Below are 110,126 nucleotides of genomic sequence, written 5' to 3'. Positions count from 1 at the left end.
CAGGCTGGTGCCGTTGGCGACCAGCGCACCGGCGGCGGTCACGCGCAGATCGCCGGCTCCGCCGCGCTTGCCGTCATCGCGGATGCCGGCGCCGAGCACAGCGGTGCCACTGCTCCGCACGCTGCCAGCCGCGATGGTGGCGTGCCGTCTCGCGGTCACGCTGCCATCGTTGGTCATCGCGCCGACGACCACGATATCGGCATCGTTGCCGCCGCGCAGGCTCCCTCCGTTGGCCAGCGAGCCCGAGCGGATGCCGAGGTCGCTGGCTGCCTGAATGCTGCCACCACCGCCGTTGTCCAGCGCGTGAGTCACGCCGAGCCGCACGCCGGCCTGGGCGGACTGGATGCGGCCCTGCGTGTTGTCCAGCGAACCGGCATCGAGCGTCAGCGCCTCGTTGGAAGTCAGGGTGCCACTGCTGTTGTTCATGGCACCCGCCACGGTCGCACCCAAGGCCCCTGCCGCGGAGATGCTTCCGCGCAGGTTGTCTGCCTTGCCACCGACCGTGAGGCTGGCATGCGTGGCGCTCGCCAATACGCCGTCGTTGTTGAGCAGGTCGTTGCTGGTCGCAATGTTCAACGCGCCTGCGTTCAGCTTGCCGCCCGTGTTGTCGAACCGACCGACGTTGGCGCTGAAGCTGTCGCTGACATGGAGTGTGCCGCCCGCGTTGCTGAAATCCGGGCCGATAACCGCCATGCTGGCCACCGAAAGCGCGCCACCCGCATTGCTGATCCGTGGGGTCTGCAACGCAATCGGTCCGCCAGCGTAGATCTTCCCGCCGTCGTTCAGGATGGCGCCCGTGGCCGTGAGGGCACCGGGCGAGGTGGGTATGAAGGGCGCTGGTGCTGGTGCTGACACGGGTGCAGCCGCAGCGCCACCGGAGCCGGAGCCATTGGCCGGCGCACCCGGTTCGGAGGTGCCGCCTGTGGTGCCGCCCGCGCCGCCATCCGCGCCGCCATCCGCGCCGCCAGTCGTCGAGGCCGGCAACCGTTCGACACCGATCACGCCCCCGTTCGTGTTGGACAGCGTCGGCGAAGCGATCACAAGCCCTATGCCGCTGGTTTGCCGAATCGTCCCACCGCGGTTGTCGATATCGCCTGCCCCGGCGATTTCCACGCGCGTGCCTTCGAGCGTGCCGGTGTTCTCGAGCCGGCCCGTTGTCGTGACGACCAGTTGGCCGGCGCTCGCACCGATGTTGCCGGCATTGCGCACGCCCAGGCCGGCCTCCGTGCCCTTCAGGAAGATGTGATGGGCGAACATCCCGCCTAGCCGGGAGACGTCCAGAGCAAAAGCGGGTGTCGCGCCTGCTCCAGTCGTGGGCGCGATCTGCGCATGATCGGCACCGATCTGATTGGCGCCCGTCACAACCTTGAGCTCGCTGGCCCAGATGCCGGCATTGACCTGCACGGCGCGCGCGAGAATGGCCGCATAGTCGGTTCTTCTTGCATCGAGGCCCGCGCCATCGATGCTCACGGTGCCACCACGTACGACGAAGCTGTCGAGCCCACCGATCGCGTTGAACTGTGGCGTCCCTGTCGTCAACGTCGCCTTCGATGCGTTGATGAAGCCGCCGCCATCGACACTGATGCCCGCCGGGTTGGCGATGATGATCTCGGCGCGCTGGCCCGCGACTTCCAGATAGCCACGAAGCTGGCTCGGATTACCGCCGTTCACTTCGTTGACGATGATGCGCGCGGGCCCCGTGGCCAGGTTGGGATTTCCCTGCACGAAGCCGCCGAGCTGGGTCTGCACGTTCCCCCGGCTGTTGTTGAGGATGGCACCGTTGGCACCGACGTTGAAGGCGTTGTAGACGTTGCGCGAGACGCCAGCGACGCTCGGAGTTCGTATGTTGACGAGCGGAACGCCATTGGGTGCGACCAGCACGGTGGGGCGCAGATTGCCGGGAACGTCGGGTGCGCCGACGATCTGGGCCTGCGCCGATAGCGTCGCCAGCATGCCGGCCAGCGCGATGACGGCCGGCATGGCGCTCCAGGTGCTCGCGCCCTCCGTTGCGCCGCGGGCCATGGTCGATGTGGCCTTGCTGGAACCCTTGCCGGTGCTCCTGGCCGTCTCCTGCGTCACCATCCGCATGCCCCTGGCGGCATTGAAGACGACGCGATGCAACTGGCGATTCATCCCTTGTGTCCTCCCCTGAATCAAACCCCCAGCGCTCTTTTGTCGGCGCATTCGTCGGGGATGTCGATTATCAGGATCGGAGAACTATGGTAAAGCCACCCAGTTGCAAAAATGGCACTGATTGCTCAGAGAGATCGACTGCTTTTCTAATGAATGTGAATGAACTTTTATCGACTGACAGCAAAGATGTCGCGAACGCACGCGATCGCAAGCACGCAACCCGGGCAGAGGTAGCTTTCAGTCGTTCCCGAACACCGGCTTGCGCTTCTCGATGAACGCCCGCACCGCCTCCCGGTGATCGCTCGTCATGTGCGCAATGGCCTGGTAGCCCGCCGACATCTCCAGCAGCGATTCGAGCGTGCTGCGCTCGCCTTCGCGCAGCAGCCGCTTGGTCATGCGCAGCACGCCGCCGGGGTTGGCGGCCACGCGCGCGGCGAGCTTCAGGCTCTCCTCCATCAATCGCTCGTGCGGCACCACGCGCGAGACCAGGCCGCAGGCCAGCGCTTCCTGCGCGTCGAGGGCATCGCCGGTGAAGGCCATCTCCGAGGCCTTCGACATGCCGACCACGCGCGGCAGCAGCCAGGCGCCGCCGTCGCCCGGCACGATGCCGACCTTGACGAAGCTCTCGGCGAAGGTGGCCTTCTCGGAGGCGATGCGCATGTCGCACATGCAGGTGAGGTCGAGACCGGCGCCGACGGCGGGGCCGTTGACGGCGGCGATCACGGGCACGTCGAGGTTGTACAGCGCCTTGGGCAGGCGCTGGATGCCGTTGCGGTACTCCTCGCGGATGACCTCGGGCGAGAGGCCTTCTTTCTCGTAGCGCTGCATGTCCTTGACGTTGCCGCCCGAGCTGAAGACGGGGTCGGCGCCGGTCAGCACGACGACGCGGATGGCGCGGTCGCGCGTGACCTGGGCGCAGGCCTGCACGATCTCCTCGACCGCGCTGTTGCCGGTGAGCGCGTTGCGCGTCTGCGGCTGGCTCATGGTGAGCACGAGGATGGCGCCGTCGCGCCGGGATTGGAGGAAGCTGTCCATGGGGTGATGTCTCCGGAGTGAGAGGCGGTCAGGCCGCGACGGGATCGGTGGCGGCGCGCAGCAGGTCGAGCGAGCGTTCGAAGCGGCCGTCGACGAGCAAGGTGCCGATGAGATCGTGCCAGTGCGATTCGGCACCGGCCGCCTGGCGCCAGGCATGCAGGCGGCGCGTGTAGACCTGCAGGTCGAACTCGGCCGTGAAGCCGATGGCACCGTGGATGGAATGGCTCAGCGCGGCGACTTCGAGCGCGGCCTCGCTGGTGCGTGCCTTGGCGACGGCCACGCGCAGCGCATCGGGCGCGAGCGGCTGCGCGCCGTCGGCGGTGCAGCCCATCTGCGCGGCCATGCGCGCGGCGAACACATGCTCGGCCATCACGCTGAGCTGGTGCTGGATCGCCTGGAACTTGCCGATGGCGCGGCCGAACTGCTGGCGCTCGTTGGCGTACTGCAGCGTGCGTTCGAACACGGCCGACAGCGCGCCCGCGAGCTGGGCCGCAATCAAGCGTGCCTGGTGCAGGCGCAGGGCCTCGCCGCCCTCGAAGGACGGCGCAGCGGCGAGCGCATCAGCCGGCCAGCGCAGGCCGGCATCGAGCGGCGCGACGGCCGGCGTGGCCTCGGCCGCATCGACGGGCAGCAGCAGGCAGCGCGACGGCGAGCCTTCGACCTGCACCAGCACCCAGTCGGCAACGCGGCCGAAGACCACGCGCTCGCAATGCAGCGCGCCATCGGCGTCGAGCCGGCCCGCGGTCAGCGCGATGCCGCCGCCGGGGCGCCGCACGCCGGCCTGCGCGAGCAGGGCGCGCGCGGTCATGGTCTCGGCCAGCGGCACGGGCACGGCGAAGCGGCCGCAGAGTTCGAGCAGCGCGAAGGCGTCGGCCAGCGCGAGGCCCGCGCCGTCGTCCACCGATTCGGGCAGCAGCGCATTGGCGAAGCCCGAGCCTTCGATCGCTTCCCACAGCGCGCCCGCCGGGCCGCCGGCCTCGATCTCGCGCACATGGCGCAGGGTGCAACAGTCCTCGAGCAGCCCGCGCAGGGCGTCGGCGTAGATGTCTTCCATGCTTTGGTTCCTTGTGGGTGCCGCGGGCTCAGCGCAGGCCGAGGCCGCGCGCGATCATTCCGCGCAGGATGTCGCGCGTGCCGCCACGCAGCGAGAACGAGGGCGCGACCTGGGTCACGTATTCGAGGGTGAGCAGCAGCTCGAGCGGCACGGGCGTGCCCTCGGCGCGGCCGTAGAGGTCGTCGGCGATGGCGGCCGGGATCAGTTGCTCGACGCCGGTGCCCAGGTCCTTGACCAGCGCGGCCTCGACCACCGGGCTGCCGCCCTCGGCCACCTTCTGGGTGACGGCGAGCGACATGGCGCGCAGCGGCGCGAGCTGGCCCATGATGCGGCCCGCGAGCCGCACCGCCGAGGGCGTGCGGCCAGCCTCGGTGCGCACGAAGGCCAGCCATTCGTCGAACAGCACGATGCTCGAGAACAGACGCTCGGGGCCGCTGCGCTCGAAGGCCAGCTCGGCCGTGACCTGCTCCCAGCCATGGCCCTCCGCGCCGATGAGCGCATCGGCGGGCAGCTGCACGTTGTCGAAGAAGACCTCGCAGAAATGCGAGTCGCCTGAGAGGTCCTCGATCGGCCGCACGGTGACGCCGGGCAGCGAGAGGTCGACGATGAGCTGCGACAGCCCCTTGTGCCGGTCCTCGGGCTCGCCCGAGGTGCGCACCAGCGCGATCATGTACTGGCAGTGGTGGGCGTTGGTGGTCCAGATCTTCTGGCCGTTGAGCGTCCAGCCATCCGCGCCCTTCACGGCGCGCGTGCGCACGCTCGCGAGGTCGGAGCCGGCGTTGGGCTCGCTCATGCCGATGCAGAAGAAGGATTCGCCGCGGCAGATGCGCGGCAGGTGGAAGCGCTTCTGCGCCTCGGTGCCGTACTTGAGGATCAGCGGGCCGCTCTGGCGGTCGGCGATCCAGTGCGAGCCGACGGGCGCGCCAGAGTTGAGGAACTCCTCCACCAGCACGTAGCGCGCGAAGGCGCTGCGGCCACCGCCGCCGTATTCGGTCGGCAAGGTGATGCCGAGCCAGCCCCTGGCGCCGAGCGCGCGGCTGAAGGCGCCGTCGTAGCCCGACCAGGAGCGCGCGCGCACTGGCGCCGGCACGTCCTTCAACGCCTCGGCCAGGAAGGCCCGCACGGGCGCGCGCAGCGCCTCGTCCTCGGGCGGAATCGCCGTCATCGACAGCGAGCTCAGGGCTCCACTCATGCAATCACTCCTTGGTTCGTCAGGTCGCCGATCTGCTGCGCCGACAGGCCCATCAGATCGCCCAGCACCTCGCGCGTGTCCTGCCCGAGCGTGGGCGGCGCGCGCCGGTACTGCACGGGGGTCTGCGACAGCCGCAGCGGACTGGCCACCAGCGGGATCTCGCCCGCCACCGGATGCGCCATGCGGATCCGCGTGCCACGCGCCTTCACCTGCGGGTCCTCGAACACGTCGGCGATGGTGTTGATGGGACCGCAGGGTACGCCCACGCGCTCGAACAGCGTCACCCATTCAGCGGTGCCGCGCGTGGCCGTGATCTCGCGCATCAGCGCGATCAGCGCGATGCGGTTCGCGATGCGGTCGGCGTTGGTGGCGAAGCGCGCATCGCTCGCCCACTCGGCATGGCCCACGGCGCGGCAGAAGCTCGCGAACTGGCCGTCGTTGCCGATCGCCAGGATCATGTGGCCGTCGGCCGTGGGAAAGTCCTGGTAGGGCACGGTGTTGGGATGCGCGTTGCCCATGCGCTTCGGCTGGCCGCCGTACAGGTGGTTCATGCCCTGGTTGGCGAGGCAGGCCACCTGCACGTCGAGCAGCGCGAGGTCGATGTGCTGGCCCACGCCGCTGAGGTCGCGCGACTGCAGCGCGGCCAGGATGGCGGTGCTCGCATAGAGGCCGGTGAGGATGTCGGTGAGCGCCACGCCCACCTTGACCGGGCCGGCGCCCTCCTCGCCGTCGGCGCGGCCGGTGATGCTCATGAGGCCGCCCATGCCCTGCATCAGGAAGTCGTAGCCGGCGCGCTCGGCATAGGGGCCGGTCTGGCCGAAGCCGGTGATCGAGCAATACACCAGCCGCGGATTGAGCGCGAGCAGCGAGGCATGGTCGAGGCCGTACTGCGCGAGGCTGCCGACCTTGAAGTTCTCGATCAGCACGTCGCAGCGTTTGGCGAGATCGCGCACCAGCGCCTGGCCGGCGGCGGTGGTGAAGTCGATCGCCACCGACTTCTTGTTGCGGTTGGCGCACAGGTAGTAGGCCGAGTCGCGCGTGTCGGTGCCCTCGCGGTCCTTGAGGAAGGGCGGGCCCCACAGGCGGGTGTCGTCGCCGCGGCCGGGCCGCTCGACCTTGATGACTTCCGCGCCCAGGTCGCCCAGCGTCTGGCTGGCCCAGGGGCCGGCCAGCACGCGCGAGAGATCGAGCACGCGGATGTGCGAGAGCGCGCCGGGCACGGGCGCATCGGCAGCTGGCTTCTTCATCTCACTGCTGCTCGACACGGGCCGTCACCGCGATGCGTTTCCAGAGCTGGATCTCGGCGTTCTGGAAATTGCGCATCTCCTCGGGGCCGCCCTGCATCACCTCGGCGCCGATGCGCTCGTAGAACTCGCGCGTCTCGGGCATCTTCTCGATCTTCGTGAGCAGCGCGGCGAGCTTCTCGGTCTCGGCCCTGGGTGTCTTGGCCGACACCATGCCGGCCACCCAGGTGTAGGCCGTGAAGCCCGGCAGGCCGGCCTCGGCCGCCGTGGGCACCTCGGGCAGCGCGGGCACGCGCCGGTCGGAGGCCACGGCCAGCGCATGCACCTTGCCCGAGCGCGCGAGCTCCTGCACGCTGGTGATCTCGGCGAAGGCGAAGTTCACCGTGCCCGAGACCACCGCGATCACGGCCTCGGCCGCGCCCTTGAAGGGCACGTGCGCGGTCTGCACCCTGGCGGCGTCGTTGAAGAGTTCCGACATCAGCTGGTAGCCGGCCGAGCCCGCGCCGTAGTTGAGCACGCCGGGCCTGGCCTTGGCGCCCGCGATCAGCGCCGGCAGTGTCTTGTATTCGGAGTTGCCGGGCACCACGACCAGCGCGGGCGAACGCATCATCATCGTGAGCGGTGCGAGGTCGGCCACGGGGTCGTACGGCAGTTGCTTGAACAGCGCGACGTTGACCGCGAGCGTGGAGTTGCTGCCCACGAACACGGTATAGCCGTCGGCCGGCGCCGCGAGCACGGCCTTCACGGCGATGAAGCCGTTGGCGCCGGGCTTGTTCTCGACCACCACGGGCTGGCCCGTGAGTTCATTGAGCTTGCGCGCGAAGTAGCGCGCCGAGGTGTCGGTGCCGCTGCCCGGCGGGAAGGGCACGACGAACTTGATCGGCTTCGACGGAAAGTCCTGCGCGGCGGCCGGGGCGGCGCTGCCCAGCAGGCCCCAGCCGAGCAGCAGCGCGGGCGCGATGCCGAAGGCACGGCGGCGCGTGCCGCGGGTCTTGCGTGGTGTGGTGGTCATGGGGTGTCTCCGGTCAATCGAGCGTCACGCCCGTGGCCTTGACCACGCCGGCCCAGCGCGCGAGCTCCTTGCGCACGTAGGCACCGTACTCGGCGGGGGTCGAGCCCAGCGGCTCGGCGCCCTGCAGCGCGAGCCGTTCGCGCACGTCGCTCGCCTTCAGCGCCTTGACGATCTCGGCATTGAGCCGCTCGACCACCGGCGCCGGCGTGCCCGCGGGCACCATCACGCCCTGCCAGGCGCCGACCTCGAAGCCCGGCATGCCCGACTCGGCCAGCGTGGGCACATCGGGGAACAGCGACATGCGCCTGGCCGTGGTCACGGCGAGCATCTTCATTCGCTTGTCGCGCACGAAGGCCATCACCGAGTTGACGGTGTCGGTCATGAACTGGATCTGGCCGCCGACCAGGTCGACGTCGGCCGGCGCGCTGCCCTTGTAGGGCACGTGCGCGGCATCGATGCCGTTGGCCTGCACGAACTGGAAGGCGCCCAGGTGCGTGACGTTGCCGTTGCCCGCCGAGCCGTACGAGAGCTTGCCGGGATGCGCCTTGGCGTAGGCCACGAATTCCTTGACGTTGCTGGCCGGCACCGAGGGATGGGTGACCAGCGCGAGCGGCACCACGGCCACCAGCGCGACGGGCGCGAAGTCCTTCTGCACGTCGTACGACACGCTCTTGTAGAGCGCGGGGCTCAGCGTGATCGAGGAGGTGTTGTAGAGCAGCGTGTAGCCGTCGGCCGGCGCCTTCGCCACCAGCTGCGCGCCGATGTTGCCGTTGGCGCCGCCGCGGTTGTCGACCAGCACGTTCTGGCCCAGTTGCTCCGAGAGCTTCTGCGCCAGCACGCGCGCCACCAGGTCGGTGGGGCCGCCCGGCGGGAAGGGCACGACCATGGTGATCGGCTTGTTCGGGTAGCTGCCGCCCTGCGCGAAGGCGGGAGCCGCCGACGCGGCGAGGATGGCGGCCGCGGTGGCGAGCAGCAGCGATCGCCGCTGGGGCGGGCGCGCGGCGCCAGGGGTTCTGGAATGCATGGGCTTGTCTCCGATTTGTCGTTGGAACTGGGAACGGGTGGTGCGGCGGGATCGCGCTCTGCGGGCGCTCGCCCCGCCAGGGCTCAGGACGGGTCGCGCCCCGCGAGCAGCCGGCGCGCGTCGTAGTGCATGACGCACTGGCCGTGCTGGTTGAAGACGGTGATGCGCGAGTCGACGATGGCGCGGCCGCCCTTCGAGGTCGGACGGATGCCGGTGACCTCGACCACCGCCTCGATGCGGTCGCCCACGCGCACCGGCGCATGGATCTTCTGCACCAGCTCGAGCATCGCGAGGCCGGTGCCCTGGATCATGGTCTGCAGGATGAAGCCCTCGATCAGCGTGTAGGTCAGCGCGGCCGGCACCGGGCGGCCGGCGATCGCGCCGGCCTCGTAGTCGGCGTCGATGAAGATCGCCTCGACCATGCCGGTCACGCCGATGAAGGCGACGAGGTCGGCCTCGGTGATGGTGCGGCGGAAGGTGCGCAGGCGCTGACCCGGCGCCAGGTGCTGCCAGACGAAGCCCTGGCCGAGGCGCGGCAGCGCGGCGTCTTCGGCGGTGAGGCGGGGCAAGGTGTCGGTGTTGTCGCTCATGCGGGTCTCGATGCGTTGCGTTGTTCAGGCGGAAGGGACGATGGCGGCGCCGTCGGCGATCAGCGCATCGACATGCGCGCCCGGCACGCCGGCCGCCACCAGGCTTTCGCGCGTGTGCTCGCCCAGGCGCGGCGGCATGCGCACGGGCGCGCGCTCGCCGTTGAAGCGCACCGGCACGCCCGGAAAGCGCAGCCGGCCCATGCGCGGGTCGTCGAGTTCGGCGAAGAAGCCGGTGGCCGCCAGGTGCGGGTCGCGCGGCAGGTCCTCGAGGCGGCTGACCGGCGCGGCCGGGATCTCGAGCCGCTCGCAGGTGGCGAGCCAGTGCGCGGTGCTGCCGCGCGCGACGAAGCCGCCGGCCAGCGCGAGCAGTTCGCCGATGTGCTGCGTGCGCGCGGCGATATCGACGAAGCGCGGGTCCTCGGCCAGCGCGGGCTCGCCCACCTCGGCGAAGAAGCGGCGCCAGTGCAGCGAGGTGTACGGCATCATGCAGATGTGGCCGTCGGCGGTGCGCCACGGGCGGCGCCAGGGCGTGAGCACGCGCGGATAGCCGGCCTCGGCCAGCGGCGGCTCGAAGTGGTTGCCGTAGAGGTGCTCCACGAGGTTGAAGGACACCATGGTCTCGAACATCGGGATCTCGACGAAACCGCCCTGCCCCGTGCGCTCGCGCCGGAACAGCGCGGCCAGGATGGCCTGGGCCGCGACCAGCGCGCAGGTCTTGTCGGCCGCGATGGTGGGCAGGTAGCGCGCCTCGCCCGACTGCATCTGCATCAGCGAAGCCAGCCCCGACATGCCCTGGATCACGTCGTCGTAGGCCGGCCGGCCCGCATAGGGACCGTGCTGCGAGAAGCCGTGCAGGCCCGCGTAGACCAGGCGCGGAAAGCGCTCGATGAGCGTCTGCGGATCGATGCCCAGGCCGCCGAGCTTCTGCGGCCGCATGCTGTGCATGAACACGTCGGCCTGCGCCACCAGCGCCATCAGCGCCTCGCGCGCGGCGCTCTGCTTGAGGTCGAGCGCCACGCTCTTCTTGCTGCGGTTGCTGCCGAGGAACACGGCCGCCATGCCGGGCTCGGCCGCGGGGCCGGTGTGGCGCGTGGAATCGCCTTCGGGCGGCTCGACCTTGATCACCTCGGCGCCGTAGTCGGCCAGCGTCTGGCTGGCCAAGGGTCCGAACACCACGCTCGAGAGGTCGAGCACCTTCACGCCCTGCAGGGGAAGCATCGTCTGTTTGTCTCCTGCGCCGATTCTGCGAAGGGGACCGGGTGCCGTCCAATATCAAATACCTGCTCTGTGATACCGTTTAAAGATCATGGACATCCGCCAGCTGCGCCACTTCGTGGCCCTTGCCGAGACCCTCAACTTCCACCGCGCGGCCGAGCGGCTGCACATGGCGCAGCCGCCGCTGTCGGCCTCGATCCGCCGGCTCGAGGAGCAGGTGGGCGTGCCGCTGTTCGTGCGCAACCGGCGCGGCACCGAGCTCACGCCCGCGGGCGCGGCGGCGCTCGAGGAGGCGCGGCGCGCGGTCTTCCATGCCGAGCAGTTCGCGCGCGCGGCGCAGGCCGCGTCGCGCGGCGAGGCCGGCATCCTGCGCGTGGGCTTCGTGGGCTCGGCCACCTATGCGCTGATGCCGCGCGTGCTGCCGCGCTTTCGCGCGCGCTATCCGGGCGTGCAGTTGCAGCTCGGCGAATCGACCACCGCGCGCATCGTCGAGATGGTGGAGGCCGGCGACGTCGACGTGGGCCTGGTGCGCTTCCCGATCGGGCGCGCCTGCCATGCGCGTATCTTCCCGGCCGAGCGCGACGTGTTCGTGGCCGCGGTCGCGGCCGACCATCCGCTCGCGCGGCGGCGTCGCCTGGCGCTGGCCGACCTGGCCGACGAGCCCTTCGTGATGTACGGCGCGATGGAGGTGCCGGGCCTGCATGCGGCGGCGCTGCTGGCCTGCCAGCAGGCGGGCTTCATCCCCAACGTGCAGCAGGAAGCGGTGCAGGTGCAGACGCTGATCAGCCTGGTCGAGAGCGGCCTGGGCGTGGCGCTGGTGCCCTCGGTCGCCACGCGCCACGTGGCGCGCAACGTCGTGTTCAAGCCGCTCTCGGGCGCGGGCGCGCAGGTCGCGATCGGCATCGCGCTCGCGCTGCCGCCGGGCGCGCAGACCTCGGCGGCGCAGCGCTTTCTCGAGAGCGTGCTGGAGCAGCCCGGCGCCTAGAAGCGCCGCCCCGCTGCGCTCAGGACTTCTGCCTGAAGTCCAGCGCGCTCGTCAGGTCGCCCATCGGCTGCAGGCCGTTCTTCGCGAGCGCCTTGTCGCGCTCGACCAGCCCCGGCAGCACCGGCAGCGACCAGCGGTGCGTGATGAAGCGCAGGGTCGAGGCGGTGTCGTACTGCGTCTTGTCGACGAAGCCCTTCTTCGCGAAGTCCGACACGATGAGCGCGGGGATGCGGGTGCCCGGGCCCCAGCGGTCGGCCTTGGGCACGCGCGCATGGTCGTAGAAGCCGCCGTTCTCGTCGTAGGTCACGACCACCAGCATGTGCTTCCACTGCGGGCTGGCCTTGAGCTTGGCGATCACGTCGGCGATGTGGGCGTCGCCGTCGGCCACGCTGGCATAGCCGGCGTGCTGGTTCAGGTTGCCCTGCGGCTTGTAGAAGCTCACGGCTGGCAGCGTGCCGTTGGCGACGTCCTTCAGGAAGTCGGCGTCGAAGTCCTTGAGGTGGGCGGCGCGTGCCTCGGGGTGCTGCACCGGATCGAAGGCGGCGTAGTAGTTGAAGGGCTGGTGATGGAACTGGAAGTTCGGCGTCTGCGCGGCCGGCGGCACGGCGGCCGGGAACTTGCGGTCGCCCTCGGCGATGGCGGTGGTGCTGTTCCATGCGCCGCCGTACCAGGCCCAGCTCAGGCCCCTGGCCGTGAGCAGGTCGCCGATGGTGGCCTGCGTCTGCGGCGGCAGCGTGGTCGCGGACTTGGGATCGGCGTAGTGCCGGTGGGGCGCGTCCTTGGCCGGCTCGTTGTTGCTCGGCTGGTAGGGCGGCTGCATCGTGTTGACCGCATAGAAGTTGCCGGCGGCATCCTTCGGCGTGAGGGTGCTGTCCTTCTTGTAGACGGGCGCGCCCGCGAGCACCGAGGCCGGCGAGTTGGCCGCGGGCGTGAGCCGCACGAAGTTCCCGTCGGCATCGGTGTCGATGGCCGAGATCGAGCCGTGGCCCGGCGACGCGGGATCGCCGGCGTTCGGGTACAGCGGCGCGCAGGCGCAGACCAGGTACTGGTGGTTCAGGAACGACCCGCCGAAGGCGCCCATGAAGAAGTTGTCGGCCAGCGTGTACTGCCGGGCCACGTCCCAGAGCTTCATCTTGCTGCCGTCGTAGTAGCCCATGCTGAGGCCGCCGGCATCGGAATAGGCGGCGAACTTGTCGTTCTTGCCGCCGTTGATCTGCATCTGGTTGTTGTAGAAGCGATGGACCAGGTCGCGCGTGATGACGCCTTGCGATGCCTGCAGGTGCGTGTCGTGGAAGCCGCCCGGCGCATCGATCTGGAACATGCGGTTCGGCATCCCGATCGTCCGGTTCTCGGCGATCGTGACCTCCTGGCCGCCCGCGGTCACGCCGCCCCACACGGGCGGCAGGTTCGGCAGCGTGGCGCCGTCGAAATCCTTCTGCGGCTCGCTCGCGCGGGCCGACGAACTCGGGTTCACGCCCGGGATGCCGTCGGCGCCCGGGAACAGGCCGAAGAGGTTGTCGAAGCCGCGGTTCTCGGCGTAGATCACGACCACCTGGGTGATCTCGTCGAGCGCGAAGCGGTTGCGCAGGGCCGCGACCCGGTCGCCACTGCCGCCGGCCTCGGCCACGGCCTCGGCGATGCGTTCGAGCGACTGGTCGATCTCGGTCTGCAGCACGGCCCTGGCCCTGGCATCGCCGATCCTGCCGGGGTCGGCCAGCAGTTGGCTTTCGCTCACGCCCAGGCGGGTGGCCAGGGCACTGCGCGCGGCGGCGAAGTTGCCGCCGTTGGCATCCATCAGCGCGGCGAGCTCGGTGCTGATCGCGCTGACCACGCCGCCGACGCCGGCCGGTGCGCGAAACACCAGTGGCCGGGCCACGCCGCTCTCGATGCCGCTGCCGATCTCGGCCACCACCGCACCCTGGCCCGCGAGCGTGAAGGCGCCGTTGGCATCGGTGGTGGTGCTGGCCTCGCCGCGGTCGCAGCGGCCGTTGCCGTTGCCGTCGATGCAGACCTTGGCGTTGCGGAAGGCGCCGCCCGCGACCACGCCCGACATGCCGCCGACCGCGCCCTGGTCCGAGTCGCTGGCGCAGGCCACGACGAGCGTCGCCGCGGCGAGGGCCACGGGCCAGGGTTTGAAGCGGGCGACGAAGGTGCGCGCCGAGGCGAGCGCACCGCTGCTGCGAGTGGAGGCGGTCATCATTGTGTTGTCATGAAAGAGGGACGAACCAGGCCGGCGGCCCGGCCGCGCGATGCTCCGAGGAACGGATGACAGCCGCGTTGCACGCAGCGCTTTCGCTTCCCTGCTCATTCAGGCCTAAGAAATCCCCGCGCCGCGTCATCGTTCTGACATGCGGCCCTCCTAGGCTCGTCCGCGGCCCGGCCCCGTTTCTTCTCCCGCTGCACCTGTTCCCGATGCCTCGCCCTTTCCGCCGCCTGGCCCTGCTTGCCGCGGCCGCCCTGCTGCTCGCGGCCTGCGAGCAGGCGCCCACGGCAGGCATGCAGCCCCCGGTCGCATCGCCGGCAGCGGCGAACGCGCCGGCCGCCGTGGCGGCCACCGAGCCCGCGCGCCCGGCCTATCTCGATGCACCCTATGCCGTGCTGCCGGGCCGCCGCCAGCCCACGCCGGAGCAACTGGGCGAACTGGGACGACGCATCTTCTTCGACCCGGGCCTCTCGGCCTCGGGGCGAACGTCGTGCGCGAGCTGCCACGATCCCCGGCACGCCTGGGGACCACCGAATGCCCTGTCGGTGCAACTGGCCGGCCCCGACGGCCGCAGCGAGGGCCCGCGCGCCGTGCCCTCGCTGCGCTACCTGCAGACCTTGACCGCCTTCACCGAGCACCACCACGACAACGACGGCGACGACAGCGTCGACGCCGGCCCCACGGGCGGGCGCATGTGGGACGGCCGCGCGGGCTCGGCCCACGAGCAGGCGACGCTGCCGCTGCTGTCGCCGGCCGAGATGGCCAATGCCTCGGTCGAGGAGGTGGTGCGCAAGCTCGAGCACGCGGCCTATGCGGGCGACATGCGCGCGGCCTTCGGCGACGAGGTGTTCGGAGATCCGAAGATGGCGTTTCGCGCGGCCGGGCTCTCGCTCGAGGCCTTCCAGCAATCGCCGTCGGACTTCTACCCGTTCAGCAGCAAGTACGACGCCGTGCTGCGCGGCAAGGCGGCGCTCGGCCCCGCCGAGACACGCGGCCTCGCCCTCTTCAACGCCGAGGACAAGGGCAACTGCGCCTCCTGCCACATCAGCGAGCGCACGCCCGACGGCGCCTTCCCGCTGTTCAGCGACTTCGGCCAGATCGCGCTCGGCGTGCCGCGCAACGGCAAGCTCGCGGCCAATGCCGACCCCGACTACCACGACATGGGCGTGTGCGGCCCGATCCGCACCGACATGAAGGACCACCCCGAGTACTGCGGCCTGTTCCGCACGCCCTCGCTGCGCAACGTGGCGGTGCGCCAGAGCTTCTTCCACAACGGCGTGTTCCATTCGCTCGAGGAAGTGATCCGCTTCTATGCGCAGCGCGACACGGCGCCGCAGCGCTGGTACGGGCGCGGCAAGGACGGCCACGTGCGTCGCTTCGACGACCTGCCCGCGCAGTACCACGCCAACGTCAACACCGATCCGCCCTTCGGCCGGAAGCCCGGCGGCAAGCCGGCGCTCAGCGAGGCCGAGATCCGCGACGTGGCGGCCTTCCTGCGCACGCTGACCGATGCCGACCAGCACGACGCGCCCGATCCCGGCACGCTGCGCACGGCCACGCGCAGGCCCTGAACGTCGGCATCCGCCTACACGCGCTGCCGCTTCGCCCGACAGCGGCCCGGCGTGCGGCGGTGCATCATTTCCGGGTCGGATCGCCCGCCGCACGCGCGCCGACATCGCGAGCGCGCCAGGCCGGCCGCCCGGATCCTCCCGACGGCGCCTTTGCGTGACGACATGCCCGACCTCCTTCCGAACGGCGATGCGCAGCCGGCATCGTCCATGGCTCCACCCGCCGCCCCCGCGGCAGCCGCCGGCAGCCCGCGCCCGTCGGCCGTGAACTGGGCGCTGTCCCACTGGAGCGCGCCCGCCCTGGGGCCCGGCGCACGCACGGCGGCCCCCTCGATGGACCGGCTCATGGACGCCGCCATGCACGGCGTGCGCAACTCGCTGTCCGCGATCCGCCTCGGCGTGGACCTGCTGGCGCGGCGCGGCGACCTGAACGAGGCCGACGCGGTGCTCGAGCACATCGACAGCGCGGCCGTGCGCGCCCACGAGCAGGCCGAGGAGCTCGCGGACTTCTGCCGGCTCGCGGCCGGAAGACCCATCGCCATGGTCGCGAAGCGCTTCCCGCTGCATCAGGTGGTCGGCGAGGCGATCGAGGCGCGGCGTTCCTCGCACGAGGCGATCGCGATCGAGCACGACCGGCTCGGCCATGGCGAGGGCCTCGGCGATCCGGCACGCATCGCGCAGTTCGTGCGGCTCGCGCTCGAGGAGCTCGCGCCGCGGGCGAAGTCCCGTTGCATCGTGGTCAGCGAGATCGACGGCGCGCGTTTCCGCATCGCCGTGCATGCGGGCGATGCGCCAGCGCAGGACGCCATCGAAACGCCGGGCCAGCATCTGGCCCGCGCGCACCGCCAGGCACTGTTGCGTGCCATCGCGAACGCGCACCGCGGCGAACTGCGCCTCGTGGCCGGCGCGTCGATCGAGGGACGCTTCGGCGGGGACCGCTGACTATCATCGGTCTCCTTTCCGCCAAGGAGCACGCCGCGTGCCCCCTGCCAGCATCTGGATCGTCACGCCGCCCGGCTATGCCCACAGCGGCGCCTTCGAGGAATTCGCGCTCGCGCTGAGCGAAGGCCTGCGCGAACTCGGCGTGGCCGCGCCGATCGTGCACCGCCGCCCCGAGGGCGAGACGATCGTGCTCGGCGCCAACCTGCTGCCTTCGATCGCCGACCGCCCGCCGCGCCGCGCGATCCTGTTCAACCTCGAGCAGCTGTCGCCCGGCTCGCCCTGGTGGTCCGAGCGCTACCTCGACCTGCTGCGCCGGCGCCCGGTGTGGGACTACAGCGCGCGCAACGTGGCGCTGCTGCGTTCGATGGGCATCGCGGCCACGCTGTGCGAGGTGGGCCATGCCGACGCGCTGCGGCGCATCGTGCCGCGCGAGGCACAAGACATCGACGTGCTGTTCTACGGCTCGGTCAACGACCGGCGGCGCGACGCACTGCGGGCCCTCGAGGACGCGGGGCTGCGCGTGGTCGCGCTGTTCGGCGTCTACGGCGCCGCGCGCGACGACTACATCGCGCGCAGCCGGATCGTGCTGAACCTGCACCACTACGAGGGCCGGCTGTTCGAGGTGGTGCGCGTGTCCTACCTGCTGGCCAACGGCTGCTGCGTGGTGTCGGAGACCGGAGACGATCGCGAGGCGGAACGTGCGTACGCGGGCGCCGTGGCCTTCACCTCGTACGACGGCATCGTGCCCACCTGCCTCGCGCTGCTGTGCGACGATGCGCGGCGGCGCGCGCTCGGCGCCAGCGGGTTGGCCCTGATGCAGTCGCGGCGCCAGGCCGATGCCCTGCGCGCCGCGATCGGCCAGATGCCGGGCGGCTTCGCGGGCCTGGGCGCCGGCTAGAAGTCGAAGCGCGCCGACACCTCGAAACTGCGCCCCGGCGCCAGCAGCACCTGGCTCACCGCGCGCCCGCCCCAGGTGGCGTAGAGCCGGTCCGTGAGGTTGCGCACGCGGAAGGTCAGCAGGGCAGGCTTCAGGCGGTAGCTGACGGCCGCGTCGACGGTGGAGTAGCCCTCGATGCGGATCTGGTTCGCGGTGTCGGTGAAGACGTGGCCGGCGCGGTTGAGCGAGAGGAACCACTCGAAGTTCGAGTTGTCGGGCCGCCAGGTGGCGAACAGGTTGGCCACGTGGCGCGGCACGTTGGGCGGGGTGTTGCCCACGCGCGAGACGCCGCCGGCCTCCACCAGGGTGTCGAAGCGCGCGTCGAGCGCGGCGAGGTTGCCCGCCAGCGTGAGCTGGCGCGTGGGCCGCCACACGGCCGAGAGCTCGACACCGCGCGAGGACTGGCGGCCGTTGTTGACGGTGTCGCCGGGCTTGTTGGGATCGCGCGAGAGCACGTTGTCGAGCTCGATCTTGTAGAGCGCGGCGGTCCACTCGAGCCGCGCCTCGGGCAGGCTCTGCTTGAAGCCGACCTCGGCCTGCTTGCCGCGCGACATCGGGAAGTTGGCATTCGACTGCGACAGCAGGAAGAACGAGCCTACGGGCACGGTGGCGTTGGTGTACTGCGCGTAGACGCTGGATTGCGGCGACAGGTCGTAGACCGCGCCGAGCCGGCCCGAGTCGGTGCGGTAGCTGGTGTCGAAGCGGCTGTAGCCGCCGGTGTTGAGGTCGGCGATGCCGCGCTGCACCTTGGTGCGGTCGTGGCGCCAGCCGCCCACCAGCGTGAGGCCGGGCAGCGGCTTGAGCGCATCCTCGACGAACACCGAACTCACGTCGACGCGCGAGGTGGTGTCGGTGCGGTTGCCGGCGCCGGTGGCGCTGAGAAGCGGATCGTCGCTGTAGAAGCCCGTGAACGGCGCGAGCGCCGGCACGCGCAATGCGGCGGCGGTCGAGGCCTGGCCGTCGGAGAAGCGGCGCTGGCTGTCGAAGCGCGTGCCGCTGAGTTCGCCGCCGACCACGAAGCGGTTGTCCATGCCGCCGAAGGTGCCGTGGTGGGTGGCATCGAAGCGCTCGAGCCAGAAGTCCTGGTCGTGCGTGATCCGGGTCTGGTCGCGCGCGATGCTCGCGGGCGCGACGAACACGGCGCTCTCGGAGTTGCGGAACAGGCGCTGCGACTTGTTGGCCGCCACCGTGTTGCGCCACGACCAGTTGTCGCCGAGGCGGCCGCTCAGGCGTGCGCTGAGCCAGTAGGTCTCGGAGGTGTTCTCGTTGTCGAGCACGTTGTAGTTGATGCGCGCGATGCGCCGGTCGATCACGCGGCCGTCGGGCGTGCGCACCACGCCCGTGGGCTCGGTCGCGAACCAGGCCGGCACCAGCGGCGTGCCCCAGTAGGCCTTGTTGTCGTCCTTCAGGTAGTCGAAGCTCAGGTCGAGCTTGACCGAGCCGCCGAGGTCGAAGGCCAGGCCGCTGGTGAAGTGGTCCATGCGCTCGCCGCTGCCCGGCACGTTGCCGGCGCGGCTGTCGTTGTGGCTGTAGTCGAGTCGATAGGCACCCGACTCGCCGACCGGCCCGCCGAAGCCCACGCCCAGGCGGGTCGATCCGAAGCTGCCGTAGCCGACCGAGAGCTCGCGGTTCGGGTTGTTGCGGTCGGGCCGCTTGGTCACGAAGTTGACGACGCCGCCGATCGCGCCCTCACCGTCGAGCACCGAGGCCGGGCCCTTGAGCACCTCGATGCGGTCGTAGTTCCAGGTGTCCTGCACGCGGTTGGTGACGCCCGCGCCCGAGGTGCGCACGCCGTCGTAGAGATACAGCAGGCTGGTGAAGCCGCGCGTCGACAGCGTGGTGGGCGAGGACGGCGGCCCGCCGCCCGCGAGGCCGGTGACGCCGCGCAGCGCCTCGCTGAAGGTGCGCGCGCCGCGCTGCTGGATCAGGTCCTGCGACAGCACCTCGACCGAGGCCGGCGTCTCGCGCACCGTGAGGCCCAGGCGCGAGGCGCTGCCGCTGCTGCCCTCGAGGTGCAGGCCCTCGGCGTCGCGGTTGCCCTCGACCGTGATCGCGCCCAATGCCTGTTGCGCTTGTTGAGCTTGCGGCGCCGGCTGCTCCTGTGCCTGCGCGCCCGCCATGGACAACGCGGCGATGGCCGCGGCCACGCCCGACATCGTGTGTTTCATCTGAAATTCCCTCCGGAGATTGATCGTTCTTTGGCGTGCGCGCTCAGGCCACCGAGAAGCGGCGCAGCCGCCAGCCCGCGAGGCCGAACAGCAGCAGGCTCGGCAGCAGCAGTTGCAGCACGGCCGCGAGGGCACGGTCGCGCAGCTCGCGCGGCGACTCCTCGCGCCATGCAAAGCTGGGGATGCGGTCGAAGTCGGCCGGCATCAGCGCGCTGCGTTCCTCGATGCGCGGAAAGAAGAAGTGCTTCCACGCGAGATGAAAGCCCACCGTCTGCGCGACGAACTGCGCATGGCGCCGCGCGCCGGTGCCGGCCAGCCCGGTCATGCCCTCGTAGGCCACGGCCGCGGGCGACAGCGCGCCGAAGCGCTCGAGCAGCCGCTGCTGGCCCGCATGCTGGCGCTCGAAACGCTCGAGCTCGGGCGCGATCGCCTCGTCGATCTCGCGCTCGATGCGGTAGTTGGCGAGGCCGCGCGCGCTGATCTCGATCTTGCCGTCGCGCGGCAGCAGCAGCGCGCCCTGGCCGACGTGCCTGTAGTCGGTGCTCAGCAGCTCGGCATGGCGCTTCATCGCCGCGGCCGTGAGCGTGCGCGTCTGGGTCGCGAGCTCGGTGCGCGAGGGCGCGGGGCTGGCCTGCGTGACCGCGAGGTTGAGCAGCACCGGTGCCACCAGCACCAGCAGCACCCACGCGATCATCAGCACCATGGCATTGGTGGCCGAGGGCGCGCCGAAGGCATTGACCGCCACCACCAGCGCGAACCAGAACAGCGCATAGGCGCCCACCAGCAGCGCCCACCAGAAGGTAACGGTGCCCGCGCCCGGCGCGGAGGGCGCGAAGCCCGCCTGCCGCGCCAGCAGCAGCACGCCCACGGGCAGCAGCACCGCCGGCACCAGCAGCGCGGCCGCGCGCACCGCGAGCTTGCCGGCCAGCAGCGTGCGCAGGCGCAGCGGTTGCGAGAGCAGCAGGCGCAGGGTGCCGTTCTCTCGCTCGGCCGACAGCAGGTTGTAGCCGAGCACGAAGATCAAGAGCGGCAGCAGGTAGACCAGCACGAAGGCCAGGTCGAACTGGCCGCTCAGCAGGTACCAGGGGTTCTCGATGTCGCTCGGATTCATGAAGGCCACGCGGCTCTGGTGCGTGACGCGGAACTGGCTCGGGAACAGGTCGCTGCGCCCGAGCGCGACCGGCCCGAGCGGCGCGCTCGGCAGGATCGCGTGCTGCGCGCCGTAGCTGCTGGCCATGCGCGAGGGATCGGCCGGGTTCTCGAACGGCGTGGGCTGGGCCCGGCCCGCGAGGATGGCCTCGAGCTGCGCGCGCTGCGCCGCGCGGGTGTCGCGGTCGGCCTGGGCCACGGCCACCTGCGCGCGGTCGCGCTGGGCGGTCTGCGCGAGGCCGTTGCCGAGCGCGTAGCCGACCAGCAGCAGGAACAGCAGGGCCACGGCCCAGACGCTGCGGTCGGCCAGCAGCAGGCGCAGCTCCTGGCGCATGACGGCGCGCAGCCTGAAGCCCTGGGGCGGGTTGACGATGGAGACGGACATGGCTTCCTCTTGCTTGGCTCTTTCTGAAAGGCGCGCTCAGGCCAGCGCGCGCTGGCGGCGCACGGCGACGGCCGCGAAGGCCGCGGCCAGCAGCAGGCCGGCGCACAGCACGGCCAGGCTGCGCAGCTGGTGGCGCAGCGCCCAGCCCACGCGCGGCGTCCGGTGCACGAACGGCGGCACCTTGGCCCACAGCTCGGGACCCGACTGGTAGGCGAAGTGGCGGTCGCCGAGCGGATCGGCATGCGCGACCAGGTCCTCGCTCATCAGGTCCTGCAGCCGCCGGCGATGCAGCTCGGCCGCGGTGGTGAAGCTGCGGTGGTGCGCGAAGTCGGTGCCGGCCATGCCCATCGAGTAGCTGCGCATCGCGAGCAGGGGCAGCAGCAGGCCGCTCCATTCCTGCAGCCGCTGCTGACGCTCCCAGGTGTCCCAGAGGCGGCCGTAGTGGCGGTCGTAGACCGGGTAGGAGGCCTGGTCGTCGAGCCGCAGCGCGATGCCCCATTGGCGCAGCGGCACGTCGCGGCCCCAGCGCTCGGTGGTGCCGAAGGCCTGCAGCCAGGTGCGGTCCGAGACCTGCTTGAGCTCGGCCTGCAGCGGCTGGTTGAACTCGAGCCGGGTCGGGCTCGGATAGGCCGCGCGCGCGGCCTCGGACAGCACGCGCGGCGCCATCACGGCCTGCGCCACCCACAGCGCGAGCAGCACGGTGATGGCCGCGCGCGAGGTGGCGCACAGCGCCGACACGCCGAGCACCACGAACACGAAGGCGCCGAGGTAGACCGCATAGCCCAGGCTCCAGGCCGCCAGCCGCAGCAGCGCATCGGCGCGCTCGCCGGGCGCGGCGCCCAGCCCCACCGCCAACGCGGCGACCAGGGCGGCCGGCACCAGCAGCACCGCAAGCGAGGCCGCGAGCGCAAGCGCCTTGCCCGCCAGCAGGCGCAGCGGCGAGACGCCCAGGCTCAGCGTCTGGCGCAGGATGCCCTGCTCGCGTTCGCCCGCGAAGGCGTTGAAGCCCAGCACGATCACCAGCAGCGGCCCGAGCACCTGCAGGATCCAGCCGACCGAGAGATTGCCGAAGCGCTGCAGGCCGGTGGCGTCCTGCGCGGGATTGAACTTGACCTCGCTCTGGCGATGCGCCTGCAGCCACACGGTGCTGCCGATGTAGGGGTTGATGCCCGCGTCGACCATGGCCAGCGGCGCCTCGGGCTTGAAGGCATGCATGCCCTGGTGCGCGGCGTCGTGCGGATGGCGCCGGTCCTGCGCCAGCCAGTCGCGGTAGTCGAGCGCCTGCGCGGCCTGCTGCTCGGCGCGCGCCTCGCGCTGGTGCGCCCAGCCCACGCCGAGCGCGGTGAACAGCAGCACCAGCACCAGGCCGCCGGCCCACAGCAGGCGGCCGTCGCGCAGCCGTTCGGTGAATTCGCGGTTCGCGATCCAGCGCCACATGCTCAGGCCCTCATGTGCTGCAGGTACAGCGACTGCAGGTCGATGCGCGCGATCTGCTGCGCGCCCTCGAGGCTGTCGACGAGGCGGCCGCTCTTCATGATGCCGACGCGCGTGGCGGTCTGCTGCGCATGGAACAGGTCGTGCGTGGTGGTCAGCACGGCCACGCCCTGGTCGGCCGCGCGCCGCAGCAGCTCGGAGAACTCGCTGGCCGCATGCGGATCGAGGCCCGAGGTGGGCTCGTCGAGCAGCAGCGCCTTGGCCTCCTTGGCCAGCGCCACCGCGATCCAGACCTTCTGCCGCATGCCCTTGGAATAGGCCGACACGCGCTTGTCGGCCGCCGCGTGGTCGAGGCCCACCGCCGTCATGAGCTCGAGCAGCCGTTCGCGCGGCAGCGCGCGACCCAGCGCGAGGCCGGCGAAGAAGCGCAGGTTCTCCAGGCCCGAGAGCGTGCCGTAGAGCGTGACGTGCTCGGGGATGTACGCCACGTCCTGCTTGGTCGCGAGCGGATGGCGCGTGACGTCAACGCCGTTGATCTCCACCGTGCCCGCGCTGGGCGCGATGAAGTGGAGGAACAGGTTGATGGTGGTGGTCTTGCCCGCGCCGTTGGCGCCGAGCAGGCAGTAGATGTCGCCCGCGCGGATGTCGAGGTCGAGGCGGTCGAGCGCGACATGGCTGCCGTATTGCTTGGTGAGGCCCTGTGCTCTGAGCATGGGAGGGTTCCGGTCGAAGAGAAGAAGCGGGGAAACGGCGCGCGCACGCCCGCATGCATCCGCGGTGGACGCGCGCAGGCTCACGCGCATGCGGGTGCATGCCGTGACGTTCGAAAAGGGGATTGGCTGGGCACCGAGGGCCGGTGCCGTGGCGGATCGGGGAGGCGGCCGGATCGTCCGGGCCGCGGTCTCAGGCGGTCAGCGGGCGCGCTTGTTCTTCGCGCCGCCCTGCCGCGCCTTGAAGCGCGGGTTGGACTTGCAGATCACGTAGGTGCGTCCGCGCCGGGTGACCACCTGGCAATCACGGTGCCGCTTCTTGGCTTCTTTGAGGGAGGACAGGACTTGCATGGCGTCGCGCTGTTGGATGGAAACCAGCAGTCTAAGTTATTGCGAATTCATTCGCAATAACTTTGTAAAGAAGAATGAGCACCCGCGCGGGTGCCTTGTTCAGTGCGATCGGCCGGCCGGTGCCGCCTTCGCCACGCAGGCCGCGCAGCTGCCGTGCAGGGTCACTTCGTGGCTCGCGACCTGGAAGCCCGGCGGCGCCAGGTCGTCCATCGGGCCCGGGCAGGCATGCAGCAGGAACACCTGGCCGCACGACAGGCAATGGAAGTAGTGATGGTGGTGGTCGCCCGCGCGGCCCTGCCCCTTCTCGTGTTCGTGGGCGTGGTCGCCGTGCGCGTGCGCATGCGGCTCCTCCCGGCACGAGACCTCGTAGCGCGCGGGCTCGCCGGGCAGCTCGACCTTGGCGATCTCGCCGTCCGCGAGCAGCGCCGACACCTGGCGGTAGACGGTCGACAGGCTGATCTCGGGCACGAGTTCGCGCGCATGCGCATGGATTTCGGGGGCGGTGAGCACGCGGCTGGCATCGCTGAAGGCCGAGAACACGGCGGCGCGCTGGCGGGTAAGACGTTCCATGGCCTCGATGGTAAGGCGGCGCGAACAACGCCTCGCGGTGCCCGGGGACTGCGGCGCAGGCTATCTAAATTGCCCCTGCCGGCGCTCCGGTCTTGCCTTTCTCCCCTCTTGACGCGTCGATTTAGATATATCTAAAATAATTTAGACACAAACAGATATCGATTCAGAAAGAGAGGCTCCCATGCGTCATTTCCACTTCGACCATTGCCACCGCACCCCGCGCGGCGAGCACGAGGACGGCCTCTCGGGTGGCCGGGGCCGCGGCGGGCGCCACGGCTTCGGCGCCGGCCGGGTGTTCGGCCACGGCGGCCTGCGCTTCGTGTTGCTGCAGCTCATCGCCGACAAGCCCTCGCACGGCTACGAACTCATCAAGCTGATCGAGGAACGCCTGGGCGGCAGCTATGCGCCGAGCCCCGGCGTGGTCTATCCCACGCTGACCCTGCTCGAGGAGCTGGGCCACCTCAGCGTCGAGAGCGGCGCCGAGGGCGGCGGCCGCAAGCGCTACACCCTCACCGACAGCGGGCGCGAGTACCTGGCGGCCAACCGCGAGACCGCCGAATCGATGATGGAACGCCTCAACGGCGGCGTCGACGGCGCCGGCGCGCGCGGCGGCCGGCCGCCGCAGGTCACGCGCGCCATCGAGAACCTCAAGCTCGCGATGCGCCTGCGCCTCTCGGGCACGCCCCTCACCGAACAACAAGCCCACGAATTCGCCGCGGTGCTCGACAGCGCCGCACAACAGATCGAACGTCTTTGAAAGTCAACCGCACATGACCGACTTCTCCACCGCCTCCCAACCCGACCGCCTGCCGCGCCGCGTGCGCCACGACCTGCGCTTTCGCCAGCTCACGGTGAAGAGCGTGCAGCGCGTCACGCCGCACCTTCTGCGCGTGGTGCTCACCGGCGACGAGCTCGAGGGCTTCCACAGCCCGGGCTTCGACGACCACGCCAAGCTGTTCTTCCCCGACCCGGCCACCGGCCGCCTGACCCTGCCGACCATGGGCCCCGACGGCCCGGTCTGGCCCGAGGGCCGCCCCACCATGCGCGACTACACGCCGCGCCGCCACGACGCGGCCGCGAAGACGCTCGAGATCGACTTCGCGCTGCACGAGGCCGGCCCCGCCACGCAATGGGCCGAGAACGCCAAGCCCGGCGACCGCATCGGCGTGGGCGGCCCACGCGGCTCGTTCATCGTGCCGACCGAGTTCGATTGGCACCTGCTGATTGGCGACGACACCGCGCTGCCCGCCATCTCGCGCCGCCTGGCCGAGCTGCCCGCGGGCGCGCGTGTGGTGGTGCTGGCCGAGGTCGACGGCCCCGAGGACGAGATTCCGTTCGAGACCCGGGCCGCGCTCACGCTGGTGTGGGTGCATCGCCGCGGCGTGTCGGCGGGCCTGAGCCCAATGCTGCTCGAGACGCTCAAGAAGCAGGCGCTGCCCGAGGGCGACTACCACGCCTGGGTCGGCTGCGAGACCGGCGTGGCGAAGGCCGTGCGCTCGCACCTGGTGGGCGAGCGCGGCGCGAATCCGAAGTGGATCCGGGCCTCGGGCTACTGGCGCCGCGGCACGGCCGCGACGCACGACGCGATCGAGGACTGAGCGGCCTTGCGCGCGGTGCCGCTCAGTGCGGCACTTCGGCCGGCCCCGAGGCCGCCGCGCGCTTCGGGCTGCGGATCAGCAGCAGCAGCGGGATCGCCACCAGCGTGATCACCATCATGATCGCGAAGTCGTCGAGGTAGCCGACCAGCGCGCCCTGCCGCGTGACCTCGGCGTTGAGCAGGGCCAGGCCCAGCGGGTTGTCGGGCGACATCATCGAAGGCAGCGTGGCCAGCGCCGGATTGCCGGGCGCCACGGTGGTCGCGATCTGCGCATGGGCGGCGCTCGAGCCCTCGGTGAGCAGCGCCTGCACGATCGAGATGCCCACGCTGCTGCCGATGTTGCGCAGCAGGCTGAAGATCGGCGTGCCCTGGTTGCGCAGCCGCGGCGCCAGCGTGGCGAAGGTGGCGGTCGACAGCGGCACGAAGGTGAAGCCGATGCCCAGGCCCTGGACGAAGCCCGAGACGATGATCAAGGTGCTGTCCATCTGCAGCGTGATGCGCGTCATCTGGTAGAGCGAGAAGGCCGTGAGCCCGAAGCCCAGCGCCATGATCGCACGCACGTCCACGCGCTGCACCAGCCGCCCCACCACCAGCATCGCGATCATGGTGCCGATGCCGCGCGGCGCCGTGACCTGCCCCGTGTAGACCACCGGATAGCCCATCAGCCCCTGCAGGAAGTTCGGCAGCAGCGCCATGGTCGCGTAGAGGATCATGCCGACGATGAAGGCGAACAGCAGGCCGGTGACGAAGTTGCGGTCCTTGAGCAGGTCGCGGTCGAAGAAGGAGACGCCGCGCACGGTCCAGGTGTGGACCACGAAGAAGCAGAAGGCCACCAGCGAGGCCGCGGCCTCGAGCCGGATCTCCCACGAGTCGAACCAGTCGAGCTGCTCGCCGCGGTCGAGGAACAGCTGAAGCATGCCGATGGCGAGGCTCAGGGTGACGAAGCCGAAGATGTCGAGCTTCTCGCCTTGCGGCCGGCTCTCGGGCAGGTAGCGCGCGATGCCCCAGAAGGCGAAGACGCCCACCGGCAGGTTGATGAAGAAGACCCAGCGCCAGTCGAAGTTGTCGGTGAGCCAGCCGCCCAGCAGCGGCCCGAGGATCGGCCCGACCATGATGCCCGCGCCCCAGATCGCCATCGCCTGGCCGACCTTCTCGCGCGGGTTGATGTCCAGCAGCACCGCCTGCGACAGCGGCACCAGCGCCGCGCCGAAGATGCCCTGCAGCAGCCGCGCGCCGACGATGCCCACCAGCGAGGTCGCCAGGCCGCACAGCGCCGAGGCGATGGTGAAGCCGATCACCGAGATGATGAACACGCGCCGCCGGCCCCAGTGGCCGCAGAGCCAGCCGGTGAGCGGCAGCGCGATCGCCGAGGCCACGATGTAGGAGGTCAGCACCCAGGTGATCTGGTCCTGCGAGGCCTGCAGGCTGCCCTGCATGTGCGGCAGCGCGACGTTGGCGATCGTGGTGTCGAGCGCCTGCATGATGGTCGCGAGCATGATCGAGACGGTGATCATCCCGCGGTGCGGCACCGCGGTTCCGGGCGCGGCGGTCATTTGCCCTCGCCCTCGGGGCCGTTGCCGCCCGTGATCTCGAGCAGGCTGCCGCGCACCTTGCCGAGCAGCGCCAGCAGCTGGGCGCGCTCGCCGGGCGCCAGCACCGCCATCACGCGCGCATTGAGCCCGTCGCTGAGATTGAGCGCGGCATCGAGCGCCTTCTCGGCGCTGGGCTGCAGGTGGATCAGCTTCACGCGCCGGTCGGTGGCGCTGGCCTCGCGGCGGATCCAGCCGGCCGCCTCCATGCGGTCGCACAGCCCGCCCACGGCCATCGGCGTGAGCTCCAGCCGCTGCGCGAGCTCGGCCTGCGACAGCGGCGCCTCCTCGCCTTCCATGGCCAGCACGCCGAGCAGCCGGCACTGCGCGCTGCTCAGCCCGATGCGCTCGCGCGCGAGGCGGTCGAAGGCCTCGCCGTAGCGCTTGGCCACGTCCTTCACGATGAAGCCGAAACGCTGGCTGAAGTCCCTTTTCATAAGGGACTTGATTATCTACATGTTTATTAGTTGGGCCTTAGCGGCCCGTTCTCAGAGCCAGCCCGCGCGCCGGAACCGGTAGTAGAGATAGCCGCAGGTGCCCGCGATCAGCGCCAGCGCCGTGGGGTAGCCCCAGCGGAATTTCAGCTCGGGCATGAATTCGAAGTTCATGCCCCAGACGCCCGCGAAGGCGGTGCACACGGCGAAGATGCTGGCCCAGGCCGCCAGGCGCTTGGTGACCTCGCTTTCCTCGATCGTGACCATCGAGAGGTTGACCTGGATCGCGGTGGCCACCGTGTCGCGCATGGCGTCGATCGAGCCGTTGATGCGCCCCAGGTGGTCGCCCACGTCGCGAAAGTACTCCTGCGAGCCCATGCAGATCTGCGGCACCCGCCCGCCGTGCAGCTTGCCGGCCGCCTCGGTCAGCGGCGCCACGGCGCGCTTGAGCACCATGCTGCGGCGCTTGAGTTCGTAGAGCTGCTTGATCTTGTCGCGCGCCGCGCCGCTTTGCGCAAAGATCTGCTGCTCGATCGATTCGAGCTCGTCCTCGAGCGCGTCGATCACCGGGAAGTAGCGGTCGACCACCGCGTCCATCAGCGCATAGAGCACGAAGCCGGCGCCGTTCTTCAGCAGCTCGGGCTCGCGTTCGCAGCGCTCGCGCACGCCGAGGAAGCCCTGCCGGCTGCGGTTGCGCACCGACAGCACGTAGTTGCTGCCCACGAACACGTCGACCTCGCCCACATGGATGCACTGCTCGCCGGCGTCCGAGGGCTCGACCAGGTGCATCACCACGAACAGCGAGTTGCCGTACTCCTCGACCTTGGGTCGCTGGTGGCCGTGCTGGGCGTCTTCCACGGCCAGCGGATGCAGGCCGAACTCGAGCTGCATCACGGCCAGTTCCTCGGGCGTGGCGTCGCTGAGCGCCACCCAGACGAAGCAGCCGGGCCGCGAGATGTATTCGCTGATGCTTTCGACGGGGATGTCGGCCAGCTTGGCGCCGTTCTCGTAAGCCACGCAGTTGATCAGCATCGGCGCTCCAGGATCGCGGTTGGATTGAGGGGTGCCGATGGTGCCACGGGGCCGCGTGCCGCTGCCTGACCGCCGCGAGAGGGAGCGCAAAAGTTAAAACATTGCTACTCGCAAGCGGTCGAAGGGTTTAGTTGCGTGACTTTTTGCTCATTTCTTTCACCCGCCTACAAGTCTTACCGCGCAAAGACTGACAGGCGTTGTGCGGGCGATACACGAACATCGCTTCGCTGTCACGCAAAAGGGGCGCCCACCAAACAGAAGAGCAGCCGCCCACAGCCATCAGGGAAGAACTCCACCCGCCCACGTGCGGGTGTTTTTTTGCCCGCTCGCAACCTCTTCCCCCCGCATCCCGCCCCACGCCGCCCACCGGCTTGCGGGTCGGCCACAATACCGGGCGCCCCGCGCCATGGCCTGGCCGGGATCCAGCGACGATGCGTCCATGCCCGAACTCTCAGACAGCACTTTCTCCAACGCCAGCAATGGCTTACGCGCCCATTCCGTGACAGATACCCCCGCCGCAGCCGCCCCCGATTACGCTGGGCACACGCCCATGATGAGCCAATATCTCCGGCTCAAGGCGGACCATCCGGACACCCTGCTCTTCTACCGGATGGGCGATTTCTACGAACTCTTCTGGGCCGACGCCGAGAAGGCCGCGCGCCTGCTCGACATCACGCTGACCCAGCGCGGCCAGTCGGCCGGGCAGCCGGTCGTGATGTGCGGCGTGCCCTTCCACTCTGTCGACACCTACCTCGGGCGGCTCATCAAGCTCGGCGAATCGGTGGCGATCTGCGAGCAGGTCGGCGAGGTCGGCGCCTCCAAGGGCCCGGTCGAGCGCAAGGTGGTGCGCGTGGTCACGCCCGGCACGCTGACCGATGCCGAGCTGCTCAACGACAAGGCCGATGCCACGCTGCTGGCGGTGCATGCCGGCACGCGCAATTTCTGCGGCCTGGCCTGGCTCAGCGTGACCGGTGCCGAGCTGCGGCTGGCCGAATGCCCGGCCGACGCGCTCGAGGCCTGGATCGCGCGCATCGCGCCGAGCGAACTGCTCTACGGCGCCGAGGTCACGCCGGCCTTCGAGCAGCGGCTCAAGGCGGCGCGCAGCGCCACGCCCTTCACGCTGTCGGTGCGGCCGGCCTGGCAGTTCGACGGCGGCCTGGGCGAACGCAAGCTCAGCGAGCAGATGGGCAGCCAGAGCCTCGCGGCCTGGAATGCCGAATCGCTGACCAACGCCCATGCGGCGGCGGCCGCGCTGCTGGGCTATGCCGAACACACGCAGGGCCGCGCGTTGTCGCACCTGCAGCGGCTCACGGTCGAGCGCGACGGCGACCTGATCGAGCTGCCGCCCACCACGCGGCGCAACCTCGAGCTGGTGCAGACGCTGCGCGGCGAGGACTCGCCCACGCTGTTCTCGCTGCTCGACACCTGCATGACCGGCATGGGCAGCCGCCTGCTCAAGCGCTGGCTGCTGGCGCCGCGGCGCGAGCGCGGCGACGCGCAGGCGCGGCTCGAGGCCATCGGCGCGCTGCAGGCCACCGTGCTCGGCGGCGCCGGCGCGCCCTGGCGCACGCTGCGCGAGCAGCTCAAGAACACCAGCGACGTGGAACGCATCGCGGCGCGCATCGCGCTGCGCCAGGTGCGCCCGCGCGAACTGCTGGCGCTGCGGCTGGCGCTGGCCAAGGCCGAGCAGCTCGCGCCCGCCCTGCCCGGCGCCGCGGCGCTGCTGGCGCAGATCGCCGAACGGCTGGCGCCGCCGCCGGGCTGTGCCGAGCTGCTCGCGAGCGCGATCAAGCCCGACCCGGCCGCGCTGGTGCGCGACGGCGGCGTGATCGCCACCGGCCACGACGCCGAGCTCGACGAGTTGCGCGAGATCAGCGAGAACTGCGACGACTTCCTGCTCAAGCTCGAGGTCAGCGAACGCGAGCGCACCGGCATCAGCAACCTGCGCGTGCAGTTCAACCGGGTGCACGGCTTCTACATCGAGGTGACGCAGAGCGCGCTCTCGAAGGTGCCCGACAACTACCGCCGGCGCCAGACGCTGAAGAACGCCGAGCGCTTCATCACGCCCGAGCTCAAGGCCTTCGAGGACAAGGCGCTGAGCGCGCAGGACCGCGCGCTGGCGCGCGAGAAGTGGCTCTACGAGCAGCTGCTCGACGCGCTGCAGGCCTCGGTGCCCGCGCTCACGCGCCTGGCCACGGCGCTCGCCACGCTCGACGCGCTGTGCGCGCTGGCAGAGCGCTCGCACACGCTGCACTGGCGCGCGCCGAGCTTCGTCTCGCACCCGTGCATCGAGATCCAGCAGGGCCGCCATCCGGTGGTCGAGGCGCGGCTGGCCGAGAAGTCCTCGGGCGGCTTCATCGCCAACGACACCCAGCTCGGCCCGCAGCAGCGCATGCAGGTCATCACCGGCCCCAACATGGGCGGCAAGTCGACCTACATGCGGCAGGTGGCGATCATCGTGCTGCTGGCCTCGATCGGCTCGCACGTGCCGGCCGCGGCCTGCCGCCTGGGGCCGATCGACGCCATCCACACCCGCATCGGCGCGGCCGACGACCTGGCCAACGCGCAGTCGACCTTCATGCTCGAGATGACCGAGGCCGCGCAGATCCTGCACGGCGCCACCGCGCAGTCGCTGGTGCTGATGGACGAGATCGGCCGCGGCACCAGCACCTTCGACGGGCTGGCGCTGGCCGCGGGCATCGCGGCCCAGCTGCACGACCGCGCCAAGGCCTTCACGCTGTTCGCCACCCACTACTTCGAGCTCACGGAATTCCCGGCCACGCACCATGGTGCGGTCAACATGCACGTGAGCGCCACCGAGGCCGGCCGCGACATCGTGTTCCTGCACGAGATGCAGCCCGGCCCGGCCAGCAAGAGCTACGGGATCCAGGTCGCACGGCTGGCGGGCATGCCCGCGGCGGTGGTCAACCATGCGCGCCAGGCGCTGGAAGCGCTCGAGTCGCAGCATGCGCAAACTCGTGCACAGGTCGACCTGTTCGCACCGCCGCCGGCTTCCGAAACCCCCATGGTCAGCGCCGTAGAATCCGCGCTGTCCGCGCTCGACCCCGACGCGATGACCCCGCGCGAAGCCCTCGACGCGCTCTACGCCTTACAGAAACTGAATGCACGCGACCGCGGAGCCCCATGAGCAGGCACTGCTCTTGCGAGACGAAAAAATGACTTATTGCGTAGGCATCAAACTCAACGCCGGCCTGGTGTTCCTTTCCGATTCGCGCACCAACGCGGGCGTGGACCACATCAGCACCTTCCGCAAGATGATCGTCTACGAGCAACCCGGCGACCGCGTCATGGTGCTGCTGTCCTCGGGCAACCTCAGCATCTCGCAGTCGGTGCGCGAGATCCTGCAGATCGAGGAGCTGCGCGAGACGCAGGAGAACGGCGAGCCCGGCACGCCGACCACGATCTGGAACGCCAAGAGCATGTTCGATGCCGCGCGCGTGCTCGGCTCGGCCGTGCGCCACGTCTACGACCGCGATGCCGAGGCGCTCAAGCATGCGGGCCTGGACTTCAATGTCTCGTTCATCTTCGGCGGCCAGGTCAAGGGCGAGGGCATGCGCCTGTTCCTGGTCTACGCGGCCGGCAACTTCATCGAGGCCACGACCGAGACGCCGTACTTCCAGATCGGCGAATCGAAGTACGGCAAGCCGGTGCTCGATCGCGTGCTCACGCCCGAGACGCCGCTCGACGAGGCCGCCAAGTGCGCGCTGGTGTCGATGGACTCGACCATGAAGTCCAACCTCTCGGTCGGCCTGCCGCTGGACCTCGTGGTCTACGAGGCCAACAAGCTCGAGACCGACCGCGTGATCTGCATCGACGCCGACAACCCCTACTACCGCATGGTGCACAACAGCTGGGGCCAGAAGCTGCGCGAGGTGTTCGACAGCATCGAGGACCCGGTATGGGACGACAGCGCCACCGAGCATCCGCTGAAGATGCCGGCCACGCGGCACGGCGCGCTGCGCAAGATCTCCACGCCCGACGAAAAGCTCATCTGACCTCCGTGCCGCCGATCGTCTTCTCGCACGGCAACAGTTTTCCCGCGAGCACCTACCGCGTCGTCCTCGACAGCCTGCGCAACCGCGGCTTCGAGGTCGATGCCATCGAGAAATTCGGGCACGACCCGAAGTACCCGGTCACCGACAACTGGCCGCACCTGGTCGAGCAGCTGGCCGACTTCGCGCGGCCGCGCGCCGAACGCGCGGGCGGGCCGGTGTTCCTGGTCGGCCATTCGCTCGGCGGCTTCCTGAGCCTGATGTGCGCCGCGCGGCATCCCGAGCTGGCGCGCGGCGTGGTGCTGGTCGACTCGCCGATCCTCGGCGGCTGGCGCGCCAACACGCTCAACATGGTGAAGCGCACGCCGCTCATGAAGAGCATCTCGCCCGGCGCGATCAGCCGCCGGCGCCGCAACAGCTGGGAGCACCGCGAGGCGGTGTTCGAGCATTTCCGCAGCAAGAAGGCCTTCGCGAAGTGGGACGAGCAGGTGCTGCACGACTACATCGACCACGGCACCTTCGACAGCGAGGACACGCGCGCGCTGAGCTTCGACCGCGACGTCGAGACCGCCATCTACAACACGCTGCCGCACAACCTCGGCGCGCTGCTGCGCAGCCATCCGCTCAAGTGCAAGGCGGCCTTCATCGGCGGGCGCCAGTCGGCCGAGATGAAGCGCGTGGGCATGGCGATGACGCAGCAGGTGACCAAGGGCCGCATCGCGATGCTCGATGGCACGCACCTGTTTCCAATGGAGAAGCCGCTGGCCACGGCGGCCGCGATCGAGGCGGCGCTGCGCAACCTGATGGGCTGACAGGGCCTCAGCGAAAGCGCGCCCGGTAGTCGAGCGGCGGCACGCCGAAGCGCCGCTGGAACGCGCGCCGCATGATCTCCTCCGAACCGAAGCCGCAGCGCTGCGCCACCGCCTTGATGGTCGCGCCCGACGATTCCAGCAGCCGCGTCGCGCGGTCCAGCCGCATGCGCTCGACCGCGTGCGCGGGCGTGACGCCGGTGCGCTGCAGGTAGAAGCGCGCGAAGGTGCGCGGCGCCATCGCCATGCGGTCGGCCAGCCGCGCCACGTCGAGCGTCTCGTGCAGGTGCTCGTCGATCCAGCCATGCAGCGACTCGATGCGCGGGTCCTCGGCTTCCTGCGCGAGCAGCGCGCTGCTGAACTGCGACTGCCCGCCCGGGCGCTTGTAGAACACCACCAGCTTCTTCGCCACGCCGATGGCGATGGCGCGGCCGAGGTCGGCCTCGACCATGCCCAGCGCCATGTCGATGCCGGCCGTGACGCCGGCCGAGGTCCAGCGGCGGCCGTCGCGGAAGTAGATCGCGTCGCGCTGCACCTCGATGCGCGGGAAGGCCGCGCCCAGCGCGTCGCAGGCGCCCCAGTGGGTGGCGGCGCGGCAGCCGTCGAGCAGGCCGGCGCGGCCCAGCACGAAGGCGCCGGTGCAGACCGAGGCGACGCGGTCGAAGCGCGCGCCATGGCGGCGCAGCCAGGCCTCGGCCGCCTCGGTGCCGCCACCGCCGAGCTGCGTCGAAGGGTTCCAGGCGGCCGGGCCGCCGGGCGCGACCACGGTGCTGGTGCCCGCCTCGGCATGGCGAACGCGCGCGGGCCAGGCCTCGGCCTGCACCGCGAGCCCGCTCGAGCTGGCCACCGGCCCCGCCTCGGCGGCCAGCACGCGCGTGCGGTAGACCGGCGCGCGGCCCGCGAGCCGCAGCTCGTCGTTGGCGGTGGCGAACACCTGCAGCGGACCCGACACGTCGAGCAGCTGGAAGCGCTCGAACACCACGAACCAGACGGGCAGGATCGACATGGAGACGTTGCCTTCGCGAAGCAGAAAGACGCAGCAGAACCGAAGCCGGCGGGCCGCGCCAGGGCTGGCAGGAATGATGGGGCAATTGTCTCGAATGCCAGCCCTTCGCTTCCTAGACTGGGCCGATCCCCCCACCTGGAGTTTCCCCATGAAGATCGGCATGCTCGTCTTTCCCGACATCACCGCGACCGACTACGTCGCGCCCGCGGACCTGCTGGTGCGCATTCCCGGCGCCAGCCTCTCGCTGGTGTGGAAGCACACCGACCCGATCCGCACCGAGCTCGGCTGGGAGTTCCGCGCCACGCAGGCGATGGCCGACTGCCCGCAGTTCGACATGCTCGTGGTGCCCGGCGGCCCCGGCGTCGCGGCGCTGTTCGAGGACCGCGAGACGGTCGACTTCCTCGCGCGCCAGGGCCGCGGCGCGCGCTGGGTGGTCGGCATCTGCACCGGCCCGCTGCTGCTGGGCGTGGCCGGCCTGCTCGAGGGCTACGAGGCCACCTGCCACTGGGCCTCGCACGAACTGCTGGCGATGGTCGGCGCGACGCCACGCGACCAGCGCGTGGTGGTCGACCGCAACCGCATCACCGGCGCCGGCGTGACCTCGGGCATCGACTGCGCGCTGCGCGCGATCGCGCAAGCCACCGACGACGACACGGCGCGCGCGATCCAACTGTTCGCCGAATACGACCCGCAGCCGCCGTTCGACAGCGGCGCGCCGGCCAAGGCGCCGGCCCACATCGTCGAGGCGGCGCGCGCGCGCGTGGCCGGCGTGGTGGCCGAGCGGCGCGCGATCCTGGCGCGCATCGGGCGCACGGCCCCGGTGGCCGCCTGAACCGAGGGAGGACTGCATGACCACGTCCCTGCCCCGCCGCTCGGCATTGGCCCTCGGCGCCGGCCTGCTGGCCGCGCCCTTCCTGCGCGCGCGGGCCGAAGGCAACCCGATCCGCATCCTCGTCGGCTACGCGGCCGGCGGCCCGGCCGACATCGCCGCGCGCATCGTGGCCGAGAAGCTCGCGCTGCAGCTGCAGCAGCCGGTGGTGGTCGACAACCGGCCCGGCGCCGGCGGCCAGCTCGCGGCGATCGCGCTCAAGGCCGCGCCGGCCGACGGCTCGGTGCTGATGCTGACCAACACCCACACGGTGGCGACGGTGCCGCTGACGGTGAAGAACCCGGGCTTCTCGACCACGCGCGACTTCCGGCCCGTGGGCAGCGTCGCCACCTTCGAGCTCGCGCTCGCGACGAATCCGGCGACCACCAACGCCTCGAACCTCGCGGCCTTCGGGCGCTGGCTGGCCACGCACCGCGGCGACGCCGCCATCGGCGTGCCGGCCGCGGCCAGCGCGCCCGAGTTCATGGCGAGCCGGATCGCGCGCCACTTCCAGGTCGAGAGCCTGCCCGTGCCCTACAAGGGCTCGGCGCCGATGCTGCCCGACCTGCTCGGCGGCACGCTGCACGGCGCGATCACCAGCGTGTCGGACTTCCTGCCCTACCACCGCAGCGGCCGGCTGCGCATCCTCGCGTCGACGCGGCGCACGCCGCTGCTGCCCGAGGTGCCGTCGTTCGAGGAGGCCGGCCTGCCCGGCATGGAGCTCACCGAGCTGCTGGGCCTCTACGCGGGCGCCGGCGTGCCCGAGGCCACGGTGGCGCGCTACAACGCCGCGCTGGCGCAGGTGCTGGCGCAGCCCGAGGTGGTGGAGAAGTTCAGGGGCCTCGACATGACGACCGTGCCCGGCACGCCGGCCGACCAGGGCGAGCGGCTCGCGAAGATCGACCGCATGCTCGGGCAGCTCGTGAAGGATTCGGGCTTCAAGCTCTAAAGGTTCCGGATCAGGCCTCGGCGGGCTCGCAGCGCACCGCGTCGCCCGCGCGCAGCGGGCCGCCCGCCAGCACGCGCGCGGTCAGCCCGCCGTGGCCGCGCATCGCGTTGTAGCCGCCCGGGCCCAGCAGCTCCTCCATGCGCGAGCAGGGCTCGCAGGGGCCCGTGATCTCGAGCCGCACCGAGTCGCCGAGCCGCAGCACCAGCGGCTGGTCGCGGAACAGCGAGCGCGCGGCGATCAGGTTCAGGCCCGACACCACGAGGTTGCGCCGCAGCAGCGCGGCGTCGACGGCCGCATGGCCGGCCAGCGCGGCGATCGCGCCCAGGTGCTCGGCCTGGATCAGCGTGACCTGGCGCTTGCCGCCGGGTCTGGCCGCGCTCGCGCGGTCGCCTTCCAGTCCCGAGCCCGCGAGCGCCTGCGCGCCCTCGACGGCCTGCACCGGCACGCGCCGCGCGGGCCGCAGGTAGACGGCCTCGAGACGGCCGGCGCGCGGAAACTGGCGCATGAGTTCGCGAAGGTCGGGCATGCGCGCGATTGTCCGTGGCACCGCGCACGCGCCAGCAAAACCACGGCGGCGATACAAATTGCAATAACTGGCGACAATCCAGGGAAAACGCCCCGCCGCCATGTCCACGCCTCTTCCGGAACCCCCCGAACCCGTGTCGCTGACCCCCGCGCTGGTGGTCGAGGACGATCCGGCCATGCAGCAGCGGCTGGCCCACGTGCTCGGCACGCTGGGCTGCACCGCGCCGCAGATCGCCTGGGCCGACAGCGTGGCCTCGGCACGGGCGCTGCTGGCCGCGCGCAGCTTCGGTGTGGCGCTGGTCGACATCGGGCTGCCCGACGGCAGCGGCGTCGACCTGATCGGCTGGCTGCAGCAGCACCACCCGCGGCTGCCGGCGGTGGTGATCTCGGCCTACCGCACCGAGGAAACCATCTTTGCGGCGCTGCGCGCGGGCGCCATCGGCTACCTGCTGAAGGAGCGCGACGACCTCGAGCTCAGCATCGCGCTGCGCAGCATCGAGCAGGGCGGCGCGCCGATCGATCCCGCGATCGCACGGCGCATCCTGGGCTGGCTCACGCACCAGCCGAACGCCGCGCCCGCGACCATGCCCGCGCCGCTGCCGATCCCGGCCATGACCGCCGACACCCAGCCGGGCGAGCTGCTGCCCGCTTCGGGCCTCGCGCCGCGCAAGGAGGAAGCGCCCGCCGCCGCGCTGCTGAGCCGGCGCGAGCACCGCATCCTCGAACTGGTGTCGCAGGGCCTCAGCAACCGCGACATGGCCGAAATGCTCTCGATCTCCCGATTGACCGTGGAATGCCACACCAAGAACATCTACCGCAAGCTGGCCGTCGGATCGCGCACCGAGGCGGTCTACCAGGCGCGGCTGCACGGGCTGCTGCGCTGAGCTTCCTGCGCCGCCTGGCCGCGGCGCTGGCGCTGCTGCTGTGCGCGCATGGCGCGCTGGCCCAGGACTTCCCCGCGCTGCGCATCGAGGCCGTGCGCGCCGCCGGCTGGCACGACACGCGTCCGCCCGAGGACGGCTGGGAGCCGGTCGCCGCCCTGCCCGACAACTGGGCCGACCGCTGGAGCGGCTTCGACGGCGTGGCCTGGTACCGGCTGCGCTGGGAACAGCCGGCCGAGCAGCGCGAGACCGGCCTGCTGCTGCACTACCTCAACATGGCCGGCGCCGTGTACCTCAACGGCACGCCGATCTCGCGCGACGCCAGCCTGGTCGAGCCGCTCACGCGGGCCTGGAACACGCCGCGCTACTGGCTGCTGGCGCCGCCGCTGCTGCGCGCGGGCACCAACACTCTGCTGGTGCGCGTCTCGGGACTCGCGGTCTACCAGGCCGGGCTGGGGCCCGTCGTGGTCGGGCCGCCGGCCGTGCTGCAGGCCACCTACGAACGCGAGCGCGTGGTGCGGCGCGACCTGCAGGTGCTGGGCCTCGCGGTCAGCGCGGCGGTGTCGGCCTTCTTCGCGGCGCTGTGGCTGCTGCGGCGGCGCGAAACCGCCTACGGCTGGTTCGCGCTGATGTCCATGCTGTGGCTGCTGTTCGGCTACAACCAGATCGCCACCAGCCCCTGGCCCTTCGCCACCACCTCGGCCTGGCAGGCGCTCAACACCTCGCTGCTGCTGGTCTTCAGCACCGCCTACGCGGTGTTCGCGCTGCGCTTCTGCGACCGCCGCATGCCGCTGCTCGAGGGCGCCTCGCTGCTGGCGGCGGCGGTCGGCGTGCTCGACCTGTGGCTGGCCGCGCCCGCCGCACTGCCGCTGCACCGCGCGATCTGGACGCTGGTGGGCGGGCTGACGATCATCGTGGTCAACAGCGCCGCCATCGTCCACGCCTGGCGCCATCGCGGCAGCCCGATGCGCTCGCTCGCGCCCTTCATGGCGGTGTCGGGGCTCACCGGCGCGCACGACCTGCTGGTGTTCACCCAGGTGATCGACAGCAACCTCTACTACACCACCATGTCTTCGTACGTGCTGCTGCTGGGCATGGCGCTGACGCAGGCCGGGCGCTTCGTGCAGAGCCTGCGCCGCATCGAGAACTTCAACACCGAGCTGATCCAGGAAGTGAACGCGGCCAAGGACGAGCTCGCGGCCACGCTGTCGCAGCGCCATGCGCTGGAGCTCGCCCATGCGCGCATCGGCGAGCGCGTGAACCTCGCGAGCGACCTGCACGACGGCCTGGGCGGCATGCTGGTGGGCAGCATCGCGACGCTGGAGCGCACGCCCGAGCACCTGAGCGCGCCGCAGCTGCTGGCCATGCTCAAGCGGCTGCGCGACGACCTGCGGCTGATCATCGACGCCAACGGCCGCGACGACGGCGCGCATGCGCTGGCCGACCTGGTCGCGCCGCTGCGGCATCGGCTCACGCAATTGCTAGAGGCCAACGGCATCGAATGCCGCTGGCGCGTGGAAGGCCTGCAGGCGCTGACGCTCGCGCCCTCGCAGAACCTCGACCTGCTGCGCTTCCTGCAGGAGGCGCTGACCAACGTGCTGCGCCACAGCGGCGCGCGGCGGGTCGACGTGTCGCTGGTGGAAGAGAACGGCCAGCTGCGGCTCGAGGTGCGCGACGATGGCCGCGGCTTCGAGCCCGAGGCGCCGCCGCGGCCCGAGGGCACCGGCCTGCGCAGCCTGCGCACGCGGGCGCGGCGGCTGGGCGGGGCCTTCGAGATCGCCTCGGCGCCGGGCGCCACCCGCGTCGGGCTGCGGATGCCGGTCGGCGCCGTCTGAGACGGAAAAAAGCTAAGGCCTTACTCGGCCCAGACGATCCAGCCCTGCCAGGCGGTGACCAGGATCAGGATGCCGAAGGCAATGCGGTACCAGGCGAACGGGATGAAGCTGTGCGAGCTGATGTAGCGCAGCAGCCAGCGCACGCACAGCCAGGCACTGAGGAACGAGAACAGCAGGCCGACCGCGAACAGCGGGATGTCGGCCACCGACAGCAGCGAGCGCACCTTGTAGAGGCTGTAGACGCCGGCGCCGATCAGCGTCGGGATCGCGAGGAAGAACGAGAAGTCGGTGGCCGCCTGGCGCGACAGCCCCAGCAGCATGCCGCCGATGATGGTGGAACCGCTGCGGCTGGTGCCCGGCACCATCGCGAAGCACTGCACCAGGCCGACCTTGAGGGCGTCCCAGGGTGTCATGTCGTCGACGTTCTCGACCCGCACCGAGCCCGGCGGCCGCTTCTCGGCCCACAGGATGATGAAGCCGCCGATGATGAAGGTGCTGGCCACCACGGCCGGCGTGAACAGGTGTTCCTTGATCACCTTGCCGAACAGCAGGCCCAGCACCACCGCGGGCAGGAAGCCGATCAGCACGTTGAGCGCGAAGCGCTGCGCCTTGGCCTGGCGCGGCAGCGCCACCACGGTCGAGCGGATCTTCTGCCAATAGACCATGATCACCGCGAAGATCGCGCCGGTCTGGATCGCGATCTCGAACACCTTGCCGCGCTCGTCGTCGAAGCCGCCGAGCAGCGAGCCCGCAAGAATCAGGTGGCCGGTCGACGAGATCGGGAGAAATTCGGTCAGCCCCTCCACGATGCCCATGACGGCGGCCTTGACCAACAGAACGATATCCAACGCGTACTCCTTGAAAGAGCGGCAATTATCGCGAGGGAGCCGGTCAGGTCCGGTTCAGGCTCCGGAGGGTCGCGGGTGCCGGTCTTCGGCGGATTTTCGTATCGTTCTATGACATACCTAGTTTGGGGGATGGCGCCTACCGCCGGGCACGGTCACAGTCCAACCGCGCCGACGCCCCACGCCGGCGGCCAACCGAAGGACATTGCATGCTCGCCCCCGCGCCCGAGCGCGAAAAAGACGCCGACGAACACCTGCTGTGCCTCGAAGAGCACGCGTCGACCGCCGACGACCATGCGGCGCATGCGCGCCACGATGCGCGCCGCCGCGAGGCCGAACGCCAGGCCGCGCTGTGCCGCGCCGCCCGCGCCACCGGCGCCTCGACCGGCGAACTCGAACGGCTCGCGCGCTGCCTCGGCGAGATCGACCGCTGCGGCCGCGGCGCCACGCTGGTGGCCGAAGGCCAGGTCGCGGCCGACCGGCTGTCGCAACGGCTGCAGCCGCTGGACCTGGAAGACGGCCACATGGCCTGGCAGATGGCCGGCGCCGCCGAATACATCGAACGCGGCCTGACGCAGGCGCTCGACCCCGCCCACGACCACAAGTGGTATGCGCGCTGGCAGCTCTGGAGCTTCCTGCTCGGCGGAGCCGACGCCGCCCATGCGCTGGCGCTGCAGGGCCTGGCGCTGCGGCCCTGCGGCCCGCGTGACCCGCAGGCCGACCTCACGGCGCGCGCGCGCCGCATCCTCGAGAGCTGGCGCCGCACCTCGGGCCCGTACTTCTGGAGCGCGATGGAGGACTGCGTGCGGCAGCAGGGCTTCTCGCTCGAGACCCAGGCCTACCTGATGCACGCGGTGGCGACGCTGTTCGACGGCGACGCGATGAAGCTCTCGAACGCCGAGTGCGAGCGCCTCAACGAGCTGCTGGTCGAGACCTATTGCGACGCGCTGGGCACCAGCGGCGCCATGCCCTCGGCCGAGATCTACCGCCGCATGGCCGCCGGCCTGCAGGCCGTGGACCGCGAGACCGGCCGGATGCGGGCGCTCGGCCGCAGCGACGCGGCGCAGATCGCGGCCACCGCGATCTACACCCTGCTGCGCGGCGACCGTTCAGCCTGAGGTGCGCCGGCGCAGCGCGCGCACCGCGCTGTCGACCGTGGTCAGCACCGGCAGCCCCGAGGCCCGTTCGCAGGCCGCGCGTGCGCGGGCCATGCTGAACTGCGCGAGCGCGATGTGGCTGCAGCCCTGCGCGCGCAAGGCCTCGGCCTGCCTGGCGATCGACGCATCGTGCCGCTCCCCGTCGCCCGCGTTGAGCGCCTCGAGCGCGCCCTCGGCGAGTGATGGCACCAGCGCGATGCCGGTCGGAAATTCGGGCGGCATCGAGGCCAGCGTGGGCGCGAAGGTGGCGATCAGCCCGAGCCGCGCACCGGGGCCGGCCTCGCGCAACGCCTGCACCGCCTCCTCCACCATCGCCTCGTTGGGCTTGAGCACCGGCAGCGCCGCATGGCGCCGCGCCACCGCCTCGATGCAGGAACCGAAGGCCGAGCAGGTGAAGAGGATGCCCTCGGCGCCGGTGTCGACCGCGTACTGCGCGAGCCGCTGGAAGCGCTCGTGCATGGCCGCGTCGAGCCCGCGCCCGTCGCGCGCGAGATCGGCCGACAGGCTGTCGTCGAGCAGGTTCATGCGCAGCGCCCGCGGCCAGTCGCGCGCGAAGGCGTCGTTGATGGGCTCGACCGAATGCGCGAGCGCGTGGATCAGGGCGATGCGGGTCATGGGGACGTGATGCGGCTCAGATGCCCTTCGACGAGGGATTGGCGAAGGCTTCCTTCGTCTCGGCGTTGAGCGGGTAGTTGATGTTGATGCCCTTGGGCGGAATGGGCGAGGTGAACCACTTGCCGTAGAGCGTCTCCATCTCGCCGGACTTCATCATGCCCGAGACCACGCGGTCGACGATGGCCTTGAAGGCCGGATCGTCCTTGCGGAACATCAGCGACTGGTTCTCGGTGCGCAGGCTCTCGCCGGTGATCAGGAAGTCCTTCGGGTTGCGCGCGTTCGCGAGCTGGCCGGCCAGCAGGATGTCGTCGAGCACGAAAGCCTGCGCGCGGCCGCTCTCCACCAGCAGGAAGGAATCGCTGTGGTCCTTGCCGCCGAGACTCGTGACCTCGAGGTTCTTGCCCTTGTCGGCCTCGCGCAGCAAGCGGAACGAGGTGGTGCCGGTGGTGGTCACCACCGTCTTGCCCTGCAGGTCGGCGATGCTCCTGATGCCCGAATCGGCCTTCACCAGCATGCGCACGTTGTAGCGGAAGATGTCGGGCGAGAAGGCCACCAGCTTCTGGCGCTCGACCAGGTTGGTGGTGGAGCCGCACTCGATGTCGACCGTGCCGTTCTGCACCAGCGGGATGCGGTTGGCCGAGGTCACGGCCTGGTAGCGGATCTCGATCGCCGGCATCCTGAGTTCGCTCTTCACCGCTTCCACGATACGCTTGCAGATCTCGATGCTGTAGCCCACGGGCTTGAGGTTGCCGTCGAGGTACGAGAAGCCGAACGAGGATTCGCGGTAGCCGAAGGTGATGGCGCCGCTGGCCTTGATCTTGGCGAGGGTGTCGCTCTCCTGTGCGCTCGCGCAGAGCGCCGGCAGCACGAGGACGGCAGCGAGCAGGAAGGAAAACGGCAGGCGTGGCTTGGGCATGGAGGTGCTCCTCGAGGCGGTAGGTGGAAGAAAAAAGGAAGGAAGAAGCGCGGACTCAGCCCGCGGCGCGGCGCGTGACCGCGTCGATGGCATCCGCGAGCCGCGCGGCGATCTCGCGCAGCTCGTCGCGCGTGGCGATGAAGGGCGGCGCGAGCAGCACGTGGTCGCCCTGGCGGCCGTCGACCGTGCCGCCGAAGGGATAGCACAGCAGCCCGCGCGCCATCGCTTCCTTCTTGACGGCCGCATGCAGCTTCAACGCGGGATCGAAAGGCGTCTTGCCCGCGTGCTCGGCCACGAGCTCGAGGCCCCAGAAGAAGCCGCGGCCGCGGATGTCGCCCACGTGCGGATGGGCGCCGAGCGCCTCGGCCAGCATCGCGCCGAAGGCCATGCCATCCTCGCGCACCTTCGCGACCAGGCCCTCGCGCCGGATCGTCTGCTGCACCGCGAGCGCGGCCGCGCAGGCCATCGGATGGCCGAGGTAGGTGTGGCCATGCTGGAAGAAGCCGCTGCCCTGCGACATCGCTTCGACCACCCTGCGCTGCGCGAGCACCGCGCCCACCGGCTGGTAGCCGCCGCCCAGGCCCTTGGCGATGGTCATCAGGTCGGGCACCACGCCCTCCTGCTCGCAGGCATGCAAGCTGCCGGTGCGGCCCATGCCGCACATCACCTCGTCGAGGATCAGCAGCACGCCGTACTTGTCGCAGACCGCGCGCACCGCCTGGAAGTAGCCCGGCACCGGCACCAGCACGCCGGCGGTGGCACCGCCCACGGTCTCGGCGACGAAGGCGATCACGCGGTCGGCGCCCTGCGCGAGGATCGCGGCCTCGAGCTCGTTCGCGAGCCGCTGGCCGTATTGCGCGGGGCTCTCGTCGGCGCGCTGCTCGCGGTACGGATAGCAGGGCGACACATGCGTGGCCGGCACCAGGATCGGCGCGAAGGGCTCGCGCCGCCAGGCATTGCCGCCGACCGCGAGCGCGCCCAGCGTGTTGCCGTGGTAGCTCTGGCGCCGCGCGATGAAGTGGGTGCGCTGCGGCTGGCCGATCTCCACGAAGTACTGGCGCGCCATCTTGAGCGCCGCCTCCACCGCTTCGGAGCCGCCGCTCACGAGGTAGGCATGGCTCATGCCTTCGGGCGCCGTGCCGATCAGCTCGTCGGCCAGGCGCTCGGCCACCTCGCTGGTGAAGAAGCTGGTGTGGGCATAGGCCAGCCGGTCGATCTGCGCATGCATCGCGGCCAGCACGTCGGGATGCGCATGGCCCAGCGAGGACACGGCCGCGCCGCCCGAGGCATCGAGGTACTCGCGGCCCTCGGCGTCGCGGATGTAGAGGCCGTGCGAGCCCGTGGCGACGGGCGGGGTCTGGCGGAGATGGCGGTGGAAGACGTGCGTCATGGCGTGAGGACAGGCGGATGGGGGTTGGAACCAACGTTTCGGGCGAATTATTTCTTGGAACATTTGTTCCGTCAACCGTTCCGCTCGTTTCACCCGTTCCAGCCCCGGCCCGGAACAGCGGGCGCGCCTCCGGTACATTCGTTCCAACGCCAGAGACCAAGAGGAACGACGCCATGGGCGCCAGAGACCAGATCCGCCAGCGCTTCGACGACCTGAGCCCCGCGCTGCAGCAGGTGGCGCGCTACGTGCTCGACCATCCGAACGAGGTGGTCACGGGCTCGATGCGCGGCATCGGCACGCGCGCGCAGAGCACGCCCGCCACGCTGGTGCGCTTCGCCCAGACGCTGGGCTTCGACGGCTGGCCGCAGCTCAAGGCCGCCTTCGCCACCGACATGGGCCTGGGCGCCGAGGCCTACGGCGCGCGCGCCCAGCAGCTGGTGGGCCGCGCGCGCGACCGGGGCCTGACCGGCGAGATGTTCGAGGTGCAGCGCCGCAACCTAGAGACCACGCAGCAGCAGAGCGAACAGGCGCTGCAGAAGGTCTGCGCGTTGATGGAGAAGGCGCCCGCGGTGCACGCAGCCGGCTTTCGCGCCTGCTACCCGATCGCCTTCTCCTTCGTCTACGTGTACCGCCTCTTTCGCGGCAGCGTGCACCTGGTCGATGGCCAGGGCGGCACGCTCGAGATGCAGCAGCGCGCCTTCGGGCGCGGCGACGTGGTGCTGATCGCGAGCTTCGCGCCCTACTCGCGCGAGGCGCTGCAGGTGGCCGAGGCCGCCAAGGCCGCGGGCAGCCGCATCGTGGCGCTGACCGACAGCCTCGGCTCGCCGCTCTCGCTGCGGGCCGACGAGACGCTGCTGTTCACCATCCACAGCCCCTCGTTCTTCCCCTCGGTGGCCGCAGGCGTGGCCGTGGCCGAGGCGCTGGTCGAGCTGCTCGCGAGCCGTGCAGGCAAGGCCGTGATCCGGCGCATCGACCAGGCCGAGGCGCAGCTGTTCGAGTCGGGGGCCTACCTGGTTCCGCCGGTGGCGCGCGGCGGCTGATCGCGCGGAACCCCTGGCGAGGCCGGGCAGTCCAACCCCGGTCGCGGTCGCGCGTCCTGCTGTTGCCGCGACAGGAGGTAAAGACCATGAAGCAAGTGAAGCATTGGCAAGACCCGGTCAACGCCGTCCTCGGCGTCTGGCTGATCGTCTCGCCCTGGGTCCTGGGCTTCCAGGGCCACACGCTCGCCATGTGGGGCGCGATCGGTACCGGCCTCGTGCTCGGTGCCGTGGCACTGGGCGCGACCTTCGTGCCGCAGGCCTGGGAGGAGTGGACCGAGGTCGCGCTCGCGGTCTGGCTCGCGGTGTCGCCGTGGGTGCTGGGCTTCGGCGGGCTCGAGGTGGCGCTGGTCAACGCGGTGTTCGTGGCCGCGGCGATCCTGGTGCTGGCACTGTGGGTGCTGGTGACCGACAAGGACTACCTGGGCGGCATGACGGACCGCCCGGCCCATTGAGGCCCTGAAGGTCCTTTCTCGAACGCCGCCGGCCGCCGGATGAATTGCGGCGCGGCGGCGACTCCAGGGACGCGCGCGATGCCGCGTGCGTCCGCGACCTTTCCCCGATCCGCCTTGCCGACGCGATCAGCGCGTGGCCGGCTGCGTGCCCGCGTCCGCGAGCCACTCGGCCTGCCAGCCGCCGCCGAGCGCCTGGATCAACGCGATCGCCGACGACTGGCGATTGACCTGCAGCTGCACCAGCGAGCGCCGCGCATTGAGCGCGGCGACCTGCGCGGTCACGACCTCGGTGTAGCTGACCTGCGCCGCGCGGTAGCGATTGAGCAGTTGCTGCTCGGTCTTGTCGGCCGCGGCCGAGGCTTCGCGCCGCAGGCCTTCCTGCTGGGCCAGCGTGGCACCCGCGCTGAGCTGGTCCTCGACCGCCTGGAAGGCCGTCAGCACGGTCTGGCGATAGCGCGCCACGGCCGCTTCGTGGCCGGCCTTGGCCGAGTCGACGTTGGCGCCGATGGCGCCCGCGTCGAACACCACCTGCGCCACCGACAGCCCGAGCGCCCACAGCGTGTTCGAGGCATTGAACAGGTCCTTGACCTTGCTCGCGTTGCTGCCCACCGAGGCGTTGAGGCCGAAGTTCGGGAAGTAGGCGGCGCGCGCGATGCCGATCTGCGCATTGGCCGCGGCCACCGAGCGCTCGGCCGCCGCGATGTCGGGACGGCGCTGCAGCAGCGTCGAGGGCACGCCGGTCGGCACGCCCGGCACCGTCGGCGTCCACTTCGCGGCCGCCAGGCTGAAGTCGGCCGGCGCCGCGCCCACCAGCACCGCGATCGCATGCTCGTAGGTGGCGCGCGTGCGCTGCAGGCCGACGCGGTCGGCACGCGCGTTCACGAGCTGGGTCTGCGCCTGCAGCACGTCGGTCTGCGCGGCGATGCCGGCCTGGTAGCGGTTGTTGGTGATCTCGTAGGCACGCTGGTAGCCCTCGATGGTCTCGTTGAGCAGCACCATCTCGGCATCGGCCTCGCGCAGCGAGAAGTAGTTGGTGGCCAGCTCGCCCACCGCCGACAGCCGCGCCGCCGCGAGGTCGGCCTCGCTGGCCTGCGCATTGGCCTGCGCGCTGCTGACGGCCGCGCGCAGCCGGCCCCAGACGTCGGGCGACCAGTCGGCCGCGAGCGTGGCCGAGAAGGCGTTCGAGGCATTGCTGTCGCCGCCGATGTTGCCGCTGCGCTTGCCGTTGCCGCTCAGCGAGACCGAGGGGAACAGCGCCGCGCGCTCGCCGCGCACCAGCGCCTGGGCCTGCGCGTAGTTGGCGACCGCGGCCGCGATGTTCTGGTTCGACACCTGCACCCGACCCGCGAGCTCGTCGAGCACCGGGTCGCCGAACAACTTCCACCATTCGCCGCGCTCGAGCGTGTCGGCCGGCGCGGCCGGCAGCCAGCCCTCGGCGGTCTTCTGTTCCTTCCAGCCCGCGGGCGACACGGCGGCCGGCACCTGGTAGGCCGGGCCGACGGCGCAGCCCGCGAGCAGCGCGGCGAGCGTCGCGGCCAGCGCGATGCGCTGCGGAAAGAAGGGAGTCTGGAACAGGGAGGCGGGCATTCTTCGAACGGCGCGTGCGGGCCGTGGTGTCTTTGTCGTTGCGGTCATGGCTGGACCTCCATGGTGCGGCTCAGGTGGCTCTCGTCGGCGCCGCGGCGGCGCAGCTTGTCGAGCAGCAGGTAGACCACCGGCGTGGTGAGCAGGGTCAGCACCTGGCTGGCGATCAGCCCGCCGATGATCGCCACGCCCAGCGGCCGGCGCAGCTCGGCGCCCTCGCCGAAGCCGATCGCCAGCGGCAGCGCGCCGAGCGCGGCCGCCATGGTGGTCATGAGGATCGGGCGGAAGCGCAGCAGGCAGGCCTCGCGCACCGCTTCCAGCGGACTCAGGCCGCGCGAGCGCTCGGCCTCGAGCGCGAAGTCGATGATCAGGATGGCGTTCTTCTTCACGATGCCGATCAGCAGGAACACGCCGATCAGCGCGATGATGGAGAACTCCATGCGGAACATCAGCAGCGCCAGCACCGCGCCCACGCCGGCCGAGGGCAGCGTCGACAGCACGGTGATCGGGTGCACCAGGCTCTCGTAGAGGATGCCCAGCACGATGTAGATGACCACCAGTGCGGCCAGGATCAGCATCGCCTGCTGGCCCTGCGACTGCTGCGCCGCGAGCGCCGTGCCCGCGAAGGCGCCGCGCACGTTGATCGGCATCGCGATGTTGGCCTCGGCCTTGGCGATCGCCTCGCGCGCGTCGCCGAGGTTGGCGCCCTCGGCCAGGTTGAACGAGATCGTGGTCGCGAGCTCGCCGTCCTCGTGGCTCACCGAGGTCGCGACCGAGCGCTCGACGAACTTCGCCACCGAGGACAGCGGCACCAGCGTGGTCGGCGTGTTGCTCAGCACGTTGCCGGTGGAGGCATTGCGCGAGCCCGCGTTGGCCGACACCGGCACCGTGGGCGTGGTGCTCGAGGCGGTCGACGCGGTGCCGGTCTTCGAGCCCGTGGCCGTATTGCTCGTGGCCACCGAGGTCGACTGGTTGGTCGTGCCGTTGGCCGCCACCTGCGTGGTCACGGTCTGGCCCGCCACCACCGAGGTGCGCGTGGCCGGCACGTAGACGTCGCGCAGCGCATTCGGGCTGCGCGTGTAGCGCGGCGCCCACTCCATCACCACGTGGTACTGGTTGAGCTCGGTGTAGATGGTCGCCACCTGGCGCTGGCCGAAGGCGTTGTAGAGCGCGTTGTCCACCGCCTGCGAGGTCAGGCCGAGCCGGCGCGCGCTGTCGGGATCGACCTCGGCCACCGTCTCCACGCCGTTCTGGTCCTGGTCGGTGTCGATGTCCGTGAGGTTCGGCTGCAGCCGCAGCTCGTCGGCCAGCTTGCCGGCCCAGGTGCGCAGGTCGGCCAGGTTGTCGCTCTTGAGCGTGTACTGGTAGGTGGAGTTGCTCGAGCGCCCGCCCGAGCGCACGTCCTGCACCGGGCTCAGGAACACGCGCAGGCCGGTCACCTGGTTGAGCTGCGGACGCAGCCGCGCGATCACCGCGAGGCCGCTCTCGGTGCGCTGGCTCGCGGGCTTGAGGTTGACGAACATGAAGCCGCCGCCCGCGCGCGAGCCGCCGATGAAGCCCGTGACCGTGTCGACCGCGGGGTCGCGCCGGATGATGTCGACCACCTCGCGCAGCTTGGCCGCCAGCGCCTGCGAGGAGATGCTCTGGTCGGCGCGCAGGCCGCCGTTGAGCTGGCCGCTGTCCTGCTGCGGGAAGAACCCCTTGGGCGCCGCGCTGAACAGGTAGACGTTGAGCCCGATCACCGCCAGCAGGATCAGCGCCACCAGCGCCTTGCTGCCGAGCGCCCAGTCGAGGCTGACCTCGTAGCGCTTGAGCACCCACTCGTAGCCGCGTTCCGACCAGCGCGCGAAGCGGCCCGGCGGCTTGGTCTTGTCGGCCTCGCCGCCACGCTTGAGCAGCCAGGCGCACATCATCGGCGTGGTGGTCAGCGAGATGACCAGCGAGATCATCACCGCCGCCGACAGCGTGACCGCGAACTCGCGGAACAGCCGCCCGACCTGGCCGCCCATGAACAGCAGCGGGATGAACACCGCCACCAGCGACACGCTGATCGACAGCACCGTGAAGCCCACTTCCTTGGCGCCGAGCAGCGCGGCCTTCATGCGCGTCATGCCGGCCTCGATGTGGCGGCTGGTGTTCTCGAGCACCACGATCGCGTCGTCGACCACGAAGCCCGTGGCCACCGTGAGCGCCATCAGGCTCAGGTTGTTGAGGCTGAAGCCCAGCAGGTACATCACGCCGAAGGTGCCGAGCAGCGCGACCACCGTGGCCACGGCGGGCACGACGGTGGCGCGCGCGCTGCGCAGGAACAGGCTGACCACCAGCACCACCAGCAGTACCGAGGCCACCAGCGTGAATTCCACTTCGTGCAGCGAGGCGCGGATCGAGCTGGTGCTGTCGGAGGCCACGCGCAGCTCGACGTCGGGCGGCAGCTGCGACTGCAGCTCGGGCAGCAGCGCGCGCACGCCGTCGACCGTCTCGATGATGTTGGCCGAGGGCTGGCGCGTGATCAGCACGATCACCGCCGGTTCGCCGTTGAACAGGCCCAGCGTGCGCGTGTCCTCCACGCCGTCGTAGACCTCGGCCACGTCGGCCAGCCGCACCGCCGCGCCGTTGCGCCAGGCCACCAGCATCGAGGCGTAGTCGCTCGCGCGCAGCGCCGGCGTCTGGGTGTAGACCTGCAGCTTGCGCCCCTCGCCCTGCACCATGCCCTTGGGCCGGTTCGCGTTCGAGGCCTGGATCGCGGCACGCACGTCCTCGGTGCTGATGCCGTAGCGGTTGAGCGCGAACGGCAGCAGCTCGATGCGCACCGCCGGCAGCGATCCGCCGCCGATCTCCACGTCGCCCACCCCGTCGACCTGCGACAGCCGCTGGCTCACGATGTTCGACACGGCGTCGTAGATCTGGCCCGGGGTCTTGGTCTTGGAGGTCAGCGCCAGGATGATGACCGGCGACGAGGCCGGGTTGGCCTTGCGGTAGGTCGGGTTGCTGCGCAGGGTGGCGGGCAGGTCGACACGGCTCGCGTTGATCGCGGCCTGCACCTCGCGCGCGGCGCCGTCGATGTTGCGGCTGAGGTCGAACTGCAAGGTGACGCGGGTGGAGCCGACTGAGCTGGTCGAGGTCATCTCGTTGACGCCGGCGATGGTGCCCAGGTGGCGTTCGAGGGGCGTGGCGACGCTCGTGGCCATGGTCTCGGGGCTGGCGCCCGGGATGGAGGCGCGGACCGAGATGACGGGGTAGTCGACTTGCGGGAGCGGGGAGACCGGGAGGACGAAGAAGGCTGCGATGCCTGCCAGGGCTATGCCGATGGTGAGGAGGACTGTGCCTATGGGGCGGCGGACGAAGGGGCGGGAGAGGTTCATCTCTTGCCTCCTTCTTTGATTCCCAGCTTAGGTGTGTTGGCTTGCTGCCGGTCTGCCTCTTGCAGAGGGCGTAGGCCGGGTCTCGCCCCGGCGGGCGACTCACTTTCTTTGTCTCGCCAAAGAAAGTAAGCAAAGAAAGGCGACCCCACTGTCTGCGACCCGCAGCGAAGCTGCGGGCAACCTGCGGTGCTCGCGTTTCGCGGGGTCTCGCAGAACTCGCTTCGCTCAAACAGCTGCGAGCCCTGATCCGCGAAACGCTGCGCTCCTCGGCGCAGCCAGAGGGGATCAGGGTCAACGCGCCATGGCGCGTCCTTGTGTGGGGTGTAGGGACGGGCAGGCCCTGGACCTTTCACCACGGCCGAGCGAAGCGAAGGCCCGTTGGGTATGCGGGGCCGAGCGCAGCGATGGCCCGACCCACTCCCCTCTGGCTGTGCCGAGGAGCGCAGGGGAAAGCGGGATAAGGGCCGCAGCTGTCTGAGCGGAGCGCAGCGCAGCGAGTTCTGCGGACCCCCGCTTTCCCCGAGCACCGCAGGTTGCCCGTAGCGAAGCGGAGGGACACAGACAGCGGGGTCGCCTTTTCTTTGGTTACTTTCTTTTGGCGAAGCAAAAGAAAGTGACTCGCCCGCCGGGGCGAATTCCCGGCCAACAGCCCCCGCAGGAGAAGCAGCACAAGAACACAAAGCAGCCGAACGAGAGAGGAAACTCAAACCGCCTCCTCCTCAACCACCCCAGACCGACGCGCCCCACCCAACCGATCAAACGCCAAATAGATAACAGGCGTAGTGAACAAAGTCAGCAACTGACTAACGATCAACCCCCCAAAAATAGCCAACCCCAAAGGACGCCGCAGCTCAGCACCATCGCCGAAACTGAACATCAAAGGCACAGCAGCAAACAAGGCAGCCAGCGTAGTCATCAAGATAGGCCGAAACCGCAACAACGCCGCCTGATGAATAGCTTCCCGGGGCGACTTGCCCTCAGTGCGCTCCGCATCGATAGCGAAGTCGATCATCATGATCGCGTTCTTCTTCACGATCCCGATCAGCAGGATGATCCCGATGATCCCGATCACCCCGAGGTCATTGCCCGTCACCATCAACGCCAGCAGCGCCCCCACCCCAGCGGATGGCAAGGTCGACAGAATCGTCAGCGGATGCACGTAGCTCTCGTACAGCACCCCCAGCACGATGTACACGCACACCACCGCCGCCAGGATCAGCCACAGCTGGTTCGACAACGACTTCTCGTAAGCCCCCGAAGCCCCGAGGAAGGTCATCGTGATGCTCTTCGGCAACCCGATCTCCTTCGCCGTCGCACGGATCGTGTCGACCGCCGACCCGAGTGCCACCCCCGGCGCGGTATCGAAGTTCAGCGTGCTCGCCGGGTACTGCGCCACGTGCGTGATCTGCAGCGGCGCCTGCCGCTCGCTGATGTCGGCGATGGCCGAGAGCGGCGTCGCGGTGCCCGAGCCCGCGATCAGGTTGAGCTGCCCCAGCGTCTGCGGCGTGTTCACCATGCCGGGCTGGGCCTCGAGGATCACGCGGTACTGGTTGGTCTCGGTGAAGATCGTCGAGACGATGCGCTGGCCGAAGGCGCTGTAGAGCGCGTCGTCGACCGTGCTCGCGGTGATCGACAGCCGCGCCGCGGTGTCGCGGTTCACGTTGACGAAGGCCGCCAGGCCCTGGGCGCCGGCATCGCTGCTGACGTTGCGCACCTTGTCGCCGTGCTCGGCCTGCAGCTTGGCCACCAGCTGCTGCATCCAGTCGGTGATGGCGGCGCCGTCCACGCCTTCGAGCGAGGCGCGGTACTGCGTGGGGCCGGTCTCGGCGTCGATGGTCAGGTCCTGCGTGGGCTGCAGGTAGAGGGTCACGCCGGCCACGCCGCGCACGCGCTCGCGCAGGCGGTCCATCACGGCCTGCTGGCTGTCGTGGCCGCGGCGCAGGTTGATCAGCATGCTGCCGGTGTGCAGCATGGTGTTGTTGGCGGCATCGACGCCGACGAAGGAGCTGAGGTTCTCGACGTCGGGGTCGGCCAGCACGGCGCGCGCGGCCTGCTGCTGCAGCTGCGACATGCGGTCGAACGAGACGTCCTGCGCGGCCTCGATGCGTGCCTGCAGCTGGCCCGTGTCCTGGGTCGGGAACAGGCCCTTGGGGATCGAGAGGTAGAGCGCCACGGTCAGCAGCAGGGTGAGCAGCGCGACCAGCAGCGTGAGCGCCTGGTGGTCGATGACCCAGTGCAGCGAGCGGTCGTAGCGCGTCATCACGCCGTCGAAGAAACGCTGCGCGCGCGCGGCGATGCCGTGGCTGGCGGGGTCGCGCTTGGGCTCGTGCTTGAGCCAGCGCGCCGACATCATCGGCACCAGCGTGAGCGACACCACGGCCGAGATCAGGATCGTGATCGCCAGCGTGACCGCGAACTCGCGGAACAGCCGGCCGACCACGTCGCCCATGAACAGCAGCGGGATCAGCACCGCGATCAGCGAGACCGTCAGCGAGATGATGGTGAAGCCGATCTGGGTGGCGCCCTTGAACGCGGCCTGCAAGGGCTTCTCGCCCTCCTCGATGTAGCGCGCGATGTTCTCGATCATCACGATCGCGTCGTCCACCACGAAGCCGGTGGCGATGGTCAGCGCCATCAGGCTCAGGTTGTTGAGGCTGTAGCCCAGCAGGTACATCAGGCCGAAGGTGCCGATCAGCGAGATCGGCACCGCGATGCTGGCGATGACGGTGGCGCGCAGGCTGCCGAGGAAGGCGAAGATCACCAGCACCACCAGCACGACGGCGAGCACCAGCTCCATCTGCACGTGTTCGACCGACGAGCGGATGCCGGCCGTGCGGTCGCTGAGCACTTCGACCTTCAGGCCCGCGGGCATGCCGGCCTGCAGCTCGGGCAGTTGCGCCTTGATGGCGTTGACGGTGGCGATCACGTTGGCGCCGGGCTGGCGCTGCACGTTGAGGATGATCGCGGGCGTGAGCGTGCCCTCGGCATCGCCGGCGGCCTTGGTGCCGGCCCAGGCGCCGAGCTGGTTGTTCTCGGCGCTGTTGACCACGCGCGCCACGTCGACCATGCGGATCGGCGCACCGTTCTTGTACGAGACGATCAGGTTCTTGTAGTCGTCGACCGTGAGCAGCTGGTCGTTCGAGTTGATGGTGTAGGCGCGCTTGGGGCCGTCGAAGCTGCCCTTGGCGCCGTTGGAGTTGGCCGCGCTGATCGCGGTGCGCAGCGCGTCGAGGCCGATGCCGTTGGCCGCCAGTGCCTGGGTGTTAGCCTGGATGCGCACCGCGGGCCGCTGGCCGCCGCTGAGCGACACCAGCCCCACGCCCGAGACCTGGCTGATCTTCTGCGCGAGCCGCGTGTTGACGAGGTTCTGCACCTCGGTCAGCGGCAGGGTGTCGGAGGTGATCGCCAGCGTGAGCACCGGCGCGTCGGCCGGGTTGACCTTGGCGTAGACCGGCGGCGCCGGCAGGTCGGCCGGCAGCAGCGAGCCGCCGGCGTTGATCGCGGCCTGCACCTCCTGCTCGGCGACGTCGAGCGTCTGGCCCAGCGTGAACTGCAGCGTGATGATCGACACGCCCGCCGCGCTGGTGGAGCTCATGCGGTCGAGCCCCGACATCTGGCCGAACTGGCGTTCGAGCGGCGCGGTGACGGTGTTGCTCATCACCTCGGGGCTGGCGCCCGGGTAGAGCGTCTGGACCTGGATCGTCGGGTAGTCGACCTGCGGCAGCGCCGACAGCGGCAGGAAGCGGAACGCCACCAGGCCGGCCAGCACGATGGCGACCATCAGCAGCGAGGTCGCCACCGGCCGCAGGATGAACGGGCGTGAAGGGCTCATGGGATCAATTCGTCGTCGAGGGCGCTGCGGGCGGCGCGGCGGTGGATGCCGAGGCGGAAGGCCGGCGCGTCATTGGCCTTGCGGCGCCTGGCGGCGGCCCTCGCCCTGCCCGCCCTGGCCACCCTGGCCACCCTGGCCCTGGCGCTCGGCCATGCGCTGCCAGCGCTCGAGCGCGGCCGGATCGCCACGGTCGAGCTGTTCGAGGAAGCGCTTGCGGCGCTCGAGCTGCTCGGGGTCGTCCTTGGCGGCGTCGAGCATGCGCTGGCGCTGTTCGGCGGTGGGGAGCTTGGGGGCGGCCGCCGTGGGTGCGGCGGCGGGGGCCGCCGGCTGGGCGCCGGTGGCGGGCGCGGCCGCAGGGGCCGGGGCCGTTGCGGGAGCAGCGGGCGCCGTGCCCGGCGCGGGCGCGGCGTTGCCACCGGCCGCGGGCGCGGCGGACGACGCGGCGCCACCGGCCGGTGCCTGCCCGCCTTGAGCGCCGCCCTGCGCGCCCTCGCGCTGGCGCCGCCCGCCACGGTGCTGGCCATTGGCGGCGGCACCGGGCGCGACCGCGGGCCGGTCGGCCTGGGTCTGCACGCGCGCGCCGTCCTTCAGGCGGTCGCCGCCCTCGGTCACGACCACCTCGCCGGCATTCAGGCCGGCGGTCACCGCGATGTTGTCGACGCTCGACTCGCCGCGCGTCACCACGCGCTGCGACACCGTGTTGTCGGCGTTCAGCACATAGACGTAGTCGCCGTTCGGGCCGTTGCGCATCGCCGTCACCGGCACCACCACGGCGCTGGTCACGGTGCGCAGCAACAGGCGCAGGTTGACGAACTGGTTCGGGAACAGCGCGCCGTCGGCGTTGACGAAGCGGGCCTTGGCCTTGACCGTGCCGGTCTGGGTGTCGACCAGGTTGTCGAGCGTCGAGAAGCTGCCGGTGGCGAGCTGCTTGACGCGCGTGCGGTCGAAGGCGGTGGCGGGCAGCTTGGCGCCGGCGGCGAGGCGCTCCTGCACCTCGGGCACGCGGTCCTGCGGCACCGAGAACACCACGTCGATCGGCGCGATCTGGGTGATGACGGCGATGCCGCCGCTGGTGCCGGTCGAGACGTAGTTGCCCACGTCCACCGGCCGCAGGCCGATGCGGCCGCCGACCGGCGCCGCGATGCGGGTCCAGGTCAGGTTCAGCCGCGCGGAGTTCTCGTTGGCGCGGTCGATCGCGACCGTGCCCTCGAGCTGCTTGACCAGCGCGCTCTGGGTGTCGACGTCCTGGCGCGCGATCGAGTCCTGGCCCAGCAGGGTCTGGTAGCGCTGCAGGGTGACGCGCGCCGCGGCGAGCTGCGCCTCGTCGCGCTGGCGCGCACCGGTGGCCTGGGCCAGCGCGTTCTGGTAGGGCTGCGGGTCGATGGTGGCGAGCACGTCGCCCTTCTTGACCATCTGCCCTTCCTGGAACAGCACCTGCGTCAGCACGCCCGAGACCTGCGGCTGCACGGTGACGTTGGCCAGCGGCGTGACGGTGCCGAGCGCCTCGAGCTGGATCGGGATGTCGGCCTGCCGCGCGGTCGCGATGCCGACGGTGCTGGAAGCGGCGCCGCCGCCACCGCCGCCGCGCCGGCCGCCAGGACCGCCCGGCCCACCGGGGCCGCCGGGTCCGGCACCGGGGCCGGCCACCGGCGTCTTCGCGCGTTGCACCAGGTACCAGGCACCGCCGCCCAGGGCCACGAGCAATAACAGCGCGATCAGGCTGCCGACCCAGCGGCGGCGTCGGACCGGGGGATGCGTGGGCGATGCGGCGGCCGGCGGAGGAACAGGGGTGTGGGGGTCCATGGGAAGCGAGTAGAGCCTGAACGGGTTGCGGCCTAGAGTACAGCGCCGAAAGGTGTATGCAGAGTTTGCTGTGCCGTAAAGCGACGGTAAAGCTTTCGACTTCGGGGGCGGCGGGCCGCGGCCCACCGGATTCCGTGCCGCCCGCGCGCCGCGTCCGGCCGCATTTGGCGCCGCCGGCACGCACTTCGCGCCGCGCCCCCGCATTTCATCGCACGGCCGTGGCGGCCCTGCGAGCGCGCCGGCAAAGTCCGCTCCAACGCCCTCGGGCATCCATCGTTTCTCCCGGATTTTCCGGCCGCCTTTCCACCCTCGACCGATCAAGGAGCCACCCCATGCTGATCCAGATCCTTCTTCACACGCCCAAGTGGGTGTTCGCCGTCTTCGTGCTGCTGGTCTGGCTCGGCAGCAAGCAGCTGCTGTCGGGCAGCGTGAGCCTGACGCGCATCACGCTGATGCCGATCGCGATGGGCGCGCTGTCGCTGATGGGCGTGGCCTCGGCCTTCGGCGATTCGCTCGGCGCCCTGCTCGGCTGGGCCGCCGCCGCGGCCGTGATGATCGCGCTGGTGCTGCGGCGCCCGCTGCCCGCGAGCACCCGCTACGACGCCGTCACGCGCCGCTTCCACCTGGCCGGCAGCGCGGTGCCGCTGGCGCTGATGATGGGCATCTTCTTCACCAAGTACGTGGTCGGCGTGGCGCTGGTCATGCACCCCGAGCTGCGCCACGACAGCGTGTTCGCGGTCGCGATCCCCGTGCTCTACGGCGCCTTCAGCGGCGTCTTCGCGGCCCGCGCCCTGCGCCTGTGGAAGCTGGCGATCGCCACCGACGCCATGGCCAGCGGAGCCGGCGCCGCCTAAGATCGGCGCCGCCCTTTTCGCCCGCCCATTCCCCCACGCCTGCAGGAAGCGCCATGTCCGTCCTCGTGCTGATCCTCAAGATCTCGGTGTCCGTGGTGCTGATCGCCTCGCTGGCCGAAGCGCTGGTGCTCTCGTGGCGCAACGGCTGGCGCAGCTACGACTGGAAGGCGGCCGGCATCTCGGTGTTCGACTTCCTGGTGCGCGAATACCCGCTGCGCTGGCTGCTGCCGCTGGTCTTCTGGGTCGGCGCCATGGACTGGCTCTACGCGCACCGCCTGTTCACCTTGCCGATGGACCACTGGACCGGCTGGGCCGCCTGCTTCATCGGCCAGGAGTTCTGCTACTACTGGTACCACCGTGCCGCGCATCGGGTGCGCTGGTTCTGGTGCACCCATGCGATCCACCACTCGCCCAACGAGCTGAACCTGTCGGCCGCCTATCGCTTCGGCTGGACCGGCAAGCTCACCGGCACGCTGGCCTTCTTCATGCTGGCGCCGCTCTTGGGCATGCCGCCGCGCGTGGTGCTGATCATGCTGACCCTGAACCTGCTCTACCAGTTCTGGATCCACGCCGCCTGGATCCCGAAGCTCGGGCCGCTCGAATGGGTGCTCAACACGCCCTCGGCGCACCGCGTGCACCATGCCTCGAACCTTGAGTACCTCGACGGCAACTACGGCGGCGTGCTGATCGTGTTCGACCGGCTGTTCGGCACCTACATCCCCGAACGCGCCGACCTGCCCTGCCGCTACGGCCTCGTGAAGCCGATCACCTCGTACAACCTGCTCGAGATCGAGTTCAGCCAGTGGCGCGCGCTGTTCAAGGACCTGGCCTCGGCCCGCTCGGTGCGCGCCTTCGTCGGCTACCTCGTGAAGCCGCCAGGCTGGAACCCCGACGGGCCCGGCGAGACCACCGAGGAGCTGCGCCGCCGCGCGGCCGTCGAGGCTCCGGCGCCCGCCCCCACCACCGATTTCATTCCTGTCCAGATCAAGGAGCTGTCATGAACACGTCCTCTTCCCCCTCTCCCGCAGAACTCGAGAAGCGCGCCCGCCGCCGCGCCGGCGCCAAGATGGGCTGGTACATCCATGCCTTCGTCTACGTGCTGGTCAACCTCGGGCTGGTCGCGCTGTCGGCCTCGAAGGGCCACACCTGGGCCGTCTATCCGCTGATGGGCTGGGGCCTGGGCCTGCTGGTGCATGGCGCCGTGATCTGGTTCATCGCGCCGGGCGGCGACTTCTACGAGCGCCTGGTCGAACGCGAACGCCGCGCGCTGGCCGCCGGGGAGCGCCGTTGAACCAGGCCCCTGCCGCCGCCCGTCCCAGGTTCGGCATCGAGAACCTGCGCGACCTGCTGCGGCACGGGCTGATCACCGCCGTCTTCTGCTGCCTGATCGCGGCCGCGCTCAGCATCTCGAGCGGCCGCAGCTGGGCCAACCACATGGTCTATTCGATGGCGATCGGCCTGATCAGTTGGCTGTGCATCGACGGCGGCCGGCTGCTGATGAGCGGCCACCGCGAAGTGCTCTGGCCGCATGGCACGCAGAGCATCGCGCTGATCGGCTTCGGCGTGACCGCCGGCTTCCTGCTCGGCAACCTGATCGGCGACGCCTGGAGCGGCGCGCCTTTGCTCGACTTCCTCGACTACCGCGGCCACAAGCTGGCGACCACGCTCACCATCACGCTGGTCGCCACCGCCGGCGCCTGCTTCTTCTTCTACAGCCTCGGCAAGAGCAAGCACCTGCAGGGCCAGATCGAGCGCGCCCGGCGCGACGCCACCGAGGCGCGCCTCAAGCTGCTCGAGACCCAGCTCGAGCCCCACATGCTGTTCAACACGCTGGCCAACCTGCGGGTACTGATCACGCTCGATCCGCCGCGCGCCGTGGCCATGCTCGACCGGCTCAACAGCTACCTGCGCGTCACCCTCAGCGGCTCGCGCACGCTCGCGCATCCGCTGGGGGCCGAGTTCGACCGGCTGGCCGACTATCTCGAGCTGATGTCGGTGCGCATGGGCGAGCGGCTGCGCTACGCGCTCGAGCTGCCGGCCGAGCTGCGCGAAGTGCCGGTGCCGCCGCTGCTGCTGCAGCCGCTGGTGGAGAACAGCATCCGCCACGGCCTCGAGCCCAAGGTCGAGGGCGGCGAGATCGCGGTGCGCGCGCGCCGCGAGGGCGACCTGCTGGTGATCGAACTGAGCGACACGGGCATCGGGCTCGATGCCGCGTCGCCGCCGACGTCGCGGGACGGCGGCGGCTTCGGCCTCGAACAGGTGCGCGAACGGCTGACCACGGTCTACGGCCCGCGCGCCACCCTGACGCTGGCGCCCGGCGAGCACACGGGCACCCGCGCCACCTTGCGCTTTCCGCTGCAGGCCTCCTCCACCGGCGACGCGCCGGCCGCCTCCCCCACGCCATGAACACTGCCGCCATCCCCACCGCGCTGATCGCCGAGGACGAACCGCTGCTCGCGCAAGCGCTGAAGGCCGAACTGGCCGCCGCCTGGCCCGAGCTGAAGATCGCCGCCATCGCGGGCGACGGCCGCAGCGCCGTGCGCGAGGCGCTGCGGCTGCTGCCGCAGGTGCTGTTCTTCGACATCCGCATGCCGGGCCTCGACGGCCTGGGCGCCGCCACCGAACTGGCCGACGCCTGGCCCACGGACGAAGCGCCGATGCCGCAACTGGTCTTCGTGACCGCCTACGACGAGTACGCGGCCCGTGCCTTCGAGGCCCAGGCGATCGACTACGTGTTGAAGCCCGTGCAGCCCGAGCGGCTGCGCAAGACGGTGGCGCGGCTGAAACAGGCGCTGGCCGCGCGGCCGGCGGCCGAAACGCCGGCCGACGAGGCGCTGGACCGCACGCTGGCGCGCTGGCGCGAGGTGCTGGCCGCCGCGGGCGGCGCCAGTGCGCCGATGCCCGAGCCCTCGGCCACGCCGCTGCGCATGATCGCCGCCAGCGACGCCGGCGGCAGCACGGTGCGCATGGTGCCGATCGACGAGGTGCTGTATTTCGAGGCCGCCGACAAATACCTGCGGGTGCTGACCGCGGACCACGAATACCTGATCCGCACCCCGCTCAAGCAGTTGCTGCCGCAACTCGATGCGCAGACCTTCTGGCAGGTGCACCGGGCGGTCGTCGTGCGCGCCTCGGCCATCGAGGCGGTGCACCGCGACGAGGCCGGCAAGCTCGCCCTCGACCTGCGCGGGCGGCCCGAGCGGATACCGGTCAGCCGGCTCTACGCCCATCTATTTCGCGCGATGTGAAATCCGGGCCGATGCATCCCAAAGAAAAAGCCGGTTCCGAAGAACCGGCTTTTTCATTTGCTCACATTCAGCGTGGCATTTCAGCGCCAGTGACCGTGGCCATGACCGCGGTAGTAGCCGCGACCGTAGTAGCGCGGGCCGTAGTAGGCCGGCGGCGCGTAGTACACCGGGGCCGGACGGTAATAGACCGGCGGCGGGCGGTAGTACACCGGCGGCGGCGGGGCGTAGTAGACGGGGGCCGGCGGCGCATAGACCGGTGCCGGGTAGTAGGCGGGGCCGCCCACGCCCACCGCCACGCCGGGAACGCCGACGCCGATGGACCAGCTCACGTCGCCGCGAGCGCTGGCCGAGGTGGCCGCGAACAGGGCACCGGCGGCGACGACGCCTGCGGCGGCCCACTTGAAGAAGGTAGAACGGGTGACGCTCATGATGTTGGACTCCTTGTAGGGAAGGCATTCACTGCCCATGTACGTATTGAACGCGCCAAATGCAAAGTGGTTGCCCGCCGCATTGTGAAGAGCGTTGCCAAAGGTAACCTGAAGATCCCCCAAATTAGAATGCGTCGATGACCTCCCCGACCGACAAAGACGTCGCAAAAACACCCGCCGCACCCAGCAATTTCCTGCGCCACGTGATCGAAAACGACCTCGCCCAGGGCGCCTACACCGGCCGCCGCTGGGGCGGGGCTCCGGGCGATGCCGAACACCACGCCCATGGCATGAGCGACCCGGCCCGGGTCCGCCTGCGCTTTCCGCCCGAACCCAACGGCTACCTGCACATCGGCCACGCCAAGAGCATCTGGCTGAATTTCGAGCTGGCGCGCGAATACGGGGGCGTCTGCCACCTGCGCTTCGACGACACCAACCCCGAGAAGGAAGAGCAGGAGTACGTCGACTCGATCCGCGACGCCGTGGAATGGCTCGGCTACGAAACCTACCTCGCCGACCGCCCCAGCGCGCCCGGCGTGATGCAGCCGCACGAGTACTTCGCGAGCGACTACTTCGACTTCATGTACCGCGCGGCCGAATACCTGATCGGCGCCGGCCTGGCCTACGTCGACGAGCAGTCGGCCGAGGAAGTGCGCGCCAACCGCGGCGACTTCGGCAAGCCCGGCACCGACAGCCCGTACCGCAGCCGCAGCCCCGAGGAGAACCTCGCGCGCTTTCGCGAGATGCGCGACGGCAAGCTCGCCGACGGCGCCGCCACCCTGCGCGCCAAGATCGACATGGCGAGCCCCAACATCAACATGCGCGACCCGGCGCTCTACCGCATCCGACGGGCCACGCACCACAACACCGGCGACAAGTGGTGCATCTACCCGATGTACACCTACGCGCACCCGATCGAGGACGCGCTCGAGCAGATCACCCACAGCATCTGCACGCTCGAGTTCGAGGACCAGCGCCCGTTCTACGACTGGCTGCTCGACCGCCTCGCCGAGGGCGGCCTGATCGCCAGCCCGCACCCGCGCCAGTACGAATTCGCGCGCCTCAACGTGACGCACGTGCTCACCAGCAAGCGCAAGCTGCGCCAGCTGGTGGAGGAAAAGCATGTCGACGGCTGGGACGACCCGCGCATGCCCACGCTGGCCGGCCTGCGCCGCCGCGGCTACACGCCCGAGGCGCTGCGCCTGTTCTGCGAACGCAGCGGCACCACCAAGTCGGGCGGCTGGATCGACTACGCCGCGCTCGAGGCCGCGCTGCGCGACACCCTCGACCCCGTGGCGCCGCGCGCGATGGCGGTGCTCGACCCGGTCAAGCTGGTGATCACCAACTGGGGCGAGCTCATGGGCGGCGACGCTGCGCTCGACGACTGCTCGGCGCCGATCCATCCGCACCATCCCGAGCTCGGCAAGCGCGCCTTCAAGCTGGGCCGCGAGGTCTGGATCGAGCGCACCGACTACGAGGACGTGCAGCCCAAGGGCTTCTTCCGCCTGTTCCCCGGCAACAAGGTGCGGCTCAAGTACGGCCACGTCATCGAGTGCACCGGCGCCACGCGCGATGCCGAGGGCAAGCTCATCGAGGTGCAGGCGAAGCTGGTGCCCGACACCAAGAGCGGCACCCCGGGCGCCGACGCGATCAAGGTCAAGGGCAACATCACCTGGGTGGCCGTGGCCGACGCGGTGCAGGCGGAGGTGCGGCTCTACGAGCGGCTGTTCTCCGAAGCCAATCCGGGCGGCGGCGAGTTGTTCGATGAACTCAACCGCCACAGCCTCGAGGTCTGCGCGGCCTATGTCGAGCCCTCGCTCGCCGAAGCGAAGCCCGAATCGGCCTTCCAGTTCGAACGCCATGGCTACTTCGTGCTCGACGCCAAGGCGGCCGAGGACGGCCGGCGCGTGTTCAACCGCGCGGCGGGCATGCGCGACAGCTGGGGCAAGTAGGCGCCGGCGCTCTTGCCGCACCATGAACCGGGGCCGCGTGCCCCGGTTTTTCATGGTGCTTTCCGACAATCGGGCGCGGGCCATGACGCCACAATGCGGCCCATGTCACGCATCCTTCACGCTCCGCTCTCCACCCGCCGCACGCTCCTGATCGGCACCGCCGCCCTGCTCGCCCTGCCCGCCACGGCGGCGACCAGGAAGGCCGGCACCGCCAAGCCCCAGCCCCCCGAAGTCTGGCCACGCGCCTCCCAGGTCCCGGGCGGCATCGCGCGCCTGTCGCTCGGCCCCGCGGCCGCGCGCCCGCTGGCCACGACCGGCGGCGACGGCAACCAGCCCGTGCTGGTGCTCGGCGACGCCATCGAATGGACCGCCATCGTCGGCATTCCGCTCGCGGCCGAACCCGGCGAGGCCAGCATCTCGGTGCAGGCCCGGCCCGACGCCGCGCCGCGCCAGCTCGGCTACAGCATCGCGCCCAAGCAGTACCGCGAGCAGCGCCTGAACGTGGCGCCGCGCACCGTCGACCTCTCGCCCGAGGACCAGGCGCGCTACGAGCGCGAGCGCGACCACCTCGCCACCGTGACCGCCACCCGCACCGAGCTGCGCCCCGATGCCGCGCTGCAGATGCGCGTGCCCGTGCCGGGCCGCCGCTCGAGCTCCTTCGGCCTGCGCCGCGTGTTCAACGGCCAGTCGCGCAATCCCCACAGCGGCATGGACATCGCGGCCGGCACCGGCACCCCGGTGCTCGCGCCGCTGCCGGGCAAGGTCATCGACACCGGCGACTACTTCTTCAATGGCGGCACCGTCTGGCTCGACCATGGCGGCGGCCTGCTGACCATGTACTGCCACCTGAGCCGCGTCGACGTGAAGGTCGGCGACGTGCTCCAGACCGGCGACAAGCTCGCCGCGGTCGGCGCCACCGGCCGCGTGACCGGCCCGCACCTGCACTGGTCGGTGATGCTCAACCGCGCGATGGTCGATCCGGCGCTGTTCATTTCCGCCTGAACGTTGCGCCGGCACCTCGCCGGCGGTCCGGGCCGGGGCGCCTCTGTTGGCAAGGCGCTCGACGCAAGTAACAATTCGTTTTCAGACCGCGCGCCGGGAGGCCCCATCTCGGGGACGCGCGCCGGTCCGTTGCACTTGCACCAGCCCTCATGCAGAAGAACACGACCAGCGCGCCCCGGACCGGCAATGCCATGCCCATCAGCGACGTCCAGATCCAGAAGGCCGTCGCGACGCTCTCGAACGCGCTGCGCGCCGAGAACATCCAGGACCAGAGCTACCTCGGCCTGTACGTGGGCGAGGACGCGCTGCACGACATCCACAACCTCAACAACCAGGTCATCTATGGCCGGCGTGGCTCGGGCAAGACCCACCTGCTGAAGGCACTGCAGGAGAAGATCAACAACGACTTCCCGGCCTCGCGGCGGATCGCGGTCTACATCGATGCGCGCACCATCCTTCCACATGCCGAGGCCGACGGCCTGAGCTGGGAGCAGTACGCGGTCATCCTGTTCAAGAACGTCATCCGCAGCCTGGTGAATGCGTTCTCGAGCAACCTGCGCGCCATCCACGGCCGGGACGACGTCATTCCGCTGCGCCGCGATCCGCTCGACGTCGAGGCCGAGCGCCAGCTGCAGCAGCGGCTCGAGGCCATCCAGCGCGAACTCGACGGCAGCTCGCTCAACAAGCTCAAGGAAACGGCCCTGGCCGTCGAGTCGATCTCGCAGGCCGGCGCCTCGCTCAAGCTCTCGAAGGCGCCCGAGCTGCAGGCCTCGGGCAGCCTGCAGACCAAGTCGCAGGAATCCCGGCGCAAGGACCAGTTCATCAGCGTCTTCGACATCGCGAACCTGCTGCAGGACCTGAGCGAGGAACTGCAGCTGAACCGCGTCTTCTGCCTGATCGACGAATGGTCCGAGATCCCGAACTCGGCCCAGAAGCACCTGGCCGAACTGGTCAAGAAGTCCTTCATCGCGAGCTGCTTCAGCTTCAAGATCGCCGCGATCCCGAACCGCACCGACCTCGGCCACAAGACCGACGAGAAGTTCTACGGCCTGGAGGACGGCGGCGACATCTTCGGCTACCAGCTCGACAACCGCTACGTGTTCGAGATCGACAAGGCCAAGACCCGCAACTTCTTCAACCAGCTGCTGTGCAAGCACCTCGAGCAGCACAGCCCCAGCCTGTCCGACGAGCTGCTGCTGCCCTCGCGCAAGAACAACGATGCCTTCATCAACGCCTTCCTCACCAACAAGGCGCTGGGCGAACTGCTGATCGCGAGCGCGGGCATCCCGCGCGACTTCATCAACCTCTTCATCCACTCGTACGCGCAGTTCAAGAGCTCGGGCTCCAAGCACATCTCGATCAAGAACGTGCGCGCCGCCACCTCGGGCTGGTACGAGACCGACAAGAAGAAGCAGGTCGACGAGCACTCGGTCGAGAAGAACCTGCTCGAGAAGATCGTGCAGGAGATCGTGGTCGGCAAGAACTCGAGCCACTTCATGATCAGCGAGAAGTACTCGGCCAATCCGCACATCCTCGGTCTGGTCGATTTCCGCGTGCTGCACCTGCGCAAGAAGGGCTACTCGCACAAGGACATGGCGGGCGAGACCTTCAACGTCTACTCGATCGACTACGGCTGCTACAACCACCTGAACATCACGCGCACCGCGCTCGACAACAACACGCTCGAGAACCTCAAGGTGCGCGACGACATCCGCGACATCCGCCGCATCCACCTGAGCGACGCCTTCTTCCAGAAATTCCAGCTCGCGGTCGGCGAGGCCTTCATGTGCGAGCACTGCAAGAAACCGGTCGACACCACGCACGCGGCCTTCGTGAAGCAGTCGCTGTGCAACCACTGCTTCGAGAAGATTCCGGCGCGCAGTGCGCTGGCGGCTTGAGAAGCGAGCATCCGGCCATGCCTGGGCGCCACAGCTTCACCACCGCCTGCCTCGATCCCGCCATGCCCCCGGCTTCGCGCGCCGCCGCGCTCGCGCTGCTCAACACCCGCCTGCACCCCGCGCTGCAATCCGTGGTGGCAGCAGAGGTCGCCGCGGGCAACCGCGTGAGCGACGCCGGCGCCGACTGGCCCGACCCCGGCTCGGTGCATGTCACGCTGTGCGACCGCTTCGGCGATCGCCACGCGAACGAGCACGTGGTGTTCAGCCTCTGCGACGACCCGCACTACTGGCACGCCGACTACAGCACGATCGACGTGCCGCGGCACCTGCTCATCTGCTGAGCGCCGCGGCCCGTCGCCCGGCTCAGATCGGCTGCGTCAGGTAGAGCGCCTCGCGCCCCACGATCACGCGCTGCGCCGGCATGAACACGGTGCAGTCGTCGACCGGCGCGCGGATCTCGTCGGGGCCGTTGGTGGCGATCAGCTCGCCCTTGGCGAAGGTCTCGAAGCCGATCAGCGGGCGCACGAAGGCGAAGTCCTCGCTCTGGATCACGTGCGTCTGCAGCAGCTTGAAGCGGCGCTGCGGCTCGGGCGCGGGGGCGGCCGGGTCCTTGTCGACCAGGCCGAAGTAGGCGAGGAAGTCGTAGGTGACGGCGGTCGCCAGGTCGGAGGCCGAGCGCAGGAAATGCTGGCCGCACTCGACCACCATCGCCACGCCCTTCCCGTCGGGTCCGCCATGGCTGCCGTACTGGATCAGCGGCGTGCCCGAGCCCAGGCCGTCGGGCATCACGAGGTGCACGGGCGGCCGGCCGATGGCCATCGCCACCTTGGCATTGCGCTCGAAGGACGGGTAGACCCAGAACGGCACCACCGGCTGGCTGGTGGAATGGATGTCGAGGATGTGGTCGGCCGCATCGACCACGGGCCGCAGGATGCGCGCGCGGCGCAGCTCGGGGCTGTCTTCGCTGCCATCGAGCCACTCGGGCGACCAGATGCGGTTGAGGTTGTGGACGATCTGGCGGCTGTCGTAGGGCGCGGCCTCGGTGAAGGACTCGTAGGCGTCGATGTTCGCGAAGCTCACGGTGAGCGTGCCGATCTTCGGCCGCACGCCGTGGTCGAGCAGGTGCGTGGCGGCCGTCATGCCGCAGATCTCGTTGCCGTGCGTCAGGGCGTTGATCAGCACGTGCGGGCCCGGTTTGCCCGATTCGAAGCGGTGCACGTACTCGACGCCGACATTGCCCTGGCGGTAGGCGGAGAGATCGCGCGGGAGGACTTCGAGGGCGGGTGGGGATTGGGTCATGGTGGGGTGTGGCGGCTCGGGCGGGAACGGGTCGCGCGAGTTTGCTACAGGCGGCGCGTTCTTGCTGGGCACCGGTTCCGGCCCGATACGCTTCAAATCTGAAGCGTATCGGCGCAATTTGCGCTTCATGCCGCCGATTCGCCCCGCCGCGCCAGGCATTCCGCCAACGCCTCCACCCCCAGCTGATAGACCCCTTGCCGCCGATGCACCTCGAACCCCAGCCGGCGGTTGATCGCGAGGATCGGCGCGTTGGCCTCGGCGTTGTAGGTCACGACGGTGCGCAGTTCGGGATGCAGCGCGCGCACGCTGTCGAGCATCGCGGCCTTCACCGCCTTGGCCAGCAAGCGGCCGCGCCAGGCGCGCGCCACGCCGGTCAGGCGCTGGTGCAGGCGGTCGGGGGTGCGCGGGTCCCAGTGCGCCTCGCACATCGCGGCCAGCGTGCCGTCGGCGTCGACCAGCAGCACCAGGTGGTGCTCGCCGCCGCTGCGGTCGAGTTCGCGGTACCAGTTGGCATAGCCGTCGAGCTCGTAGCGCGCGGGCGGCAGCTCGAGTTCGCCGAGCGGCATGTCGTTGAACAGGTCTGAGAACGGCGCCATCAGCTGCGCGAGGCGCGCCATCGGCGTGCGGCCGGGATGGATCTCGAAGCGCAGCGCGCCACCGGCCGTGCCCTGCGCCCTCCAGCGCGCGAGCTCGTCCGCGTCGAGGCCGTCGATGGGCATGCGGTTCTCGACCACGCGGTGCTTGAGGACCGCGCCCGAGGCTTCGAGGAAGGCATGGCCCGGCGGGTAGAAGGTGTTCATCGTCGCGACGGTCTTGCGGTGCTCGCGCATGAAGGCCAGCAACGGCACGAGCAGCCGGCTCCCGACGCCGCGGCGCCGGTGCGCGCCCAGCACGCCGAGCCAGGCCTCCGCGTGCAACGCGAACGGCTCGCTGTTCGGTGCGTCGGGCCGGCGCCGCCAGAGGATGATGTTGCCGACCAGCTCGTCGCCTTCGCGCGCGACGAAGCGCTCGGCCTCGAAGAAGGGCATGGGGCGCCGCGCGTCGTGCTCGAAGTCGGCATCGGCCGCCTGCGGCTCGCCGGGGTGCAGCTCCTCGTCGCGAAGGCGCCGGAAACGGTGGAAGCGCGCCCATTCGGACGGATCGTCCGCGTGGACATCGAAGCGCCGGATCTCGATCGCGTGGTTCGCCATCTCCCGTCCTCCATGTTCTTGTCGGGGGCGCGATTGTGCCGAAGCGCGGTCGCGTCGCGCGCGCGGGCGAGCGCATCTTTGGCTTGGCCGAAGGTTGGCGCTTCACAATGGCATTTCCGCCCCCTTCGACGAGGAGTTCGCACATGCCCTTCCCGCCGCTGTCCCGCCTGGCCCTGGCCGCCGCGGCCCTGCTCGCGCTCGCGGGCGCCGCCGCAGAGGAAACGAAGACCGACCCCGTCTACACGCGCGCCCGCCTGATGTCCTCGCACGAGGAGCCCGGCGGCAAGCTGTACCTGCACCTGAAGATTCCGCCGCGCTCGAAACTGCCGTTCACCACCCAGACCTTCAGGCTGGCCGACCGCAAGCTCGCGGCCGACATCGCCGACGGCACGCCGGTCGAGTTCGTCTCGCGCCACCTCGACGGCGAGAACACGGTGGTGGCGATCCGCGCGGTGGCCGAGTGCCCGCGCTTCCAGAAGTGCTGAGCCGCCCCCGCCGCGAACCGTTCACCAGTTGACTTCGCGCTCCGGCGTCGCCGAGATGTGGTGGATCGAGAGGTCGGCGCCGTCGAATTCCTCTTCCTGCGACAGCCGCAGCCCGACGGTCTTCTTGAGCACGCCGTAGACCAGCGCGCCGCCGAGCAGCGCCCAGACCACGCCCATGGCGGTGCCGATGAGCTGCGCGCCGAGGTTCACGCCGCCGATGCCGCCCAGTGCCTGGGTGCCGAAGATGCCGGCCGCGATGCCGCCCCAGGTGCCGCACAGGCCGTGCAGCGGCCAGACGCCGAGCACGTCGTCGATCTTCCACTTGTTCTGCGTCAGCGTGAACATCGCGACGAAGATGGCGCCGGCCACGCCGCCCACCACCAGCGCGCCGATCGGGTGCATCAGGTCGGAGCCCGCGCACACCGCCACCAGGCCGGCCAGCGGGCCGTTGTAGACGAAGCCGGGGTCGTTCTTGCCCATGGCCAGCGCCACCAGCGTGCCGCCGACCATCGCCATCACGGAGTTGACCGCGACCAGGCCCGAGATCTTGTCGATGGTCTGCGCGCTCATCACGTTGAAGCCGAACCAGCCCACGCACAGCACCCAGGCGCCGAGCGCGAGGAACGGGATGTTCGACGGCGGATGCGCGGCCAGCGAGCCGTCGCCGCGGTAGCGGTTGCGCCGCGCGCCCAGCAGCAGCACGGCCGGCAGCGCGAGCCAGCCGCCCACGGCATGCACCACCACCGAGCCCGCGAAGTCGTGGAACTCATGGCCCGTGACCGAGGCGATCCAGTCCTGGATGCCGAAGTGCTTGTTCCAGGCGATGCCTTCGAAGAAGGGATAGACGAAGCCGACGATGACGGCGGTGGCGATCAGCTGCGGCCAGAACTTGGCGCGCTCGGCGATGCCGCCCGAGATGATGGCCGGGATGGCGGCCGCGAAGGTCAGCAGGAAGAAGAACTTCACCAGGTCGTAGCCGCTGCGGGCCGACAGCTCGGTGGCGCTGACGAAGAAGTGGGTGCCGTAGGCCACGCCGTAGCCGACGAGGAAGTAGACGATGGTCGAGACCGAGAAGTCGACCAGGATCTTCACGAGCGCATTGACCTGGTTCTTCTTGCGGACCGTGCCGAGTTCGAGAAAGGCGAATCCCGCATGCATGGCCAACACCATGATCGCGCCTAGAAGGATGAACAGCGCGTCTGCGCCCTGTTTGAGTGCGTCCATTGGAGCTTCTTGCTGGTTTTTGGATTGATTTGGTGCACCGCACCTGAATTCAGCAGGACGGCGGGCCAATGAAGCAAAAATGGTGCCTGTAAGCTCGTCAATGGTGCGAAACGGGCCGAGATGGGGCTTGGAGAGTCCGTCGAGCAGGCGCGGCGCACCGGAACGGATGGCGCCTGACGGTGCATGGCGCACCCTCGCGGCGGCTCGGGCGGCGGCTCAGGCGGCGGTGGCGCCGCGCAGGGCCTCGCGGTAGCGCCGGCTGCAGGGCACGGTGCTGCCGTCGTGCATGTGCAGCCGGGCATCGCCGCCATCGAGCGGCTCGATCTCGCGCAGCCGCGACAGATTGACCGCATGGCTGCGATGCACGCGCACGAACAGCGCGGGATCGAGCTGGGTCAGGAAATCGGTCAGCGTGGCGCGCAGCAGGTAGTCGTGGCCGTTGACGTGCAGGCCGACGTAGTTGCCCTCGGCCTGCAGCCAGTCGATGTCGCCGGCGGCAATCAGGAATTCGCGGCGCAGCTTGCGCACCAGGAAGCGCTCGGGGCGCGCGGGCGCCGGGGGTGGCGCGGGCATGGCGGGCGGCGGCGGTAGCTCGTCCGCGGCCGGCGCGGGCGCGGCATCGGCCGGGCGTGGCGGCCCTTGCGGCCCTTCAGGCGCCTCGTCCGGCGCGTCGAGCACCCGCGCCTCGCCCTGCCAGCGCAGCATGAACAGCCGGTAGGCCCAGATCCCGAACACGATCGAGACGTAGGCGCGCACGTCCTTCAGGTACTCGTAGCCCCACTGCGCGGCCCAGCCGCCGAAGGCGTAGTGCTCGCCGGCGGCGGCGTAGGCCAGCGAGCGCAGTGCGAACATCGCCATCACGTGGAGCACGCTGAACACCACGCTGGCCGCGAGATGCCAGGCCAGGTAGCGCACCAGCCTGCCGGGCGCGAGCGAGGCCAGCGGCGACAGCCGCCGCTCCAGCGCCACGATGGCCGGCACCAGCAGCAGCAGCACGAGGTGGCTCGAGCCCTCCCAGACCACGATCTCCCAGGTCTCGCGCGGCACGGCGCGCGAGCGCGCGTCGACCATCGCCACCGTGGTGTTGAACAGCGCCTGCAGCGCCATCACGACGATCCAGAAGCCGACCTCGACATAGCGGCGGATCGGCTCGTAGCGGTGGTAGAGGTCTTTGCGCGGGCCGGCCATGGCCGGCGATTGTCGCGATCCGCGTGGCGAATGGGGCGACAGCGGCGGCCCGGGGACGGATTTCGCCCCCTGTTTCGTCCCACCGGGACCACCGCTCGTCACAAAGCCCGGGCGGTCCGTCCCCCGGATGCGCCGCCGCCGCGCCGCGCCCGGACCATGGCCGCTCGTTCACCCCGATCCAGGAGCCCCCATGCCCGCCGACCGTTTTCCACGCAACTCCGTCCCGCCGGCCACCGACCCGCGCCGGCACGACATCGACGCCCTGCGCGCCCTCGCCTTCCTGCTCGTCATCGTCTACCACGTGGCGATGTACTACGTGGCCGACTGGCCCTGGCACCTCAAGAGCCCGCATGCGGCCGAATGGCTGCAGTGGCCGATGCGGATCCTGAACCTCTGGCGCATGGACCTGGTGTTCCTGATCTCGGGCGTCTCGCTGGCCTTCCTGAGCCGCCACCAGGGCACGGCGGCGCTGCTGCGCGGCCGCGGGCTGCGGCTGATGCTGCCGCTGGCCTTCGGCATGGCGGTGGTCGTGCCCTGGCAGGCCTATGCCGAAGGCGTGGCCAACGGCCTGGTGGCGCCGGGCTTCGGCGCCTTCCTGCTGCGCTACCTGCCGATGAGCCAGCCCTGGCCCAAAGGCGCCTTCGCGGGCGCCGAGTTCGGCATCACCTGGAACCACCTCTGGTACCTGCCGTACCTGTTCGTCTACACGGCCGCGGTGGCGCTCACCTTGCCGTTGTGGCGTTCCGCCGCAGGCCAGGCGCTGCGCCGGGCCTTCAACGGGCTGCGCGGCGGCTGGCTGCTGCTGCTGCCGGCGCTGCCGCTCGCGGCCTTCACGCTGCTGCTGGCGCCGCACTACCCGCCGACCCACAACCTGGTGCGCGACCCCTTCCTGCACAGCATCTACTTCACCGTCTTCCTCTACGGCTACTGGATGGGCGCGGACAGCGGCATCTGGCGCGAGCTCGAGCGGCTGCGCCGCGTGTCGCTGGCGCTGGCCGTGGCGGTGGTCGCCGCCTACATCGCGGCGCGCACGCTGGGCGCCGGCAGCGTGCCGAACGAAGTCAACGCCGTGCTGCGCTCGCTCTACCTCTGGGCCGCGGTCGCCACCCTCCTCGGCCATGGCCACCGTTACCTGAACCGACCCTGGCCCTGGCTGCGCTGGGCCAATGCCTCGGTCTATCCCTGGTACATGCTGCACCAGACGCTGATCGTGCTGGCGATCGTCTGGCTGGCGCCGCTGGCGCTCGGCCCGGTGCTCGAGCCGGCGCTGATCCTCGCGGTCACGCTGGGCAGCTGCTGGCTGCTCAACGACGCGCTGATCCGCCGCGTGCGCTGGCTGCGGCCGCTGTTCGGCCTGCCGCCGCAGGAAAAGCGGACGCCGGATCGGGCGCCCGCGGCGGCCCTGACGGCCGCGCGCTGAAGGCCTCAGCCCTTGTCGTCGGGCACCGGCACCAGGATCGTGCTGCCCGTGGCCAGCAGCTTCAGCGTGCCGTCCTCGGCCTCGCCGAACAGCTCGGCGGCGGTGAAGACCTGCTTGCGCCCGGCCTTCACGACGCGTCCGCGCGCCACGAAGACGCGGCCCAACGCGGGCGCCATGCAATCGACCGAGAAGTGCGAGGCCAGCACGCGGCCCGCCACGGTGGCGGCCGCGAAGCCGCAGACGGTGTCGAGCAGCGCGCCGATCATGCCGGCATGCAGGAAGCCGGCGTACTGGCCCATGTCGGCCTCGCGCCATGCCATGCGCAGCTCGGCCTCGCCCTTTTCCGCGCGCATGACTTCGAAGCCGGCCCAGCGGTTGAATGCGGCCGTTCGATTCAAGGCCTGGATGGTGTCTAGCATCGGATGCTCCTTCGAGAGGGGGACTCTCCTTGTCGACCAGAATGGGTCGAGCCCACTCTACGAAGCGCCCCCGGCCCGGTCCGTCGCGTCCGTGACCGGAACGCGCGCGGCAGTTGCATCGGCGACAGCCCGCGCACGCAGCGCGAGCGCCGCGATCGACAGCGCGAAGGCCAGCGCGCTGGCCGCGCAGCGCCAGAGGTTGGCGGCATGCCAGCGTGCGCGCGTCTCGGCCCAATCGGGCGGCAGAGCCCGCGGATCCCACGACTCGGTGTAGGCATTGAGCGGCAGGTTCACCTGCGCGGTGAACACCACGATGCCCAGCGCATAGAGCACGCCCGCGAACGCGAGCAGGCCGAACCAGCCGCGCCGCCATTCGCGCCATTCGCCCCGTGCGGCCGCGAGCGCCAGCGCGCACAGCACCGGCGGGCCGAAGAAGAAGCCGAAGAACATCGCGTGCCGCACATGGCGGTTGAGGCTGGACTGCACGGTGGCATAGCTCGCGCCGTCCATCTGCAGCGTGGCGAGGCTGACGTTGAAGCCGTAGGCCCAGAAGAAGCCGGCCATCAGGCCGAAGGCGAAGACGGCGAGGCCGTGCAGGCCCCAGCCTGCAAGAGACAGCGCGAAGGAGATCGGTGAGGTACGTGGCGACATGCGCCGACTGTGGCGCGCGCCGCCCCGGCCCGCCTTAACCTGCGATAAGCCCCATCTCCGCGCGCAGCCGCGACAGCGAAACATCGGTCATGCCGAGGTAGGACGCCAGGTGGCGCAGCGGAATGCGCCGCGCCCAGTCGGGCCGCTCGCGCAGCAGCGCCTCGTAGCGGGCGCGCGCGTCGCATTGCAGGAAGGCCTGCTCGCGCCGCAGCTTGTCGTCGAACAGGCCCGCCAGCGCCGCCAGCCGCAGCGCGGTCCACGAGGGCAGCGCCGCGACCGCCGCGTCGAGCGCGTCGCACGGCAGGCAGCGCACCACGGCGGGCTCGAGCGCCGCGATGAAGAAGGCCGCCGGCTCGTCGCGCAGCAGCGGCGTCACGGGCCAGACGAAGGCGTCCTCGGCATGGAAGTTCTTGTTCGACTCGCGGCCCTCGGCGTCGAGGTAGTACAGCCGCAGCAGCCCGCGCTCGACCCAGAAGGCATGGCGCCAGGCGTTGCCCGCGGCCAGCAGCACGGCATGCGGCGCCAGCGTCTCGCGGCGGGCCGCGCCGGCGAGCGCGGCGAGCGGGCCGGCACCGAGTTCGGGGAAGCGGCGCGCCAGGGCCGCGTGCCAGGCGGCATCGGTGGCGGCCGGCTGCTGCATGGTCCGGTGCCTCAGGCGACCGCGTCGTCCTCGGCGGCCGCGGCCTTGCCGCCCTTGCGCTGCTGCTTGCGCGCGGCCTTCTTGGCCTCGCGCTCGGCATCGGCGCGCTGGCCCTCGGCCAGCCACTGGGCGAACTCCTCGGGCGTCTCGAGCGTGATGCGCCCGAGGTTGCCGGCGCGGAACTCGTGCATCACGATCTCGGCCGCCTTCTGCAGGTTCACGCGCCCCTTGCCGAGCAGCGCGCCGCGCTTGCGGCCGATGGTGTCGAGCAGCGCCTCGTCGCGCATCTCGGCGAGCTCCCCGGGCGCATGCTCGTGCTCGACCAGCTTGAAGCGCGCCACCAGCCCCGCCGCGTAATGCTGCTTGAGGTAGCCGAGCAGCTCGAGCGCCACCTCCTCCTCGTCGAAGGCATTGCGACCCACGGCGCCGCTGGCCGCGAGGTTGTAGCCGCTCTTGGGCACCACGATGCGCGGCCACAGCATGCCGGGCGTGTCCCAGAGGTAGAAGTCGTCGGCCAGCGTGATGCGCTGCTCGAGCTTGGTGATGCCGGCCTCGTCGCCGGTCTTGGCCTTGCGCCCGCCGGTCAGGGTGTTGATCAGCGTCGACTTGCCCACGTTCGGAATGCCGCAGATCAGCACCCGCATCGGCTTGGCGAGCCCGCCGCGGTTGGGCGAGAGCGCATGGCAGGCGCGCACGATCTGCTGCGCGGGCGTGGACAGGCTGGCGTCGAGCGGGATCGCGCGCGTGGCCGGCAGGCCGTTGTAGTGCGCGAGCCAGCGCTCGGTGCGCTCGGGGTCGGCCAGGTCCTGCTTGTTGAGCACCTTGAGCGCCGGCCGGTTGGCGGTCAGCCGCGCGAGCATCGGGTTGGCGCTCGAGCCGGGCAGCCGCGCGTCGAGCAGCTCGATCACCACGTCGATGTCCTTCACGCGCTCGGTGATCGCCTTCTGCGTGAGATGCATGTGACCGGGGAACCACTGGATCGCCATCGGTGCGTGTCTTTCTTGTGTTTGTGGCTGCGGGATGGAATGGGACGGTGCATGCACCGGTCCGGGGTGCGCATTGTGAACCGCGAACCTGAATCGATCGATACGCCCCCGCCGCGCGGGGATACCGGGGTCTTTGCCGCGCGGCGCATGGCCGCACGCTTGCAAAGTCTTGCGCCGCTCGCGCGTGCCAGCCCCTATGATTTGTCGCAGAGCGCGCCTTCCGGCGTCGGTCGAATCCAGACTTTTTTCAAGGAGTTGCCGCGATGAAACCCGTCTCCGAACTGCTCAAACGTCACGACTCCGCGGCCTGGCGGACCTCGCCGGGCACCACGGTGTTCGATGCGCTGGCCACGCTGGCGCATTTCGAGGTCGGTGCCCTGATGGTGATGGAGGGCGACCGGCTGGTCGGCTTCCTCTCCGAGCGCGACTACACGCGCAAGGTCGCGCTGCAGGGCAAGAACTCCAAGGAGGTCAAGGTCTCGGAGATCATGACGCCCGACGTGATGACCGTGAACCCGCAGACCCCCACCCAGACCTGCATGGCGCTGATGAGCCAGCGCAAGTTCCGCCACCTGCCGGTGGTCGACGGCGACAGGGTGGTGGGCATGATCTCGATCCAGGACCTGATGGACGACATCATTGCCGACCACGAGCAGACCATCGAGCAACTCACGCACTACATCCAGAGTTGAGCGAAGGCGGCGCCGCCGCCCTTTTTCGGCCCCCGCGTCAGGCAGGCGCGACCGGACGACGCTAGACTGCGCGCGCCCGCCCCTCGCGGCCGGGCGCCACCTCGTGGCCCTCCCCCCAAGATCACCGAACCACAAGGGTCTGCAATGAGCTTGCAGTCGGCCGAACTGCTTTTCCGGCAGGGCCAGTATTCCGCTGCGCAGAAAGTGCTGCTGCAGCTGCTGAAAAAAGGCCAGCACATGGCCGCCGCGAACCGGCTGCTGGGCTTCATCGCGGGCCAGACGCAGGACTTCCCGCAAGCCATCGAGCGGCTGCGCGCCTCGCTGCACTACGACCCGAATTCCCTCGAGAGCTGGTACTACCTCGGCGTGGCCTGCCAGAAGTCGGGCCAGCACCGCGCCGCGGCCGAGGCCTTCGGCACGCTGCTGCAGCGCCAGCCGAACCTGTTCGAGGCCGAGCACGACCTGGGCCTCGCGCTGCTCGCGCTCGGCAAGGCCTCCGAAGCGCTGGCCCATTTCGACCGCGCGGTGCAATTGCGCCCGGGCGCCTTCGAGGCCCACATGAACCGCGGCGCAGCCTGCGGCAAGCTGCGCCTGCATGCACAGGAACTTCAGTGCTACGAAAGCGCGCTGGCGCTGCAGCCCGCGCATCCCACGCTGATCGAGAACTACGGCACCGCGCTGTGCCAGGCGCGGCGCTTCGCGGACGCGGCACAGCTGTACGACCGGACCCTGCGCGAGCATCCCGGCGACGCCGACTACGCCTTCGCGCGCGGCGGCCTGCTCTATGCGCGCGCGGCCATCGCCGACTGGCAGGACTTCGACGCCCAGATGGCGCTGCTGCGCGAGGACATCCGCGCGCAGCGCGAATGCATCGAGCCCTTCGCGCTGCTGATCCTGCCCTCCACGCCGCAGGAACAGCTGCAGGTGGCGCGGCTGCATGCGCAGCGCCACTACCCGATGGCGGCCGAACCGCTGCACGCGCCGGTGCGCGCCGAGGGCGAGCGCCTGCGCGTCGGCTACATCTCGGCCGACTTCGGGCGCCACGCCACCTCCTTCCTGGTGGCCGAGGTGTTCGAGCGCCACGACCGCGAGCGCTTCGAGGTCACGGCGATCTCGCTGCGCCAGAGCGACGGCAGCGCGATGCGCGAGCGGCTCGAGCGGGCCTTCGACCGCTTCGTCGACGCGCACGAGCTGTCGGACAGCGAGACCGCGCAGGCCATCGCCGACCTCGGCATCGACATCCTGGTGGACCTCGGCGGCTACACCATCGATGCGCGGCCCTCGGTGCTGGCGCTGCGGCCGGCGCCGCTGCAGCTCAGCTACCTGTGCTTCCCGGGCACGCTGGGCGCGCCCTTCATCGACTACCTGGTGGCCGATCCCTTCCTGATCCCCGAGGCGGCACGTGCGGACTACAGCGAGAAGATCCTCTACCTGCCCGACGCCTACCAGCCCAACGACTCGCGCCGCGAGACCGCCACCGGGCCGCTGTCGCGCGCCGATGCCGGCCTGCCGGAAGCGGCCTTCGTCTTCTGCAACTTCAACAACGGCCAGAAGCTCACGGCCGCGTTCTTCGACATCTGGCTGCGGCTGCTCGCGCGGGTCGAGGGCAGCGTGCTCTGGCTCAAGGGCGGCACAGAAGCCTACGAACGGAACCTGCGCGAGCGCGCCGCCGCGCACGGCATCGCCTCGGAGCGGCTGGTGTTCGCGCCCTGGGCCGAGCAGTCGGCCCACCTGCAGCGCCTGGCGCTGGCCGACCTGTGCCTGGACAACCTGCCCTACAACGCCCACACGACCGCCAGCGACGCGCTGTGGGCCGGGCTGCCGCTCGTGAGCTGCGTGGGCCAGACCTTCGCCGGCCGCGTGGCGGGCAGCCTGCTGGGTGCTGCCGGTTTCCCGCAGCTCGCGACCGACTCCCCGGCCGCCTACGAGGCGCTGGCCCTGGCGCTCGCCACCGACCCGCCGCGCCTCGCGGCCCTGCGCGCCGAGCTGGCCGCCGCGCGCGGGCACTGCGCGCTGTTCGATACCGCGACCTACACGCGCCATCTCGAAAACGGTTTCGCCGCGGCCTGGGAGCGCCACCGGGCGGCGTTGCCGCCCGAGCACATCGTGGTGCCGCGCCTGGGCGCGTAGCCCGTCCCTTCGTCCGCGGATCGCCAACCCTGCCCGGCCCGCCGGCAGGGCCTTGGCCTACGCGCGCCACGGTTTCAGCGTTCAGAGTGAAGACTCGTTTCGATCCTCCAACCTGACATCCAAGAAGGGAGACACTGGACATGCAGATACAGGTCAACACGAGCAACGGCATCGACAACAAGGAAGCGCTCGAGCGCTGGGCCGACACCGAGATCCAGCAGCAGCTGCAGCGCTTCGCCGACGACGTGACACGCGTGGAAGTGCACCTGAGCGACGAAAACCACGAGAAGGCCGGCGAACGCGACAAGTGCTGCGTGATGGAAGCGCGGCTCGCGCACCACCAGCCGCTGGCGGTGAAGCAGCACGCGTCCAGCATGGACGAGGCCTTCCGCGGCGCGTCCGACAAGCTCAAGCGCCTGCTCGACAGCACGCTGGGCCGGCTGCACAACCACCGCGACCGCGAGTCGATCCGCCGCGACGGCGGCATGGGGCTGGTGGCCGAATAAGCCTTCGGCGCCCTTCAGCTTCGACGCGCGCGGCGCGAAGGCGCCGGCGCGTCCGGCTGGCGCGGTGGCCGCGCCGGCTCGGGCGCGCCGGTGGGGATGAGCGGCGGGCGCTGCCCGCTCTCGATCCAGGCGTCGTAGAAGTCGATCTTGCGGTCGACCAGCGACAGCGCGCGCTTCCAATCGGCGATGGTCTGCTGCACGCGCTCGCGGTGCGCCGCGAGCAGCGCGCGCCGCTCGGCCAGGGTGGCGCGGCCGCGCAGCGCGAGCGCCGTGTACTCGCGCATCTCGGCGATCGACATGCCGGTGCGGCGCAGCCGGTCCATCAGGTCGAGCCAGCCGATGTGGGGCTCGCCGTACAGGCGCCGCCCGCCCGCGTCGCGCACCACGCCGGGCACCAGCCCCTGGCTCTCGTACCAGCGGATCGCATGCACGCTGCGGCCGGTGCGCTGCGCCAGCTCGCCGATCAGGAACGGCGTGCCCTGCGCGACGCCGCGCCGGGCCTCAGCCGCCGGCATCGGCCGGGGCCGCGACCGCCGGCGCGTCCAGCGCCGAGGCCACCAGGCCGGTGTCGAAATACTCGATCAGTTCCTTCACCAGGCCTCCTTCGAGTCGGTAGACGTAGCAATAGCGGTTGTTGTAGCGGCGCCCGGCATGGGTCAGCACGTCGCCGCTGAATTGCACCACCACCCGGTCCTCGTCGGCCAGGACGTGCTCGGTGCGGCTGGTGTAGGGGGTGGCGAACTGGGCGAACAGCGGGTTCAGCAGCTCCTCGCGGATCGCCTTCCTGCCGCGGTAGGTGCGCGACCAGGCGGTGCTGCCCTCGAGCTTCCAGGTCGCGTCGTCGGCGAAGCCTTCAAGGAAGGGCCGGCTGTTGCCCTGGTCGAGCTGGGCGTGGATGTGCTGGATGAGCGCCTTGTTGCTGGCGGTGGTGGTCGTGGTCATGGCGATGTCCTCTTGAGCGTCAATGGAAAGCACCGGAGGGCCCGGTGGATTTCATTGGAAGTGCTCGTGTGCACTCGAGGTCAAGCGCCATGAACGCCCGGGCGGAATTCAGCCGCGCGCCGCCTTCGCCTTCGCGACCTCGTTCGCGCCCTGGGCGGTGCCGCTCTGGGGCACCTGCTCGCCCTCGCGCGCGCGCACCTCGTCGAGCCGCGCGGCCAGCTGCTCGGGCGTGTCGCCGCCGATGCCGATCCAGGCGCCCTGCGTGAGCGTGATGTGCGCGGCCTCGAAGGTGCCGGCGCCCGCGCACAGGATGGCGCGCGTAGGTGCGTTCTCGGCCGCCAGCACCAGCATCGCCGGCACAACGGCCTCGGGCTGGAAGGCCTCGAGCATGTCGGGCGGGAACAGGTCCTCGGTCATGCGCGTGGCCGCGGTGGGCGCCAGGCAGTTGACGCGGATGTCGTTCTTCGCGCCCTCGATGCTCAGGGTCTGCATCAGGCCCACCAGCGCCAGCTTGGCGGCGCCGTAGTTGCTCTGGCCGAAGTTGCCGTACAGGCCGCTCGAGGAGGTGGTCATCACGATGCGGCCGTACTTCTGCGCGTTCATCAGCGCCCAGACGGCCTTGGTGCAATTCACGGCGCCCATCAGGTGCACGTCGACCACCAGTTTGAAGTCGGCCAGTTCCATCTTGGCGAAGCTCTTGTCGCGCAGGATGCCGGCGTTGTTCACGAGGATGTCGACCCGGCCCCAGGCATCGACCGCCTGCTGCACCATGGCCTGCACGGCCTCGAAGTCGGTGACCGAGGCGCCGTTGGCGATCGCCTCGCCGCCCGCGGCCTTGATCTCGTCGACCACCGCCTGCGCCGCGCTCACCGAGCCGCCCGAGCCGTCGCGCGCCCCGCCGAGGTCGTTGACCACCACCTTGGCGCCGCGCGCCGCGAGGGCCAGCGCATGCTGGCGGCCCAGGCCGCCGCCGGCGCCGGTCACGATGGCCACGCGGCCCTGGAAGTCGATGCTGCTGTCGTTGCTCATGTCGTCTCGGTCTCTCGGAGGATGGATGGAGGGCGCGTCCGAACCGCACGCGCCGCGGCGCGTTTTACCTCAGAAAGTACCGCGCGGCCGTACCCGGGCGGTCCCGCCAGTCACTCGTGCGACGAGGTTTCGTGCAGGGTTTCGCAGTAGGCGACGAGCTGGTCGAGCTCGGCCGACTTGTCGAAGAAGGCGTCGGCGCCCAGCAGGCGCGAGCGGTCGCGCATCTCGGCGGTGGCGTAGTTGCTGAGCACCACCACCTTCTGGTGCGGCGAACGCTGGCGGCAGGCGTCGAGCACGCCCAGGCCGTTGCCGCGCTCGAGGAACAGGTCGACGATGGTCAGGTCCCAGTCGTCGCGGTGGCGCTGCAGCCAGGCCACCGCCTCGTCCTCGCTGCCGGCCACGGCCAGCACCTCGGTCTCGGTCACGTCCTCGAGGAAACCCACGAGGTTCTCGCGGATCACGGGGCTGTCTTCGACGAGATAGGCCTTGAGACTCATGATCGCCCGCCCCGCGCAGTGCCGCACCGTTGCGGATCGGCCAGGGCGCGGAACGAGGCGGGAGGGAACGGCTGGCGGGCGACGGCTTGCATGGTCCGATCCTCTCAGCCATGCGGCGGTGCAGCGTGAGCCAGCGGCACCGACCGCCTGTAGGCCACGGGCCAAGACGGCTGTCGTCAGCCGGCGGCCGGGCGACCCGCCGTCAGGCCGCGACGGCCACCCGCTGGCCCTTGCCCACGCCCAGGCGCGTGGGCGACACGTACTGCTCGCGGTAGATCTCGAAGGGCATGGTGTCGGCCATCTCGATGCGCTTCTGCTCCTGGATCGAGTCCTCGGTCATGCGCGCGAATACGGCGCGCTGGGCGTCGGAGAAGGGCAGCGCCATCAGCGCGGCGCGGGTCTGCTCGGAGCGCGCGCGGATGAAGCCGATGAAGGAGTTGGCATGCTCGTGCTCGATGGCCGCGAGCACGCGCGCCGAGGGCAGGCTGTCGGGGTTGCCCAGCGCCTCGCGCGCGGCGCGCACCGCCTCGGCATGGGCCGTGCCGCCGTGCGCGGCATCGAGCCGCTCGGCGATCGGCGCGCACTGCTCGACCAGCTCCAGGCCCCAGTCGACCAGCGACACCGGCTGGCCGCCGCGCAGCAGCGCCAGGCCCGGCTCGCGGCCGCGCGCGGCCGTCAGGTGCTGGTTGTGCGCCAGGTCGGCGATCTCCTGCGGCGTGTCGTCGGGGCTGTCGCTCAGCAGGCAGTGCAGCAGGAACACGTCGAGGAAGCGCATGGTCTGGGCGTTGATGCCCACGGTCTCGAAGGGATCGAGGTCCATCAGCCGCACCTCGACGTACTCGACGCCGCGCTCGCGCAGCGCATGCAGCGGGCGCTCGCCGGGGTTGATCACGCGCTTGGGGCGGATCGTGCCGTAGAACTCGTTCTCGATCTGCAGCAGGCTGGTGCCGAGCTGGTTGTAGTCGCCGCCGAGGTTGCGGATGCCGATGGCCTCGTAGGCCGGCCAGGGGCGCGTGAGCGCGTCCTGCAGCGAGGCGCCGTAGCCCTCGAGGCTGTTGTAGCTCACGGCCAGCGAGGCCTGCGCGTCGCTCTGGTAGCCCAGGCGGCCCATGCGCAGCGAGGTGCCGTGCGGCATGAACATGCTGCCGTCGCCCAGCGGCTGCAGCTCGTGCGGGCGGCCCGCCACGAAGCTCGAGCACAGCGCCGGCGAGGCGCCGAACAGGTACAGCAGCAGGAAGGCGTGGCGGCGGAAGTTGCGGATCAGCGCGAAATACGCTTCGCTCGAGACCTCGGGCAGCGACCAGTTGTAGTGGATGCCCGAGATGGTCTGCATGCGGCGGCCGTAGCGGTGGCTCAGGCCCATGCGGTAGACGCTCTTGGCGCGGCCCACGTTCGACGAGCCGTAGCGGCCGATCGGAATGGTCTCGTCGGTCGGCAGGCCGCAGGGCATGCTCGAGACCCACATGCGCTCGTCGCCGAGCTGGTCGAGCACGCGGTAGGTGAACTGGTGGACGCGGGTCAGCTCGTCGAGCGCGGCCTCGGCGTCGCCGTGCACGCCCGTGATCAGCTCGAGCTGCGACTCGCTGAAGTCGGTCGTGATGTGCGGATGGGTCAGCGCCGAGCCGAGCGCGAGCGGATGGGGCGTCAGCGCGAGCTTGCCGTCGGGCAGCGCGCGCAGGCTTTCCTTTTCGATGCCGCGCCGCATGCCTTTCAACCGCCCGGCCGAGAGCGAACCCAGCCTCTCCTGCAATCTGTTGCTCATATTGTTATGACCCATCAATCTTCTGAGGGGCTGGAAGGTAGCACGGCGGCGCGGGCGCTGCTCGTGCAGGGAAACCCGCTGCCGGCTATGCTGCGGTCCGCTATTTTTTCCATAGCATCACCTTTCGACGCGCTGACGCGATCAGCTCTTTTCGGGGGTCCGTGGCGCAGCGCCCGAGCGGCCCGCGAGGCCGGCCAGGTCGATCTCGTCGGACTGGTAGACGTGGATCCGCGGCGGCCCGTCGGCCATCGCGGCCAGCGCCTTGCCGAAGGCGCGCGAGGCCTCGACGCGGAAATGCACCTGCAGCGCCGCCATGTCGCTCCAGCGCTCGACGAAGGTGAGCCGCAGCGGCTGCAGCGCGTCGGTCGAGACCTCGTGCGAGAGGCAGCCGGGCTCGGCGCGCGAGCGCTGCACGTGCTCGACGCTGATCGCCAGCATGGCCTGCAGGGTGTCGGGCTTGGCGGTGGCATGGCCGATGACGAGGATCATGGGGTGTCTCCTTTCGAGTGTCGCGGGCGCCTCGGCCCGCCGGTTCAGCGTGCGAGCACGCGCAGCAGGAAGGCGTTGAGGTCGCCGATCTCCTCGATGCAGACCGAGTGCGCCATCGCGTACTCGTGCCATTCGACGGCGTAGCCCAGTGCCGCGAGCGCGTCGCGCGACTGCTGGGCGCGCGCGATCGGCACCACCGGGTCCTGCCGGCCGTGCGCCAGGAACACCGGCGTGTCGTGGTTGGACGCATGGCGCTCGGCCGCGGTGGTGGCCGCGATCGGCAGGTAGCCCGAGAGTCCGACGATGCCCGCGAGCCGCTCGCCGTGGCGCAGGCCGGTCATCAGCGCCATTGCGCAGCCCTGCGAGAAGCCGGCCACCACGATGCGCTCGGCCGCGATGCCGCGCGCCTTCTCGTTGGCGATCAGCGCCTCGATCGTGGCTTGCGAGCGGCGCAGGCCGGCCTCGTCCTCGCGCGCCACCAGGTCGGCCACCGCGATGTCGTACCAGGCCGGCATCTGGTAGCCGCCGTTGATGGTGACCGGGATCACGGGCGCGTTCGGGAACACGAAGCGCACCGGGCCCACGCTCGAGAGGTCGAGCTCGTTGGCGATGGGCACGAAGTCGTTGCCGTCGGCGCCCAGGCCATGCATCACGATCACCGTGGCGGTGGGATGGGGGGCGGTTTCGATCTCGATGGGGGGACGGGACATGGTCGGTGAAAGTCGTGAAAAAGTACGCCAAACAGGCGCGGATGGCCGGACCTTAGCGCATTCGGGCGGCCCGGGACATTGATCCAGCGCAGGGATCCGGTGCATCCCGCGCACCCGGACGGCCGCTCGGCCGACTTGCGCGGCGCGGCCCCGCCCCCAAGATGGTCCGAAAGAACCCCAGCGAAGGACCCCGCGTGAGCCATTCCCCACCCCTGGTAGACACCAAGCTCGGCGGCCTCGTGCTGGTCTGCGGCGAATGCGAGGCGCGCAAGGACGGCCCCGCGAAGCTGCAGGCCAGGCCGGTGCGCAAGGAACTCAAGCACGAGCTGCGCGATGTGCCGATTCGGCTGCGCGTGGTGCAGTCCAGTTGCCTGGGCCTGTGCCCGAAGAAGGCGATGGCGCTGGCGGCCGTGGCGCAGGGCCATGCGCCGCTGGTCGCGGAGGTCTGCCGCGACGAGGACGTCGCGGCCTTCGCGCGGGCGCTGGCCAAGTCGGTGCGCTGACCGGCGCCTTATTCCGCCTTGATCCCGTTCGCCTTCACGATCTGCGCATAGCGCTCGTACTCGGCCGCCACCTGGCCCTGGAACTGGCGCTGCGCGAAACCGGTGGCCTCGATGCCCTGGGCCGCGAGGTCGGCGCGCGCGGCCGGCGTGCGCACGATGCGGCCGGCCTCCTGCGCGATCGCGTCGACCACCGGCTGCGGCGTGTTCGCGGGCGCGAACAGGCCGAACCAGGTGCCGGCACGGTAGCCGGGGTAGCTCTCGCCCAGCGTCGGCACCTCGGGCAGCAGCGGATGGCGCTTCTCGCCGCCCGTGCCCAGCGCCACCAGCCGGCCGCTGCGGATGTGCGGCAGCGCCGGGCCCACGGCGATCAGCATCACGTCGACCTGGCCCGCGATCACGTCCTGCATGCCCAGCGGGCCGCCGCGGTACGGGATGTGGGTCACGTAGATGCCGGCCTTCTGCTTGAACAGCTCCATGCCCAGCTGCTGCGGGCTGCCGTTGCCGGCCGAGGCGTAGTTGATGCGGCCCGGCTGCGCCTTGGCGGCGCGCACGAAATCGGCCACGCTGCGATAGCCGGTCTTGGGATTGGCCACCAGCACGAAGTCGATCTGGCCCAGCGACACCACCGGCAGCAGGTCGCGCCGCGCGTCGTAGGGCAGGCTGGCCTGCAGGTTCGGCAGGATGGTGATCGGGCCGTCGGCGCCCACCAGCAGCGAATAGCCGTCGGGCTGCGCCTTGGCAAGCCCGTCGGCCGCGAGGATGCCGGCCGCGCCGGCCTTGTTGTCGACCACCACCGGCTGCTTCCATTGCTCCGACAGCCGCGTCGAGAGGTAGCGCGCGAGCACGTCGGGCGAGCTGCCGGGCGTGTTGGCCACGGTGATGTGGACCGCCTTGGCCGGATAGGAAGCAGCGGGGGTTTGCGCCTGCGCGCCCAGGGCGATCGACGCGCCGGCCCAGAACAGGAGGGCCGGCTTGAACAGGGAGGGGACGCGCATGGAGAACTTTCGGGTACGGACTGGAGAACGCGCGCGATTCTGTCGCGCCGCCGCCCGCGCGCGAACGACCCATTCGTCAGATGCTTAGGCCGATCCGGGCATAAGCGCCCGGTTCAAGCCGCGCGCAGCGCGTCCAGTCGGCCGTAGAACGCATCGACCTGCCGCTGCGCGCCCTCGCGCATCGCCGCGTTGCGCAGCGCGCAGCTCGCGGCGTCCTCCACCGCGCCGGCCTCGCCCACCTGGCGCGAGGCGTCCTGCACGAAGCGGCACATCGGATAGCGGCGCTCGCCGAAGGCGCGCAAGGTGGCGTCCGAGATGCCGTGGTCGGCCAGCATCTCGGCCAGCACCACCGCGTCCTCCACCGCCATCGCGCCGCCCTGCCCCATGAACGGCGTCGAGGCATGGGCCGCATCGCCGATCAGCAGGAGGCGCCCCGCATGCCAGGGCAGCGGCGCCTGCACCTCCTCGACCGCGGTGTAGAGCAGCTCCGAGTCCGCGCCGAGCTGGTCGAGGAAGGGCCGTGCCGGTCCGCCGAACTCGGCGAAGCGCTCGCGCATGCGCGCGGGCCATTCCTCCTTCGGATACCAGCGGCCGGCCGGCTCGGCCACGGTGCCGAACAGGTAGAGCCGGTCGTCGGCGATCGGCATGATGCCCAGCCGCTTGCCGATGCCCATCATCATGATCTTGGCCACCAGCGCGCGCGGCCGCTCGTGCACGCTGCGCCAGACGCCGAAGCCGGTGTAGCGCGGCGCGAGCGGTCCCGTCACCTGTTCGCGCAGTTGCGAGCGGATGCCGTCGGCGCCGACGACCAGGTCGAAGGCCTGCGCCGTACCGTCGGACAGCAGCACCCGCGCGCGCTCGCTCTCGGGGTCGACCCGTTCCACCGTGGTCGCGAGCCGGATCTCCACGCCCAGCGCCGACAGCTGGTCTGCCAACACGCGATGCATCTCCGAACGCTTGATGCCCACGATCGGCGCGGCGCCGCCCTGCGAGCGCGGATAGAACACGTCGACGATCGGCGCACCCAGGTGGTCGAGGTAGACGTTGCGCCCGTCCTCGATCGCGAAGCCGGCCTCGAGGATGCGCGGCAGCACGCCCACCGCGCGCAGCGCCTCGAGACCGTTGCCGTAGATGAAGATGCCCGAGCTCTGGAAGCGCCATTCGGCCTGCTTCTCGATCAGCGTGACGCCGAAGCCCCGGCTCGCCAGCGCGATCGCCGCCGAGCAGCCCGCGATGCCGGCGCCCACGACGAGGATGCGTTCGGGCCGCGTCATGCGTGCACCGCCGCGAGCGCGGCGCTCACCCGTTCGATGTTCGACGGGTTGAGCCCCGCGACGCACAGCCGCCCCGAGCCCACGAGGTAGACGCCGAAGCGTTCGCGCAGCGCATCGATCCGCGCGGGTGCCAGTCCCGTGTAGCTGAACATGCCGTGCTGCGCCACCAGGTAGCCCGAGCCCGGTCCCAGCGCGCGATGCAGCGCCGTGCGCATCGCGCGCATGCGCAGCCGCATCGCCTCGAGCTCGGCGCGCCATTGCGATTCGAGCGCGCGGTCCGACAGGATCGCCTGCACCAGCGCCGCGCCCTGCCCCGGCGGGCACGAATAGCTGCGCCGGATGCCGAGCTTGAGCCGGCCCAGCAGCCGCGCCGCGTCGGCGCCCGGCGCATGCACGGCGAGCGCGCCCACGCGTTCGCCATAGAGCGAGAAGATCTTCGAGAACGAGCTCGCCACCAGGCAGGCGATACCGCGCCGCACGCATTCGCGCACCGCCCAGGCGTCCTCGTCCACGCCCTGCGCGAAGCCCTGGTAGGCCATGTCGAAGAAGGGCAGCAGGCCGCGCTGGGCGATGGTGTCGAACAGCGCGCGCCACTCGTCGTGCGAGGGATCCACGCCGGTCGGGTTGTGGCAACAGGGATGCAGCAGCACGATGTCGCCGGCCGGCAGCTTGCCGAGCGCGGCGATGGCGCCATCGAGGTCGAAGTCGCCGGTCCTGCCGTCGTAATAGGGATAGTGATCGACGCGCAGCCCCGCGCCCTCGAAGATCGCCGCATGGTTGGCCCAGGTCGGGTCGGGCATCCACACCGTGGCCTCGGGAGACAGGTCCTTCAGCAGGTCCGCGCCGGTCTTGAGCGCGCCGGTGCCGGCCACTGTCTGCACCACCACGATCGGCGCCGTTTCGAGCTCGCCGAACACCAGCCGCCGCACCGCGTCGCGGTAAGGCTGCGCCCCCTCGGTCGGCGCATAGACGCTGGGCGCGTCGGCCTCGGCCAGCAGCGCGCGCGCCGCGCGCACCGAAGCCAGCACCGGCACGCGGCCCTGCTCGTCGCAATAGATGCCGATGCCGAGATTGACCTTGTGCGGCCGCGGGTCGGCCTTGTAGGCCTCGAACAGGCCGAGGATGGAATCGTCGGCATGGGCCGGCAGTTGATCGAACACGCGCGCTCCAGGAAAAAGAGAAGAAAGGAAGAAAGGCTCAGAGCCGCGTGCGCACCGACCACAGCTCGGGAAAGAAGCGGTGGTCGACCACGCTGCGCAGCCAGCCCACGCCGGCCGAGCCGCCCGTGCCGGGCTTGAAGCCCAGGATGCGTTCGACCGAGACGAAATGGCGCCAGCGGTACTGCGAGAACACGTCGGCGATGTCCATCAGCGCCTCGCCGAGCCGGTAGAGATCGTTCTCGGGTGCCGGATCGCCATAGACCTGCAGCCATGCGGCCTCCACGTCCGCGTTCGGCGCGTAGCTCGCCGACCAGTCGCGCGCCAGCGCCTCGGCCGGCACCGGCACGCCGCGCCGGTGCAGCAGCGCGAGCACGTCGTCGTAGAGGCTGGGCGCATTCAGCGCGCGCTCCATGTGGGGCCACACCTCGGGGTTGTTGGCATGCGCGCGCGCCAGCGGAATCGACTTGTTGCCGAGGATGAATTCCACGTGCCGGTACATGTAGGACTGCTGGCCCGAGGCAATGCCCAGCGTGTTGCGGAACTGGTTGAACTCGTGCGGCGTGATGGTCGAGAGCACGTCCCAGGTCTTGGCCAGGAACTCGAGCAGCGCGCGCACCCGCGGCGCGAGCTGCAGCGCGCCGGCCACGTCGTCGGCGCGCACGCGCAGCTGCATGTTCGAGAGTTCGTAGTGGATCGCCTTGAAGCTCAGCTCCTTGCAGTGGGTGATGCACATGAAGACCATCTCGTCGTGGCCCTCGCTGCGCATGTGCTGCAGGCTCAGCAGCAGGTCGTTGCGCTGGTGCTCGAGATAGGGGTTGCTGCGGCCCTCGAATTGCAGCAGCGGCTCGCCGTCGGTGTCCTGCACCGTGGCCGCGCGCTGGTGGTTGTCGCCGGTCGCGATCGGCTTGACCAGCGAAAGCTCGAGCGCGGGATCGCGCACCGCGGGAATCACGCGCTGCCGCCGGGGGCGCGAGGGGGAGGCCGTCATGTCGTCGTCTCTCTGGCCCGCGTGCTGCGCGGACCGTGATGGGGATGCGGCGATTCTTCGGCCCCGGGGCCGGCGGCTCAACCTCCGGCGCGCCGGATTTGGTCACCGTTCGTCCGTGACCGGACGATGACGGCGTTCAGGCGGCGCCGTGGCGCCGGGCGTAGGCGCTGGGCGTGAGCCCGGTCCAGCGCTGGAAGGCGCGCGAGAACGCTTTTTCCGACTCGTAGCCCACCGACTCGGCCACCTGGTGCAGGCTCAGCTGCCGGTTCTTGAGCTTCTCGGCCGCCAGCGTCATGCGGTAGGAGCCCAGGTAGTGCATCGGCGTGACGCCCACCAGCGCGCGGAAACGCTCGCTGAAGATGGTGCGCGAGAGATAGCTGGCCTGCGCCAGCGTCGCCACCGACCACGGATGCGCGGGCCGCTCGTGCATCAGCGCCATGGCGCGCGCGATGCTCTCGTCGTCGAGCCCGCGCAGGGTGCCCAGGCGCTCGGCCGGCGCGGCGGGACCGGCCGGCGCCGCCGACGGCTGCGCGTACAGGTGCTCGCAGAGGATGTGGACCAGCAGCAGGTCGGCCATGCGCGCGGCCGAGAGCTGCCAGCCCGGGCGCTGGGCCACGGTCTCGTTGACCAGCGTCTCCATCGCCAGCGCGAGCGAGGCCGTGGTGGGGATCTGCGTCTGGCGCAGCACGATCAGCGGCGGCAGGCTCGCGATGATCGAGCCCAGCCCCTGGGCCGGCAGCCACAGGTGCAGCGAGAACAGCTCGGTGACCGGACCGCCGCCGCCGTGCGAGAACACGATCGGGTGGTCGCCGTGGCGGCCGGTGGAATGCGCGGCGATCAGCTCGCGGAACGGCCGCGCCTCGAGCCCCGGCGCCGACGACACGGTGTGCGCGCCCCCCTGCGGCAGCATCGCGATGTCGTGCGGCGCCACCTGCACCGGCTCGGCATCGGCCACCGAAATCCAGTAGGGGGCGCCGGTGCACAGGCGGATCAGCGGGCCGTCCACGCCGGTCGAGTGCAGCGCCCACGGCGCCGAGAGCGAGAAGCGCGCCGTGACGGCGCGCTCGGACTTGTAGCCCGCGAGCAGGTGGCTCAGTGCGTCGCCGTCGCGTCCCGTGTCCATGCTGTTGCGTCGTGGCGTCCGTGGTCTGTCCGATTCGCGCGGATTATCTGGCATGGAAGCCGGGCGATTCGCCGCGGCGCGCCCACGACGGCGCGGTATGCAACACAATGGCGGCTCGCATGAAGACAACGACCTCGCAACCGAAGCCCCGAATGGCCCACGCAACCTTCGACAGCGAAAGCCAGCTGCGCGACCGCGGACTGCGCGTCACGCGCGCCGCCCAGACCGTGCTCGAGCTGCTCGAGCACACCTCCCAACCGCTCACGCACGACGAAGTCGCCGCGGCCTACACCACCGCCACCGGCGAGGAACCCGACCGGGTCACGATCTACCGCGTGCTCGACCGGCTGGTCGAGGTCGGCCTGTGCGACCGCCGCGTCGGCGCCGACCGCGTGAACCGCTTCGCGCGCCACGTCGAGGCCGCCTCGGGCAACACCTTCGAGTGCGACCAGTGCCACAAGGTGCTGGCCCTGCCCTCCGACCCCGAGTTGCCGAAGGTCATGGGCCGGCTCGGCCGCGCGCTGCGCAAGCAGGGCATCGACACCCGCCGCACCGCGCTCACGCTGCACGGCACCTGCGGCGACTGCGAGCCGGCCAAGCCGGCCGCCGTCGCTCCCGCGGCCCGCCCTACACGTTCCAGGACGGGAAAGGGTCCGGCAGGTTCTGCCACCACGAGGCGCCGTAGCGCATCTCTTCCTCGGTGAGCAGGCAGGCATCGAGCCGCGCGCGCAGCGCGGCCTCGTCCATGCCGATGCCGATCAGCACCAGTTCCTGCCGCGCGTCGCCCGTGGCCGGGTCCCAGTGGCTCTGGATCAGCGCCAGCCCCTCGGGATCGCTGGGCCAGTGCTCGCGCGGCACCGCCGCCCACCAGAAACCCGCCGCGCCGTAGCGGCAGGCGCCGCCGGCCTGCGACCAGCTGCCTGCGCGCGTGGGCCGGCTCGCGAGCCAGAAGAAGCCCTTGGAGCGCACCACGCCCTCCCATTCCTCCTGCACCAGGTCCCAGAAGCGCTGCGGATTGAACGGCAGCCGCGCGCGGTAGACGAAGCTGCGGATGCCGTAGGCCTCGCTCTCGGGCAGGTGCTCGCCGCGCAGCTCGGCCAGCCAGCCCGGCGCCTGCTCGGCCTGCGCGAAGTCGAACAGGCCGGTGTCGAGCACCCGGTCGAGCGAGATGCGGCCGAACTCCGACAGCTCGATGCGCGCGCGCGGATTGAGGCTTTTCAGGATCGCCATCAGCCGCTCGCGCTCGGCCGCGCTCACCAGGTCGGTCTTGTTGACCACCAGCACGTCGCAGAACTCGATCTGCTCGATCAGCAGGTCGACCACGGTGCGCGCGTCCTCGTCGCCCAGCGACTGGCCGCGCTGTTGCAGGCTGTCGGCCGAGCCGTAGTCGCGCAGGAAATTGAAGGCATCGACCACCGTGACCATGGTGTCGAGCCGCGCCACGTCGGCCAGGCTCTTGCCGTCCTCGCCCGCGAAGGTGAAGGTCTCGGCCACCGGCAGCGGTTCGGAGATGCCGGTCGACTCGATCACCAGCTGGTCGAAGCGCCCCTCCTTCGCGAGCCGGCCGACCTCGATCAGCAGGTCCTCGCGCAAGGTGCAGCAGATGCAGCCGTTGCTCATCTCGACCAGCCGTTCGTCGGTGCGCGACAGCTCGGCCCCGCCCTCGCGCACCAGCGCGGCGTCGATGTTGACCTCGCTCATGTCGTTGACGATCACCGCCACGCGGCGGCCCTCGCGGTTGTGCAGGATGTGGTTGAGCAGCGTGGTCTTGCCGGCGCCGAGGAAGCCGGACAGCACGGTGACGGGGAGGCGTTGAGGCATGGCGTGGGTCTCATTGATATGCAACTGCATTGCATTATATGAATGACGCAACACGGTTGCATGTAAGGCGGAAAAGCGCCCGTCGCCGCCGCCTCCGGCCGCGCCGATAGACTCGGGGCCCGCCTCCGCCTTCCCGCCGCCGATGACCCCGCCCGTGCTCTACAGCTTCCGCCGCTGCCCCTATGCGATGCGCGCCCGCCTCGCGCTGGCGGCGAGCGGCCAGCGCTGCGAGCTGCGCGAGGTCGAGCTCAAGCGCAAGCCGCCCGAGATGCTGGCCGCCTCGCCCAAGGGCACGGTGCCGGTGCTCGTGCTGGCCGACGGCACGGTGATCGACCAGAGCCTGGACATCATGCGCTGGGCGCTCGCGGCCCACGATCCGCTGCGCTGGCTGCAGCCCGGCGACACCGAGGCGCTGGTCGCCGCCTGCGACGACCGCTTCAAGCCGCAGCTCGACCGCTACAAGTACCCGGGCCGCTTCGCCGACGCCGTGCAGGCCGAGGCCCGCGAGCAGGGCGCGCGCTTCCTGCGCGAGCTCGAGGCGCGGCTGGCCGCCTCGGCCTTCCTGCTCGGCGCCCACGCCACCCTGGCCGACGCCGCGCTGATGCCCTTCGTGCGCCAGTACGCGATGGTCGAGCCGGCCTGGTTCGAGGCCCAGCCCTGGCCGCGGCTGCGCGCCTGGCTCGCGGACTGGATCGCCTCGCCGCTGTTCGACAGCGTCATGCGCAAGAACCCGCCCTGGCGCAGCGGCGAGGCCGGCATCGCCTTCCCATGAGCACGCGCCTGCATTTCGACCTCACGACGGTCCAGCTCTTCATCGCCACCGCCGAGCTCGGCGGCGTCACGCGGGGCGCCGAGCGCATGCACATGGCGCCGGCCGCGGCCTCGCGCCGCATCCTCGAACTCGAATCGCAGTTCGGCGTGGCGCTGTTCGAGCGCCGCCCGCACGGCATGGTGCTGACCGATGCCGGGCGCGCGATGCTCGCGCATGCGCGCAACATCACGCACACCGTGCTGCGCATGCAGGACGACGCGGCCTCCTACCTCGGCGGCGAACAGGGCGTGGTGCGCGTGGCGGCGCCGAAGTCGGCGGTGATCCAGTTCATGCCGCGCGACATCGAGCGCTGCGCCGCTGCCTGCCCCGGCGTGCGCATCGACCTGCAGGAGATGAACAGCCAGGTGGTGCAGCAGGCGCTGCGCCGCGGCACGGTCGACATCGGCATCTACGAGGCCAGCCTCGGCGCCATCGACCTGCCGATGCTGCCCTACCGCGGCGATGAGCTGGTGGCCGTCACCGCGCGCGGCCATGCGCTGGCCGGCCGGCGCGAGGTGGTGCTCGAGGACATCCTGGCCTGCGACCTGATCGTGCTCAACGAGGGCTCGGCGATCTCGCTCATGCTGGCGCGGCTGGCCGACGAGACCGGCCAGCTGCTGCGCATGCGCATGCGCGTGGGCGGCTTCGACAGCATCGCGGCGCTGGTGGCGCAGGACCTGGGCATCGGCGTCATGCCGGCGGCGATCGCGCGCCATGTGGCGGCGGGCAGCCGCTTCGCGCGACTGCCGATCCGCGGCGACTGGGCGCGGCGCCAGTTCGTGCTGTGCCATCGCGCCGAGGATTCGCTGTCGCGCGCCGCGGCCAGCGTGGCGCGCGTGCTCGCGGATACGCAAAACGCGAATCCAGCCTCGCCCAAATAGCGATGGCGCCCGGTGCGGGCCTTGCGCACCATCCGTCGACCCTGAAGAACGACGGAGACATCCCAGCATGCAACGCAGAAGCTTCACCCTGGCGGCCGCGGCCGCCCTCGCCGCACCGGGACTGGTGCGCGCCGCGAACGAGGCGGCACCGCCGGCCGGCCCCGTGAAGATCGTGGTGGGCTTCGCGCCCGGCGGCGGCACCGACGTGCTGGCGCGCGTCATCGGCCAGAAGCTGGGCGCGATGTGGAACGCCTCGGTGCTGGTCGAGAACAAGCCCGGCGCCACCGGCGCGATCGCGGCCGACTACGTGAGCAAGCAGCCGCCCGACGGCAACACCCTGCTGATGGCGCACGTCAACAGCCACGCGATCGCGCCGGCGCTGCTGACCGGCGTGCGCTACGACCCGCGGCGCGACTTCACGCCGCTGACCCTGGTGGGGGTGACGCCGAACATGCTGACCTGTGCGCCCGCGCAGAAGGCACGCACCCTGCCCGAAGTCGTCGCGCTGTGCCGCGAGCGGCCGGGCCGCGTGTCCTTCGGCTCTTCGGGCATCGGCTCGGCGCAACACCTGGCCTTCGAGATGTTCAAGCTGCAGGCCAGGGTCGATGCGGTGCACGTGCCCTACAAGGGCTCGAGCGCGCTGATCGTCGACCTGCTCGGCGGCCAGATCGACTACGCCTTCGACACCATGACCGCCGCCACGCCCTTCGTGAAGCAGGGCAAGGTGATCGCGATCGCGCAGACGCGGCTGCAGCGCGCGCGCAGCCATCCCACCGTGCCCACGCTCGCCGAGTCGGGCTTTCCGGGGCTGGACGCGGCCTCGTGGTACGGCCTGGTCGGCCCGCGCGGCATGGCCGCGCCGATGGTGCAGCGCATGAGCGAGGACATCAACCGCGTGCTGGCCCTGCCCGACATCGCGCAGCGGCTCGACGAGTTCGGCGCCGAGGACGCGGGCGGCAGCCCCGAGAAGTTCGGCGCCTTCATCGCGAGCGAGTACGCCAAGTGGGGCCGCATCGTGAAAGAAGCCGGCGTGCGCGCCGATGCTTGAGACCATTTTCCTTTCCCCCTGAAAGACGCCAACCGATGAGCGACACCTCCTCCTCCCGTCCCCTCCCCTTGGCCGGCGTGCGCGTGCTCGATGTGAGCCAGGTCATGGCCGGCCCCTATGCCTGCATGCTGCTGGCCGACCTCGGCGCCGACGTCATCAAGATCGAGCCGCCGCAGGGCGGCGACCAGACGCGCGGCGCCATGGGCTTCAAGCTCAAGGGCACGGACAGCATGGGCTTCCTCAACATGAACCGCAACAAGCGCTCGATCGCGCTCGACCTCAAGTCCGACAGCGGACGCGAGGTGCTCTACAAGCTGGTAGCGCAGGCCGACATCCTGGTGGAGAACTACCGCCCCGGCGTGATGAAACGGCTGCGCACCGACTACGAGACGCTCAGCGCGATCAACCCGCGGCTGGTCTACGTCAGCATCTCGGGCTTCGGCCAGACCGGGCCCTGGGCCGGCCGGCCGGGCTTCGACCTGATGGCGCAGGCGATGTCGGGGATCATGAGCGTGACCGGCCATCCCGACGGCCCGCCCGCCAAGGCCGGCGTGCCGGTGGCCGACATCGGCTGCGCGCTGTTCGCCACCTACGGCATGCTGTCGGCCTACATCGGCGCCAAGGCCACGGGACGCGGCCAGTACGTTGATGCTTCGCTGTTCGATTCCGCGCTCGCGTTCTCGATCTGGGATATCAGCGAGTACTGGGGCACCGGCCGCGAGCCCGAGCAGCTCGGCACCGCCAACCGCATGAGCGCGCCCTACCAGGCAATGAAGGCGGCCGATGGCCATTTCGTGATGGGCGCGACCAACCAGAAGCTGTGGCAGATGCTGTGCGCCACGCTGGAGCGGCCCGACCTGCTCGATGACGCACGCTTCGCGACGGTGTCGCTGCGCCTCGCGAACCGGCACGCGCTGATCGAGAGCCTCGAGCGCAGCTTCGCGCAACAAGGTTGCGAACACTGGATCGACCGGCTGCTGGCCGTGGGCATTCCGGCCGGGCCGATCCTCAGCTACCCCGAGGCCTTCGAGAGCGAGCATGGCCGGCACCGCCGCATGCGCATCGAGATCGACCATCCGGTGGAGGGCAAGGTGCCCAACATCGGCTTCGCGGTGAAGATGGGCGGCACGCCGCAGCAGGTGCGGCGCGCGCCGCCGCTGCTCGGGCAGCACACGGCCGAGGTGCTGGCCGAGCTCGGCATCGATGCGCCGGCGCAGCGCGAGCTGGCCGCGGCCGGAGCCTTCGGATCATGAGCGAAGGCAGCGTTCATCTCTCGGTGACGGCGGGCATCGCCACGCTGGTGTTCGACCGGCCGGCCGCGCGCAATGCCATGACCTGGGCCATGTACCAGTCGCTCGCCGCGCACTGCGAATCGCTGGCCGCGCGCGCCGGCGAGGTGCGCGTGGCGGTGCTGCGCGGCGCGGGCGGCCAGGCCTTCGTGGCCGGCACCGACATCGCGCAGTTCCGCGACTTCGCGGGCGGCGACGACGGCGTGGCCTACGAGCGGCGCATCGATGCCGGCATCGGCCTGATCGAGGCGCTGCCGATGCCGACCGTGGCGGTGGTCGAGGGCTGGGCCGTGGGCGGCGGGCTCGCGATCGCGACCGCCTGCGACTTCCGCCTCGCGACGCCGGGCGCGCGCTTCGGCGTGCCGATCGCGCGCACGCTGGGCAACACGCTGTCGTCGCTGAACTTCGCGCGGCTGCGCGCGGCCTGGGGCCTGCAACCGGTGCGGCGCATGCTGCTGCTGGCGCAGATCCTCGACGCGAACGAGGCGCTGGCCTGCGGCTTCCTCGAGCAGGTCTGCGCGAGCGAGGCGCTCGACGGCGCGCTGCAGTCGCTGTGCGCACGGCTGGCCGCGCTGGCGCCCGTGACGCAGGCGGCCGCCAAGGAAGCGCTGCGCCGCGGCACGACGCACGGTGCGCCCGACACCGACGACCTCGTGCGCCGCTGCTACGGCAGCGCCGATTTCGCCGAGGGCGTGGCGGCCTTCACCGAGGGACGGCCGCCGGCCTGGCGCGGCCGCTGATCAGGTCGCGACCGCGCGCGCCGAGGCGCGCTGGATGCATTCGACGAAGTGCTGCGCGGCTGGCGTCAGCAACTGGCCGCGGCGCTTGACCACGCAGACGTTGAGCGTCGGCAGCGTCTCGACCACGTCCACGCGCCGGATGCCGTGGCGCTTGAAGCTCAGCGCGGCCAGCGGCTCGACGAACAGGCCGATCAGGTCCATCTGCCCGACCAGCGACAGCGCGACCGTGACCGAGTGGCCCTGGATCACGCGCTGCGGCGCCGGCAGGCCCAGCGGCAGCAGCGCCGAGATCGATTCGCGGCCGCTGAAGTGATCGTCGCCCGGCAGGATCCACTCGGCGGTCGCGAGCTCGGCCATCGAGCGACTCGCGCGCAGCGGATGGCGTTCGCGCAGTCCCACCACCAGCTTCACCGGAAACAGCTCGATGGCCTCGAACTGCGGATCGAGCCGGCCCGGCACCACGTGGGCCACCGCGAAATCGAGCGAGCCCTCGCGCAGCCGCGCCAGCATCCAGGGCAGCACCGCCTCGCTGAACTGCACGTCGACGGCCGGCAACCGGCCATGGAAGTCCTTGAACGCCGCCGGCAGGATGGTCTGCGCGAACGAGGTGCTGACGGCCAGCGCGACCCGGCCCGTGAGCCCGTCGCGGATCTGCGCGATCTCCTCGCGCGCGCGCTGCATGTCGGCCAGCAGCATGCGCGCGCGCGGCGCGAAGGCCTCGCCGAAGGGCGTGAGCCGCACGCCCTTGACGCTGCGCTCGACCAGCGGCGCGTCGACCTCGCGCTCGAGCTCGCGCACGATCTTGGTCACCGCGGGCTGCGAGATGCCGAGCACGCGCGCCGCGGCGCGGATGCTCATCTGCTCGACCACCGCGACGAAGGCGTGCAACTGGTTGGGTTTCATGGAGGACGGGTGCCGGACGGGCGACAACCAAAAGTTATCGTACTGGCCCAATTATTGTCTTTTCAGCGAGCAACCGACTCTCTAGCATCCGTCGCGGCCGAAGACCTTCGACCTACCCGCATTCCCACAGAACCACACCAACACCCCGAGACATGAGCCCCACCCGTCCCGCGCACAGCGCCGCCAGCCGGCGCCAGACCATCGTCGCCACCACCATCGGCAACGGCCTCGAGTTCTTCGACTTCACCGTCTACGGTTTCCTCGCGCTGGTGATCGGCAAGCTGTTCTTTCCCACCTTCAGCGGCTACGGCCAGTTGCTGCTCACGGTCGCGACCTTCGGCGTCGGCTTCATCATGCGGCCGCTGGGCGGCATCGTGATCGGTGCCTATGCCGACCGCGCGGGCCGCAAGAAGGCCATGACGCTCACCATCTTCCTGATGGCGCTCGGCTGCGCGGTGATCGCCTTCACGCCCACCTACGCGAGCATCGGCGTCGCGGCGCCGGTGCTGATCGTGCTGGCGCGGCTGATCCAGGGCTTCTCGGCCGGCGGCGAGGTCGGTGCTTCCACCACGCTGCTGGTCGAACACGCCACGCCGCAGAACCGCGGCTACATGGCGAGCTGGCAGTTCGCGAGCCAGGGCCTGGGCGTGATGCTCGGCGCGGTGGTGGTGGGCGCGCTCACCTTCACGCTGTCGCCCGAGAACATGCAGAGCTGGGGCTGGCGCGTGCCCTTCGTCCTCGGCATGCTGATCGCGCCGGTGGGCATGTACATCCGCCGCCACCTCGAGGAGTCGCTGCAGATCGCGCCCGAATCGGCCACCGCGCCGCGCCGCGAGAGCAGCCTCAAGATCGTCTGCTCGCAGCACGGCAAGACCGTGCTGGCCGCCATCCTCGCGCTGGTCGGCGGCACCACGGCGGCCTATGTCGTCACCTTCTACATGCCGACCTACGCGGTGCGCGAGCTCGGCCTCACGCCCTCGGTGGCGCTGTTCGGTGCCGCGCTCACCGGCCTGATCTCGTTCGCCTTCGCGCCCTTCGTGGGCCTGCTGTCGGACCGCGTGGGCCGCAAGCCGCTGATCCTGTGGAGCCGCGTGTTCCTCGTGGTGCTGATCTACCCGGGCTTCCTCTGGCTCAATGCCTCGCCCACGCCCGCCGTGCTGTTCATCGTGCTCGGCGTGCTGAGCCTGGGCCTGGTCGGCCAGACCGTGCCCGGCATCACGATGCTGCCCGAGATGTTCCCGAAGGCGGTGCGCGCCAGCGGCATGTCGCTGGTCTACAGCGTGGGCGTGGCGCTGTTCGGCGGCTTCGCGCCCTTCATCAGCACCTGGCTGCTCAACGCCACCGGCAGCAAGCTCGCGCCGGCCTGGTACCTGGTCATCATGACCCTGGTCTCGCTGCTGGGCCTGCTCTGGCTGCGCGACCACACGGGCCGCGACATCGACGCGGCCGGCGCACACGCCTGATCTCCGTCGTCTCGAACATTCCTCCCCACGATCCCCCATGACCGCTCTCACCCACAGCACCGCCGCCACGCGGCATTTCTCGGGCACCTATGTCGAGGCCCGCGCCAAGTTCCTCGAGGCCGCGCGCGCTCGCGGCGCGGCTATCGAGTCCTTCGTCAATGAAGCGCATCGCGGCGCGCTCGGCGAGGAACTCGCGACCGACGTCGCGCTGCTCGGTGCCATCGACGCGAAGAAGCTGCTGCTCGTGACCTCGGGCACGCATGGCCCCGAGGGCTTCTGCGGCTCGGGCACGCAGGTCGCGACCCTGCACGACGAGGACCTGCTCGCGCGCCTGCAGCAGGCCGGCGTGGCGCTGCTGCTGGTGCATGCCGTCAATCCGCACGGCTTCTCGCACCTGCACCGCACCAACGAGGACAACATCGACCTCAACCGCAACCACATCGACTTCGGCGCGCCGCTGCCGGTGAATGCCGAATACACCGATGTCGAGCCGCTGGTGCTGCCCGCGAGCTGGCCGCCGACACCGGCCGACGAGGCGGCCGTGACCGCCTACATCGAGAAGCACGGCATGCGCGCCTTCCGCGCCGCCGTCACCAAGGGCCAGTACGTTTCGCCCGACGGCCTGTTCTACGGCGGCACCGCGCCCTCGTGGAGCAACAGGACGATCCGGTCGATCCTGCGCAAGTACGCGGCCTCGGCCACGCACATCGGCTGGATCGACGTGCACACGGGCCTGGGCCCCTACGGCCACGGCGAGAAGATCTACCCGGGCCGCAACACGCCCGAGGACCTGGCCATGGCCCATGCCTGGTGGGGTGCCGACGTGTTCGCGCCCTTCGCGGGCGACTCGGCCTCGGCCGACGTCTCGGGTCCGGTGATCTCGACCGCCTACGACGAATGCCCGAACGCGCGCGTCGCACCCATGGGCCTGGAGTTCGGCACCCTGCCCGACAACGAGGTGCTCACGCGCCTGCGCGCCGACACCTGGCTGCGCCGCCATCCCGAAGCCTCCGACGCACAGAAGCGCGAGATCCGCCGCCAGCTGCGCGATGCCTTCTACTGCGACAACGACGAGTGGAAGGGCATGGTGCTGGGGCAGGCGCGCGTGGTGCTGCTGCAGACGCTGCAGGGCCTGCGCAAGGCCTGAAGACGGGGCGCGTCAGCCGAAGTTCGGCGCGCGCTTCTCGCGCAGCGAGGCCACGCCCTCGCGCACGTCGGCGCCCGCGAAGCCCATGAATTCGAGCGCCAGCGAGGCGTCGAAGGTGGGCCCGGCCTGGCGCAGCCAGTTGTTGAGCGCGTACTTGGTCAGGCGGATCGCGCTCTGGCTGCCGGCCGCGAGGCGGTCGGCCACCTCGTAGGCGCGCGGCAGCAGTTCCGCGTCCTCGACCGCCAGCGACACCAGGCCGATGCGCTCGGCCTCCTCGCCGCTGACCGGCTCGCACAGCAGCAGGTGGTACTTGGCCTTCGCCATGCCGCACAGGAGCGGCCAGACGATCGCCGCATGGTCGCCGGCGGCCACGCCCAGGCGGGTGTGGCCGTCGACGATCTTCGCGCCGCGCGTGGCGATCGAGATGTCGGCCAAGAGGCCCGCCACCAACCCCGCGCCCACGGCCGGGCCGTGCATCGCGCTCACGATCGGTTTGTCGCAGTTGATGATGTTGTAGACCAGGTCGCGCGCCTCGCGCCACACGCGCTGGCGGATCGCGTCGTCGGCCGTCATGTCCTGCACCATGCCGAGGTCGCCGCCGCCCGAGAAGCCCATGCCCTCGCCACGCAGCACGGCGCAGCGCACCGAGTCGTCGGCCGAGACGTCGCGCCAGATCTCGGCGAGTTCGCGGTGGCCGTCGTGGCCGGCCGTGGGCAGCTTGCCGTTGGCCGCACGCATCTGGATGTCGAGCACGGTGCCGTTGGCGCCGCGGCGCGTGATGGCGAGGGTCTGGTAGCGGGCGTAGTCCATGGTCTTTCCTGTCTCCGGTGCGCGCCGATCGCGCACGCTCGTTGTTCTTTCAGCGCTGCGCGGCCACCTCGCGGCAGCGCTTCACGTTGGCATCGAGCCGCGGCGCGAGCCCGGGCTCGCAGACATCGCCCGCGGGATCGAGCCGGCACAGGCCGACCACCACGTAGTCCATCACGGCGTCGGTGCACATCGGGTACTTGGCGAGCTGCGGGTTGGCCCTGGACTTGAAGCCCCAGCGCTCCGAGAACTCGATGGTGCGCGCCATCGCGCCATGGAAGAACTCGCGGTTCCTCGAGGCGACGGCGGCCTCCATGCGCGGCAGTTCCTCGTTGAGGTAGCCGACCGATTCGAGCGGGAAGTCGGCCGGATTCTGCGACTGCGCGCAGGCGAGCGAGGCACCCAGCAGCAGCGGCAGCAGGCAGGCGGCGCGCAACGGGCGCGGGTGGGTCGACGAGGAAGGGGCGGTGCGATGGCGAGGCATGGCCGTCGATTCTGCAACGTTTGCTGACAGTTTTGAATTCAGTCCGATGCGCCGGCGCCACGCGGCGCTTCCACGAAGCGCAGGTCGAGGCCGGCGCAGGCGTGGCGCGCGAGCACCAGCTCATCGGGCGACGAGGCCTGGAGCAGTTGCCGTTCGGCCAGGAAGGCGCGCGCCTGCGGCAGCGAGCGCACGCCGAAGCGCAGCGATTCGATGGTCGCGAACGGATGCCGGCCCGGGCTCAGCGCCACGGCGATGTCGGGCATCAAAGCGATCGGGCCCTGTGGCGACGCCGTCAACGCACGCCATCGCGCGCTCGCCTCGGCCTCGTCGGGCACGGCCAGGCCGATCCGCCGCAGGCCGACCAGCCCCAGCGGCCCGCCTGCGCAAGCCTCGAAGGCAACCGCATCGCGAGCACGCCGCTGCGGCGCATCGAGCTTCTCCGGCCACGGATAGATGGTGCCGGCCGCATCCCAGGCGCAGAAGAAGACGCAGCAGGCATCGGAGGACAGGTCGAGCAGCACCGCGTTGGTGAAGTTGGTGACCGATGCGCCCGATGCGTCCTGCGTGCGGTACGCACGCGGCGGCTTGCAGGCGATACCTCGCGCGGCCAGTTCGGCGATGCTCGCTTCCAGGTCGGCCGGGTCGAGCGCCAGGCCCTGCACGCGCGGCGGCTGCGCCTCGGGCGGCATGTCGGCGTCGTCGCGCGCGGCCTAGAACTCGAGGTTGGTGTTGCCGACGTTGATCCAGCCGAAGCTCGCGAAGGCGCTGTGCTGCAGCGGCCAGCTCACCGGCAGGCCGAGCTCGCCGGCGAGCAGCGACCACAGCGGCTCGACCGCGCGCAGGCGGATCACCACGTGGTCGAGCGCGCGGTACGGTGCCATGGCCGCCCTGCAGTCCTACCGCCCCTTCTTCTGCTTGTCGAACTTGTGCCAGTACCGGAACTCGTCCTCGTGCACCTCGAGGTCGACCTCGGACACGCGCGCCTGCAGCCGCTCCTGCACGTCGGCTACGGCCTTGTTGTAGATCGTGGGGCCGACCTCCTCGAGGAAGAAGCCCAGCAGCGCGCCGGCGGCGACGTTGCCGATCGGCTCCTCCATGTTCTCGCGGAAATAGCGCTCGATCGAGGTGATGGCCTGCTGGCGCAGCTCGCGCGAAATCTCGATGGTCATGCGGCGGGGTCCTTGCTGGATGCTCGAAAAGGGCATTGTGCCGATGCGTGGAGAATCGGGCCCCGGCCGCGGCGCGAATGCGGCGGCCGCTCCCCCCAACCGAACCGATCGATCTCCATGGCCCGTCCCTCCCGCCAGCCCCGCATGCTCGAACGCGGCATCCTCTGCCTGCTCATCGGCGCCGCCGTGCTGCTGGGCCCGCACTTCCTGCAGGGCACGCGCTGGTTCGAGATGGTGGCGGGCGCCTCGGTGGTGGGCTGGTTCGCGCTCGCGCTGGGCGCGGCGCTGGTGGTGGTCGAGCTGGTGAAGCGCGGCAAGGATTCGCAACGGCGCTGAGCCGCGCGCCGCTCAGCGCCGCAGCTTCTTGACCAGTTCGACGACCGCGAGCACCACCGCGCCCGCGACGATGCCGACGCCGGCATTGACCAGCATCGAACCCAGCGTGCCGAACACGCCCGAGGTCGCGGCCCAGGCCTCGACCGCATGGCCGAGCGCGGGCACGCCGTGCACCAGGATGCCGCCGCCGACCAGGAACATCGCGGCGGTGCCGGCGATCGACAGCCCCTTCATGAGCCAGGGCGCGCCCGCGAGGATCGCGCGGCCCACGCCACGCGCGGCGGCACTGCCGCGCTGGCTCAGGTAGAGGCCCGCGTCGTCGAGCTTCACGATGCCGGCCACCAGGCCGTAGACGCCCACCGTCATGATCAGCGCGATGCCCACCAGCACGCTGAGCTGGGTGGTGAAGGGCTGGCCCTGCACGGTGCCCAGCGTGATCGCGATGATTTCGGCCGAGAGGATGAAGTCGGTGCGCACCGCGCCCTTGATCTTGTCCTTCTCGAGCGCCACCACGTCGACCGCGGCATCGGCCACGGCCTGCTCGTGGCGCGCGGTGTCGGCCGCGTGTTCTTCCTTGTGCAGGAACTTGTGGGCCAGCTTCTCGCAGCCCTCGAAGCACAGGAAGGCGCCGCCCACCATGAGCAGCGGCGTGACCAGCCAGGGCAGCCAGGTGCCGATGGCCAGCGCGGCCGGCACCAGGATCACCTTGTTGACCAGCGAGCCCTTGCACACCGCCCAGACCACGGGCAGTTCGCGGTCGGCCTTGACGCCGGCGACCTGCTGGGCATTGAGCGCGAGGTCGTCGCCGAGCACCCCGGCCGTCTTCTTGGCGGCGACCTTGGTGAGGACCGATACGTCGTCGAGCACGGTCGCGATGTCGTCGAGCAGCAGGAGCAGGCTGGAGGCCATGGATGGGCGAAAGGAAAATGAAAGGCGCGAGCTTAGCCGCTGCCGTGTGCAGGGTCCGTGAATATCCGCACATGCCGGGCCCGCGCCTTCGGGCGCGGCCACGCGATGTACGCCGAAAGCAGTCGGCCGAAGCTCTCGGCCCTAACCTTCAGCCGTCAGAGCGCGCTCAGCGCGATCGCCAGCATCGTGGCCAGCGAGACGCCGAACACCGCGAGGCCGACGGCACGGCGGCGGTGCGTGAGCAGCCACAGCGCCACGCCCGAGAGCGACAGGAAGATCAGGCTGCCGGCCAGCGTGTCGACCAGCAGGATCCAAGCGAGCGGCATGCCGCCGCCCTTGTGCATGTTGGTGAGGGTGGCGACGAGGCCGTTGTGGGTGGTGGCCACGCCCACCGAGCGGTTGCCCTGCCAGTAGTCGGCCTGCACGGTCTGGTTCGGGCCGCCGAAATTGAAGGTCCAGTGCGCGGGCTGCGTCAGCGCGGGCGCCTCGGGATCGGCCTTGCGGTCGACCCAGGCCACCGGCTTGGCGGGCTCGATGCGCGTGGAGCGCGGCGGGCCGTCGGTGCGCAAGGCCTGCTGCAGCCAGGCGGCCATCGCCTCGGGCGTGGCCGGCGCCGGCTCGGGCAGCGCGAGTTGGGCCCGGCTGCGTTCCTGCGATTGCGGCAGCTTCAGCACGTTGCGGTGGTTGAGCCAGATGCCGCTGAAGCCGAACAACAGCCCGAGCACCGCGCCCCAGAGGCCGAACCAGCCATGGGTGCGGCGGATCCACTGCACGGCGAGCGTGCGGCGCTGGTGCGATGGCACCCGGCGGGCGTGGCCCGGGGCGTGTCCGGCGTCCATGTCAGGCGACGTTGCGTTTGAGGCGGATTTCCTCGATGCGCACGCTGCCGATCTGCGTGGTCTTGGCGGTCTTCATCTCGCGCTTGAAGCCGGCCAGCTCGTGGAAGCGCATCGCGCGGTCGTTGCGGATCGGCACCCAGATGGTGACCGTGGTGCAGCCCTCTTCCTCGAGGCCTTCGCGCGCGGCGTCCCAGAGGGCGACGCCGATACCCTTGTCCCAGTGCTCGGGACGGACGTAGAGGGCCCAGATCTCGCCCGCGGTGGACGGCGTCTTGGGATCGCGCGAGCGGTCGAAGCCGACGAAGCCGACGACCTTGCCGTCGAGCTCGGCCACGTGGACCTGCGGTTCGCTGAACTCGATGGCTTCGCGCCACTTGGCCTCGCGCGAGGCGAGCGCCAGCGCGCGCAGCTCCTCTTCGGGCAGGATGCCTTCGTAGGCGGCCTTGGCGGCGGCGGCGTGGACTTCTGCGATGGCCTTGGCATCGCGCATCGTGGCGGGGCGAACTTCGTGGTCGGACATGAATGCGGGAAAAACGGATGGAACCGCCTATTGTCGCCGCACCGCTAAACTCCCAGCCCATCATCGCAGCAGCTCAGGAGAAACCTCATGGCCAAGGGTCAGCAACGTTCCAACAAGGAAAGCAAGAAACCGAAGAAGGACACCTCCCCGCCGAAGGCCCCGGCACTCGGCGGCGAGCCGGTGCGCGCGGTCGTCACCACGGCGGTGATTCCGCGCGGCAAGCTCAAGAACAAGTGATCCGCCACCCGTGAGCGACGCACCGGCCTCGCCGCCCTCCCCCACCGCGCCCCCGGCCCAGCCGCGCAATCCGCTGCACGGGCTGACGCTCGAAGCCATCGTGACGGCGCTGCAGGCGCACTACGGCTGGCAGCAGCTGGGCGAACTGGTGCCGGTGCGCTGCTTCACGCACGAACCCAGCGTGGGCTCGAGCCTGCGCTTCCTGCGCAAGACGCCGTGGGCGCGCGAGAAGGTCGAGAGCCTCTACCTCTTCATGCTGCGCGAGCAGCGCCGCCAGGGCACGTCGACGCCGCGGCCATGAAGGTCCGCCTCGAGCCCTCGGGCCTGGTCTTCGAGACCGAGGCCGGCACCAGCGTGCTGAAGGCGGCCGAGGCGGCCGGCATCGAGATGCCGAGCTCGTGCCGCAACGGCACCTGCCGCACCTGCATCTGCCAATTGCTCGAAGGCGAGGCACGCCACACCATCGAATGGCCGGGCCTGAGCGCCGAGGAAAAGGCCGAGCGCTGGATCCTGCCCTGCGTGGCCGAGGCGCTGGGCGACATCGCGATCGACGCGCCGCAGGCCTTCTCGCTGTTCGACGACGCCTGACTCAGCCGCGCACGGCCGGCGCCGCCACCACCAGCCGGTCGCGCTGCGCCAGCGAGGGGAAGAGCCTGAACCAGGTCAGCGCGACCAGCATCGTGCCGACGCCGCCCACCACCACCGAGCCCACCGGCCCGAGCAGCGCCGCGGTGGCGCCCGATTCGAATTCGCCGAGCTGGTTGCTGGCGCCGATGAAGATCGAGTTGACCGCGCTGACCCGCCCGCGCATGGCATCGGGCGTCTCGAGCTGCACCAGCGTCTGGCGGATCACCACGTTGACCATGTCGGCGCCGCCCGAGACCGCGAGCGCGATCAGCGAGACGATGAAGCTGCGCGAGATGCCGAACACCACCATGCACAGGCCGAACAGCGCGATCGCCATCAGCAGCGCGCGGCCCACGCGGCGTTCGATCGGCCGGCGCGTGAGCGCGATCGACATCACCAGCGCGCCGACCGCGGGCGCGCCGCGCAGCAGGCCCAGGCCCCAGGGACCGGTGTGCAGGATGTCCTTGGCATAGATCGGCAGCAGCGCCACCGCGCCGCCCAGCAGCACCGCGAACAGGTCGAGCGAGACCGCGCCGAGCACCGGCTTGCGGTTCCAGATGAAGTTGACGCCCGCGAACACCGTGCCCAGCGTGACCGGCTCGCGCGCCTTGGGCACGTAGGCATAGCGCAGCCGCAGCACCAGCGCGCAGGCCACCACGAAGAACAGCACGCTCGCGCCGTAGACCACCGCCATGCCCGCCACGAACAGCAGGCCGCCAAGTGCCGGCCCGCCGATGATCGCGCCCTGCATGCCGGCCGAGCTGAAGGCCATGGCGCGCGCCAGCATGACCGGCGGCACCAGCATCGGCGTCAGCGCCTGCTGGGCCGGCATCTGGAACGCGCGCACCGCGCCCAGCACCAGCGACAGGCCCAACAGCAACGCGCGGCTGTCGTGGCCGCGCAGCACCGCGAACAGCAGCGCCAGCGCCACCAGCCCCTGCACCGCGAAGCAGGCCGCGACGATGCGCCCGCGGTGGTGGCGGTCGACCACGTGGCCCGCGAGCAGCGCCAGCAGCAGCGCCGGCACGAACTGGTAGAGCCCGACCAGGCCCAGGTCCCAGGCGCTGTTGGTCAGGTCGTACATGTGCCAGCCGATGGCCACCAGCAGCATCTGCGAGGCGGCGGTGCCGAACAGGCGCGCCACCCACATCTGCATGAACGGGCGTTCGCGCGTGAGGTCGGAAAAACTCGGTGGGGAAGGCACCGCGCCGGCGGCGGCATCGAGGGGAGAGGAGGCGGAGGCTGAGGAGCCAGTGGCGGGGCCGGACATCCGTCCAAGGATAGCCCACCCACCGTGAGCCGCGCATGAGCGCCCGCCAACGCCCCTGCCCGGCCACGCTTCTACACTCGGGCCCTCCCATGGCTTCACCCCCGCTACGACCCGTTCACGAAGACGCCCACCTGCTGGTGCTCGACAAGCCCGCCGGCCTGCTGTGCGTGCCCGGCCGCGGCGAGGACAAGCAGGACTGCCTGAGCGCGCGCGCCCAGCGCCAGTGGCCCGATGCGCTGATCGTGCACCGGCTCGACATGGCGACCAGCGGCCTGGTGCTGATGGCGCGCGGCCTCGAGATGCAGCGCGCGCTCGGCGACGCCTTCGCCACGCGCCAGGTCGACAAGCGCTACGAGGCGGTGGTCGACGGCCTGCTGCCCGTGGCACGAGAGTGGGCCAGCATCGACGCACCGCTGATGGCCGACTGGCCGCGCCGCCCGCTGCAGAAGATCGACCCCGCAGGCAAGCCCAGCCTCACACGCTGGCGCGCCCTGGGCGGCATCGAGGGCGAGGCGCCCTGCAGCTACCTGCTGCTGGAGCCGCTCACCGGCCGCTCGCACCAGTTGCGCGTGCACCTCTCATCGATCGGCCACCCGATCCTCGGCGATGCGCTCTACGGCAGTCCCGAAGTGCAGGCACGCGCGCCGCGCCTGCTACTGCATGCGAGCGCGCTGAGCTTCGAGCACCCGGCCACGCGCGAGCGCATGCGCTTCGCGAGCCGGCCCGATTTCGGGCCGCGCTTCGAGGCGTTGCGGGAGGCGGGAGAAGGCTCGGAGTGAGCGGCGGGAATCGGCGGGATTCGAAGAGGTGGCGCGGCGTTCTTCTCAGCCGCCCTTGACCACCAGCACCGGCACCATCGAGTCCTGCAGCACGCGCTGCGTCACGCTGCCCAGCAGCAGCTTCTCGATGCCGCTGCGGCCGTGCGAGCCCATCACGATCAGGTCGGCCGCGATGGCGATGGCCGTGTCCACGATGCCTTCGTGCACCACGTGGCCGTCGATCACGCGCTGGTCGCTGTGCAGGCCTTCGGCCGCCAGCGCGGCCACGCCGCGCGCGAGCGCCGCATTGGCGCTCGAGGTGGCCGCGGCGAGGTACTCGTTCTGGCCGAGCGCATAGTCCGCGCCCACGCCGATGAAGGGGTAGTTGTCGATCACGTGGATCAGGGTGATGCGGCTTCCGAAGGCCAGCGCCAATCCGCTGGCCTTGCTGACCGCGAGCATGGAAGTTTCGGAGCCGTCGATGGGGACCAGGATGTGATTGAACATGGCGGACCTCGCTTTCTTCGTTCGCAGGCAGACAGGGTCCAGTCCACGGGCCGTTGGAGATGGCCGAAGACCGGGCCCCGAATTTAACCGCAAGGCTGCGACACAACTGTAGGACGCCTCCCAGCCAGGGAAATCGCGGATACCGCGTGCGCGCGGCCCGCGCCCGCAGGCCGCGCAGCGCCTCGCGGCGCGGGTTTCAGTCGCCCTGAAAACCCTGGGCGCGGCAGGTGATCACCAGCGTGTCGCGCCAGCCCGTGCCGTTCTCCTCGAGCGGCTGGATCGGCGTCGACTCGTGGATCACGCGCGCATCGTCGAGCAGCAGCAGCGTCCACGGCTCGGTCATGGTGAAGCGCTCGCCGCGCCGCCCGTTGGCTTCGAACACGCGAGTCTCGCCGCCCTTGATGTCGTGGCGGCCCACCAGCGCCACCGCCACCAGGTCCACGCCGTCGCGGTGCGCGCCCTCGGGCGTCGGCCGGCCGATGCCGCCCGCGGTGTCGATGCGGAACTGGTGCGCTTCCACGTACCAGCGCTGCGCGCCGCGCAGCTGGCTCGCCGCTTCGCCGAGCTTGACGATCAATCGCTGCCAAGCCGGCTGCGCGATCGTGGCCGCGAGCATCGGCGCGAACCAGCGCTGCATGCCGCCATGCAGCGCGTTGTATTCGACAGGCTGCCAGTGCGCGCGGCGCGGCACCTGCTGCATCGCCTCGCCGTCGACCGTGAAGCATTCGTGGCGCCGCGTGCGGTAGCGGCCGCCGTCCTTCAGGTATTCGTCGGGCGGAAGATCGTTCCAGTCGGCATGCAGCGCCTCGAGCTGCGCGACCGGCAGGCCGAGCCAGTCGCCCACGGCCTGGGGCCCCAGCACCGCATAGCCCTGGTCGCGCAGTGCGGCCGGCAGTTCCGCGGGATGGATGAAGGGCGGATCGAAGGCCGGGGTGGTCACGACGCCGTGACCTTCACGTCTTTCCAGAACGCGACGCGGTCGCGGACCATCTCGGCCTCGGGCTTGGGGTCGGCGTAGTACCAGGCGGCGTCGGTGTTGAGTTCGCCGTTGACCAGCAGCGAGTAGTAGTTCGCGCTGCCCTTCCAGGGGCAGGTGGTCTTGTGGTTGCTGAAGGTCACGACGTCGCGGTTGAGCGACGACATGGGGAAGTAGTGGTTGCCCTCGACGAGGACGGTGTCGTCGCTTTCGGCGATGGTGGCGCCGTTCCAGGTGGCTTTCATTTGGGTTTGGGTCTCCGACTGGGGGGATGTGTTTGGCCGGAGGGGTATTGTGACTGTTTGGTTTCTGGTGTTTTGTGGGGGTGGTTTTTTGGCGTTTTATTTGGGCTGAGGTTTTTCTTGGCTTTGCTCTTCTTCTTGAGGCAGTTGGCCGGGTCTCGCCCCGGCGGGCGACTTACTTTTCTTGTCTCGCCAAGAAAAGTAAGCAAAAGAAGGCGACCCC

General features: G+C 70.5%; 109 protein-coding genes (1 of these 109 running past the window's edge). 44 read left to right on the top strand and 65 right to left on the bottom strand.

What is annotated here, in order from left to right:
• From AC07RM_RS21455 to AC07RM_RS21415, 9 genes are all read right to left on the bottom strand, one after another.
• On the bottom strand, positions 1-2,133 hold the beginning of the coding sequence (locus AC07RM_RS21455; RefSeq protein WP_495335803.1) for a two-partner secretion domain-containing protein. 9,390 nt of this gene lie to the left of the window's left edge; only the first 2,133 of its 11,523 coding nucleotides appear in the window; the start codon lies at positions 2,131-2,133; its stop codon lies beyond the left edge, outside the window.
• 237 nt (positions 2,134-2,370) lie between these two features.
• Entirely contained in the window at positions 2,371-3,168 is a 798-nt protein-coding gene (locus AC07RM_RS21450; RefSeq protein ID WP_495335802.1) for a crotonase/enoyl-CoA hydratase family protein, read from the bottom strand.
• A 28-nt stretch (positions 3,169-3,196) separates the two neighbouring features.
• Positions 3,197-4,222 carry an acyl-CoA dehydrogenase family protein gene (locus tag AC07RM_RS21445; protein ID WP_495335801.1) on the bottom strand — a complete coding sequence of 342 codons (1,026 nt, stop codon included), beginning with the start codon at positions 4,220-4,222 and terminating at the stop codon, positions 3,197-3,199.
• 28 nt (positions 4,223-4,250) lie between these two features.
• Complete coding sequence (locus AC07RM_RS21440; RefSeq protein WP_495335800.1) at positions 4,251-5,414, bottom strand: acyl-CoA dehydrogenase family protein; 1,164 nt, start codon at positions 5,412-5,414, stop codon at positions 4,251-4,253.
• On the bottom strand, positions 5,411-6,661 hold the full coding sequence (locus tag AC07RM_RS21435) for a CaiB/BaiF CoA transferase family protein (protein ID WP_495335799.1): 1,251 nt from the start codon (positions 6,659-6,661) through the stop codon (positions 5,411-5,413). Before AC07RM_RS21435 ends, AC07RM_RS21440 begins: the two co-directional genes overlap by 4 nt.
• Position 6,662: 1 nt before the next feature.
• Complete coding sequence (locus AC07RM_RS21430; RefSeq protein WP_296776136.1) at positions 6,663-7,670, bottom strand: Bug family tripartite tricarboxylate transporter substrate binding protein; 1,008 nt, start codon at positions 7,668-7,670, stop codon at positions 6,663-6,665.
• A 13-nt stretch (positions 7,671-7,683) separates the two neighbouring features.
• Complete coding sequence (locus tag AC07RM_RS21425; RefSeq protein ID WP_495335798.1) at positions 7,684-8,694, bottom strand: tripartite tricarboxylate transporter substrate binding protein; 1,011 nt, start codon at positions 8,692-8,694, stop codon at positions 7,684-7,686.
• 83 nt (positions 8,695-8,777) lie between these two features.
• On the bottom strand, positions 8,778-9,284 hold the full coding sequence (locus tag AC07RM_RS21420) for a MaoC family dehydratase (RefSeq protein ID WP_495335797.1): 507 nt from the start codon (positions 9,282-9,284) through the stop codon (positions 8,778-8,780).
• 24 nt (positions 9,285-9,308) lie between these two features.
• Entirely contained in the window at positions 9,309-10,502 is a 1,194-nt protein-coding gene (locus AC07RM_RS21415; protein ID WP_495335796.1) for a CaiB/BaiF CoA transferase family protein, read from the bottom strand.
• Positions 10,503-10,590: 88 nt separating this feature from the next.
• On the opposite strand from AC07RM_RS21415, the gene AC07RM_RS21410 reads away from it, so the two are divergent.
• Complete coding sequence (locus tag AC07RM_RS21410) at positions 10,591-11,484, top strand: LysR family transcriptional regulator (protein WP_093341185.1); 894 nt, start codon at positions 10,591-10,593, stop codon at positions 11,482-11,484.
• Positions 11,485-11,503: 19 nt separating this feature from the next.
• Here the strand turns inward: AC07RM_RS21410 and acpA are convergent, their stop codons facing one another.
• Positions 11,504-13,681: an acid phosphatase gene (gene acpA / locus AC07RM_RS21405; protein ID WP_495335795.1), complete on the bottom strand. Its 2,178-nt coding sequence runs from the start codon at positions 13,679-13,681 to the stop codon at positions 11,504-11,506.
• A gap of 215 nt (positions 13,682-13,896) precedes the next feature.
• On the opposite strand from acpA, the gene AC07RM_RS21400 reads away from it, so the two are divergent.
• From AC07RM_RS21400 to AC07RM_RS21390, 3 genes are all read left to right on the top strand, one after another.
• The gene (locus AC07RM_RS21400) at positions 13,897-15,258 is read left to right on the top strand and encodes a cytochrome-c peroxidase (RefSeq protein ID WP_495335794.1); all 1,362 of its coding nucleotides are present in this window, start codon (positions 13,897-13,899) and stop codon (positions 15,256-15,258) included.
• A 162-nt stretch (positions 15,259-15,420) separates the two neighbouring features.
• Positions 15,421-16,197 (top strand): ATP-binding protein, encoded by a 777-nt coding sequence (locus tag AC07RM_RS21395; protein ID WP_495335793.1) that lies wholly within the window; start codon positions 15,421-15,423, stop codon positions 16,195-16,197.
• A 37-nt stretch (positions 16,198-16,234) separates the two neighbouring features.
• Positions 16,235-17,095 carry a CgeB family protein gene (locus AC07RM_RS21390; protein WP_495335792.1) on the top strand — a complete coding sequence of 287 codons (861 nt, stop codon included), beginning with the start codon at positions 16,235-16,237 and terminating at the stop codon, positions 17,093-17,095.
• Here the strand turns inward: AC07RM_RS21390 and AC07RM_RS21385 are convergent.
• The 6 genes from AC07RM_RS21385 to AC07RM_RS21360 form a co-directional block, all read right to left on the bottom strand.
• Complete coding sequence (locus AC07RM_RS21385) at positions 17,092-19,302, bottom strand: TonB-dependent receptor (RefSeq protein ID WP_495335791.1); 2,211 nt, start codon at positions 19,300-19,302, stop codon at positions 17,092-17,094. The two genes, AC07RM_RS21390 and AC07RM_RS21385, sit on opposite strands and share 4 nt — an antisense overlap.
• Before the next feature lie 43 nt (positions 19,303-19,345).
• Positions 19,346-20,836 carry an ABC transporter permease subunit gene (locus AC07RM_RS21380; RefSeq protein ID WP_495335790.1) on the bottom strand — a complete coding sequence of 497 codons (1,491 nt, stop codon included), beginning with the start codon at positions 20,834-20,836 and terminating at the stop codon, positions 19,346-19,348.
• Between the two features lie 36 nt (positions 20,837-20,872).
• Positions 20,873-22,273: an ABC transporter permease subunit gene (locus AC07RM_RS21375; protein ID WP_495335789.1), complete on the bottom strand. Its 1,401-nt coding sequence runs from the start codon at positions 22,271-22,273 to the stop codon at positions 20,873-20,875.
• 2 nt (positions 22,274-22,275) lie between these two features.
• Positions 22,276-22,983: an ABC transporter ATP-binding protein gene (locus AC07RM_RS21370; protein WP_093339622.1), complete on the bottom strand. Its 708-nt coding sequence runs from the start codon at positions 22,981-22,983 to the stop codon at positions 22,276-22,278.
• 198 nt (positions 22,984-23,181) lie between these two features.
• The gene (gene ykgO, locus AC07RM_RS21365) at positions 23,182-23,331 is read right to left on the bottom strand and encodes a type B 50S ribosomal protein L36 (protein ID WP_057592821.1); all 150 of its coding nucleotides are present in this window, start codon (positions 23,329-23,331) and stop codon (positions 23,182-23,184) included.
• Positions 23,332-23,430: 99 nt separating this feature from the next.
• Positions 23,431-23,901 carry a Fur family transcriptional regulator gene (locus AC07RM_RS21360; protein ID WP_093339625.1) on the bottom strand — a complete coding sequence of 157 codons (471 nt, stop codon included), beginning with the start codon at positions 23,899-23,901 and terminating at the stop codon, positions 23,431-23,433.
• Between the two features lie 181 nt (positions 23,902-24,082).
• Here AC07RM_RS21360 and AC07RM_RS21355 point away from each other — a divergent pair, with 181 nt between their 5' ends.
• Both AC07RM_RS21355 and AC07RM_RS21350 read left to right on the top strand, forming a co-directional pair.
• Positions 24,083-24,658: a PadR family transcriptional regulator gene (locus AC07RM_RS21355; protein ID WP_203202007.1), complete on the top strand. Its 576-nt coding sequence runs from the start codon at positions 24,083-24,085 to the stop codon at positions 24,656-24,658.
• A 13-nt stretch (positions 24,659-24,671) separates the two neighbouring features.
• The gene (locus AC07RM_RS21350) at positions 24,672-25,499 is read left to right on the top strand and encodes a siderophore-interacting protein (RefSeq protein WP_495335788.1); all 828 of its coding nucleotides are present in this window, start codon (positions 24,672-24,674) and stop codon (positions 25,497-25,499) included.
• 22 nt (positions 25,500-25,521) lie between these two features.
• Here the strand turns inward: AC07RM_RS21350 and AC07RM_RS21345 are convergent, their stop codons facing one another.
• The 3 genes from AC07RM_RS21345 to corA are packed head-to-tail and all read right to left on the bottom strand — an operon-like array spanning position 25,522 to position 28,553.
• Positions 25,522-27,051 carry a DHA2 family efflux MFS transporter permease subunit gene (locus AC07RM_RS21345; RefSeq protein WP_093339633.1) on the bottom strand — a complete coding sequence of 510 codons (1,530 nt, stop codon included), beginning with the start codon at positions 27,049-27,051 and terminating at the stop codon, positions 25,522-25,524.
• Complete coding sequence (locus AC07RM_RS21340) at positions 27,048-27,524, bottom strand: MarR family winged helix-turn-helix transcriptional regulator (protein WP_057592826.1); 477 nt, start codon at positions 27,522-27,524, stop codon at positions 27,048-27,050. The genes AC07RM_RS21345 and AC07RM_RS21340 overlap by 4 nt, the downstream gene beginning before the upstream one ends.
• Before the next feature lie 51 nt (positions 27,525-27,575).
• A complete protein-coding gene (gene corA, locus AC07RM_RS21335; RefSeq protein WP_093339635.1) occupies positions 27,576-28,553 on the bottom strand; it encodes a magnesium/cobalt transporter CorA in 978 nt (325 codons plus the stop codon).
• Between the two features lie 553 nt (positions 28,554-29,106).
• On the opposite strand from corA, the gene mutS reads away from it, so the two are divergent.
• Genes mutS through AC07RM_RS21320 form a run of 3 tightly spaced genes read left to right on the top strand, consistent with a single transcriptional unit; the run spans position 29,107 to position 33,378 of the window.
• Complete coding sequence (gene mutS, locus AC07RM_RS21330; protein WP_495335787.1) at positions 29,107-31,701, top strand: DNA mismatch repair protein MutS; 2,595 nt, start codon at positions 29,107-29,109, stop codon at positions 31,699-31,701.
• A 28-nt stretch (positions 31,702-31,729) separates the two neighbouring features.
• Complete coding sequence (locus AC07RM_RS21325; RefSeq protein WP_057592829.1) at positions 31,730-32,569, top strand: proteasome-type protease; 840 nt, start codon at positions 31,730-31,732, stop codon at positions 32,567-32,569.
• Between the two features lie 5 nt (positions 32,570-32,574).
• Positions 32,575-33,378, top strand: a complete 804-nt coding sequence (locus AC07RM_RS21320) for an alpha/beta fold hydrolase (protein WP_057592830.1) — start codon at positions 32,575-32,577, stop codon at positions 33,376-33,378.
• A 7-nt stretch (positions 33,379-33,385) separates the two neighbouring features.
• Here AC07RM_RS21320 and AC07RM_RS21315 read toward each other — a convergent pair whose 3' ends face one another.
• The gene (locus tag AC07RM_RS21315; protein ID WP_495335786.1) at positions 33,386-34,381 is read right to left on the bottom strand and encodes a GlxA family transcriptional regulator; all 996 of its coding nucleotides are present in this window, start codon (positions 34,379-34,381) and stop codon (positions 33,386-33,388) included.
• A 148-nt stretch (positions 34,382-34,529) separates the two neighbouring features.
• On the opposite strand from AC07RM_RS21315, the gene AC07RM_RS21310 reads away from it, so the two are divergent.
• Positions 34,530-35,213: a DJ-1/PfpI family protein gene (locus AC07RM_RS21310; protein WP_093339809.1), complete on the top strand. Its 684-nt coding sequence runs from the start codon at positions 34,530-34,532 to the stop codon at positions 35,211-35,213.
• A gap of 16 nt (positions 35,214-35,229) precedes the next feature.
• Positions 35,230-36,198: a tripartite tricarboxylate transporter substrate-binding protein gene (locus tag AC07RM_RS21305; protein ID WP_093339812.1), complete on the top strand. Its 969-nt coding sequence runs from the start codon at positions 35,230-35,232 to the stop codon at positions 36,196-36,198.
• Between the two features lie 10 nt (positions 36,199-36,208).
• On the opposite strand, the gene AC07RM_RS21300 is transcribed toward AC07RM_RS21305, so the two are convergent.
• The gene (locus tag AC07RM_RS21300) at positions 36,209-36,724 is read right to left on the bottom strand and encodes an MOSC domain-containing protein (protein WP_495335785.1); all 516 of its coding nucleotides are present in this window, start codon (positions 36,722-36,724) and stop codon (positions 36,209-36,211) included.
• A 100-nt stretch (positions 36,725-36,824) separates the two neighbouring features.
• On the opposite strand from AC07RM_RS21300, the gene AC07RM_RS21295 reads away from it, so the two are divergent.
• Together AC07RM_RS21295 and AC07RM_RS21290 are read left to right on the top strand one after the other, a co-directional pair.
• The gene (locus AC07RM_RS21295) at positions 36,825-37,607 is read left to right on the top strand and encodes a response regulator (RefSeq protein WP_495335784.1); all 783 of its coding nucleotides are present in this window, start codon (positions 36,825-36,827) and stop codon (positions 37,605-37,607) included.
• Entirely contained in the window at positions 37,517-39,439 is a 1,923-nt protein-coding gene (locus AC07RM_RS21290; protein ID WP_495335783.1) for a sensor histidine kinase, read from the top strand. The genes AC07RM_RS21295 and AC07RM_RS21290 overlap by 91 nt, the downstream gene beginning before the upstream one ends.
• Positions 39,440-39,459: 20 nt before the next feature.
• Here AC07RM_RS21290 and AC07RM_RS21285 read toward each other — a convergent pair whose 3' ends face one another.
• On the bottom strand, positions 39,460-40,287 hold the full coding sequence (locus AC07RM_RS21285) for an undecaprenyl-diphosphate phosphatase (RefSeq protein WP_093339823.1): 828 nt from the start codon (positions 40,285-40,287) through the stop codon (positions 39,460-39,462).
• A 206-nt stretch (positions 40,288-40,493) separates the two neighbouring features.
• Between AC07RM_RS21285 and AC07RM_RS21280 the strand changes: the two genes are divergently transcribed.
• Positions 40,494-41,402: a hypothetical protein gene (locus AC07RM_RS21280; protein ID WP_093339825.1), complete on the top strand. Its 909-nt coding sequence runs from the start codon at positions 40,494-40,496 to the stop codon at positions 41,400-41,402.
• Here the strand turns inward: AC07RM_RS21280 and AC07RM_RS21275 are convergent.
• The 3 genes from AC07RM_RS21275 to AC07RM_RS21265 are packed head-to-tail and all read right to left on the bottom strand — an operon-like array spanning position 41,394 to position 44,362.
• Positions 41,394-42,056, bottom strand: coding sequence for an aspartate/glutamate racemase family protein (locus tag AC07RM_RS21275; protein WP_495335782.1), 663 nt, complete (start codon positions 42,054-42,056; stop codon positions 41,394-41,396). The genes AC07RM_RS21280 and AC07RM_RS21275 overlap by 9 nt on opposite strands.
• Positions 42,057-42,072: 16 nt before the next feature.
• Complete coding sequence (locus AC07RM_RS21270; protein WP_495335781.1) at positions 42,073-42,972, bottom strand: amino acid ABC transporter substrate-binding protein; 900 nt, start codon at positions 42,970-42,972, stop codon at positions 42,073-42,075.
• 55 nt (positions 42,973-43,027) lie between these two features.
• On the bottom strand, positions 43,028-44,362 hold the full coding sequence (locus AC07RM_RS21265; protein ID WP_495335780.1) for an aspartate aminotransferase family protein: 1,335 nt from the start codon (positions 44,360-44,362) through the stop codon (positions 43,028-43,030).
• Between the two features lie 173 nt (positions 44,363-44,535).
• Between AC07RM_RS21265 and AC07RM_RS21260 the strand changes: the two genes are divergently transcribed.
• Together AC07RM_RS21260 and AC07RM_RS21255 are read left to right on the top strand one after the other, a co-directional pair.
• The gene (locus AC07RM_RS21260) at positions 44,536-45,402 is read left to right on the top strand and encodes a MurR/RpiR family transcriptional regulator (RefSeq protein ID WP_093339835.1); all 867 of its coding nucleotides are present in this window, start codon (positions 44,536-44,538) and stop codon (positions 45,400-45,402) included.
• A gap of 86 nt (positions 45,403-45,488) precedes the next feature.
• Positions 45,489-45,854: an SPW repeat protein gene (locus AC07RM_RS21255; protein ID WP_495335779.1), complete on the top strand. Its 366-nt coding sequence runs from the start codon at positions 45,489-45,491 to the stop codon at positions 45,852-45,854.
• A gap of 126 nt (positions 45,855-45,980) precedes the next feature.
• On the opposite strand, the gene AC07RM_RS21250 is transcribed toward AC07RM_RS21255, so the two are convergent.
• The 4 genes from AC07RM_RS21250 to AC07RM_RS21235 form a co-directional block, all read right to left on the bottom strand.
• Entirely contained in the window at positions 45,981-47,441 is a 1,461-nt protein-coding gene (locus AC07RM_RS21250; RefSeq protein ID WP_495335963.1) for an efflux transporter outer membrane subunit, read from the bottom strand.
• A gap of 44 nt (positions 47,442-47,485) precedes the next feature.
• Entirely contained in the window at positions 47,486-50,800 is a 3,315-nt protein-coding gene (locus AC07RM_RS21245; RefSeq protein WP_495335778.1) for an efflux RND transporter permease subunit, read from the bottom strand.
• Positions 50,801-51,503: 703 nt separating this feature from the next.
• Positions 51,504-54,632 (bottom strand): efflux RND transporter permease subunit, encoded by a 3,129-nt coding sequence (locus tag AC07RM_RS21240; RefSeq protein ID WP_093339845.1) that lies wholly within the window; start codon positions 54,630-54,632, stop codon positions 51,504-51,506.
• A 69-nt stretch (positions 54,633-54,701) separates the two neighbouring features.
• Positions 54,702-56,435, bottom strand: coding sequence for an efflux RND transporter periplasmic adaptor subunit (locus tag AC07RM_RS21235; RefSeq protein WP_495335777.1), 1,734 nt, complete (start codon positions 56,433-56,435; stop codon positions 54,702-54,704).
• A 332-nt stretch (positions 56,436-56,767) separates the two neighbouring features.
• On the opposite strand from AC07RM_RS21235, the gene AC07RM_RS21230 reads away from it, so the two are divergent.
• The 5 genes from AC07RM_RS21230 to AC07RM_RS21210 are packed head-to-tail and all read left to right on the top strand — an operon-like array spanning position 56,768 to position 60,537.
• Positions 56,768-57,289, top strand: a complete 522-nt coding sequence (locus tag AC07RM_RS21230; RefSeq protein ID WP_495335776.1) for a DUF6622 family protein — start codon at positions 56,768-56,770, stop codon at positions 57,287-57,289.
• Positions 57,290-57,342: 53 nt separating this feature from the next.
• Positions 57,343-58,290 carry a sterol desaturase family protein gene (locus AC07RM_RS21225; RefSeq protein WP_495335775.1) on the top strand — a complete coding sequence of 316 codons (948 nt, stop codon included), beginning with the start codon at positions 57,343-57,345 and terminating at the stop codon, positions 58,288-58,290.
• Positions 58,287-58,580: a 2TM domain-containing protein gene (locus AC07RM_RS21220; protein ID WP_093339854.1), complete on the top strand. Its 294-nt coding sequence runs from the start codon at positions 58,287-58,289 to the stop codon at positions 58,578-58,580. Before AC07RM_RS21225 ends, AC07RM_RS21220 begins: the two co-directional genes overlap by 4 nt.
• Positions 58,577-59,695, top strand: a complete 1,119-nt coding sequence (locus AC07RM_RS21215; RefSeq protein WP_495335774.1) for a sensor histidine kinase — start codon at positions 58,577-58,579, stop codon at positions 59,693-59,695. The genes AC07RM_RS21220 and AC07RM_RS21215 overlap by 4 nt, the downstream gene beginning before the upstream one ends.
• A complete protein-coding gene (locus AC07RM_RS21210) occupies positions 59,692-60,537 on the top strand; it encodes a LytR/AlgR family response regulator transcription factor (protein WP_495335773.1) in 846 nt (281 codons plus the stop codon). The genes AC07RM_RS21215 and AC07RM_RS21210 overlap by 4 nt, the downstream gene beginning before the upstream one ends.
• Positions 60,538-60,617: 80 nt before the next feature.
• Here the strand turns inward: AC07RM_RS21210 and AC07RM_RS21205 are convergent, their stop codons facing one another.
• Positions 60,618-60,965 (bottom strand): hypothetical protein, encoded by a 348-nt coding sequence (locus tag AC07RM_RS21205; RefSeq protein ID WP_093341198.1) that lies wholly within the window; start codon positions 60,963-60,965, stop codon positions 60,618-60,620.
• Positions 60,966-61,102: 137 nt separating this feature from the next.
• Between AC07RM_RS21205 and AC07RM_RS21200 the strand changes: the two genes are divergently transcribed.
• The 4 genes from AC07RM_RS21200 to AC07RM_RS21185 all read left to right on the top strand — a co-directional run bounded on the left by AC07RM_RS21200 (position 61,103) and on the right by AC07RM_RS21185 (position 66,158).
• Positions 61,103-62,917, top strand: a complete 1,815-nt coding sequence (locus tag AC07RM_RS21200; protein ID WP_495335772.1) for a glutamine--tRNA ligase/YqeY domain fusion protein — start codon at positions 61,103-61,105, stop codon at positions 62,915-62,917.
• A 102-nt stretch (positions 62,918-63,019) separates the two neighbouring features.
• A complete protein-coding gene (locus AC07RM_RS21195) occupies positions 63,020-63,919 on the top strand; it encodes a peptidoglycan DD-metalloendopeptidase family protein (RefSeq protein ID WP_495335771.1) in 900 nt (299 codons plus the stop codon).
• A 149-nt stretch (positions 63,920-64,068) separates the two neighbouring features.
• Entirely contained in the window at positions 64,069-65,817 is a 1,749-nt protein-coding gene (locus AC07RM_RS21190; protein WP_495335770.1) for an ORC-CDC6 family AAA ATPase, read from the top strand.
• A gap of 17 nt (positions 65,818-65,834) precedes the next feature.
• Positions 65,835-66,158, top strand: a complete 324-nt coding sequence (locus tag AC07RM_RS21185; protein WP_495335769.1) for a hypothetical protein — start codon at positions 65,835-65,837, stop codon at positions 66,156-66,158.
• Between the two features lie 22 nt (positions 66,159-66,180).
• Here the strand turns inward: AC07RM_RS21185 and AC07RM_RS21180 are convergent, their stop codons facing one another.
• Both AC07RM_RS21180 and AC07RM_RS21175 read right to left on the bottom strand, forming a co-directional pair.
• On the bottom strand, positions 66,181-67,116 hold the full coding sequence (locus AC07RM_RS21180; protein WP_495335768.1) for a M14 family metallopeptidase: 936 nt from the start codon (positions 67,114-67,116) through the stop codon (positions 66,181-66,183).
• 125 nt (positions 67,117-67,241) lie between these two features.
• The gene (locus AC07RM_RS21175; RefSeq protein WP_495335767.1) at positions 67,242-68,306 is read right to left on the bottom strand and encodes a GNAT family N-acetyltransferase; all 1,065 of its coding nucleotides are present in this window, start codon (positions 68,304-68,306) and stop codon (positions 67,242-67,244) included.
• Positions 68,307-68,449: 143 nt separating this feature from the next.
• Between AC07RM_RS21175 and AC07RM_RS21170 the strand changes: the two genes are divergently transcribed.
• Positions 68,450-68,791 (top strand): hypothetical protein, encoded by a 342-nt coding sequence (locus AC07RM_RS21170; RefSeq protein ID WP_495335766.1) that lies wholly within the window; start codon positions 68,450-68,452, stop codon positions 68,789-68,791.
• A gap of 21 nt (positions 68,792-68,812) precedes the next feature.
• Here the strand turns inward: AC07RM_RS21170 and AC07RM_RS21165 are convergent, their stop codons facing one another.
• Positions 68,813-70,015, bottom strand: coding sequence for an ammonium transporter (locus AC07RM_RS21165; protein ID WP_296781462.1), 1,203 nt, complete (start codon positions 70,013-70,015; stop codon positions 68,813-68,815).
• Between the two features lie 216 nt (positions 70,016-70,231).
• Positions 70,232-71,203: a LytTR family DNA-binding domain-containing protein gene (locus AC07RM_RS21160; protein ID WP_495335765.1), complete on the bottom strand. Its 972-nt coding sequence runs from the start codon at positions 71,201-71,203 to the stop codon at positions 70,232-70,234.
• Between the two features lie 190 nt (positions 71,204-71,393).
• Between AC07RM_RS21160 and AC07RM_RS21155 the strand changes: the two genes are divergently transcribed.
• Entirely contained in the window at positions 71,394-72,623 is a 1,230-nt protein-coding gene (locus tag AC07RM_RS21155; protein WP_495335764.1) for an acyltransferase family protein, read from the top strand.
• A gap of 5 nt (positions 72,624-72,628) precedes the next feature.
• Here AC07RM_RS21155 and AC07RM_RS21150 read toward each other — a convergent pair whose 3' ends face one another.
• The 4 genes from AC07RM_RS21150 to ylqF are packed head-to-tail and all read right to left on the bottom strand — an operon-like array spanning position 72,629 to position 75,319.
• Positions 72,629-73,042: a PaaI family thioesterase gene (locus AC07RM_RS21150; protein WP_495335763.1), complete on the bottom strand. Its 414-nt coding sequence runs from the start codon at positions 73,040-73,042 to the stop codon at positions 72,629-72,631.
• A gap of 57 nt (positions 73,043-73,099) precedes the next feature.
• On the bottom strand, positions 73,100-73,693 hold the full coding sequence (locus tag AC07RM_RS21145) for an anthrone oxygenase family protein (RefSeq protein ID WP_495335762.1): 594 nt from the start codon (positions 73,691-73,693) through the stop codon (positions 73,100-73,102).
• 34 nt (positions 73,694-73,727) lie between these two features.
• On the bottom strand, positions 73,728-74,333 hold the full coding sequence (locus AC07RM_RS21140; RefSeq protein WP_495335761.1) for a Crp/Fnr family transcriptional regulator: 606 nt from the start codon (positions 74,331-74,333) through the stop codon (positions 73,728-73,730).
• An 11-nt stretch (positions 74,334-74,344) separates the two neighbouring features.
• Entirely contained in the window at positions 74,345-75,319 is a 975-nt protein-coding gene (gene ylqF, locus AC07RM_RS21135) for a ribosome biogenesis GTPase YlqF (RefSeq protein WP_093339888.1), read from the bottom strand.
• Between the two features lie 263 nt (positions 75,320-75,582).
• On the opposite strand from ylqF, the gene AC07RM_RS21130 reads away from it, so the two are divergent.
• From AC07RM_RS21130 to AC07RM_RS21120, 3 genes are all read left to right on the top strand, one after another.
• Entirely contained in the window at positions 75,583-76,011 is a 429-nt protein-coding gene (locus AC07RM_RS21130) for a CBS domain-containing protein (protein WP_093339891.1), read from the top strand.
• A 144-nt stretch (positions 76,012-76,155) separates the two neighbouring features.
• Entirely contained in the window at positions 76,156-78,141 is a 1,986-nt protein-coding gene (locus tag AC07RM_RS21125) for an O-linked N-acetylglucosamine transferase, SPINDLY family protein (protein ID WP_495335760.1), read from the top strand.
• 140 nt (positions 78,142-78,281) lie between these two features.
• On the top strand, positions 78,282-78,647 hold the full coding sequence (locus AC07RM_RS21120) for an HPF/RaiA family ribosome-associated protein (RefSeq protein WP_093339896.1): 366 nt from the start codon (positions 78,282-78,284) through the stop codon (positions 78,645-78,647).
• Between the two features lie 14 nt (positions 78,648-78,661).
• Here AC07RM_RS21120 and AC07RM_RS21115 read toward each other — a convergent pair whose 3' ends face one another.
• The 7 genes from AC07RM_RS21115 to AC07RM_RS21085 form a co-directional block, all read right to left on the bottom strand.
• Positions 78,662-79,162, bottom strand: coding sequence for a MerR family transcriptional regulator (locus tag AC07RM_RS21115; protein WP_495335759.1), 501 nt, complete (start codon positions 79,160-79,162; stop codon positions 78,662-78,664).
• The gene (locus AC07RM_RS21110) at positions 79,149-79,589 is read right to left on the bottom strand and encodes a nuclear transport factor 2 family protein (protein WP_495335758.1); all 441 of its coding nucleotides are present in this window, start codon (positions 79,587-79,589) and stop codon (positions 79,149-79,151) included. The genes AC07RM_RS21115 and AC07RM_RS21110 overlap by 14 nt, the downstream gene beginning before the upstream one ends.
• A gap of 108 nt (positions 79,590-79,697) precedes the next feature.
• A complete protein-coding gene (locus tag AC07RM_RS21105) occupies positions 79,698-80,618 on the bottom strand; it encodes an SDR family NAD(P)-dependent oxidoreductase (RefSeq protein WP_431509668.1) in 921 nt (306 codons plus the stop codon).
• A gap of 110 nt (positions 80,619-80,728) precedes the next feature.
• A complete protein-coding gene (locus tag AC07RM_RS21100) occupies positions 80,729-81,115 on the bottom strand; it encodes a response regulator (protein ID WP_057595653.1) in 387 nt (128 codons plus the stop codon).
• A 202-nt stretch (positions 81,116-81,317) separates the two neighbouring features.
• Complete coding sequence (gshA, locus tag AC07RM_RS21095; protein ID WP_057595652.1) at positions 81,318-82,877, bottom strand: glutamate--cysteine ligase; 1,560 nt, start codon at positions 82,875-82,877, stop codon at positions 81,318-81,320.
• 141 nt (positions 82,878-83,018) lie between these two features.
• Positions 83,019-83,366: a putative quinol monooxygenase gene (locus AC07RM_RS21090; RefSeq protein ID WP_495335757.1), complete on the bottom strand. Its 348-nt coding sequence runs from the start codon at positions 83,364-83,366 to the stop codon at positions 83,019-83,021.
• Positions 83,367-83,410: 44 nt separating this feature from the next.
• Entirely contained in the window at positions 83,411-84,076 is a 666-nt protein-coding gene (locus AC07RM_RS21085) for an alpha/beta hydrolase (protein WP_495335756.1), read from the bottom strand.
• Between the two features lie 194 nt (positions 84,077-84,270).
• Here AC07RM_RS21085 and AC07RM_RS21080 point away from each other — a divergent pair, with 194 nt between their 5' ends.
• Entirely contained in the window at positions 84,271-84,579 is a 309-nt protein-coding gene (locus tag AC07RM_RS21080) for a hypothetical protein (protein ID WP_143129052.1), read from the top strand.
• A gap of 8 nt (positions 84,580-84,587) precedes the next feature.
• On the opposite strand, the gene AC07RM_RS21075 is transcribed toward AC07RM_RS21080, so the two are convergent.
• From AC07RM_RS21075 to AC07RM_RS21055, 5 genes are all read right to left on the bottom strand, one after another.
• Entirely contained in the window at positions 84,588-85,574 is a 987-nt protein-coding gene (locus AC07RM_RS21075) for a Bug family tripartite tricarboxylate transporter substrate binding protein (protein ID WP_490876747.1), read from the bottom strand.
• A 113-nt stretch (positions 85,575-85,687) separates the two neighbouring features.
• Positions 85,688-86,848 carry an FAD-dependent oxidoreductase gene (locus AC07RM_RS21070; RefSeq protein WP_495335755.1) on the bottom strand — a complete coding sequence of 387 codons (1,161 nt, stop codon included), beginning with the start codon at positions 86,846-86,848 and terminating at the stop codon, positions 85,688-85,690.
• Positions 86,845-88,008, bottom strand: coding sequence for an amino acid aminotransferase (locus AC07RM_RS21065; protein WP_495335754.1), 1,164 nt, complete (start codon positions 88,006-88,008; stop codon positions 86,845-86,847). The genes AC07RM_RS21070 and AC07RM_RS21065 overlap by 4 nt, the downstream gene beginning before the upstream one ends.
• A 37-nt stretch (positions 88,009-88,045) precedes the next feature.
• Entirely contained in the window at positions 88,046-88,996 is a 951-nt protein-coding gene (locus AC07RM_RS21060; protein ID WP_495335753.1) for a tryptophan 2,3-dioxygenase, read from the bottom strand.
• A 136-nt stretch (positions 88,997-89,132) separates the two neighbouring features.
• Positions 89,133-90,119 (bottom strand): AraC family transcriptional regulator, encoded by a 987-nt coding sequence (locus AC07RM_RS21055; RefSeq protein WP_495335752.1) that lies wholly within the window; start codon positions 90,117-90,119, stop codon positions 89,133-89,135.
• Positions 90,120-90,271: 152 nt separating this feature from the next.
• On the opposite strand from AC07RM_RS21055, the gene AC07RM_RS21050 reads away from it, so the two are divergent.
• Positions 90,272-90,823: a Fur family transcriptional regulator gene (locus tag AC07RM_RS21050; RefSeq protein ID WP_495335751.1), complete on the top strand. Its 552-nt coding sequence runs from the start codon at positions 90,272-90,274 to the stop codon at positions 90,821-90,823.
• On the opposite strand, the gene zigA is transcribed toward AC07RM_RS21050, so the two are convergent.
• Complete coding sequence (gene zigA / locus AC07RM_RS21045; RefSeq protein WP_495335750.1) at positions 90,747-91,940, bottom strand: zinc metallochaperone GTPase ZigA; 1,194 nt, start codon at positions 91,938-91,940, stop codon at positions 90,747-90,749. The genes AC07RM_RS21050 and zigA overlap by 77 nt on opposite strands.
• 142 nt (positions 91,941-92,082) lie before the next feature.
• Between zigA and AC07RM_RS21040 the strand changes: the two genes are divergently transcribed.
• The 5 genes from AC07RM_RS21040 to AC07RM_RS21020 all read left to right on the top strand — a co-directional run bounded on the left by AC07RM_RS21040 (position 92,083) and on the right by AC07RM_RS21020 (position 96,709).
• Positions 92,083-92,712 (top strand): glutathione S-transferase, encoded by a 630-nt coding sequence (locus tag AC07RM_RS21040; protein ID WP_296781448.1) that lies wholly within the window; start codon positions 92,083-92,085, stop codon positions 92,710-92,712.
• Positions 92,709-93,632, top strand: coding sequence for a LysR family transcriptional regulator (locus AC07RM_RS21035; protein WP_203202061.1), 924 nt, complete (start codon positions 92,709-92,711; stop codon positions 93,630-93,632). Before AC07RM_RS21040 ends, AC07RM_RS21035 begins: the two co-directional genes overlap by 4 nt.
• 67 nt (positions 93,633-93,699) lie before the next feature.
• Positions 93,700-94,680 (top strand): tripartite tricarboxylate transporter substrate binding protein, encoded by a 981-nt coding sequence (locus AC07RM_RS21030; RefSeq protein ID WP_495335749.1) that lies wholly within the window; start codon positions 93,700-93,702, stop codon positions 94,678-94,680.
• A 35-nt stretch (positions 94,681-94,715) separates the two neighbouring features.
• The gene (locus AC07RM_RS21025; protein ID WP_495335748.1) at positions 94,716-95,933 is read left to right on the top strand and encodes a CaiB/BaiF CoA transferase family protein; all 1,218 of its coding nucleotides are present in this window, start codon (positions 94,716-94,718) and stop codon (positions 95,931-95,933) included.
• Positions 95,930-96,709, top strand: a complete 780-nt coding sequence (locus tag AC07RM_RS21020; RefSeq protein WP_495335747.1) for an enoyl-CoA hydratase/isomerase family protein — start codon at positions 95,930-95,932, stop codon at positions 96,707-96,709. The genes AC07RM_RS21025 and AC07RM_RS21020 overlap by 4 nt, the downstream gene beginning before the upstream one ends.
• Here the strand turns inward: AC07RM_RS21020 and AC07RM_RS21015 are convergent, their stop codons facing one another.
• Complete coding sequence (locus AC07RM_RS21015; protein WP_261217476.1) at positions 96,710-97,612, bottom strand: LysR family transcriptional regulator; 903 nt, start codon at positions 97,610-97,612, stop codon at positions 96,710-96,712.
• Positions 97,613-97,764: 152 nt separating this feature from the next.
• Between AC07RM_RS21015 and AC07RM_RS21010 the strand changes: the two genes are divergently transcribed.
• Together AC07RM_RS21010 and AC07RM_RS21005 are read left to right on the top strand one after the other, a co-directional pair.
• On the top strand, positions 97,765-99,075 hold the full coding sequence (locus tag AC07RM_RS21010; protein ID WP_093339942.1) for an MFS transporter: 1,311 nt from the start codon (positions 97,765-97,767) through the stop codon (positions 99,073-99,075).
• Between the two features lie 37 nt (positions 99,076-99,112).
• Positions 99,113-100,222, top strand: a complete 1,110-nt coding sequence (locus AC07RM_RS21005; RefSeq protein ID WP_495335746.1) for a M14 family metallopeptidase — start codon at positions 99,113-99,115, stop codon at positions 100,220-100,222.
• Between the two features lie 12 nt (positions 100,223-100,234).
• On the opposite strand, the gene AC07RM_RS21000 is transcribed toward AC07RM_RS21005, so the two are convergent.
• The 5 genes from AC07RM_RS21000 to AC07RM_RS20980 are packed head-to-tail and all read right to left on the bottom strand — an operon-like array spanning position 100,235 to position 102,682.
• A complete protein-coding gene (locus tag AC07RM_RS21000) occupies positions 100,235-101,032 on the bottom strand; it encodes an enoyl-CoA hydratase/isomerase family protein (protein WP_490876704.1) in 798 nt (265 codons plus the stop codon).
• A gap of 49 nt (positions 101,033-101,081) precedes the next feature.
• The gene (locus tag AC07RM_RS20995; RefSeq protein WP_495335745.1) at positions 101,082-101,513 is read right to left on the bottom strand and encodes a hypothetical protein; all 432 of its coding nucleotides are present in this window, start codon (positions 101,511-101,513) and stop codon (positions 101,082-101,084) included.
• Positions 101,514-101,551: 38 nt separating this feature from the next.
• Entirely contained in the window at positions 101,552-102,202 is a 651-nt protein-coding gene (locus tag AC07RM_RS20990) for a VOC family protein (RefSeq protein WP_495335744.1), read from the bottom strand.
• Positions 102,203-102,223: 21 nt separating this feature from the next.
• Positions 102,224-102,394 carry a hypothetical protein gene (locus AC07RM_RS20985; protein ID WP_495335743.1) on the bottom strand — a complete coding sequence of 57 codons (171 nt, stop codon included), beginning with the start codon at positions 102,392-102,394 and terminating at the stop codon, positions 102,224-102,226.
• Between the two features lie 15 nt (positions 102,395-102,409).
• Positions 102,410-102,682, bottom strand: coding sequence for a DUF2164 domain-containing protein (locus AC07RM_RS20980; protein WP_093339951.1), 273 nt, complete (start codon positions 102,680-102,682; stop codon positions 102,410-102,412).
• A 117-nt stretch (positions 102,683-102,799) separates the two neighbouring features.
• Between AC07RM_RS20980 and AC07RM_RS20975 the strand changes: the two genes are divergently transcribed.
• Positions 102,800-103,018 carry a hypothetical protein gene (locus AC07RM_RS20975; protein ID WP_057597821.1) on the top strand — a complete coding sequence of 73 codons (219 nt, stop codon included), beginning with the start codon at positions 102,800-102,802 and terminating at the stop codon, positions 103,016-103,018.
• 12 nt (positions 103,019-103,030) lie between these two features.
• Here the strand turns inward: AC07RM_RS20975 and AC07RM_RS20970 are convergent, their stop codons facing one another.
• The 3 genes from AC07RM_RS20970 to AC07RM_RS20960 form a co-directional block, all read right to left on the bottom strand.
• Complete coding sequence (locus tag AC07RM_RS20970; protein ID WP_208512200.1) at positions 103,031-103,927, bottom strand: DUF808 domain-containing protein; 897 nt, start codon at positions 103,925-103,927, stop codon at positions 103,031-103,033.
• A 155-nt stretch (positions 103,928-104,082) separates the two neighbouring features.
• The gene (locus tag AC07RM_RS20965) at positions 104,083-104,766 is read right to left on the bottom strand and encodes a PepSY-associated TM helix domain-containing protein (RefSeq protein ID WP_495335742.1); all 684 of its coding nucleotides are present in this window, start codon (positions 104,764-104,766) and stop codon (positions 104,083-104,085) included.
• Position 104,767: 1 nt separating this feature from the next.
• A complete protein-coding gene (locus AC07RM_RS20960) occupies positions 104,768-105,286 on the bottom strand; it encodes a GNAT family N-acetyltransferase (protein WP_093339960.1) in 519 nt (172 codons plus the stop codon).
• 87 nt (positions 105,287-105,373) lie between these two features.
• Between AC07RM_RS20960 and AC07RM_RS20955 the strand changes: the two genes are divergently transcribed.
• The 3 genes from AC07RM_RS20955 to AC07RM_RS20945 are packed head-to-tail and all read left to right on the top strand — an operon-like array spanning position 105,374 to position 106,111.
• Positions 105,374-105,523 carry a hypothetical protein gene (locus AC07RM_RS20955; RefSeq protein ID WP_177239215.1) on the top strand — a complete coding sequence of 50 codons (150 nt, stop codon included), beginning with the start codon at positions 105,374-105,376 and terminating at the stop codon, positions 105,521-105,523.
• A gap of 10 nt (positions 105,524-105,533) precedes the next feature.
• Positions 105,534-105,824, top strand: coding sequence for a VF530 family protein (locus AC07RM_RS20950; RefSeq protein WP_093339963.1), 291 nt, complete (start codon positions 105,534-105,536; stop codon positions 105,822-105,824).
• Positions 105,821-106,111, top strand: a complete 291-nt coding sequence (locus AC07RM_RS20945; RefSeq protein ID WP_209545440.1) for a 2Fe-2S iron-sulfur cluster-binding protein — start codon at positions 105,821-105,823, stop codon at positions 106,109-106,111. The genes AC07RM_RS20950 and AC07RM_RS20945 overlap by 4 nt, the downstream gene beginning before the upstream one ends.
• Position 106,112: 1 nt before the next feature.
• Here the strand turns inward: AC07RM_RS20945 and AC07RM_RS20940 are convergent, their stop codons facing one another.
• Entirely contained in the window at positions 106,113-107,420 is a 1,308-nt protein-coding gene (locus tag AC07RM_RS20940) for an MFS transporter (protein ID WP_256222259.1), read from the bottom strand.
• A gap of 89 nt (positions 107,421-107,509) precedes the next feature.
• On the opposite strand from AC07RM_RS20940, the gene AC07RM_RS20935 reads away from it, so the two are divergent.
• Positions 107,510-108,199: an RluA family pseudouridine synthase gene (locus AC07RM_RS20935; protein ID WP_495335741.1), complete on the top strand. Its 690-nt coding sequence runs from the start codon at positions 107,510-107,512 to the stop codon at positions 108,197-108,199.
• 45 nt (positions 108,200-108,244) lie between these two features.
• Here AC07RM_RS20935 and AC07RM_RS20930 read toward each other — a convergent pair whose 3' ends face one another.
• From AC07RM_RS20930 to AC07RM_RS20915, 4 genes are all read right to left on the bottom strand, one after another.
• A complete protein-coding gene (locus AC07RM_RS20930; protein ID WP_057597897.1) occupies positions 108,245-108,685 on the bottom strand; it encodes a universal stress protein in 441 nt (146 codons plus the stop codon).
• 196 nt (positions 108,686-108,881) lie between these two features.
• Positions 108,882-109,625, bottom strand: a complete 744-nt coding sequence (locus AC07RM_RS20925) for a 2OG-Fe dioxygenase family protein (RefSeq protein ID WP_057597896.1) — start codon at positions 109,623-109,625, stop codon at positions 108,882-108,884.
• Positions 109,622-109,906 (bottom strand): DUF427 domain-containing protein, encoded by a 285-nt coding sequence (locus AC07RM_RS20920; protein ID WP_093339974.1) that lies wholly within the window; start codon positions 109,904-109,906, stop codon positions 109,622-109,624. The genes AC07RM_RS20925 and AC07RM_RS20920 overlap by 4 nt, the downstream gene beginning before the upstream one ends.
• Positions 109,903-110,126 (bottom strand): hypothetical protein (locus AC07RM_RS20915; RefSeq protein WP_495335740.1); only part of this gene is annotated, 224 nt, incomplete at its 5' end. The genes AC07RM_RS20915 and AC07RM_RS20920, both read right to left, overlap by 4 nt.

This window comes from Variovorax sp. GW821-FHT09B05, from assembly GCF_059418265.1.
The sequence above is the reverse complement of the archived record's forward strand: the minus strand, read 5'-3'. Positions and strand labels throughout refer to the sequence as shown.

Bases quoted from the DNA above. Each gene is read 5' to 3' on its own strand.
- AC07RM_RS21200 (WP_495335772.1), top strand. From the start codon at position 61,103: ATGACCTCCCCGACCGACAAAGACGTCGCAAAAACACCCGCCGCACCC.
- mutS (WP_495335787.1), top strand. From the start codon at position 29,107: ATGAGCCAATATCTCCGGCTCAAGGCGGACCATCCGGACACCCTGCTC.
- AC07RM_RS21245 (WP_495335778.1), bottom strand. From the start codon at position 50,800: ATGAACCTCTCCCGCCCCTTCGTCCGCCGCCCCATAGGCACAGTCCTC.
- AC07RM_RS21270 (WP_495335781.1), bottom strand. From the start codon at position 42,972: ATGCCCAAGCCACGCCTGCCGTTTTCCTTCCTGCTCGCTGCCGTCCTC.
- AC07RM_RS21210 (WP_495335773.1), top strand. From the start codon at position 59,692: ATGAACACTGCCGCCATCCCCACCGCGCTGATCGCCGAGGACGAACCG.
- AC07RM_RS21105 (WP_431509668.1), bottom strand. From the start codon at position 80,618: ATGAGCAACGACAGCAGCATCGACTTCCAGGGCCGCGTGGCCATCGTG.
- zigA (WP_495335750.1), bottom strand. From the start codon at position 91,940: ATGCCTCAACGCCTCCCCGTCACCGTGCTGTCCGGCTTCCTCGGCGCC.
- ylqF (WP_093339888.1), bottom strand. From the start codon at position 75,319: ATGGCGATCCAGTGGTTCCCCGGTCACATGCATCTCACGCAGAAGGCG.
- AC07RM_RS21075 (WP_490876747.1), bottom strand. From the start codon at position 85,574: ATGCGCGTCCCCTCCCTGTTCAAGCCGGCCCTCCTGTTCTGGGCCGGC.
- AC07RM_RS21035 (WP_203202061.1), top strand. From the start codon at position 92,709: ATGAGCACGCGCCTGCATTTCGACCTCACGACGGTCCAGCTCTTCATC.
- AC07RM_RS20965 (WP_495335742.1), bottom strand. From the start codon at position 104,766: ATGGACGCCGGACACGCCCCGGGCCACGCCCGCCGGGTGCCATCGCAC.
- AC07RM_RS21160 (WP_495335765.1), bottom strand. From the start codon at position 71,203: ATGGCCGGCCCGCGCAAAGACCTCTACCACCGCTACGAGCCGATCCGC.
- AC07RM_RS21005 (WP_495335746.1), top strand. From the start codon at position 99,113: ATGACCGCTCTCACCCACAGCACCGCCGCCACGCGGCATTTCTCGGGC.
- corA (WP_093339635.1), bottom strand. From the start codon at position 28,553: ATGCTGATCAACTGCGTGGCTTACGAGAACGGCGCCAAGCTGGCCGAC.
- AC07RM_RS21050 (WP_495335751.1), top strand. From the start codon at position 90,272: ATGGCCCACGCAACCTTCGACAGCGAAAGCCAGCTGCGCGACCGCGGA.
- AC07RM_RS20980 (WP_093339951.1), bottom strand. From the start codon at position 102,682: ATGACCATCGAGATTTCGCGCGAGCTGCGCCAGCAGGCCATCACCTCG.
- AC07RM_RS21230 (WP_495335776.1), top strand. From the start codon at position 56,768: ATGCTGATCCAGATCCTTCTTCACACGCCCAAGTGGGTGTTCGCCGTC.
- AC07RM_RS21345 (WP_093339633.1), bottom strand. From the start codon at position 27,051: ATGACCGCCGCGCCCGGAACCGCGGTGCCGCACCGCGGGATGATCACC.
- AC07RM_RS21060 (WP_495335753.1), bottom strand. From the start codon at position 88,996: ATGACGGCCTCCCCCTCGCGCCCCCGGCGGCAGCGCGTGATTCCCGCG.
- AC07RM_RS21430 (WP_296776136.1), bottom strand. From the start codon at position 7,670: ATGACCACCACACCACGCAAGACCCGCGGCACGCGCCGCCGTGCCTTC.
- AC07RM_RS20975 (WP_057597821.1), top strand. From the start codon at position 102,800: ATGGCCCGTCCCTCCCGCCAGCCCCGCATGCTCGAACGCGGCATCCTC.
- AC07RM_RS21265 (WP_495335780.1), bottom strand. From the start codon at position 44,362: ATGACGCACGTCTTCCACCGCCATCTCCGCCAGACCCCGCCCGTCGCC.
- AC07RM_RS21375 (WP_495335789.1), bottom strand. From the start codon at position 22,273: ATGTGGCGCTGGATCGCGAACCGCGAATTCACCGAACGGCTGCGCGAC.
- ykgO (WP_057592821.1), bottom strand. From the start codon at position 23,331: ATGCAAGTCCTGTCCTCCCTCAAAGAAGCCAAGAAGCGGCACCGTGAT.
- AC07RM_RS21370 (WP_093339622.1), bottom strand. From the start codon at position 22,983: ATGCTCAGAGCACAGGGCCTCACCAAGCAATACGGCAGCCATGTCGCG.
- AC07RM_RS21255 (WP_495335779.1), top strand. From the start codon at position 45,489: ATGAAGCAAGTGAAGCATTGGCAAGACCCGGTCAACGCCGTCCTCGGC.
- AC07RM_RS21120 (WP_093339896.1), top strand. From the start codon at position 78,282: ATGCAGATACAGGTCAACACGAGCAACGGCATCGACAACAAGGAAGCG.
- AC07RM_RS20985 (WP_495335743.1), bottom strand. From the start codon at position 102,394: ATGGCACCGTACCGCGCGCTCGACCACGTGGTGATCCGCCTGCGCGCG.
- AC07RM_RS20970 (WP_208512200.1), bottom strand. From the start codon at position 103,927: ATGGCCTCCAGCCTGCTCCTGCTGCTCGACGACATCGCGACCGTGCTC.
- AC07RM_RS21015 (WP_261217476.1), bottom strand. From the start codon at position 97,612: ATGAAACCCAACCAGTTGCACGCCTTCGTCGCGGTGGTCGAGCAGATG.
- AC07RM_RS21295 (WP_495335784.1), top strand. From the start codon at position 36,825: ATGTCCACGCCTCTTCCGGAACCCCCCGAACCCGTGTCGCTGACCCCC.
- AC07RM_RS21275 (WP_495335782.1), bottom strand. From the start codon at position 42,056: ATGACCCGCATCGCCCTGATCCACGCGCTCGCGCATTCGGTCGAGCCC.
- AC07RM_RS21240 (WP_093339845.1), bottom strand. From the start codon at position 54,632: ATGAGCCCTTCACGCCCGTTCATCCTGCGGCCGGTGGCGACCTCGCTG.
- AC07RM_RS21435 (WP_495335799.1), bottom strand. From the start codon at position 6,661: ATGAAGAAGCCAGCTGCCGATGCGCCCGTGCCCGGCGCGCTCTCGCAC.
- AC07RM_RS21030 (WP_495335749.1), top strand. From the start codon at position 93,700: ATGCAACGCAGAAGCTTCACCCTGGCGGCCGCGGCCGCCCTCGCCGCA.
- AC07RM_RS21020 (WP_495335747.1), top strand. From the start codon at position 95,930: ATGAGCGAAGGCAGCGTTCATCTCTCGGTGACGGCGGGCATCGCCACG.
- AC07RM_RS21155 (WP_495335764.1), top strand. From the start codon at position 71,394: ATGCCCGCCGACCGTTTTCCACGCAACTCCGTCCCGCCGGCCACCGAC.
- AC07RM_RS21190 (WP_495335770.1), top strand. From the start codon at position 64,069: ATGCAGAAGAACACGACCAGCGCGCCCCGGACCGGCAATGCCATGCCC.
- AC07RM_RS21360 (WP_093339625.1), bottom strand. From the start codon at position 23,901: ATGGAACGTCTTACCCGCCAGCGCGCCGCCGTGTTCTCGGCCTTCAGC.
- AC07RM_RS20920 (WP_093339974.1), bottom strand. From the start codon at position 109,906: ATGAAAGCCACCTGGAACGGCGCCACCATCGCCGAAAGCGACGACACC.
- AC07RM_RS21315 (WP_495335786.1), bottom strand. From the start codon at position 34,381: ATGTCGATCCTGCCCGTCTGGTTCGTGGTGTTCGAGCGCTTCCAGCTG.
- AC07RM_RS21040 (WP_296781448.1), top strand. From the start codon at position 92,083: ATGACCCCGCCCGTGCTCTACAGCTTCCGCCGCTGCCCCTATGCGATG.
- AC07RM_RS21110 (WP_495335758.1), bottom strand. From the start codon at position 79,589: ATGACCACGACCACCACCGCCAGCAACAAGGCGCTCATCCAGCACATC.
- AC07RM_RS21085 (WP_495335756.1), bottom strand. From the start codon at position 84,076: ATGTCCCGTCCCCCCATCGAGATCGAAACCGCCCCCCATCCCACCGCC.
- AC07RM_RS21130 (WP_093339891.1), top strand. From the start codon at position 75,583: ATGAAACCCGTCTCCGAACTGCTCAAACGTCACGACTCCGCGGCCTGG.
- AC07RM_RS21440 (WP_495335800.1), bottom strand. From the start codon at position 5,414: ATGAGTGGAGCCCTGAGCTCGCTGTCGATGACGGCGATTCCGCCCGAG.
- AC07RM_RS21115 (WP_495335759.1), bottom strand. From the start codon at position 79,162: ATGCCGGCGGCTGAGGCCCGGCGCGGCGTCGCGCAGGGCACGCCGTTC.
- AC07RM_RS21410 (WP_093341185.1), top strand. From the start codon at position 10,591: ATGGACATCCGCCAGCTGCGCCACTTCGTGGCCCTTGCCGAGACCCTC.
- AC07RM_RS20990 (WP_495335744.1), bottom strand. From the start codon at position 102,202: ATGCCGCCCGAGGCGCAGCCGCCGCGCGTGCAGGGCCTGGCGCTCGAC.
- AC07RM_RS21425 (WP_495335798.1), bottom strand. From the start codon at position 8,694: ATGCATTCCAGAACCCCTGGCGCCGCGCGCCCGCCCCAGCGGCGATCG.
- AC07RM_RS21350 (WP_495335788.1), top strand. From the start codon at position 24,672: ATGACCGACTTCTCCACCGCCTCCCAACCCGACCGCCTGCCGCGCCGC.
- AC07RM_RS21100 (WP_057595653.1), bottom strand. From the start codon at position 81,115: ATGAGTCTCAAGGCCTATCTCGTCGAAGACAGCCCCGTGATCCGCGAG.
- AC07RM_RS21305 (WP_093339812.1), top strand. From the start codon at position 35,230: ATGACCACGTCCCTGCCCCGCCGCTCGGCATTGGCCCTCGGCGCCGGC.
- AC07RM_RS21170 (WP_495335766.1), top strand. From the start codon at position 68,450: ATGCCCTTCCCGCCGCTGTCCCGCCTGGCCCTGGCCGCCGCGGCCCTG.
- AC07RM_RS21010 (WP_093339942.1), top strand. From the start codon at position 97,765: ATGAGCCCCACCCGTCCCGCGCACAGCGCCGCCAGCCGGCGCCAGACC.
- AC07RM_RS21205 (WP_093341198.1), bottom strand. From the start codon at position 60,965: ATGAGCGTCACCCGTTCTACCTTCTTCAAGTGGGCCGCCGCAGGCGTC.
- AC07RM_RS21400 (WP_495335794.1), top strand. From the start codon at position 13,897: ATGCCTCGCCCTTTCCGCCGCCTGGCCCTGCTTGCCGCGGCCGCCCTG.
- AC07RM_RS20960 (WP_093339960.1), bottom strand. From the start codon at position 105,286: ATGTCCGACCACGAAGTTCGCCCCGCCACGATGCGCGATGCCAAGGCC.
- AC07RM_RS21250 (WP_495335963.1), bottom strand. From the start codon at position 47,441: ATGCCCGCCTCCCTGTTCCAGACTCCCTTCTTTCCGCAGCGCATCGCG.
- AC07RM_RS20930 (WP_057597897.1), bottom strand. From the start codon at position 108,685: ATGTTCAATCACATCCTGGTCCCCATCGACGGCTCCGAAACTTCCATG.
- AC07RM_RS21290 (WP_495335783.1), top strand. From the start codon at position 37,517: ATGCCACACCAAGAACATCTACCGCAAGCTGGCCGTCGGATCGCGCAC.
- AC07RM_RS20995 (WP_495335745.1), bottom strand. From the start codon at position 101,513: ATGCCTCGCCATCGCACCGCCCCTTCCTCGTCGACCCACCCGCGCCCG.
- AC07RM_RS21225 (WP_495335775.1), top strand. From the start codon at position 57,343: ATGTCCGTCCTCGTGCTGATCCTCAAGATCTCGGTGTCCGTGGTGCTG.
- AC07RM_RS21235 (WP_495335777.1), bottom strand. From the start codon at position 56,435: ATGGACCCCCACACCCCTGTTCCTCCGCCGGCCGCCGCATCGCCCACG.
- AC07RM_RS21415 (WP_495335796.1), bottom strand. From the start codon at position 10,502: ATGCTTCCCCTGCAGGGCGTGAAGGTGCTCGACCTCTCGAGCGTGGTG.
- AC07RM_RS21145 (WP_495335762.1), bottom strand. From the start codon at position 73,693: ATGTCGCCACGTACCTCACCGATCTCCTTCGCGCTGTCTCTTGCAGGC.
- AC07RM_RS21355 (WP_203202007.1), top strand. From the start codon at position 24,083: ATGCGTCATTTCCACTTCGACCATTGCCACCGCACCCCGCGCGGCGAG.
- AC07RM_RS21450 (WP_495335802.1), bottom strand. From the start codon at position 3,168: ATGGACAGCTTCCTCCAATCCCGGCGCGACGGCGCCATCCTCGTGCTC.
- AC07RM_RS20935 (WP_495335741.1), top strand. From the start codon at position 107,510: ATGGCTTCACCCCCGCTACGACCCGTTCACGAAGACGCCCACCTGCTG.
- AC07RM_RS20955 (WP_177239215.1), top strand. From the start codon at position 105,374: ATGGCCAAGGGTCAGCAACGTTCCAACAAGGAAAGCAAGAAACCGAAG.
- AC07RM_RS21310 (WP_093339809.1), top strand. From the start codon at position 34,530: ATGAAGATCGGCATGCTCGTCTTTCCCGACATCACCGCGACCGACTAC.
- acpA (WP_495335795.1), bottom strand. From the start codon at position 13,681: ATGACCGCCTCCACTCGCAGCAGCGGTGCGCTCGCCTCGGCGCGCACC.
- AC07RM_RS21125 (WP_495335760.1), top strand. From the start codon at position 76,156: ATGAGCTTGCAGTCGGCCGAACTGCTTTTCCGGCAGGGCCAGTATTCC.
- gshA (WP_057595652.1), bottom strand. From the start codon at position 82,877: ATGAGCAACAGATTGCAGGAGAGGCTGGGTTCGCTCTCGGCCGGGCGG.
- AC07RM_RS21195 (WP_495335771.1), top strand. From the start codon at position 63,020: ATGTCACGCATCCTTCACGCTCCGCTCTCCACCCGCCGCACGCTCCTG.
- AC07RM_RS21420 (WP_495335797.1), bottom strand. From the start codon at position 9,284: ATGAGCGACAACACCGACACCTTGCCCCGCCTCACCGCCGAAGACGCC.
- AC07RM_RS20940 (WP_256222259.1), bottom strand. From the start codon at position 107,420: ATGTCCGGCCCCGCCACTGGCTCCTCAGCCTCCGCCTCCTCTCCCCTC.
- AC07RM_RS21090 (WP_495335757.1), bottom strand. From the start codon at position 83,366: ATGATCCTCGTCATCGGCCATGCCACCGCCAAGCCCGACACCCTGCAG.
- AC07RM_RS21025 (WP_495335748.1), top strand. From the start codon at position 94,716: ATGAGCGACACCTCCTCCTCCCGTCCCCTCCCCTTGGCCGGCGTGCGC.
- AC07RM_RS21220 (WP_093339854.1), top strand. From the start codon at position 58,287: ATGAACACGTCCTCTTCCCCCTCTCCCGCAGAACTCGAGAAGCGCGCC.
- AC07RM_RS21165 (WP_296781462.1), bottom strand. From the start codon at position 70,015: ATGGACGCACTCAAACAGGGCGCAGACGCGCTGTTCATCCTTCTAGGC.
- AC07RM_RS21395 (WP_495335793.1), top strand. From the start codon at position 15,421: ATGCCCGACCTCCTTCCGAACGGCGATGCGCAGCCGGCATCGTCCATG.
- AC07RM_RS21140 (WP_495335761.1), bottom strand. From the start codon at position 74,333: ATGCAGCAGCCGGCCGCCACCGATGCCGCCTGGCACGCGGCCCTGGCG.
- AC07RM_RS21070 (WP_495335755.1), bottom strand. From the start codon at position 86,848: ATGACGCGGCCCGAACGCATCCTCGTCGTGGGCGCCGGCATCGCGGGC.
- AC07RM_RS21300 (WP_495335785.1), bottom strand. From the start codon at position 36,724: ATGCCCGACCTTCGCGAACTCATGCGCCAGTTTCCGCGCGCCGGCCGT.
- AC07RM_RS21380 (WP_495335790.1), bottom strand. From the start codon at position 20,836: ATGTCCGTCTCCATCGTCAACCCGCCCCAGGGCTTCAGGCTGCGCGCC.
- AC07RM_RS21150 (WP_495335763.1), bottom strand. From the start codon at position 73,042: ATGCTAGACACCATCCAGGCCTTGAATCGAACGGCCGCATTCAACCGC.
- AC07RM_RS21280 (WP_093339825.1), top strand. From the start codon at position 40,494: ATGCTCGCCCCCGCGCCCGAGCGCGAAAAAGACGCCGACGAACACCTG.
- AC07RM_RS20945 (WP_209545440.1), top strand. From the start codon at position 105,821: ATGAAGGTCCGCCTCGAGCCCTCGGGCCTGGTCTTCGAGACCGAGGCC.
- AC07RM_RS21175 (WP_495335767.1), bottom strand. From the start codon at position 68,306: ATGGCGAACCACGCGATCGAGATCCGGCGCTTCGATGTCCACGCGGAC.
- AC07RM_RS21185 (WP_495335769.1), top strand. From the start codon at position 65,835: ATGCCTGGGCGCCACAGCTTCACCACCGCCTGCCTCGATCCCGCCATG.
- AC07RM_RS21055 (WP_495335752.1), bottom strand. From the start codon at position 90,119: ATGGACACGGGACGCGACGGCGACGCACTGAGCCACCTGCTCGCGGGC.
- AC07RM_RS21385 (WP_495335791.1), bottom strand. From the start codon at position 19,302: ATGAAACACACGATGTCGGGCGTGGCCGCGGCCATCGCCGCGTTGTCC.
- AC07RM_RS21325 (WP_057592829.1), top strand. From the start codon at position 31,730: ATGACTTATTGCGTAGGCATCAAACTCAACGCCGGCCTGGTGTTCCTT.
- AC07RM_RS21000 (WP_490876704.1), bottom strand. From the start codon at position 101,032: ATGGACTACGCCCGCTACCAGACCCTCGCCATCACGCGCCGCGGCGCC.
- AC07RM_RS21180 (WP_495335768.1), bottom strand. From the start codon at position 67,116: ATGACCCAATCCCCACCCGCCCTCGAAGTCCTCCCGCGCGATCTCTCC.
- AC07RM_RS21340 (WP_057592826.1), bottom strand. From the start codon at position 27,524: ATGAAAAGGGACTTCAGCCAGCGTTTCGGCTTCATCGTGAAGGACGTG.
- AC07RM_RS21445 (WP_495335801.1), bottom strand. From the start codon at position 4,222: ATGGAAGACATCTACGCCGACGCCCTGCGCGGGCTGCTCGAGGACTGT.
- AC07RM_RS21260 (WP_093339835.1), top strand. From the start codon at position 44,536: ATGGGCGCCAGAGACCAGATCCGCCAGCGCTTCGACGACCTGAGCCCC.